We start from the raw sequence: 115,343 nt of genomic DNA, 5'->3' as shown, positions 1-115,343 counted from the left end.
TTTTGCCGTGCCCGATTTCCTTAAGGGCATCGATCGCGCCTATTGGGCTCATTCTGCCGACGACATCGATTTCGACGCGCTGAAAGGCAAGCGTGTCGCGGTCATCGGCGCTGGTGCCTCTTCCATGGACAATGCCGCGACGGCGCTCGAGGCTGGCGCCGGCTCTGTGGACATGTTGATCCGCCGCAAGGAAATGCCACGCATCAACAAGCTGACCGGCATCGGCAGCCAGGGTGTCGTGCTCGGCATCCATGAACTACCCGACGCGTGGAAGTGGAAATTCTTCGACTACACCGCCTCGACCCAGACACCGCCGCCGCGTTCATCGACACTTCGCGTGTCTCGCCATTCGAATGCTCGGTTCCTTCTCGACTGCGGCATAGTTGCGGTGAAGGAGGAGACAGGGACCCTGCTGGTGGAAACCACGCAGGGGCCGTTGCGCTACGACTTCCTGATCGCGGCAACCGGCTTTTCGAACGATTTCAGCGGCCGCCCGGAATTTGCGGCGATCGCCCCACATATCCGCACCTGGTCGGATGGCCGATACAGGCCGGATATGGGACCGCCGCGTGCAGGCATGTCCGATGCACCGGATCTCGGTCCTGCCTTCGAGTTCCGTGAACGCGTCCCCGGCTCCTGCCCGATGCTGGCACATATCCACTGCTTCAACGACGCCGCCATGCTGACGCACGGCAAGGTCTCCGGCGACATCCCGGCCGTCAGCGCCGGTGCCGACCGTCTTGTGCGCGGCATCGCATCTTCACTTTTTGCCGAGGATGTCGAAACCCACTTCGCCAATCTGATCGGCTACGACACGCCCGAACTTCTGGGCGACGAGTGGGTCGATTCAACACCCTTGCTGCAGAAGGAGGCCGCGTTGTGATCGACGCGATGGACAAGGCTGCCGGCCTTTCACCAGATGATCCCCTTTTCGCCGCACGGCGATTTCGGCCCGAATTCGTGCGAGGGGCAGAAGAATGTCGCCTCTCGGTGCTGCACCCGGCAACCGATCAGGGGCTGGCGCCGAATTTGCGTGTTGCTCTTGCCCGTCGCATGGCGGCCCTGAACGCCGATCCGGTCCTGGTGGCCGAATATGATGTGCAGCTGGCTCAGCTTGGTCCGACCGAGCAGCTTCTGGCCTTGGCCCAGGGCGAAACGGATTTGGATGAACCCCTGGCGACCATCGTTCGTCATGTTGACCTGGTCACCCTGACGCCGAAAAAGGCGGGAGCGAGCGATATCGCTCTCCTGGAGAAGGCTGGATTGAACTATCCTCAGATCGTCGCGCTCTCCGAGCTGATCGCTTTTGTTAACTTCCAGACACGGGTGGCGGCCGGCTTGCGCCTGATGAGGCCGACATGATTTCCTCGGTTCGTCTGAAGCCATTGAATTGGCACCCGTACATCGCGCCGGTCGAACTTTCCGAGGCCACGCCGGAACAGCTTGAAGCGATGAAGGTCACGCCATCGGCCAAGAAAGTTTCGGAATATGTGCGCACCCTTGCGCATGATCCAGAGAGCTATCTTGCCCGCACGGTTCTGTTCAACGCAATCATGTACGTCGAAGGCGGGCTTGCCCGTCCCGACCGCGAACTTGGTGCATTGGGTGCCTCGATAGTCAATGGCTGCAAATTCTGTGCCGTCGTTCACGCCCGCAGGCATGCAGAGCTGACCAAGAGCGACGAAGTGGTCACCGCGCTGTATCTCGACAAACCTGAAGCGCTCGGCCCACGCGATGCGGCAATCTACAGTTTTGCCCGCCGCCTGTCGGCGGCCCCGTCGGAAGCGACGGCAGACGATATCGCCGCGCTTCGATCAGTCGGCATGGACGACCGCGAGATCATCGACCTTATCCACGCCATATCGATCTTCGGCTGGGCGAACCGGCTGATGCACGTTCTCGGCCATGCGGAGAGCGGGTGATGATATCGCATGCGGTCAAGACACTCCTTCCCACACTCTGAAGGGAACCAACCAGAATGCTTGAACTCAAAGATATAAAGCTGTCCTACGGAAGCACACAGGTCCTGAACGGCGTCAATCTCTCGGTAAAGCGAGGTGACGTTGTGTCAATCATCGGCCCAAGCGGCACCGGCAAGACCACCCTGCTGAAATGCATCAACTATCTGGTTAAGCCTGCATCTGGAACCATCGCGTTCGACCAGATTCTGATGGATTACCAGCGCGCCGACAAGGCAGCCATCCAGGCGATCCGGCTCCGGACAGCGATGGTCTTTCAGCAATTCAACGTCTTCAAGAACATGACCGTCCTCCAGAACGTCATGGATCCGCTGGTCGTCGTCCAGCGCAAGTCCACCGACGAGGCGCGTGAAATCGCGCTGCGAGAGCTCGAAAGGGTCGGCCTCTCAGCGAAGCGGGACAGCTATCCGTCCCAGCTCTCAGGTGGCCAGCTCCAGCGCACAGGCATCGCACGTGCGCTGGCGGTTCGGCCGGATGTGATGCTCTTCGACGAACCGACATCATCGCTGGATCCCGAACTGGTCGGTGAAGTCCTGAAGGTGATCAAGGACGTCACCTCGTCAGGCATCACCTCGCTGCTTGTGACCCACGAGATGCAATTCGCAAAGAACATCTCGAACCGGATCGTCTTCATGGATCGTGGCGTGGTTGCCGCCGACGGCAGTCCAGCTGAGATCTTCGATGCGCCTTCCAGCCCACGACTTGCTCAATTCCTGCAGTCTGAACTCGCTTTTCAATAATCCAACAAGAAGGGAACCCAAGAAATGTCTGCAATCAAATCCAGTTTTTCGCGTCGTTATGCCCTGGCCGTCGCCGGCGGCATCGCAATTGCCCTTGCGACAGCAGGGATCAGTTATGGTCAGACCGTTCGGACAATCAAGATCGCGACCTCTGCCGAATCCAAGCCATTGGCTTGGGGCGCGCTCGGCGTCGAGCCGCAAGGGTATGAACCCGATCTGCTGAGGGCGATCAACGCAAAGCTGCCGCAATACAAGTTCGAAATGGAAGGTGTCTCCGACATCGCGCAGGAAACCGGCCTGGCCACAGGCAAATACGACATCGCGGTCGGCGGTTACTACAAGTCACCCGAGCGCGCCAAGCAGTTCTTCATTCCGGAAAACCCCATGGGCGCCAGCCTGATGAAGATCTACAGCAAAAAGGGCAGCGGCATCAAAGAAATGAAAGACCTGGTCGGCAAGAGGATCGTTCCGACCACGGCCGGCGGCGGAACCTACAAGTTCATCATGAACTGGCAAAAAGAAAATCCCCAATACAAGCTTGACGTCACGGCGTCGAGCGCCGGCATCCCGTATCCGAACCGTTTGGATGAGGTTCAGAACGGCAAGTTCGACGCGCTGGTCCTGCCTTCCAATCTTGGTGAGCAGACCGTCATCGATGAAAAGAAGCTCGACATCGTAGCGTCCGAACCAGTCTTCACCAACAACACCTATATGCTTATTCACAAGTCAGATGAAAACAAGGTTCTGGTCGACGACGTGAACAAAGTTCTCAAGGAGTTGAAAGACGACGGTACGATCGAAAAGCTCTCGCAGAAGTGGTTTGGCGAAGGCATCGTCAAGTATATGAAATGATGCGATCTGAGTAGATATCGTCAGCGGCAAGTCTGAATTGCAAGAAGGAGCGTTTCAAAGTGGATGTTTCTGCTATGATCCCCGAGTTGCTCTCGGCATTGCCGCTGACGCTCGCTATCACGTTTACCGCCATGTTGGTCGGCTTTTGCTTGGCGCTCGTTGCGACAACATTGCGGGTTCGCAGGATACCAGTGATCAGCCACCTCAGCGACCTCTACGTGTCCTATGCCCGCAGCGTTCCCGTCGTCCTCCAGTTGTTCGTCGCGTTCTACGGGCTCCCCCTATTGGTGGCCCTGTTCGGCTCCGCAGATTTCTTCTCGCCGACGATCGCTGCGATGGTCGGACTGAGCTTTTACCATGGCGGATATCTGTCGGAAGTCCTGCGGCCCGCATACCTGGCCGTCGATCGCGGCCAGCATGATGCGGCCGACAGTCTAGGATACACCTTTCGCCAGAAGATCACCCGCATCGTGGGCCCGCAAGCGGTGCACTTCGCATTGCCGGGCTATGGAAACTCCATCATCTACCTGATCCACAACGTTGCGCTGGTCATGTACATCGGGGCGGCGGACGTGATGGCGACCGCGCATTTGATCATGGAGCGCGACTATAACCAGTATCAGTTCGAAACATACCTCGTCCTGGCGGTCATCTATGCGCTGATGTGCCTGATAGCGTGGTTCATCGTGCACTTGTTCGAGCTTCGCTCGCCGATGCAAGCGCCTGAGGCCACGGCAACAGCTCAGATCAAGAACACAGCCATTGCCAGCGTCTGACGTAAGGGTATTCAACCATGTTCGAGACCGATATTTTGCTCCAGGACACCCAGGAAATCCTGGGCGCCGTACCTGTAACGCTTGGAATGGCGCTCACGATTTTCGTCTTGTCGACGCTAGTCGGCAGCATTTTTTCACTGGTCGAATATAGACGAGTGCCGGTGCTGCGAGAGCTCGTCATGGCCTATAAGATAGTCTTCAAGGGCGTTCCGATGGTCATCGTGATTTTCCTCGCCTATTTCGGTCTCCCCCCGGCATTCCAGTTCTTGCTGTCGTTGCTCGGGATCGACTTCAACGCCCACGAAACACCCAACTCGGTCATCCTTGTTATTGCAGTGACAGGCTGTATCGCTGCGTTCCAATCGGAGATTATCAAGGGAGCCCTGAACGCCTTTGACACCGGTCAGTCAGACGCCGCCCATTCGCTTGGCTATACGAACGGCCAATTGTTTCGACGTATTCTGTTCCCCCAGGTGGCCCTCACGGCAATTCCCGACCTCACAACCTCGATGATGGTCATCATGAAGGCGCTTTCTCTCGGATTCGCCATCGAGGTTGTCGATATCTTCGCCCAGTCCCAGTTGACCGCCGCGCTGAACTACTACTACCTCGAAGCCTTCGTGATTGCCGTCGTGATCTACATGGTGATTGCCTATATCGTCACCCAGATTGCCGACAGGCTGGAGCAGGCGCTGAGGGTGCGGACCTGAAGAAGCGTCGTCAGAACCCGCATCAAGGCCGGAGGAACTCAAGGCTCAGTTGCGGCCTGCAAACAGCCGACGGGGCGAAATCGCAGCCAGTTATCGCAGATTGGTCAAATCCACTGGACGATTGTTGATGATCGCTTCCATGGAAAAGAAGCCTGTCACCGTAGCCAGGTCGAAGTTCGTGATCAGTTTCTGGTAGAACGCATCGTAGCCCGACATGCCTTGTGTCACGACCTTGATCAGATAGTCCCAATCTCCTCCGATCCGATAGAAATCGATCACCTCCGGCAATCGTTCGACATGGGCACGGAACGCCTCGCTCCAATCCTTGGAATGGTGGCGAGTGCGGATCATTACGAAAACCGTCAGGTCGAGCCCCAGCGCCCGGAGATCGATATTGCTGTGTGAGCCGCAGATGAGACCTAGCGACTGGAGGCGCTGAATCCGCCGCCAGCACGCATTCTGAGAAAGGCCGACCCTCTCCGCCAAATCTCGCTGCGAAAGGCTTGCGTCAATTTGCATTGCCGTCAAAATCTTCATATCAAATGCATCGATTTTCGCCAGATCTTCGATCATTTGACACGTCCTTAGCGAACAATTGCAGGAAATAGGTGAATTTTTCGACGGTGGAGCAGGCTACAATCCGAGTCAATATCCGAGCCGGGGAGAATGACCGTGCAAGCTGCTCGCCCAACGCCAAGGCAGACCGACACCCCTCTGTCAAAGTTCCGCCAGGGTCTGAAAAACGCCGACGTGACTGCCAACCTCCGCGACGGGCTTGTGGGATCGACGGCGAAAATCGTGGGGCCCTACGGGCAAAAAGACCTGGTGTACGCCGATTATGTCGCGTCCGGCCGCGCGCTACACCAGCTCGAGCGCTTTGTGCTTGAGGAGGTACTACCGTACTACGCCAACAGCCACACGGAAGCCTGCTACTGTGGAGGCTTCATGACCCGCATGCGTCGGGAAGCCCGAGCCCTGATCGGTCAATTCTGCGGGGCAACCGAACAGCATGCCGTGATCTTCACCGGCTCCGGCGCGACGTCGGGGATCAACCGCCTCGTCAAGCTATTCGGCGTCGCTGAAGCCGTCGCCGCGGGCAAGCACGCTCGGATCATTATCGGTCCCTATGAGCATCACTCTAACATTCTGCCCTGGCGCGAGAGCGGAGGAGAAATCGTGGAAATCGCGGAGGATCCGTCTGGCGGGCCTGACCTGTCTCACCTCGAGGACGCGCTTTCGGTCCGGTCGCCAAGTCTCACGATATGCACCATGTCCGCAGCCTCAAACGTCACGGGCATCACCAGCGATGTCGCGGCCATCACCGCGATCGTGAAGGCTGCTGGCGCAAAGATGATCTGGGACTATGCGGGTGCAGGTCCTTACCTGCCGATTTCCATGTCGCCTGCCCCGGATGCCGAGATCGACGCGATAGTTGTTTCGCCTCACAAGTTCCTCGGAGGCCCCGGTTCTTCCGGCATCTTGATCGTTCGACGCGACGGACCTTCGACGAAAAAGCCATCGTGGCCAGGTGGCGGGACGGTGAAGTTCGTTTCCCCGAAGATACACGATTACAGCGAGAGCCTGGAATCCCGCGAGGAAGCCGGCACGCCGAACGGGATCGGCGACGTACGAGCCGCTCTGGCGTTCATCATCAAAGATGCGATCGGACTTGACGCGATGACAGCGCGCAATCGCGAGTTGGCGCGCCGTGCCTTTCGCGCATGGAAAGACGTGCCGCGGCTGGAGCTCCTCGGTCTATCGGATCCTGAGCGGCTTCCGATCTTTTCCTTCCGGGTCAAAAACGGAAAGGGCGGCTACGTCCACCAGCAGTTGATCACGCGCATGCTAAGCGACCGGTTCGGGATCCAGGCGCGCGGTGGCTGCGCCTGCGCCGGCCCGTATGTTCACAGACTGCTGTCGATCGACGACGAACAGTCCGAGGAAATCAGGCAAGCCATTCTCTCCGGCGACGAAATGAAAAAGCCCGGGTTCACGCGGCTGAATTTCAGCGTTCTGCTGCCGGACGAGAAGGTGCAGTTCATACTCGATGCTGTGGCGCAGATTGCGTCCGACGCAACGGACTTCGAGCATGACTACGACCTCGATCCTGGCCGGGCGATCTTCTTCCCGCGAGCCGCAGTCGAGGGCATCGCCCATGCAGCAGCCTGAAGTCGCCGGGTTCTACGATGCACGTACGGGCAGCATCCAATATGTCGTTGCATGCCCGAGTTCGCGAAAATGCGCCATCATCGACCCCATACTCGATTTTGACGAAAAGTCTGGCTCGACAGCAACGACAAATGCGGACGCGATCCTCGACTACATCAACAGCCACAACTGAAGCTCGAGTGGATCCTGGACACCCATTCGCATGCGGATCACTTTTCGGCCGCGCGTTATCTCAAGGCAAGGACCGGTGCGCCGATTGCAATCGGCGAGCGGGTGAAGGAAGTGCAGCAGATCTGGCAGCAGATCTACAATTGGCCCGATCTCGCATACGACGGCTCACAATGGGATCGGCTGTTTTGCGACGGCGATAGCTTTAACATCGGCGAGCTAGAAGCGCGCGTCATGCACTCGCCAGGCCACACCTTGGCGTCGATCAGCTATGTCATCGGGGACGCCGCGTTCATTCACGACACACTTTTCATGCCAGATAGCGGCTCCGCCCGCGCGGATTTCCCGGGTGGCAGTGCAGCTGATCTGTGGCAGTCCATCCAGAACATTTTGAGCCTACCCGGCGAGACCCGTCTCTTTGCCGGTCACGACTACAGGCCGGGAGGGCGCCCAGGCTCTGTGGGAGAGTTCGGTGGCGGAGCAGAAACAGAAAAACAAGCACGTCGCCGGTCAATCTCGGAGTGCGTTCATCAGGCTTCGAGAGGCGCGAGACAGGGCATTGCCGATGCCAAGGCTCATGTTGCATGCCCTCCAGGTCAATATTCGCGGAGGAGAGCTGCCTCAGGTCGAGGAAAATGGCCTGCGTTATCTGAAAATCCCGCTCAACGCGCTGCCAGCATCGGTCTGGGTCAGTGAAGAGTTGGAAGGGCTCCCTCCAGCAGCTTCAGCTCACGATCGGTTCAGGATTGCGCCGGATACACGCTCGTCCGAATTGGCGCAGGCGGGTCGATCCTCGCCACGTACGTCGTCGGGATGAACAATCCTCGGAGCGCTCTCGGAGGTGATCGCGGTAAGCAATTGCGGTGGCGCGCCTGCAACACTATTATCGATCATGTTCTGAGGAGGTATCTCGGATGTGGAATAGGATCGCCAAGCTTCGGTTATCGAGCCGCACCTGGGAGGCAATTCTTTTGGGGATGAAAAGCTTGAGGCGGACCTCAAATAGCCGATGTATGTACTGGTGATTTGACGCGATTCCATAGACAGCATCGTTGGCGCCACCAGATTTTCGCGTACAGCTTCGGGATTGCGCCCGGCCGCGGGCCATCACGCACCACTTCACGGCACGTCGTTCAGATTTGTGTAGTGCTTCAGTTTTACGAAATCGAAGTTCCATAAGATATCTTATGCGACTTTCGCCAGTTATAATCAATATTTCCCAGTTATGCAAAGTACGCATGATGCGCGCCTCAAGTCTTCGTCAGTCACATAGAGGAGAAAGATGAAGTGCCGTTGCAGTTACTCCTGCTCTACATCTCGATACGACAGATCGATATTACTTACCATCACCTCACCGCTCGATAAAATCGGACGGAAGACTCTGAACACTTCTTAGACGCCGGGGTCGGCGCCCCGGTCAGACCACATCGCCCTTGCTCGCCTGTCCTCTCGGCGCACTCACTTGTGCGGCATGCAATAGACTCCCTCGGATTCCATCAGTACCGCGCCACCCTTCAGCTCGCTTAGTGCGCCGACCCACGCTTCCGAATACGTGCGGCTGGCATCCACGGCCGTCAGCCATAGAACGCGGTTGTCGGCCAGTTCGACTTTGACTTCCTGCTGCAAAGGGCTTGCCTGCACGGTCTGTTGATAATGACGTTTGATCCTGACATTGCTGGCCGGGAACTCAGCCTCGTTGCTGCCGTAGTTCAGCACAAATCCCGTGTGGTCCTCAGCCACCGAGCAACTGCCACCACGCTCACACACGATTTTGGCAGCGGTCCTGCAGTCCCATTTCAGTGAAGCGGGCCACATAGGATTGTCCACACTTGATCGCGGCTTGTCGCTCTGACCAGCCGCCGTCAACACTGCGCCTGTGTTCATAATCATTGTGGATAGCAGAAGCGCCTTGAACACTACAAACCTCCCTGAATTGTGGCCCTCATAGTCCTCGTCCTACGTGATGGCCTGGCTTATGGCATGTTGAGATTGAACCAGCTTTTCTGGCGCACGCCGTTCGCTTCATCATACTCAATGAACCAGGGCTTTCCGCGCATCGGTCGAGGGATGGTGTAGTAGGTGGGGCCATTGCCAAAGGAATGCCCTCGATCGTTCCCCGCGGTCTGGATTGTTGCCGCAACCACCTTACCGTCGATTTCGATTTGGACCTGTCGTGATCCGTCTCCACGATTCCCGCCGAGGCCGCTGTTTTTGACAACGACGGGCAACGAGAGCCTATCGGACGCGATGCGGCAGATATTCCGTTCTTGCTCCATTCCGGGCCGGTCGGAGTTGGTGCCAACTGCTTGCCAGCCAGACGGACAATCCTCATACTTCTCAAATTTCGCGGCGCTGGAGTTGGCTTGCGGACAGGTCGGCCAGTTAAATCCCGGGGCTTCCATCGCCGCAATCAACTTGTAAATTGGCGGGTGGCAAGATGGCGTGCCCTGCCAGTCGCCGGACAGACACAGGAGGACCTGACAGCCCCATTCCGATGCCTGTGATTGGGATGGAAGAGCCGCTGCGCCCGCGAGGGCGACGGAACTCACCAAAAGGAATTTGAGCATGGTCATAGCCTTTTCCTCACTGCGGATTTTGATAGTTTACTATGGATGATCCGCGCGAAAAAGGACAGATCGAAAAGGCAGGTTTGTGCGACTACATCGATTTATGAAACGAGACGACGCGGGCGCGGTCAACAACCCGTTGCGTGCCAACATTGCCCTGACGCTTGAGCGGGAGAGAGCCAAACGTGGCCTATCCCATATGCACATGGCCGAGCTGTTTCGCACCCCTGAAGGCGAAGGGCTCGCTTACCGAACTTACATCCAGACCGTTCGGCAGAAAAATAATGTCACATTGACGACGCTGCAGATCATGGCAAACGGCCTGCAAGTGTCTGTCGCAGAACTGCTCTCCGGCGGGAAAAAACTCCCCGAATGGGTGCATCAGCTGGACGAAACTGCGATCCGCAAGCGCCTTGCACACATCATCGACATGGAGCGGCAACGACGCAATATGCTCCGCTATGAGATGGCGAAGCTGATCGGTGTGGCGGAGGCGACATTCATGAAACTGGAGCGCGCGAGCGGCAACATCAGCGTGGACACGATTGCCGCGATCGCCAAGGCGTTGAAGCTTGATCCACGGACGTTCCTATTTTGGGATAAGGTGCCACCAACCTGATCTACGTGTTATTGGCTGCAGCGGGACGCGCAGGCACGTCTAACAGAGAATTTTCTGGTGAACTGACCGGCCAACGTCCATACTCATGCTCGCCGGGCCGACTTGTCAGCAGACGACAGAAACCGCTTCAAGCTCAAACCGGCCCACAAAATGTAAGGCGGCATGGCGAGCGAATAGTGACCACAGTTTAATTCCAAAATACTTGGCCTAGCACCGGCATCCTTCAGCCTCCGCATGAACCTCTCCGACAGTTCTGGCAACACCACTTTGTCTCTCTTAGCCAACACAACGTGAAGATCGAGATCAGGCCGTGCTAAACAAAGTTCGTAATTCTCCAAGTTAAGCGGACCCCAGGCCCTTCTGAGATCGGTCAGCTCAATCTCAGGCTCAATGCTGTCACGTATCAGTCGTGTCGCGCGACCCGTCCAAACCATATCCGCTAGACTCCCCGCCGTCAGAAACAACGAGGCTTTTGACACTGCCAGGTCGTGCGCCGCGACCAGCCCCGCAACCCACGAGCCTAAGCTCATACCGACAACCGAAATCTCTCGATAGCCTTCGCTCTTCAACCATCGTATGAGTTTTCGCCCATCCAACACTGCCTGCCTTACAGATTGGATCGTTCGACCGAGATTAGGGCTAAGCATATAATCGGCGTGCACGGAGCCGGGACGGCTACGTTCTAAGTGATAAGGCATAGCAATCTCGACAACCGTGATGCCACGCTGCGAGAAGAGGTTGGCAATCTGACGATTCCGGGCGCTTGCATTCCAATGGTGAAAAATCACCATTGCCTGATCGAACGCCCCGCTTTCTGTGATTTTCGCCGAGACAACGTTGTTCTGTTCGACATCAGTAGAAATGTCCGATGGAAATTTGAGCCACCCATCTAGCCTTTCAAACCCCTGATCACTCACACTCGGCTCATCGAAAAAGGCTGGATCAACCACGGCTTGGTCCGCAAGGGCACAGAATTCCTCGATACTTGTCATCTTCTTCGCACCTGGAAAGGCGCGTTCCGCGTCAAGGACGAAGACCGTTGGTTTCTTTCCTTCCTCACCGCGAAGGGCCCGGCGTTCGTCCCAACGATCAAGCCAACTATGATACACTCTGTTTGTTTCCCAAATCACTCTCTCGCCATCGCCCCAACCCTGGATCGAACAGGCCGTAAAGCGCGACTAGCACTGAAATGGCCAGAAGGCTCGAAAAGCCGGCAAACGTGTCGATCAACAAGTAGCTGACAACAAGTAACGCCACGACCGCCGACATCTTCCACAAAGGCGCATGAAATCGACTCACGACACCTAATCGGATGGTGCCATACAGAAATACAAAACAGGTTGAAATAACGACAAGAAGGCTGCTGTAATGCGTCGGCATGCGATAGCGGAACCCGTTGGTCACATGCTCGCGACCTTGGAACATCGAAGACATATCGCCGACCAACCACGCCACAATATTCTCACCACTGGATGCCAGATACGAGCTTTGGACCTTCATCCATATGGCGACCAGAACCCCCAAAACAGTACACCGAAAAACCGCACGCATCACTGTGAGGCCGGCTTCATTGAGTTCTTGCTGATGATCAACATACGACAGCTTCTTCAATCTGTCCCCAATTCTCCAAAGATCATGAACAACCGTGTAGACCAAAATGAGACCTGCGAAGAAAAGATAAAACACCAGGCACATGTATAGGTAGGCTAGCCCCGTAAAAGCGACTGTTTCTGGGACAGATACGATCTCAGGACGCACAAGAGCTATTTTCCCCCAATCCATGGCATAGTTGCCACCGCCCCTCATCAACGGGATCAGGGACACGCCGATCCATTGAAAAAGACCCGCGAACAGCAAGCAAATCAAAAAAACCGACCAATAGGTGTACGAGGAAGCGTCAACGTTGAGCAACCAGGCGTCGTCGCTTTCCACCTGATCGCCCTGCACTGCAAGCTTTCTGCGCCCCTCACTTTTCCAGAAGACCAGCAACTCTATAACGAAGAAGAAAAACAAGGGTAAGAACACCATAAAGTCTAGTGTCCAATTTGCGGCCCAAAGGAATCCAACCTGCTTAACGAGCCCGTCGGCTCGCTCGTAGGTTACGTTGTGGATGCCAATGATGTACGACAAAAAGCCGAGGGCGGTCATACCGGCAAACACCGACGCCGGCAAATTCAGGGGAGATCCGTAACTAAAAAACGCCTCCGATTTCCTCGCCAACCTAAAACGCCGCCTCGGCCCCTTGGCGTCAGTACCGCGTGTCAACTCGGCCGGCGAGTCTATCTTGTCATCGAAAGTCCCAGTGAGTGCCGTATCTGGAGTCTCCTGTGCAATGCTGCTTCCGGCTCTCTTCCATTCTCGTCTCTTGGCCGATAGCCGCGATTGCGCCGCGCCAAGCTCCATCTGCCATTCGCTGGTTGCGATCGGATCATCGCATCCAAAAATCCTCGCCAGCCAACGAATGTTGGTAGTGCTAATCCCCTTGTCGTTCTCCTGAAACCAAAGCTGCACCGTTCGCAGATCGACTCCAACCCGGTTGGAATCAATCTGTGAAATCGCCTCTGCAAGAAGCTCGGGCGTCCATGGGCCCGCAGGAAACCCGTCTTTGCCTAACGGCCGACCTGCACCCGCCGCCGCCAGTCGTTTGAATAATTCTTTGAAATCACTCCCGTCTCTCGGCGGAGGGAGAAATAACTTTCCGTTCGTAAACAATGACTTATGGGCTCTAGTTTCGTTCCATTTCGCTAGGCTTCGTATTTTATCGTGCCTTCATCCTCAATCAACGATTTTGTCAACTCGATTTTGGCCGGCCGGGAGAGAGGCCAGTCAAGGCACTGACTGCCCGGATCGGTCGCAGGGCAGGCGCCCACCTTACGAGCGGTGATGATGTTAAGAAATCCTGGTGTTACAGACTTTACGGGCTGTCAGATGAGCAGTCCGAGCTCAGACCGGTGCACCTTCGGCCGGTTCCCTGGTCTTCTAGTTGCCGACGACAGGGGTCGACGCGGGTTGCTGGCCAGCACCAACACCGGTGCCGAAGGCAGGCCGATGGTGAAGAATATCAAGCACGGCAACCGGACATACTCCCGAACCCGCGCCCGTGTCGAGCATCCTTTCGCCGAGCAGAAGGACCGCTGGGGATTGTTCATCCGCACCATCGGCCGGTCGCGTGCGCGCCAAGGTCAAAATCGGCATGGGCAATTTCGCATACAATCTGAAACGTTTTGTCTGATGGCAGGGCGGAGTGTGCTCGCATGAGCGAACGGCAGGGGAAGCCAGGGCTTCGGGAGCCCGAGAAGCAGAGGGATGAACCCATCCCTACTTTCTCGGCTCCCCAACTATCAGATACGTGGAGCCGGTCGATGTCTATTCAATTGGTCTGTAGCAACGGACAGGTAGTAGCGGCTGGAGGCGTCGCGAAACTGATTGCGGAACATCGTCGGAGCATTGCTAAGCTTGAACGTCTCGGCAAGCGAGCGATGGAGGCCGAGGGTACGGACGCGATCTTGCTGGGTCAGAGGCTGGACGCGGTCATGGCGGAGGAAGCCGCACTGCGAAGGCGTGCTGCCATTGCCCCGGTAACCACCATCGCAGAAATGAAAATGAAGGCTTCTTACTTTCAACGGCTGACGGCTCATGACTGGTGCGAGGTTGATGTCGACGATTTTCGCGCGTTGCTCGGTTCTTTCGCGAAACTGCAGTCCTAGGAGAAGAGCGCTGAAATCCATGAGGTCACGGTATTCCAGGCCGCATAGAGCCCCGCAGGCACCAATATGATCGCCAAGAACGCAGCGGCTCCGCCAATAGCGCCGTCACCGCGTCCTTCCACGGGATAGTAATATTTGTGCGCCTCATCGTCGTGCTTCATTGTTGTCTCTTCGACTGCTTATTTAGCAGCAACTGCACAGGATGCTGAAACGTCGTGCCCCACAAACCCGCACGTTTCATCTTAGCGCTGATTTCCGCGACGAGGTAGTTCTCATTGACGGCTTTGCCCTTTGCTGTCGTTGCGGCAAACGCGTATCCGGTCGCTATGAGCGCTGTGCCAACGTCGATCGTTTCGCCATTCAACTGCGCACCGCACACGACAAAAGCCGCCTTGTCCAGGGCGTAGCCGATTGGCTGGCATGTAACCGCCGCGCTATCGAACAGCGCAGCAAGGTGCGCCAGCGAGGTGTTCCCGCAATCGACTTTGTTTCCATTTGGCTCTTCAGCTGACGTGCCTCGAAGACATGACTGGACGCCATAGAGGCGGAAAAGGTGATCTCCGTCACGCCAGGTATCTCCGGTCAGCAGTTGAGCCGATTTCGATACCGCGAAGGGTGTTGGTCTGGCTAAGCCGGTGGCATCCTGCGCCTGTGCCGATGCACACACAGAAAGTGCGGCCAGCACTGCGAAGCTCGCCCGCTTCATTCCTGGAACTGTCCACCGAGGTCGGCGGAATGCTCCAGATCGGGGCGCAGCGATTTGCCGTCCTTGTTGCGTCCGATTGCCGCCATGTCGAAAAAAACCATTTCGTCATCGTCGTAGGCGACGTTGTACGGATCGTTTGCATTGCCCGCACCCACGAGTGAGAAACAAGACACGGCGTCGGGTTCACCCTTCTTGCTTTGCAGCACAAGTGTTTTGCAAAGCACGACAAATGCACGATCGTTGTAGATCGCCTGTTCATAGTCCTGCGCGGCCTTCGTGCAGTCCCACTGCTCCGTCTTGTACGCGATCTTCGGTTTTGGGCAGGCCGCAAGGCCGCGCAGTCGATACGTCACGCCGTTGATGACGCGCTCGGTCGCCGATGGCACCTTGACCGGCCCGATGAGGGCGGCCGCATCGCGCTGAAAGAGCGCGCCTTTCGCATCGTAGCGCTCATAGACGAACACCTTTTCGCCCGGCTTCGCAAACTGGAGCAGGTAGCGTGCCGAGGGTTGCGCGAAGGCGCTCGGGGCGTCGGCGCCGGCGGCATAAGCCACGGTGCCCTGGAGCAGCAGAACCGTGCAAAGGGCCGTCTGTTTCATCGAAATCCGTCCTTGTGATCGATATCGTGTTGACACTTTACTAGGGCTGCGTGTAGCCATAGTAAAGTGTTAAATTTTGGCGACAGTATGAACACTCGATCCGCTCTTCTGCTCACGCTCTTTGGCGCCACGTTGCCGTTGCAAGCGCACGGCCGGGACCTGGCATCAGACCGCGTGGCAATCGCCTTTGCAACGCCGGCGCAAGCTCTTGCCGCGGCCGGGGCGCAAAGGCCGGGGGAGTGTAAGACCGTAAATCGGACCGAGGTCTCCCGACTTGTGCGTTCAATCGCGCAAGAGGAAGGCTTCGACGCCGATCTGGCCGAGACAATTGCATGGGCCGAAAGCGATCTCGGCGCCAGTCAGGGTCCCTCAAAAGCCGGAGCCCTGGGAATCATGCAGCTGATGCCGGGCACGGCGGCCGATCTAGGGGTCAGCGACCGTTGCGATACACAGGCAAATGTCCGGGCTGGCCTTCGCTACCTGAAGTCACTCTATGACGAATTCGGGGATCCGCTGCTGATGCTGGCGGCATACAACGCCGGGCCCAACAGCGTCTACAAGGCGCAGGGCATTCCGGTGAATCCGGAGACGGCGGAATACATCGTGAAAATACTGAACCGCTGGAAGTTCGGCGGTGTGGTGAAGAAGTCCGCCCTGACCAAATCCGAGACGCTCGCGGCCGCTCCGCCAGAAAGCGAGGACGCTTGGCAGGATGGTCATGTCATGGATCTCGGCAACTGAAAGGAGCCAAGGGTGGAATACAGGAAAGCGGGCAAATTTGCCCTGAAACTGGCCTTGGCCTCGGCGGTCGGAATAGCTCTCGCGCCAGCCACTGCGTATGCCCAGTCGGCGGCGCCAGTCGAAAATGTGCTGGAGTGGTTCGTCGGAGTTCTGCAGGGCAACATAGCGCGTTCATTCGCCATCATCGCGGTCTGTTTTCTCGGCTTCCTCGCCATGACGGGCCGACTGGCGTGGATGATGGCCTTTTCCATCATCATTGGCATCGCTCTGATCTTCGGCGCTGCCCAGCTGGTGGATGCGGTTCGCGCGACCGCGGGAGGCAGCTGAGGCATGGATGATGAGGAAGTCTATGTCGAGCCGGTCAGTCTGCCACTAACGCGCCCCCCGATGAAATGGGGCGTGCGATATGAGGTTTTTGCATTGAACGGCATCCTGGCGGTGATCGGTTTTATCGCTACGAGCAGCTTCATGCTCGGCCTTGGAGTGTTCGGCGTGGTGCATCTGGTCAGCGCATATCTGTGCCAGCGCGACCCCTACATGTTCCATATTTTCGAGCGGCGTGTCTCCAAACGCGGAGCGGTGGCGAACCTTACTTTCTGGGGGGCGAGGAGCTATTCGCCATGAGCCTCGATGCTGACCTGAAATTTGGCCGTGAACGCCGCCGCGAAAAGCCCGCGGCGATGCACATCCCTTACCTTCGCCATGCCGATGACAATCTGATCGTGACGAAGAGCGGCTTTCTTGTCGGCGTCATCCAGCTTAGTGGCCTGCCGTTCCAGACGATGGACCAGGCCGAGCTGAACAGCCGAATGTTCAACCGCAACACGACGTTCCGCAATCTCTCGACGTCTCGCTTTGCGGTCTACACGACGATCATCCGCCGCCACGTGACGCCTGAGATCGAAGGCGACTTTGACAATCCTTTCGTGGCCGAGCTCGACGCCCGCTACATGGATGAGCTTGGGGCGAAAAACCTTTTCGTCAACGAGGCGTATCTGACTGTCATACGCCGACCGATGGTCGGCCGCGTCGGCTGGGTGGACAAGGCGCTCAATGCGTTTCGCATAAGTACCGCGGGCGAGGAAACCCGCGAAGAGGCGATGGCCGAATTGCGTGACGTTCTCGACGGCGTCGTCAAGGATTTCACGGCTTATGGTGCGCGTCTTCTCGGCGTCGTAAAACGCCGCGAAAGCTTCATTTCCGAGCCGGCGGAATTCTTGGCGAAGATCCTCGCCGGCGGCGTCGACGTGGAAATGCCTTTGCCGCGCATGAGCCTTGGCGATGTGCTGGCGACACGACAGCTGTTTTTCGGCAAATCCGCGCTGGAACTTCGCGGGCCGGACGCAGGCAAGCTCGGCGCCATGGTGTCGATCAAGGAATACCCACCGTTCACAGCTCCGGGCTCATTGGACGGTCTCTTGCGCCTGCCACATGAGTTTGTCCTGACGCAGAGTTTCGCGATCGAAGACCGTGTAACGGCGATGCGCAGGATCAACACCATCGCGAACCAGGTTGAGGGTTCCGACGAGGCGGGCACGACGGTCGAGGAGTCAGTCCACGACGGTGCCGACAAGCTGGCCGGCGGCGAAGTCGTCTTCGGACAACATCATATGAGCGTCCTGGCCTTGGCACCGGACATGACTGGGCTCAACCGTGCGCTATCCGACATTACGGCCGAACTTTCGCGCATGTCGATCGTGCCGGTCCGCGAGACACTGAACACGGAACTCGCCTTTTGGGCGCAGCTGCCGGGAAATTTCAGCTACATCGCGCGACGTGCGTTGATTTCGTCCCTGAACTTCGCCGGCCTTTTTTCCGGACACAATTTCCCGTCCGGCCAACGTGAGGGGCTGCATTGGAAACGGCCCATCGCCTTGCTCGAAACAACCAGCCAGACGGCCTACTACTTCAATTTCCACGTTCACGATGTCGGGCACTTCACTGTGTTCGGCCCGACCGGCTCGGGCAAGACCGTGGTGCTGTCGTTCCTGATGGCGCAGGCCATGCGCGTCATGCCGCGGCCACGATGTGTTTATTTCGACTATATGCGCGGCGCAGAAATTTTCGTTCGGGCGCTCGGCGGTCGCTACGAGGTGATGGAACCCTCTCAGCCGACTGGGTTCGCGCCATTGCAGCTTGATGACACGGCAGAAAACCGTTCTTTCCTGGAAGATCTGCTCATCTACATTCTAACGCCGGAAGGCGGCGCGCTGGACGTGGCGGAGATGCGCGTCATCAACGCCGCCGTCGACATGATCTACAAGATCCCGCGCGAACAGCGGACCTTCGACCTGCTGCCCGAAGTGCTGCGGGGCTCGCTCATGCCCGGCATGAACGATCTAGCCGCGCGGATACAGCCCTGGCTCGACCCGAAGGACAGAGGCTGGCTTTTCAACAATCCCGTCGATCTCATCGATTTTTCGAAGCCGGTTGTCGGGTTCGATATGACCAAGATCCTGAGTGACCGAAAGCTGCGTTCGGCCGCGTTGCTCTACATCTTCCACCGTCTTGAAGAAGTCGTTGATGGCTCGCCCATCATGCTCTTCCTCGATGAAGGCTGGAAGTTGCTGGACGACGAGGTTTTCGCCGCCTTCATCAACGAAACTCTGAAGACCATTCGTCGCCGCAACGGCGTGGTCGGCTTTGGCACGCAGACGGCGGAGGACGTCGTCAATTCCTCCATCTCGTCGTCGCTGATCGAGCAAACGAAGACCAACATTTTCTTCCCCAACCCGAAGGCGAGCAAGGAATCCTACATGGAGCGATTCTCGCTGACAGCGAAGGAATTCGAGTTCGTGCGACGCACCGCGAAGGAAACACGCACCTTCCTCGTCAAGCACGACAGCGACTCGATCGTAGCCAAGCTCGATTTGTCGGCGATGCCCGATCTCATCAAGGTCTTGTCCTCGAACGAAGCCAACAGCAAGGAATGCGCACGGCTCCGGGAGACCTTCGGCGACGAGCCGGAAATGTGGCTGCCATACTTCTGCGGATGGGAGGACGAGCATGACGAAGCGGCTTAGCAGCGCTTGTCTAGCCGTGGCTCTCGCGACGGCGGAAAGCATGAGCGTGGCTGTCGCTCAGATCGCGGTGATCGACGGGCCGAACCTCGACAAGCGGCAAGAGGACGAGCAGTACAGCACGAAGTCGGATGAGGCCAAGAGGGACGAAACCGACAAAAAGAAAAGCATCGTCTGCACCTATTCGAACAAATACCGCTCACAGATGTTTCGCCGGTCGCCGGCCGAAGCGTTGCAGCGCGACGCGGGCAACGTGAAGATGATCCGCTATTATGCGCAAAAATACGGGGTGCCCGAAGGCCTGGCTCTTTCCGTTGCTTATCAGGAATCGCGCTTCGACACATGCGCCGGGAGCCACACTGGCGTCAAAGGCGTCATGCAGCTGACCAAGGGCACCGGCAAGTCCATGGGGCTTGACCGTGACGTGAACGAAGAGAATGTCGAAGGCGGTGTCAAGTATCTCGGAATGGGCGTGAAGCAATGCGGGGCGACGAACTATAGCTGTCTCGCCTCCTTCTACAACGGATCGAACGCTGGCGAGCAAAACCAGTGGGCCGGCGGTGTCGGCCGCTGGAACAACTACTTCAACGACTATGTGTCGAGCGGCAAGGCTCCGGCCGCCGCGCCGCCACCATTCTCGATCGTAACGGCCGACGGCGCAGGCGGCACGGCCCAGGACGCGGCCATGGGCACGGTCAGGAAGGCGGCTGGCGGCCTTGATGCAAGCTCATCGCAGATTGGCGCCAACGGCGCGGCAGTCGACGCGCTGGCGGGCAACGTTGGCCAGGTGACCGAATACAAGGACGCCTGGGAGCTGAACTCGTCGGCTCGTGGGATCAACGCCGATGTCACCAACCAGTACCTCGCCCAGGCGGGGGATTTCACGGCGTTGCTGGCCCAACTTCTCTCGTTGCAGAATGTTCAGGCATCGCAGTCGTCCAAGCTGGTGCAACAGCCGAAGAGCGGCTCTCCAAACCCGTTCTCTTGTGATCCCGCGGAATTGGAGCGGTTGAGGATCGATCGCGGCCGGTGGCTACCATGCGCACTTGAGAACGCGGGGGCAAGCTCGGCCGGCAGTCGCTCGATGATCATCACCAGTGATCCTGCCGGCGCTGCCAGCGTGATCAATTCTCTACAGCAATAGGAGGCTGACATGAAGAAATTCGCGATTGCCGCCAGTCTGGCGCTTTGGGCAAGCACGGCCCACGCACAGATTGCCGTCATTGATGGCGCCAATCTCGATGTCGCCCGCAAGAATGCGGACAACACCAACTCCATCATGGATTCGAACAAGGACATTCTGAAAAAGAGCGAGGAGATCCTGCAGGCTCTCAGCGGCAGTCGTGACGGTTCGCTCGGGATCGGACAGATGGGCCTTGGCGGCAATATGTCGATTGCCCAGGCGCCGTCGTTCGGATCGATCCTGAACGGCGGGGCTCTTTCGTTTGGTGGCCTGTCGCCCGAAATCCAGAAAATCGCCGGTGCCGTCATCAACGGCCTCCAGCTGGTGAAGCAGCTCCAGCAGATTGCGGGCAAAGAGACGAGCGCCGTCAACACGGCCTATGGCGGCAGCGTCAATGTGGCCTCGCTGCTAAGCGCATTGACCTCGCAGGCTTCGCAGGGCGTTACCCAGCGCCAACAGTCCCTGCAGTCAGCGAGCGGGCAGATCGGGCAGTCGCAGGACGTCAAGGGTTCGGTGGACCAGAACACACGAATGCAGCTGGAAAACGCGCGCGCCGTCAACGAACTGATCGGCGTCCAGAACGGCGCGGTCGCGGCCCTGAATGAGAAGCTGAAGGGAGATCTACTTCGCCAGAGCCAGGTGCAGAAGATGATGACACCGCGCACCGTCAATCCGTTCGCGGAATTCGGCAAGAGCGGAGGCTGAGCGCTTGTCGAGGCGGGTCCTGCGCATATGCGTTGTGATTGCGCTCGGCGCAGTGCTTTTCGGATGCGCAAATCGCGAACTGAAAGCGCCATGCGGGCCTTTGGCGTACGCCGACGAATGCGGCGCGCTGAAGCCGGTCAATTCAACGCCGTTCGCCAGCATCATTGACGAGGATCCATGAACGGTCTCGCCGCAAGCATCCTCGGTGGCATTGACAACATCGGACAGGACTTCGTTCGCACCGTCTATATGCAGTTGGGCAATGCGATGGGCAGCGTCTTCACCCTCATGCTCACCCTCTATATCGCGTGGTGGGGCTATTCGATCCTGAGCGGGCGAGAGTCGATTTCGCCAATCGAAGCGGCCTATCGCCTCGGCCGCGCGGTCATCATCTATCTACTGCTGACCGGATGGGGCACATTTTCCGCGACGATCTATCAGCTCGTGCAAAGCATTCCCGACGAGGTCGGAAAGGTGATCGTCGGCGCCGTGTCGCGAGCCACAGGCAATCAGCTCAGCGACCAGGCGGCAATTCCAGCACTTATCGACAACCTCTACCAAGGGGCGCAGGACGTGGCCAATCAGGTCTATAGCGGATCCTTCTATGACATTTTTGGTGCGCTCTTGTCGCTGCTCGTTCTGCTGTCGGCCATCATCTTCGCAGCGCTTGCCATTGCCGCGATCATCGCCGCCAAAGTGATGTTGTTCATCACGCTGGCCCTGGCGCCGATATGGATCATTCTTTGGCTTTACCGCTGGTCCTCGCGCATGAGCGAAGGCTTCCTTTCGCTCACCACGTTTCTGATGATCCAGCAAATCCTGATCTACGGCTTTCTCGGTTTCTACTTCTCGCTCGTCAACGCGGCGCTGAACACCGCCACGTCGGGCGGAGCGACCATGGACAGCAAAATGTCGCTGGTGCTGCCGCTGGTGTTGGTGACGATCATCGGGATCTACGTTCTCATGCAGATACCCTCGATTGCTTCGATCCTGAATGGCGGCGGGTATCTCAGCACCGTGGGCGCATATAATCCCTATAGAAACGTCGGCAGGAATACCGTGCGCTATTCCGGTGCACGATGGGCCGCCGGCCGCGCCGCTCGGGGCGCCCGGCAGCTCGCAGCAAACAGTTTTCGATCTTCGCGAGCAGCGAGGTTGGATGCCGCAACTCGGTCCGCCATCCAGCAAGGTGCGCGCGATAACTCCAGGCCTCTGGCCTAGAAAACAAGAACGGTCACCGATCGCGGCCCTGGATCGGATCGAGATCGTCTCGCAAACGAGGCAATAGTAACGTGATAATGCCAGTGGAAACAGCTGCTGACCGCAGCAGCGAACTCGTCGACAAGCGCTATTACAGGGCGGGCGCGACCTGGGAAGACGACACGCACCGGTCAATGCGTCGATCGCGTACATTGGCCTGGATCGTCAGCGGCGTTTCCGGACTGGTTGCGATGCTGTCGCTGCTGGCGCTCGTGCTGATCCTGCCGCTCCGGCAGTTCGAACCGTACGTTGTCGAGGTCGACAAATCGACGGGCTACCTCGAGATCATGCGCGCGCTGAAGCCTGGAGATTTGTCCCAGAACGAGGCCGTCACGGCGGCCAATCTGGTGCGCTATATCAGGGCCCGCGAAACCTACGATTCCCGTGAACTGAAACAGAATTACGACCTGGCGCAGCTCTACTCCACCGACGCCGCGTCCAAGGATTTGACGTGGCTTTATACGCCTGCAAATCCACAATCGCTGGACAAGATTTTTGGCCGCAATGTCACTGTCTCGGTCGAGATCAAGTCCGTTTCCCTGCTCAATCGCAACACAGCCTCGGTGCGCTTTGCCACGACGACGCGCCGGGACAATTCGTCCACGGCCGACAATTGGGTGGCGGTGATAAAATTCCGCTACACCTCGACGCCGCTCAAGAACGAATGGCGTTTCGACAACCCGTTGGGATTTCAGGTTACGGATTACCGCCGCGACCAGGAATCGGCGCCGGCCGCGGGGAGCTTGCAATGAGATGGCGCATCGGCCTCACTCTGTCGGCTGCCCTTTTCCTCGGCATTACCCACAACGCGGGCGCACGCGACGGCCGCATCCGATATGTCACCTTCAACAACGACGACGTGACGTCGGTGCGCGCAGCTCTTGGCATTTCAACGATGGTCGAGCTTAGCCCGACCGAAGTCATCGAAACCGTGTCGGCTGGCGACACGAAAGGCTGGTCGATCATCCCCAAACGCGGATCGCGATTTCTGTTCGTCAAGCCGCTGGAGCGCGATGCTTGGACCAACGTCAACGTGGTCACCAACCGGCGCGTCTATTCCCTGCTGCTGCAGGCGACTGACAATGACCGGGACCGGGCATCCTTCCAGGTCCGGTTCAAGTACCCCGACGAGGATATCAACGCGCGCCTGCTCTCACAGGCCAAGGAGAGCGCAACCGATCCGGATTTGAAGGACCTGAACTATGCCGATCTCAATTACGACTATGCCTACAAGGGCGACGACAGCCCGAAGCCGCGCACCGTATTCGACGACGGCACCAAGGTGTTTCTGGAGTTCAAGGGCGACATTCCGGCGATTTTCGTTGTCGACGACAAGCGCCATGAGTCGCTGGTCAACGTTCGTACTCAGGGTAAATACACAGTCATCGACAAGGTCGCACGGCAATTCACCTTGCGGGCCGATGGCAAGACGCTCTGCCTCTACAACCGGGCGCGACCCAACGCTATCGATCCAGTCGAGCAGGTCTACGGTCCAACGAAACTGACCGGTGGCTCCACCCTGTTCGGATCCAGCGGAGGGCGGTGATGACCCAGATCGATTATAACCAACTGGACGGCAGCCCGACGGTCGCGCGCCGTGGTGCGGGCGTGGGTACCAGGATCGCCCTGGTCGGCCTCGGCGTAGTGCTCGTAGGCGCGCTGATATGGCTGAACTGGCCCAGGGAGCCTGTATCGCGCGATGTTCGCAGCGATGGCGAGGAAAACTTCAACCCGCCCGAGTTCCGCCCGCCGACGTTGAACGAGCCGCCGCAACCTGCCGACGGCACGATCGACCAGATCGTGGTGCCGCCACCGGCTGACGTCCAGAACGGCACGCAACAAGCCGATAATGTCGATCAGACCGTTCAGGAGGGCGCCGACCTTGACGCGCAGCGACGCACGCTGGAGGCGCAAATGGCGGCCGAGGAGGCGCGCCGCAAGGCCGAGGCGGAAGAAGCCCGACGCAAGGCGACGGCTGAGGACGAGGCTCGTCGTAAAGCGGAGGCGGCCGAGCGCGAAAAAGCGGTGTGGGAACGCCTGCGGTCGAGCCAGATGGTGACGAATGATCAAACCGGCTCGACGGATGCCGGCGCCCAGGCGGCACAGGTCGAAATCGCGCCCGACGGTCAGATCGTCCCGGTCCCCGGCACCGACAGTGATCCCAATAAGGCATTCCTGGCGCAGTCTGAGGCAAGTTCTTCCGGCATCGTCAAAGCCAGAGCCTTCCGACGCACCGATGCGCTGATCCCTGAAGGAACGATCATTCGCGGCTATTTGGAAACCGCTGTTAACACCGACCTTCCCGGTGCCGTGCGCGCAGTCGTGCGTGAGGATGTCTTCTCGCTCGACGGCAGGCGGATTCTCATTCCAAAAGGCTCGCGCCTGACCGGGGAATACCGCTCGGGGCTTGCGCGCGGTCAAAAGCGTGTTTTCATCGTCTGGAGCAGGGTCATCCGCTCGGACGGCATTTCTGTCGACATTAAGTCGCCCGGGGCCGACGCGCTCGGCCGCGGCGGTATGGGCGGCCGTGTCGATACACACTGGGTTGAGCGCTACGGCAACGCCATCATGCTGTCCGTCGTTGGCGGTGTCTCTGAATATCTGTCCTCGCTAGGCGATAGCAGCCAGGATGGACAACAGCGCCAGGTGTCGACGATCGATCCCGTAACCGGCGAGACCACCACCGTAACTTATGGTGGCGATGGCTCGCAGCGCGACGCGCGTAACATCGCCTTCGACAAATCATCGACCGCCCTGCAGCAACTCGCGCAAGAGGCGTTTCGCGACACGCAGAACATTGGCCCGACGGTCTATGTCGACCAGGGCACGTCGGTCGTCGTGCTGGTGCGGCGAGATCTCGATTTCTCGGATTTGTACGCCGACCCCGTTCAGGAAGAAGTTGCACGCCTGAAGGCCGGCGGGCGGCCGAAGACGGCGATCGATCCGACGCCTCTCTACGGCACGCCGAAGGATAATTTCTATCCCGGCTATGGGAGCCCGGTGAAATGAATGCCGTGCATCCCCTCCCCGACCCTTGGGCGAGAGCCCCGGTCCTGCGCGCTCATCTGGAACCGATATGGTCCTATTTGAACGAAGATGCGGTGTCCGAGATTGCAATCAACAGGCCGGGTGAATTGTTCATCGAGCGCCTCGGCGCTAAAGAGATGGAGCACGTCGTCAAGCGAGAGGTCACACCCGGCTGGATTAGGCATATCTCGACGGGCGTCGCTTCGGCGACCAATCAGGTCATCAACGAAGAAAAGCCGGTCCTGTCGGCAGCTCTTCCCTCGGGTGAGCGCATCCAATGCATCTTGCCGCCCGCGGCCCCAGAGGGCGGAGCGATCTCGATCCGCAAGCAGGTCATCATGGATATGAGCCTTGATGCCTACGAGGATCTTGGCGCCTTCGAGAACACCACTATGGGCAGCGGCCTGGCGCTTTCAACCGAGGAAAAGCGACTTGTCGAAATGCTGCATGACACGTCGCCGATGGACTTCCTGCAATATGCGGTGCGCAACCGTGTCTCCATCGTCGTTTCAGGCGGTACGTCGACTGGCAAGACGACGTTCTTGAATGCGCTCTTGAAGGAAATCCCGGCCCATGAACGGATCATCACGATCGAAGATACCCGCGAACTGCGGCTGCCTGCTCCCAACAACGTCACCCTGATAGCCTCGAAGGGCGACCAGGGGCTCGCCAAGGTCTCGGCGCAACAGCTGCTTGAGGCCTCGCTTCGCATGCGGCCCGACCGTCTGCTATTGGGCGAGTTGCGCGGCGCTGAAACCTTCGCGTTCCTCCAGGCGATCAACACCGGCCACCCGGGTTCGCTCACTACCGTTCACGCCAATTCCGCCCGGTCCGCCTACGAGCGGCTGGCGCTCATGGTCATGCAGGGCAGCTCGGGCCTCTCACGAAGCGAAATCCTCGACTACCTGCGCGAAGTCATTCCGGTGGTCGTCCAGATGGTCCGCACCGAAGGCGGACGGCGCGGCATCAGCGAGATCAAGTTCACCAAGGCGGAGACGATCTAGCGGGGCCCATCCATGCAGAAAATCGCAACAGCAATTTTCATGATGCTCATGGCGATGGCCCTGGGCGTCCTGTTCTTCACGGTCGCCTATGCCGCGACTGATTGGTACCGGACCGGCTCCCACGTCCTGTTCGACAACCTGAACGCCAATCCCTTGCCGGTCGTTCGTCAGGCCTGGGCGGACACGATGGCGAGGGATTTTGGCCGGGTACAATACGCCGTTGCGGCGGGAGCATTGGGGTTTCTTGCGCCCCTAGTCGGCCTGTTTCTCATGCGCCCGAGAAAGCGAAATGACTCTCGTTTCATGACGATGAGCGACGTCTCAAAAACCGGCCTGACAAAAGTGGGCGGGGTCTTCGTCGGTCGGGCCGGCGGCAGGCTTGCCGAAATTCTGTCGCCGGGCCGCGATCAGCGCTCCGGCAAGATCCGCTTGACGCAGCGCAGACTGATCGGCGGCAAGAAATTGTGGATTGATGGCGATGATGTCGGCGGCTTTGTCATCGGGCCGCCGCGCTCCGGCAAAGGCACGTCTCTCATCATCCCGAACGCCTTGACCTGGCCGAATTCGCTCGTGGTTCTCGACCTGCGAGGCGAGACCTATGCGGCGACTGCCGGTTACCGTTCAACCATGAGCGGCGTGGTGCGCTTCGCGCCGGCTGATCCGGACGGCAATACCGCATCCTACAATCCGATGGACTTCATCTCGCTGGATTCGGCGCAGCGCGACATCGACCTTCGCAATATCGCTGCGGCGCTGTTTCCGCGCCCCCCGTCCAACGCAGACCCCTATTGGGTTAACGACGCCCGCCTCCTTTTCACCGGCATCGCGTCCTTCGTCATGGAATCGCCTGCGATTCCGAATGAGAAGAAGACCTTCGCCACAATCCTCGAGATCATGAACGGCGCCGAGCAGCCGCTCCTGGAATTCATCGGCTCACTGCGCGAGGAACGCCGCCGCGAATGCTCGCATTTCACGCTGCAAACCTTGCTGCCCTATTTTGAGATGTCTGAGCGGCAGTTTTCCGGAATCTACGCCGGCGTCCGCACCGGCATGGCCCCCTTTCTCAACGAGCGCCTAATGCGAGCTACGTCGCGCAGCACGTTCGATATTCGCAAGCTCAAGCGCGACCGGATCTCTCTTTATCTCGACGTGCGGCGCGAGCAGATTACGTCGCTTGGACCCTTGTTCAACGTCCTGATTACGCAGATGATGAACTTCATGTCGGAAAGTCTGCCGCAGCCCGGCGAGCATCCGGTACTTGTGCTGCTCGACGAGTTCCAGAACCTCGGCAAGCTCGAGAACGTCACCGAAATGGCGAGCGTCCTGGGCGGCAATGGCATTTCGATGTGGTTTTTCGTGCAGTCGCTCAGATCGGTGGACGAGATCTATCGCCAGGAAGGGCGCAAGACACTCATCAACGCCGCTCGCGTGCAGATCTTTTTCGGTGCGCAGGACGCTGACGATCTGCGCTATGTTTCCGAGCAGCTCGGCGAAACGTCGGACGTGCAAAAGGACGTGACGCGCACCAAGGCAACGTTGTTCGACACCTATTACACGCGCTCGGTCCACCGCAAGGAAGCGCGGCGGCCCCTCATGCGGCCGGACGAAATCCGTACGCTCGACAAGAACAAGGTCATCATATTGCCGCGTGGGGAACTGCCAATCCTCGGCACGCGCAATTTCTATTTCGCCGACGGCCAGCTCGCTAAACGTGCGTTCATGCCCCTGCCCGCCTCTATCGACGCCTCGCGCACGAAAGGCCCTGCGTTGGACTCTTCTGCGGCGGTTCGATCTCCTGCGCTCCCGACGATTGTGCCGACAGCACCTGCGTACCGCTCAGGCCTCTTGCAGACGCGCCTGCGGCGCGGCGCGACATTGGCCGCAAAAGCCGGCCGTATGGCTCCGCAACCGGGCCGCCGAGCAATTGTAAAAGAACGGCTGAAAGCAACCGACGCTGCAATCGTAGCAGCCTATGCCGCCATAGATTTTTCCGCGTTGGCAGCCAAAGCGGTGACAACACGCATAGCGCCCGAAAAAGAAGCGGCGGTCGCGGCGATCCTGAACAAGGTCCGGTCCTTGCGAGCCCATGCAACAGACACAGAAGCGTTTGATAGAAATTTGAGCGTCGTCGAAGATACTTTGCCTGATGTAGTCGATGGATAGGCGACCTTAACGACCTTGGCGTTTCAGATGAACCACAGGAGATCCGGCCATGGCCCACATTGAATACAGTACCCACCAAGCGCGAAACGTTGAATATCCGCATCAAGCCCGAGGAACGGAGCCTGATTGCCGCCAAGGCGCGAGGGAAGAACCGAACGGATTCGTCCTTGATGCCGCGCGCATAGCCGCAGAAGAGGGCCCATGTCGCCACAACAGCTAGTCGTGTTAAGAGCGGCCTTCGCTGTGCCGATCGCCAAATGTTGTGTTTGGGCACGGCACCGGACTGGCGGCTTTCCGGACGCGCTAGCTGGAAAGAGGACGGATACGTTCCGCCTGCCGCCTATAGGACATTGATGCGGCGCAGTTCGATAATTGCCGCGCTGTGGTCAAGGTCGCCCCCGAAGTTGTCGACGAGGCCACGAAAAATCCTATCGACCTCAGTTGCAATCGGCAAAGTCAGCCCCAGAGACGCTGCAAGAGCAAGGGCGGTGCCGGTATCCTTGATCTGATATTTCGCAGGACCACCGGGCACGAAATCGCTCTCGATCATTCGTCGCCCGTGGAGGCGCAACACCGTCGAGTCGGCAAAGCCGCCAAGCAGAGCCTCACGCACCCGCGCAGGATCCGCACCACCCCTTTCGGCAAGCAGCAGCGCTTCGGCGACCGTGCAAATGTTGGAGGCGACAATCAGCTGGTTCGCGAGCTTCGCCAGGCTGCCTGCGCCTGCCGGGCCGACATGGGTGACGCGGCCGAGTGCAGCAAGGACAGGCTCCAGGGCATTGATGGTGCTCGCCTCTCCACCAGCCATGATGGCAAGCGTGCCCTCACGAGCGCCCTTCTCGCCGCCCGAGACCGGGGCGTCGACATAACGGATGCCCTTTTGCCCGGCCAGAACTGACTGCTTGCGCGCGGTCTCGACCGGGATGGAACTCATCACCACAAGCGTGGAGCCCGGCGACATGGCGTCAGTCGCCGCATTTGGTCCGAACAGGACCTCGTCGCAGACCGGTCCGGAGCTCAGCATTGAGATGACGATTTCCGCGTGTCGCGCCTCCTTCGCCTCTGATGCCGCGCCGACGCCGAAAGGCGCCAGTGCATCCGCCTTGTCGGGGCTGCGGTTCCATGCCGTCACGGCAAACCCGGCGTCCGCCAGGTGGCGGGCCATGGGGCCGCCCATGATGCCGGTTCCGATGAAACCGATGCGTGTTTTGTTGTTGCTCGTCATTCCAGCGCCTCCCAACGCTTGGATGCTATGCTCAGGAAGTCCTGAGGGCCGCGAAGCGGACGATCGTTTCCTCTATGTCGAGCATCTTCATTGCCGCCTGAAAGCGCCCGAGATGCGGGGTTTGCAGATGCGCCTCGAATGCGGCGCGATCATCGTAGACCTCATAGAACACCACCGAGTCCTCGGCGTTCTCCGGGCAGACGACATCGAACTGATGGCACCCGGCCTCATCGGCAATCGAATGGCGGGCATCGTCCAGGGCTGCGTCCAGAAACGCTGCCTTGACTTGCGGTTTGACGCGAAACTCGGGAATCACCACGAAGCGTGGCGCACTTTGCTCGCCCATGACATGCCTCCGCGCGATCAGGCGGCTACGCTCGGTGTCGGGCGGAAGCGCTCTTCCATCTCTCGGCGCACCTTCACGACATCGATGTCGTTCACCAGCTCGACATCGTTGAAGCTGACGATCTGGTCCTTCTTGACGGCACGCTTCAGCCGCACATTGTGCGCCAGCCCGATGGGAAGTGCGGCGCGCTCGAGGCTGATCGAAGCTGGGATCGCATTGGCCCAGACCGCATAGCCACCCTCGCCGTCCAGCACCTCGCCCGGCTGCATGTCCTTCTTGGCCGTCGCCACGGCGTCGCCGCGAAACTGCTTCGATGAACCGGTCGGCTCGTTGCGCAGCACGGCCGACAGCACGCTGATCGAGGTCTCCAGCCCGATGATGTGGAAGGGCCGCCACATCGAGGCATACCATCCCGACGGATCGGTCAGCAGCCCATACTGCTTGAAGCAGGCGCGCGCGTATTCGTTGTGCGCCTTGAACGTGACGAAGACGCCATAGCGAATGTTGTTGAAGACCTCACGGCCATCCGGCTCCTGGCTGGCGGCAATGTCGACCAGACCGGAGCGCGCCATGCGCCCGCCATCGGCGACAGGGCGGAACACCTTGGCCAGATCGTGCAGGCCCGAGGGTGGGAAGGCCAGGCCATCATCGGGGCAGTCCAGACCGGTGCCGTTGGCGACAGCGGCCATCTCGATGGCTGCCTTGGTGCCATCGGTGAAGGAGTTGTACATCTTCGGATTGAAGTCACCCTTTGCCACTTCCTCCTCGGTCCAGCCGAAGAAGCCCCAGACGGTGTCGGGCGTGGAATATCTGTAGCGCGGCTCGAAGTTCATTCCCTTGCCGGCCGCCGTCACCTCGAAACCGGTCGCCCGCGCCCAGTCCACCAGTTCGCAGATGAGGGCCGGCTGATCGCCATAGGCCATGGAATAGATCACGCCCTTTTGACGCGCCCTTTCAGCGAGGATGGGACCGACCATGACGTCGGCTTCGACATTGACCATGACGACATGCTTGCCGGCTTCGATCGCCGCCAGCGCATGGCGCGTGCCGGCAATGGGATGACCTGTCGCCTCGATCACGCATTCGATCTCTTCGCAGGCAAGCAGAGCGGCAACATCATCGGTGACGAAAGTCGTGCCGTTCTTCACCGCTTCGGCGGCATCCCCAGCCTGGTATCGCTCAGCGGGCCAGCCCACCCGCTGCATAGACTCCCGCGCCTTGGAAACATTCAGGTCCGCCACCGCGACCATGTGATATCCGGCGATACGCTGCGCCTGCGACAGCACCATCGAGCCGAATTTGCCAGCGCCGATCAAGCCCACCCGCACCGGACGGCCACGATCCGCGCGAGCGGCAAGCAGAGTGTAGAGGTTCATGTCTGTTTCCTTGCACGACCAATTTTTCGGGCCCGGCGTCGGCTTCGGCGAGGCATGCAAAGGCTTCCGTGCCCGGTTGACCGGACACGCAACGAAGGCGCCCGGCGCCATCTCGCAGTGACGTTGCTACCTCCCGACCGGCCGTGCCGCCGATGGTCCAGCCTATGCTTGCCGGACGGGCTCATTCGTATGGCGAGAAAGCTGTTAGCGCAATTTAGAAGAGGCGCTCGATTGTTTAGCTGGGCTAAAGATTGAAAATGCCGTCAGGTCGAGACATGGACAGCAGCGGCCTGGTTCGCGACCTCGAGGCATTGCGCAAAGGCGTGGCCCGCGGCCAGTGCGGCGGCAAAGGTTCCGGCGAAGACATCACCCGCGCCATGCGTGCTGATCAGCAGGACGGGAAGCGCGGGAACCACGACAGGATCGTGGCCGCGAAGCATACCCGCTACGCCGTCCCCGCCTGCCGTCACCACCACGGTGGGTGATCGGCTGGAGAGCCGCCTGGCCGCGATAACGGCGGAAGCAATATCCCCGACCGGGCAGCCCGAGAATTGTTCGGCCTCGATCGCATTCACCATTAGTATGTCGACAAGCGCGATGAGTTCGTCTGGCAGAACCCGATACGGCGCGGCATTAAGGCACACGGGCACCCCGGCCATCTTCGCGGCCTTCGCCGCGGCGAGATTGACGGCGTCGGGCATCTCGTTTTGCAGGATGAGAACCCCCGCGCCTTGCCAGAGCGCTGGGTCGTCCAGGCCTTTCGGGTCGGCTGCGGCATTCGCCCCGGTGACGATGACGGCGCCATAGTCTCCGCCGCTATCCGTTATCGCGACGCTCATCCCTGAGCCGCTGCCGCCAATGCGGGCGACACGGGACGCGTCGACACCGGCGGCGGTGAGATTGGAAAGAAGAAACCGGCCGAAATCATCGTCGCCGACGGCGCCCACCATGCGCACCTCGGCGCCTGCCTTCGCAGCCGCGACCGCCTGATTGCCCCCCTTGCCGCCAAATTTCGGCCGCCAGCCGAAACCGGTCAGTGTCTCGCCCTTTCGCGGGCGGTCCGGCGCGTCGACCATGATGTCGTAGTGAAGGCTGCCGACCACCACGACGACGGGACGAACCAAAGCAGTCATGCGCCGCGCCGCTTGCCGGCGACGGCACCCATGGTCGCGGCGAGATTGCGCTCCGCCGCCTTCAGGTCGCGCCGCGCGACCGCGGCGAAGACAGCGTCGAAGATAATCAGCTGGGCAATGCGCGCGGCGGCATTTTCTCCCAGCAACGGCGAGCCCTGGGCGGTTGAACACAGCACCACATCCGTGACCGCGGCGAGCGGCGACGTCGCATAGTTGGTGAGCGCGATGGTGCGGGCGCCGCGCCGGCGCGCCAGTTCCACAGCCTCGATAACCGCCGCGCTGGCGCCCGAATGCGAGAAAGCGATGGCGACGTCGCCCTCCCCCAGCAGCGAAGCCGACATCAGCATCATATGCGTATCGTCGAACACGCTGGTGCGCACGCCGATGCGCAGCAGCTTGTGCGCGACGTCGCGGGCGATCTGGGCCGAGCCGCCGACGCCATAGAGGTCGCGCTGGCGAGCGCCGAAGATCAGGTCGGCCGCGCGCTTCAGCGCTTCCGAATCGAGAATGGCAAGCGTCTCCTCCAACGCATGGACGGAGGTGCGGAACACCTTGCGCGCGATCTCGGCGTCGGTATCGTCAGGCGAAAGCTCCTCATGCAGCTCGGCGGTCGGTAGGCGGTTGTAGCCGGCGAGACCAGCCCGGAAATCCTTGAACCCGTCGAAGCCGAGCTTCTTGGCGACCTTGACGATCATCGCCTCCGACACGCCGGCGTCTTCGGCCACGGCCTTCAGCGAGGTGGTCTCGCCAAAATCGCGCCGGCCGAGGATCATGTCGACCACCCGCCCCTCCAGCGGCGTGAGGTGCGGCATCATCATGCGGATGCGCGGCCCGATCGTTCTCGGATCGCCAAGCGGTAGGCTCATGCTTTCTCCCCCGGCATCATGGTCTCCTGCGGCATTCGCGAGCGCCAGTCACGCGCCGATCAAGGCCTTGTTGACGATCCTCTGGCCGGCCACGGCATCCTGACGGGCCAGTGCGTCGGCGAGACCGTTATCGCTCGACAGCGCTTCGGAAATCTCCAGCAGGCGCCGCACGGTCGCGATGTTGGCCTCGCATTCGGCGACGGGATCGAGCCCACTGGTATCGGGAAAGGTGTCGAAGTAGAGCGCGCCGTCGAAACCGTTGCGGCGGATCTGGTGGAGCAGTTCAAGGGTCGAGCGGATATGCACCGCACCGACCATCAACCCGTCGTCGCGCTTGGCGTAGCCGTCATTGAGATGAACGCCCAGCAGCCGGCTGCGGCGATGGATCAGATGCGCGACAAGGGCCGGCTGCTCGCCCGCGTAGAGCGCGTGCGCGAAATCGATGGTGACGCCGAGATTCGGCGACCCCGCTTCGGCGATGGCAAGCAGCGTCGTCGCGGCGTCCCGTAACAGCGACTGGGCGCGCGGCTCATCGGGCTTGTACTCGATGCTGATGCGGCAGTCAGGATCATGACCGGCCACTTCGCGTATGCCGGCGACCTCCCAATCCCAAACCTGCGCGTAATCCAGCTGGAAGTTGTAGTCGAACCCATCCTGGCCGAGCCAAATCGTCATCAGATCGACTCCCATGGCGCGCGCGGCGTCGATGCCGCGCTTGGTCAGATCGATGGCCTCGCGCCTCACTGCCTCGTCCGGATTGGTGAAGGCGCCGCGCTTGAACGCCGAGTTGGTGTAGTAGCGCATCGCAAGGCCGTTGACGGACAGGCCGAGGTCGCCGATTCGCCGGGCAATGGCTGCGGGCTCCCCCGACACATGATCGGGAAAGTTCAGGTCGAGGTCGGTAAGACCACGCACCGTCGCGGCGCGCTCCGCCATCTGCATCATGCTCGGCTTGCCGGAAAGATCCGGCCATTGCAGATGCGGTGCGGACGCGAACGAGTTCAATCGGGTGGCGAAACGGGGCAGCATAAGAAACCTTCGGCTTTCGGATTTTTCACACAAATACAGAAAGTCGTAAAGTTATCAAGTGGACGGCCTGAACGTTTGGGGCGGATCCGACCAAGCCCCGCGGATGACTATTGCGGCGCCGGCTGGCCCGGCATCCGGTCGCGCTCCGCGCGCAGCCAGTCCAGGAAAAGCCGCACCTTCTTTTGCCGCAGGTGATCGCGGGGACAGACGATCCACTGCGTGACGATACGCACGGAAGGAGGATTGGTGACCGGACAGACGAGCCGGCCGTCGCGCAGCTCGCGCTCCATCATCATCCTGCTTTCGAGCGCGATCCCCATCCCGTCGAGGGCCGCGTCGATCGCCATGTGGCTGCGGTCGAACAGGATGCGGCGCCATCGGTGCGACGGCTGCATACCCGCGAGCTTGAACCAGGCCGGCCATTGGGCCTGCGACTTCACCGAGTGGATCAGCCGGAACCGTGTCAGGTCCTCGGCGCGAAGACTGCCCTCCGCCGCCAGGGCCGGCGCGCAGGCTGGAATGAACGTCTCTTCGGCCATGCCTTCGACGAAAAGGCCGGGCCAGCGGCCATCGCCATGGCGTATTTCCAGATCGACGAGCTCGCGATTGAAATCGGTCGGCTCGTTGGTTCCATCGAGGCGGATTTCCAATTCCGGATTCTGGTCGAGAAAAGAGGCAAGGCGCGGCAGCAGCCATTTGTTGGACAGTGTCGGCGTTGCCCGGACGGTCAGCATCGCCACCGACCGGTAGCCGCGGATGATGCTGGTGGCCTCGGATATGCGCTCGATCTCATCGGTGATGGTCGCGAAATAGCGTTCGCCCGCTTCCGTCAGCACCACGCGGCGGCCCATCTTGGTGAGCAGGCTCACCCCGAGCTGGACCTCGAGCGCCTGAATCTGCTGGGTGATCGCCGACGGCGTCACGCCGAACTCTTCGGCGGCCCGCGAAATGCTGCCCGCGCGAGCGGCGGCATGGAAAACCCAAATCGCCTTGACCGGTATCTGCATGCCTTGTCCATCCGTTTGGCCGGCCCCTGCCATATCATTTTTCTTTTAGCCTGGCTAAAAAATCGGATAGGGCTTCTAATTTGTATCTAACAGATTGAATGATCTAGTTTCCAACTTGCTGCTACACAGTGAAGTCGTGAGCAGTCAGGGCGCGTGGGGGCGTGAGGACTTGGCCCGGCGCTTGGATCTACAAGGAAGAGGAACCTCCGGAGCTGATCCGGCACCCAATGGGAGGAATTTCGATGAAGTTACGGACAAGCGGCCTGTTCGCCGCCTCGACGGCACTGGCCCTTTTTAGCATCGTCCCGGCTTTCGCCGAGGACAGCTGCCCGGCCTATCCGACGGCCAAGATGGACAAGATCGAATCGACGGCCCTTGAGGCGGAATTCGGCGCGGTGCCGGCGCCCAAGAAGGAACTGCATTTCGCCTATGTCACCAAGACGCTGATCAACGAGTTCTGGCAGGACGTCGCGGCCGGCGCGAAGGCCGAGGCGGGGAAGTACAACATCAGCGTCGACGTGCAGGCCGCCAAGGACGAAAGCTCGATGATCGAGCAGCTCAACCTGGCGCAGACCGTGCTGTCGCAGAAGCCGGACGCGCTGCTGCTGTCACCGCAATCCGATTCCAATCTGGCGCCCGTGATCGAAGCGGCACGCGCCGCCAACATCCCCACCATCATCATCGACGACGCACGCACCGAAGGCGCCAGCACCTATATCGGCACCGACCAGGTTTCGATCGGCGCCAAGGCGGCCGCCTTCCTGCACCAGACCTATCCGGACGGCGGCAAGGTCGCCCAGATCGAGGGCGCGGCCGGCTCGCCCAATGCGCGCTTGCGCATTCAGGGGTTCAAGGAAGAGCTCAAGAAATACCCCAACCTGGAACTCGTCGCGAGCCAGCCCGGCAATTGGGACCGGCTGACCGCGTTGAACGCGACCTCGAACATCCTGCGCCAGACGCCGGACCTCGCCGGTATCTACGCCAACAATGACGGCATGGCGCTCGGCGTGGTCGAAGCCGTCTCCAGCGCCAGCAGTCTCGACAAGGTCGCGGTCGTCGGCACCGACGGCATCCGGGAAGCCAAGAAGTCGGTCGGCGCTGGCGAGATGCGCGCCACGGTGGCGGAATTCCCCTTCGAGGAAGGCCAGCTCGGCGTGCAGATGGCGCTTCGCCTTCTCGGCTGCCAAGCCATCCCGCAGTGGATCCTGTCGCCCCAGGCGGTTATCACCAAGGACAACGTCAAGGAATTTCCCGATCCCAAGACCAACTGAGGCAATCTCAGTGCTCAATGCAATCTCCCAGGCAGAGGACGGCGAAAGCCGTCCTCCCGCACTCCGGATGACCGGCATCGTCAAGCGCTTCGCCGGCGTCCACGCACTGAAAGGAGTCAATCTCCATTTGCACGGTGGCGAGGTTCACGCCCTTTTGGGCGAGAATGGCGCAGGCAAGTCCACGTTGATGAAAGTGATGTTCGGCATCGTGCAGCCAGACGATGGGGAAATCGCGCTCGATCCGATCGGCACCGTCCGCATCGATGGCCCGCGCGACGCGCTCGCCATGGGAATCGGCCTCGTCAGCCAGGAACTCAGTCTCGTGCCGCAGCTCGACGTCGCCCAGAACATCTTCCTCGGCCGCACGCGTGGGCTAAAGTTCGTTCCGCGCGCCAGCTTCCGCCGCGAGGCACGCGCGATCCTCGACGACCTTGCGCCGCACCTCAAGACCGACACGCCGGTGTCGGCGCTCGGCATGGCCGACCGGCAACTGGTCGAGATCAGCCGCACGCTTGCCCGCGGCGGCCGCATCATTGCCTTCGACGAGCCGACATCGAGCCTGACGCCTGCCGAGCAGGACAGCCTGTTCGCCGTCATCCGGCGCCTCAAGGCGGCAGGTAAGGCCATCGTCTACATCTCGCACCGCATGAACGAGATCCGCGCCATTGCCGATCAGGTGACGATCCTGCGCGACGGCGCGGTCGTCGCCTGCGGTCCGATCGCCGACTATTCCGAGGCCAGGCTCAACGAGCTGATTGCCGGCCGCGAATTGTCGCGCGAAATGAGCGCCGAAAAGCCGGCGCCGGTGCGAAGCGCTCCGCTCCTGGAACTGCGCGGCGTTTCAACCGCACGCATCAAGGATGTCGGCCTGTCGGTCGGCGCCGGAGAGATCGTCGGCCTGTCGGGTCTTGTCGGCTCCGGACGCTCGGCAGTCCTGCGAGCCTGCTTTGGCATCGATCCGCTGTCGGCCGGCGAAATCAACGTCGCGGGCAGGAGCGCGACGCTTGGCGGGCCGGCGGACGCCATGCGGACCGGCATCGCGCTGATCCCAGAGGATCGCAGGGGTCACGCCATCGTGCCGATGACGGATGTCGAGCGCAATTTCGGGCTCGGCAACCACGGCCGCTTCGCCGCGCTGGGCGTGATAAAGGGCGCTGAGAGGCGGCGAGCGGCCAAGCACTATATGGACGAACTGCATATCCGGCCACCGTCGATTAGCACCGAGATGCGCAACCTTTCCGGCGGCAACCAGCAGAAGGTGGTGATCGCCCGCTGGCTGGCGACCGGCGCGCGGGTGTTCCTGTTCGACGAGCCGACCCGCGGCATCGATGTCGGCGCCAAGGCCGAAATCTATGCGCTGCTGCGTCGCCTCGCGTCCGATGGAGCAGCGCTGCTTGTCGTGTCGTCCGAACTGCCGGAACTCCTGCTCATCTGCCATTGCATCGGCGTCGTCAGCGGCGGCCGGTTGCGCGCCATGGTCGACAACGATGCCGGACTGACCGAAGAGCGGCTGATCGCGCTCGCTGCCAGAGAGGACAATTCGTGACCGAACTCAGGTCCCTGCCCCGCACGGATGCGGCCGAGAAAAAAAGCCCCACGGCGTCGCGGCGGGGCGATACGCTGCGCAAGGCCAGCGTGGCGATCGGCTGCGTGGCGCTTTTCGTGGTGTTCTCGGTGCTCAACAGCACCTTCTACCAGCCGTCGAACCTCATCGACATCATGCTGCAATCCTCGATCAACGCGGTGATCGCGGTCGGCATGACGCTGGTCATCATGACCAAGGGCATCGACCTGTCGGTCGGCTCGATCGTCGGCCTGTCCAGCATGGTAGCGGCCGACATGCTCTCGCACGGGCTGCTTGCCGGTATTGGCGCCGGATTGCTGGTCGGCATGGTCTGCGGCTTCCTCAATGGCGTACTGATCGCGAAGCTGAAGCTCCCCGACTTCATCGTGACGCTCGGCACGCTCAGCATCTTCAGGGGCGCCGCGCTGATCTACACCGACGGCCAGCCGATCTACGGACTGGCTAAGGAATTCCGCGCCATCTTCGCCGGCCGCCTGCTCGACATCCCGACGCCTGTGCTTCTGGCGCTGGCGATCGCGGCCCTTGCTTATCTTCTGGTCCGCTACACAGCACTCGGCGAGCAGATCATCGCCATCGGCGGCAACGAGGAGGCGGCGCGGCTCTCGGGCATCAACATCGAACGGGTGAAGGTCACCGTCTACACGATCTCCGGCGTGCTTTCGAGCCTGGCCGGCTTCGTGCTGATCGCGCGCATTGGTGCTGCCGAGCCGATCGGCGGCAGCGGCTTCGAACTGCAGGCGATCGGCTCGGCGGTGATCGGCGGGGCAAGCCTGTTCGGCGGCGTCGGCAACCCGCTGGGATCGCTTATCGGCGCACTGACCCTCGGCGCATTGCAGAACGGGCTGACGCTGATGAACGTGCCGTCCTTCTGGCAATATGTGGCGTCGGGCGCGGTCGTCATTCTCGCCGTCTTCGCCGACCAGTGGACAAGAAAGCGCGGATGATACCCGCCGACGAAAGCTGGGCGATCGTCGATACGCACCAGCATTTCCAGAGTCTATCTGACGCCAGCTACCCGTGGCTCAACCCCGAGCGGCCAGAGCCATTGGAAGGAGACCTCGGGCCCATCCGGCGCGACTACCTTCCGTCGGACTACCGCCGCGATATGGAAGGTCTTGGCGTCGTCAAGACGGTGCACATCCAGAACGGCCGCAATCCGTATGATCCGGTGGATGAGACGCGCTGGCTGAGCGCATTGGCAAGACAGGAGGGCATGCCGGACGCGATCGTCGCCTATGCGGATCTCGCAGCCCCGGATGTCGAACGCGTGCTGGAAGCCCATGCCGGGTTTCCGCGCGTGCGCGGCATTCGCCAGATCCTCAACTGGCACGACGAGCCCCGCCTGCGGAGCGCACCAAGCCCCGACCTGATGGAAAACACGCAATGGCGGCGGGGTTTTGCCCGCCTGGCACCGCTCGGGCTGAGCTTCGACCTGCAGCTCTACTGGCCGCAGATGGACATGGCGCTGGCGCTGGCGCGCGCCTTCCCCGACACGGCCATCGTGCTGGAGCATTTCGGCATGGTGGCCGATCGCAGTCCGGAGGGTCTTTCGGCATGGCGGGCGGCGATCAGCCGCCTTGCACAAGCGCCGAATGTGAGCGTCAAGCTATGCGGCTTCGGCCTTGGCGCACCAGTCTGGACGAGCAAGGAAACACTTCCTTTGCTGCGCCAAGCCCTTGACGTCTTCGGTCCCGGGCGGACTATGGTAGGAACCAACATGCCGGTGGAACTGCTTTTCGCTACCCCGAAAAAGATCGTCTCCATTATTCATGCCGTCGCTATGGATCTGTCCCATGATGAACGGATCGGCCTGCTTCGCTCAAATGCAGAAAGATTCTATCGTATCTAGTGCTGCCCTCTACGACCAATCTAAAATGTCCGCTTCCAATAAATGGAGAAGTGAGATCAACGGCCGACATCAGGCGCATTGCTGCCATCCAACCTGATCATTCTGTGACGAATGCGCCGTTTCGATAGACCACCACGCGAGGACGATAGGTTGGCCCTTGCTCAACGCTCGTAGTCGTTCTCGTTTGAGCGCTGGGTCTTTCGGTCCTGCTCTTCCGACTGCCGTGCCTTCTGCTTTTTGTCATCCTTCTGCTTGGCTCTCGTCTCCTGCTCGGTGCTTGTGCGCGGCTGCTCCGGCTCGCGAGGATCGTCCCGAGTTGGAAGGTCTCGCCCTCGCGCCTCGCGCTCGGCGATCGGCTCGCCACCGCCACCACCACGACGCTGTTGCTGTCGCTCGAATTGCAGCCGCGCCAGACGGTCGTGCATCTTGTCGTTGACCTCTTCACGATACTGTTCGAACTGTCCTTGATGCGCCGCCGGCAGCGTCTCGCGCATGTTGTCCAGAGCCTGATTGACGCGGGCCATCTGACGCCGCATTTCCAAGGGGGTTTGCGCCATGTTCAAATCTCCTATCAGTGCATTCAATTCTCTCATACCGGGATGGGACAGAAAAGACTTCTGCCCCGATTGATCAGCTCCGCGACCCGCGGCAGGACCTGGTTGCCCCTCACCTGTCCGATCGCGACGGAACCGCAGAAAATTGCTGCCGATCGACTCCGCTGCCGTGAGAGCGTGACCGACTATGCCCGCAGTCCGCATCGTCGTCACAGTCTTTTGCCATGCGGCAGCGATTGCATCACCGTTCACGACAAGGGATTGCCCATCCAGACGGCGTTGCCGCTTGGCCTCCACTCGCTCGATCGTCCTGGCGCTGACCTGGTAGCGCGGATCGCTCTGGGCGCGGCTATAGGCTCCGGCATGCTCCTTGGTGAATGGCCGCGTCATCGCATGATCCATGCGCCGCGTCGCCACCATCGCAATGCCGTTCTCGCGTGCTTTTTCCGCAAAGGCCTCGCGCCAGGCGACCAGATCTGGCTTGTAGAATTTCAGACGCTCGCCATCGGCTGACCGTGCCTGCACCATTGCATGAATATGGACGTGCTTGGTGTCGTTGTGATGCGCCAGGACGAACTTGTATCCTGGCGCGCGCTCCTCGAGCACGGCGAGCGCCGCGGCCATGACGGCGTTGGCATCGGTGCCGGCCCTTGCCGAGAAAAGCAGGTGATAGGCATTGCGGCGCTCACGCCCCGAAAACTGCGGGCTCCATTGCTCATAGACCGAAGCCGCAGCCTTGGTGGAATTCTTCACCCCGGGTACAGCCTCGCCATTTGCGTGGCGGACTTGGCTGTGGGTGCGGATGAACTTCTGCAGGAAATATTTTGCTTTGGGTTCACGGCTCACGGCCGCCGTTACCTCTGCCTTGGCGACCACCCCCGCCGCGCCCATAGCTTCAGACAAGCGCGCCTCGATCTTGTCGAGCGCCTTGCTGCGCGAATTTTCCCGACCGCCGGCCAGGACTCTCGCAAGCGGCCCTGCCCGCTCATCGGTGTGCGCGTATACCGCCACCGCCTGACCGTCCTGTGCATAGATGAACGGTTTTGCACCGAAGGCCTTGTTCAACGCCTCGCTCAAGGCGGCATCGGTGACCTCGCCGGCGAGCTCGAAACGGACCTCCAGAAAATTGGTGTTTTCCAAGGGCGGTTCGAACGTCTCGCAAAATGTCTCCAGGAACGCTTTTCTTGCGCCGCCTGTCGCAAGCACCTGCCTATCCTCGTCGAAAATCTCTATGTCGTGTTTCTCGCCTTTTTCGTCCTCGCGCTTCCCGATGTAATTGAGCAGCCGAGCGGCGGCTTCCTTGGTCGATGGCGGGTTAGGCATGACCTTGAACACAGCAGGCTGCGCGCCCGCCGCATAGCCTGCCCGTGCCGCCACGGCGCGCGCCTGATAGCCCGCCCGCGCCGCTCGTCCTGTATCGCTCGGGCGACCAGCACCACGGCCGCCGCCGCCGCCGCGCCGCTTCCAGTCTTCCTCCTCCTCTTCCGGCCGGAAGCCGGCGAGCGTGGCGCCATAGACCATGATCGGCGCGCTAGCGGCCTTGGGCGAGCTCGCAGCAGCAGTGGACTTCGGTGCCCTGCTGGACATGGAGCTCCCCGCCACTCCTGTCCCTCCCGGCGACGAGCGAGGGGCGTTCCTGCCTCCACCTACCGTCGAGCCGGCTTGTTCTTGCCCGAGGCGTCCGCCGCCGCCAGTCCGCTCATAACTCTTCATCGCCTGGAATTCACCGGCCTCGTCGGGCGCCCATCAGAGACTTGTCGTCGTCCAGCTCCTCACGCTTCACGCTGGACTCGCCTCGCAGATAGCGTTCGATTTCGGCCGCGTAGCCAGCAAGACGACCGTTCATGGCCTGGCCTCCCTCGCCTTGCGGGGTCCGACGGTCATCGCCTTTAGTTCCTCGCGGAACTGCCGCACCAGGTCACCCACGGCGATCAGCGCCTGCTCAAGATCCTCATCATGGGCAACACGGCCGTCATTCATGGCGCGCACCGCCTGATTGAAATTGATGCCGACGCGCCGCAGCTGATCGGTCATCTCCACGATCGTTGGCCGCAACGCCTCTGACGCGATCGGCAGATGCCCGGTCTCTGCCCGCACGAGACGCCGGACCCCCTCGCTGACCGTTACGCCATCGCGCTCCGCAATGGCTTTGAGGCTGGCCATCTCGTCAGCCGAAAACCGGATGTGGGTCACCTCGCCGTAGCGCCGTGACGCGTTCTTTACCGCTGCTTTCTGGACGTCTGCATCCATCTCTCAAGCCCGCTTGCGGGCGCTAAGGCCCGTCAGGGCCGCGCCGCCTATTTTGTGTGTATCACAAAATAGGCTATCCTGCCAATAAGAAGAGGGAGAGGAATGAAAAATTTCGGGGCGCGCGCCTCTCCTCACAGGCGCAGTTGTCAGCGGCGCGGGCGAAATGTGCCCATCGTGATTTGATGCGATGTGTCTATGATGCGTTGACGACTTGTATCCATGTTAACATGGATACACCGGCACTATGCGCGGCCGGAAAAGCTTAGTCGGAAATGCGCATTCGATGGGCCACCGGACCCCTTCTTTGGTGAAGATAGCAGCTGCGCAAAAACTGCACCTTTAGCGAGCCCTTATCATGCGCGCCTGGGTTGCCAAACCAGCCTTCCCCGTCGACAATGTCACCATGTTTCAACCGTGATTTTGTTTCATGTATCCATGATGACTTGTTTCCATGTTAACATGGAAACAAGGAAACAAGGCCGGAAGGAGGCCCCATGATCATCTCCGCTGCGATCCCAAAGGGCGGCACTGGCAAATCGACGATGCTGCGCACCCTCGCATCCGTCGCGCTGCATCGGGGCTATTCGGTCACTCTTATCGATGGCGACCGGCGGCAGAACATGAACCGCTGGTTCCAGATGCTCGGCGAAGCTGGCAATCGTCCTGACAAACTTACGATGGTGAGCGCGATGACGCCGCAGGAAATCCTTCGCGCGGCAGCCACTCACAACGGGGAACGCTCGGTCGTCTTGATCGATACGGAAGGCACCACAAATGACAACCTCATGGCCGGTCTTTTCGCCGCCGACATTGTCGTCGTGCCGGTCTATTTTGCCCTCGACGATGTGACTGCCGCCATCCAGATCACCGACCACTACATCCCACTGGCGGTCGAGAGTCGGGGGAGACCGTTGCCTGCGATATTCGTGCTGACCAAGCAGACCATCATCGATGGCAGGGCGCGAGCCCTCACCGAACTGCGCGCCATCATCCAGGCCAACGGCACGCCCATTGCGGAACACGTCCTGCACAATCGTGTTGCCTACCGCGACCTTCAGACCGGGCAGACCCTTTACAGTCCCGAGGTACCTGACGCGAAGGCGGTTGCCGAGAGCGAAGGGGTCTTTGACGACCTTCTGCAAGCCTTCATCGAAGCCACAAGGAACGCGGCATGAGTGAAGAAACCGCACCGAAACCTGGTGACGACAAGAAAGCCCGCATGATGAAGGCTATCTCCACACAGCCGCCGGCGCTGCCCAGCATGTTCATCCCGCCGAAGGCCGAGACATCAGGGACCAAGGAGCAGGCTGCGCCACAGATGCAGGAACCGACAAAGCCGTCCCCGGCAGTCGGGCCCGATTTCCGCAAGCTGCTGCGGCAGGGTCAAAAAAGGGATCCCATCGCCGGAAAGAAGATTCGCGAGGAGGAGATGATCCGCTGCGGGTACTATCTGACGGCCGCGGAGCAGCGTCAGTTCAAGTTGCTGGCGATCAGCAACGGGCACAGCATGACCGAACTGCTGCGAAAGGCCGTGCAGGATTATATCCGCGTTCATAAGCACAAACTGCCAAAGGAATAATCGGCGGTATGGAGTCGCTGTCGCATGCTGTGACGGGTGATGTTCGTGACTCTTTGCGACGCGCAAAAAAGGGCCCGCAACGGAACACTCCGTCGCGGGCCCTGAGATGTGTTTGCCTACTTGGGTTGGTTGAGGTGTTTCAGCACCTGGCCGAGGATTGTGTCTCGCACCGGACGCCCGCTGGCTGCCGCTTTGTCGTCGACCAGCTTTGCGGCCAGTCTGGGCGACAGCGGGATGAAGTCGTAGCCGTGTGAGATGGCTGCGCGATGAAGATCCTCAAGCGTTTCGAACGCGCGATCGTGGGTGCCGAGCCAAAGACCGGGCTCGTCGGTTTCTTCGTGTGGGAACGCCTGCAGGAAGTAGGTCCGAAGTGGTGGATCGTAGCCGATGACAGCGTCTTGGTCCGAGCGGCCCTGTCCGGTGACGGTGCCAGTGACAGTGATGGTGTAGCGGCTCATTGCAACCTCCTATTGCCGGTGGGGAGCCGGCCCCTTGCGGGGCCGGCCACTGATGCCTCACTGGGGGTTGTTCCAGAGGATGACCTTCTTGTTTTCCTCGCCACCCGGGGCGGGAGCGAGATTGCCGAAGATGACGCCGATCTCGGGGGCCTCCAGCTTGACCGAGAGGTATTCCTCGCCCGAACGCTGGGAGATGCGGTGCCAGCCGGCTCCGATCTCGAAGCCCGTGCGCTTGTTGACGATCCGGTAGTCGGGGGCGTCCTCGCGCGATTTGTTGGGGTTTGGGATGAGGGTGATCGGGGCATTGACCCGGAGCGTGGCGAAGACGCCTTCCATCGAGCCGTCGGCCTTGGTGGTGAGGTTTGCGATCGTGGTGGCCATGGTAGTTCTCCTTCGGTTGCATCGGGACCATTCCCGATGGCGCCAAAGGAGAGGGCCGTCCTGCTGCGGTCATCTCGGCGAAAATTCTGGAAAATTCTATTTGCCGAAAAGTAGCGGGCAGGCCCTTCGCCTGCCCGCGGACAAAAAACAGAAATCGAGTTTTCCTGAATGTTCGCCGAGTGTACCCCCAACGGGGGTTGACCGCACAAAGCAGGCGGTCGTCTACAAAGGCGACATGAAACGGGAATGGCCCCGGATGCGACCGAAGGACGAGAACTCAGGCCACCATCGCTAGATCGCCGACGCAACGCTGCCGGATCGCAGGAACTTGCTGCAGCCTCTCGGGTCATATCGTCGGCATTGCCAACACATCGAACAGCAGCCCGGCGCGTGACCGCCTTGCGTGTTCGATATGGCGGCATAGCGGTTTCGAGATCGGGGCCGGCTGCAGCGGCCTTCACGCCCTTCGGGACGATACCGCGCAGTCAGGTTGGATGACCCGGCAAGCCAGGATGTTCGGCACGCTTGCACCCGCTTCAGAGGCGAGACGGGTCAAGATGATCATCCGCACAACGCCCCGCGGCTCTGCACGTGGACCGGTTTCGAAAGGGGCCGGCTCCGTCCGCTCATACAAGTGGAGTTGGGGGCGCGGGGCCACCGGATCAAGCATGTCGGAATCGGACCCACCGGGCTGTCTGCGGGACCGCTCCAACATCATCCTGGCAACGCCAGACGCTCCTCCGGCATCATGCGGGCTTCGGCTTGGCGGCGAATGTCCGGACCGGCATGGCGGAGCATGGCGCACCAGTCCTGCACATTGTACGTCGTCGCCATGCCGCCCCTGGCCAGATCGTAAATTACGCACGGCTTGTTTGCGATGGCGAGCCGAAGCACGTTGACGGCCGTGCCCGGTGATGCGCCGTCCCAGACCATCATCCCAAAGTCGGCGCGCCGCGCCATCTCCCGGTCCTTAGCGGCGTCGAACCAAGATCCATGAGTGCCTCCAGGTGACGGGACATGGTAGGCGGCCCAGTCGCCCAGATTGTTGTGGGGTTCCTTGCCGGCATGGAAGACCCCGACATGCTCGTACTTGTAGCCGGCGAGCAGGCCCTGCGCCTCGGCATCGGCTCCAGGCGCGTCGCCAATCAGCACGCCGTGCTCGGCAGCAACGATTGCGCCGATGCGAGCGATGACAGGTTCCGGCAGCTCGAATATCTCGCGTGATCCACCCATGAATATCATCGACATCGTGACTTTCCTTTCTCTCCAGCGTCCCCCGCTCCGCTGCGGCCGCCCTCTCCCCCTGGCCCTACGCGAGGGATCGTCACCGAAGGCCGAGACGGCGAAGCCGGCTCGGGAAGCGGCGGTACGCCGCGACGAGAGCCCGGCCGGCCGCAGGCCGGCGCGCCCGGATCGGATGGGAACGAAAGACGACCTGTCGGAGATGGTGTTTGCCAGTCAGAGGCGCACGTCCTGAATCGAGCGCATGAGAACGGAAGAATTGTCGCTTGAAGCAATGACTCCCAACTCTGCCAGTAGCACTCGGCCTCGGCATTGATTGCCCTGACCCCGACCGACGACGACATTGGCCGCGTCGAGCGGCGTTACGCGACTGGTTCGGACATGCATGCGACGAACCCGACCGCTAGCGGTTGGGTTCGTCGACATGGCGATTGAAGCGAGTTCTGAGCGCGGACGCGAGGAAGACGGCGCTTCACGCGCCGTCCTCCGCGAACCGCCAGACGGGGATGCCGAGCCGACGGGCCTTGTCGGCAAGGTTCTCGGTGATGCCGGAGCCGGGAAAGACGATCAGGCCGTAGGGCACTACTGAGAGAAGCTGGTCGTTGCGGCGGAACGGAGCCGCCTTGGCGTGCCGGTTCCAATCCGGCTTGAAGGCGATCTGGGTGACCTTGCGGTTCTCGGCCCAGCAGGCGGCGATGCGTTCGGCGCCGCGCGGGCTGCCACCGTGGATCAGGACCATGTCGGGATGCTTCTCGCGGGCCTTGTCGAGCGCGTCCCAGATCCGGTCGTGATCGTTGCAGTCGAGGCCGCCGGCGAAGGCGATCTTGGTGCCGGCTGGAACGAGCACCTCGGTTTCGGCATGGCGGCGGGCGGCGAGGAAGTCTCTGGAGTCGATCACCGCCGCGGTCATCGCCTGGTGTGATACTTTGGAGCCGGTGCGCGGCCGCCATGCCGATCCGGTTTGTGCCTCGTAGAGGTCGGCGGCCTCATCGCGCATGATTTCGAGCACGTTGCGACGCTCGATATAGGTGATGCCTTCGGCCGTGAGCCGTTCCAGCTCGACGGACTTCACCTCCGAACCGTCCTGTTCCTGCTGGCTCGAACGCTGGGCTTCCTCGTTGCGGTCGAGGCTGCGGGCGACGCGCTCGGCGGCGCGGTGGAAGACGTTAGCGAAGGACCAGAGCAGGTCGTCGAGATCGGGTTCGAGCCTGGTGTCGCCGAGCATGCCGGCGAAGGTCTCGACGATGCCGGCGAGGCCGGCCCGGATCACCTCGTCGTCGGGAAGGGGCCGAGGATCAGGTTCGTCCTGATGCGGACGATGGCCGTACATCTGCAGTTCGAGGATGACGCGGTCGGTCGGCGAGGAGGCGTGGTTGGGCGCGTAGGCGTCGTCGAAAGGAAGCTCGTAGGTCATGGCGTGTCTCCGTCGGTTGCGGCCGCGCCTATCGCGGCCTGACAGCGCATCCCGGCCGCGCCCCGGACGCGGCCGCACCGAAGGCCGAAGCGCGAGCGGAGGACGGCGCAGCCGTTGCGGTCGTGTCCGGGGGGTGGCAGGGATCGCCTCTCGGGCAGGCCGCGGGCGCAACCTCTCCGGCGGACCGTCGCCATGCCTGCAAGGCTTCCGGTGACGCCGACCCTGCCCGCCAGCCGGCCCGACCCGCTCATCCGGGCGGCAGGAAGAGACGGGTATCCTCCGGGACGAGCTGATCGCTGAGCCATGCCGCGAGATGGGCCGGGCCGAGATGGCGCAGATCGTCGTTGAAGTCGCCGAGCTGCGGCCGCAACACCAGGGCGAGGATCCCAGCCTCGCCTGCTCGCTGGCTGAGACGCTCGATACCGTGCCGGCCGGCGGCGTCGGCATCGGCCGCGATGTAGAGGCGACGGCAAGCAGGAGGCAAGGTCAGGCCGGCGAGGTGATTGGCCGAGGTGGCGGCGGCCACCGGCAGCGCCGGCATCACCGTCCTGAGCGATGCCATCGTCTCGAACCCCTCGCCGGCGGCCATGACCGGGACGGACCCACCGGGATCAAGGCCAAGCCAGATGCCGTTGCCAAGGAGGTCCCCCAGCGAGCGGCGTGGTTCCGCGAGCCGCGCCTTGCCCTGACCCGAGGGATCAAGCCAGGTGCGTTGCAGGCCGGTGATCTGCCCGCTGAGGTTGGTCACAGCGGCAATCAGCGCAGGAAGAGTCTGCGTCTCGCCCGTTACGAGATCCCGGTAGTAGCAGCCGGGATGGAAGCGTAGCGCGCGCTCATGCGTGGAGAGCAGAATGCCGCGACTTGCGAGGTATCGTTCGGCCAGCGTGCCGGCGATCGGCTGGGACATGGCGAACAGACGCCGCGCGGCGTCGGGAGAGCCGCGTTTCACGGCTGGCTGGCGGCCACGGAGCTGGGGCCGTGGCAGCGGCATGGAGAGGAAACGACGCGCTTCATCCGCGATGTCACGGAAGTCAACGAGGCCGCAACTTTCGCGGATGACATCGAGCAGATCGCCAAATTCGGAGGTCGCCTCATCGACCCACTTACCCGCAGGGCCCTTGGTACTGGTCTTGAGCCGAACATGCATGGAGCGGCCGGTCGTGTTGCGGACATCGCCGACGATCCAGTGATTACCGGAGCGATGGCCATTGGAAAGATATTCGCGGCACACCGCCTCGGCATGTTCGCCAAGGCGGCGTGCCAGCTCGGAGGCCGAGACGGTCATAATCGTCTCCCCTCACGCCGCTGCCGCGCGGTCGGTGACGCCGACCAGTGTGTGGCGGTCGAGGAGCGCGGCGAGGATGGACGGTCCTTGCTCGCTCGTCGGGATGAACAGCCGGAGCTTCCAGGAGATGATCTCGGAGATCAGCCCCAGCGACTTCAGCCGGGGAACAAATGCGTCTGTGAAGCCGATCAATTCGATACGGTAGTCGTTCATGACGCGGCTGCGGCGCAAGATCAGGCCATCGGCGAGTTGCAGTCCGATCCGTCCGTCGACAAGCCCGGTCCAGGCATCTTCCGGCGCGAGCTTGGGTACATCGTCGAGCCCCAGATTGCGGAACATGGTCGCGACAAGCGTCGGCGCGATGTGACGCCCGATGATGCGTTCGCCGGCATCGGCCTGGATCCGGTAAACCTGACAATCATGGTCCGGCAGCCGACGCCAGATCGGCAGCAGCAGACCCGTCACGATGTGAAAGGTGCTGGTGGTGAACTCCGGGACGGCGGCCACTTCTGCCTGCCACAGGTCGCAGAACAGGTTACGGTCGGCCGGCTGCCAGTGGGTTTCGGCAAGGGCGTCGAGGCCGAAGCGCAGCTCGTCCGTCGGCCGCAGCAGCCGCACGCGGTGTTCTATCGCGCCATCGTCGAGCATCAGGCTCGCCGTCGGAAGCTGTATGGCTGTACGGCTCGAGCGCGAGTTGACGAGCAGAACCGATTGGGGCTCAGCCCGGGCGATGGCCAGCGCGTCGACCAGGCCGAGCGGCCGGATACGGTCCTTGCGCGCGACAGTCAGCACATGCGACTGCGCGCCCGAGACCGGGTGGGAGTAAACGGTGCGGCGATCGGTGACGACGATGCTTTCGGCGGTGATCGTCTCCAGTCCCTTGTCATAGTTTCCGGCGGCGATCGCGCCCTCAACCTTCGCCGTCATCAGTTGCTCGAACACTTCGAACAGCAGGTTCTGGGTCTCGATGCGCAGCGCCAGCAGGCGGTTGAGCCAGGTCGTGATCGGCGGGAGCTCGTCGCGCAACCCGCCCCCGTCGGTCGTCAAAGACAGCCCGGTCACGGTCTCGAAGGTCGTGAGCGAGCAGCCCTCTATCTTGCCTTGGTGCAGCAGATGGTAGAACTGCCGCAGCGCCGCGCGGGCATAGGGGCTTTCGAGATTATCCTCGGCACGGAACAGCCCTGCGCCGCCGGTCTGGCGCTGGCCGCGCGTGATCGCGCCCAGCGTGTCGAGCCGTCGCGCGATGGTGGACAGAAAACGCTTCCCGGCTTTCACGTTCGCAGCCATGGGCCGGAACAGAGGTGGTTGCGCCTGATTTGTGCGGTGGGTCCGTCCGAGCCCCTGGATAGCGTTGTCAGCGCGCCAGCCGGCCTCGAGCAGATAGTGCTTGCGCAGCCTCTGGTTCTTGACCCCGAGATCGGCGTGATAGGAGCGGCCGGTACCGCCGGCATCGCTGAAGATCAGTACGCGCTTGTCGTCATCCATAAAGCTCTGGGTCTCGGCGAGATTGGCCGAGCCCGGGCGGTTCTCGACGGCAAGCCGGTCGATGCCGTCGCGGCCGGTCTTCTTGACGATGCGCCGGGAGCGGCCGGTCACCTCGGCGACGGTGTCGGTGCTGAAGTGGTGGAGGATCTGGTCGAGCGTGCTGCCGACCGGCGGCAGCGATGCGAGTTTTTCGACCATCTCGTCGCGCCGCCGAACCGCCTCGCGGCACTGGACCGGGTTGCCATCTTCGTCGTGAACGGGCCGCGAATAGAGGTTCCCGTCGGCGTCCGAGTATTCCTCGAACAACTGGGTCGGGAAGGAATGCAGCAAGTACCCACCGACATACTCGCGCGGCGTGACGTCGACATCCAGATCCGACCATTCCTCGGTTGGGATCTCGGCAAGGCGTCGTTCCATCAGCGCCTCGCCGGTCGAGACGATCTGCACGACTGCCGAATGGCCATCGGCGAGGTCCTGCCCGATCGCGCCAATCAGCGTTGGCGTCATCATCGAGGTGATCAAATGCGAGAAAAAGCGTTGCTTGGTACTTTCAAAGGCCGAGCGCGCCGCCGATTTTGCGTTGCGGTTCAGTGTGCCAGCCTCACTGGTGATGTTGGTCGCCTCGAGTGCGGCGGTCAGGTTGTTGTGAATGACCTGGAAGGCGTCCGCATAGGCGTTGTAGATGCGGATCTGTTCGTCGGTCAGCGCGTGCTCGAGAAGGTCGTATTCGACCCCGTCATAGGAGAGCGAACGCGCCGTATAAAGGCCGAGCGATTTGAGGTCGCGGGCGAGCACTTCCATCGCCGCGACACCGCCGTCCTCGATCGCGGCGACGAATTCGGCACGGTTGGCAAATGGAAAATCCTCGCTGCCCCAGATGCCGAGACGTTGCGCATAGGCGAGGTTCTCGACGGCGGTCGCACCGGTCGCGGAGACGTAGACAACGCGGGCATCGGGCAGCGCGTGCTGCAGCCGCAGGCCTGCCTTGCCTTGCTGCGACGGCGCGACGTCGCCACGCTCACTTTTGCCGCCAGCGGCATTGGCCATGGCGTGCGCTTCGTCAAAGACGATGACGCCATCGAAAGATTTTTTTGCCCCCGACGGGTTTTCTCCAATCCCTGTCTGGCTTTCTTTAGTCCCCGTCGGGCCTTCGGCCCTCCTCGCCTCTTGGCCCACCCAGTCGAAGATCTGAGCGATCCGGGATTTCTTGCCCTCCCGTTCCTGCGAGCGGAGCGTTGCGTAGGTCGTGAACAGGATGCCTTCGGCGAGGCGGATCGGCGTGCCCAGCCGATAGCGTGAGAGCGGCTGCACGAGGAGTTTTTCCTGGCCAAGTGCCGCCCAATCGCGCTGGGCGTCTTCCAGCAATTTGTCGGACTTGGAAATCCAGATCGCACGGCGGCGGCCCTGCAGCCAGTTGTCGAGGATGATGCCGGCGACTTGCCGTCCCTTGCCGCAGCCGGTTCCGTCACCCAAAAACCATCCACGGCGGAAGCGGACAGCGTTCGCAGCACCTTCTGGCGCGGCCGAGACGACATCGCAGGTCTCGTCAACCGTCCAGGCTCCGGTGAGATGGCCGCAATGGGCTTCGCCGGCATAGATGACGCTTTCGAGCTGGGCGTCCGACAGAAGGCCCTCGTCGATGATCGCATTAGGAACAAGCGGCCGATAGGAAGGCTTGGGCGGCGCGACGGCGGCCATCGCGGCCGACTGCACCAGCGGGGTCGGATGCGGTTTGGCGCGGGGAATGTCGATCGACTGGAGCGCGTAGGGTTCGTAGATCGTGTCGGTAAGCCGGCCGCCCTCCTCCGGAATCCAGTCGCGCAGCTCATAGGCGATCGGGACAGCAGGCGCGCTGCTTGCCGTGACCCGGCGAGCGGGCTTCGCCCGCACAATCGGACGGACCCATTGGATGGCCTTCGCAGTAGCCGTTGAGACACCGAGGGGTGCGGCTCTCGTCCACGATCGGGCACCCATGTGCATGGCGGCATTGCTCAGGATCCCGTTCGGTTGGGCACCGATCGAGTCCGGAAAGCCGCCCGGTGTCCGGGGCGGCAGATCCGTGATCCAGGAGAGCAGCGTTTCGACATCCGTGGCCTTGCCGGGCGACCGGACGAAGCCGGTCGGGTCGGCGGCCGGTACCTTGTCGATAATTGTCAGGCGGGTCTCAGTAGTAGTGCCATGGCGGGCGTAGACACGGCCGTCGATCGCCGCGGTGAAGATGATGGTGCCCTGCTGCTGCAACCGTTCGAAGGCCGGCCGCCATTTGGGGTTTTCGGGAGACAGCCCGGCGCCGGTGATGGCAACGAGGCGTCCGCCCGAACGCAGGCGTGCGAATGCGGAAGAGAGGTGCCGCAATGCCGCGTCGGCGACATGTCCGTCGACATGGGCGCCGACGCTGAATGGCGGATTCATCAGCACGACGGACGGCTCCATGGCCGCGTCGAGATGATCGTTGATATGGGCGGCGTCGTGCCGCGAGACGGAACCCTGGGGAAACAGCAGGCCGAGGAGATCGGCCCGCGTCGCGGCAAGCTCGTTGAGCGTGATCGGGGCGCGCGCCATCTCGGCATGGATGGCGAGAAGGCCGGTGCCGGCCGAGGGTTCGAGAACGAGGTCGCAAGATGCGATCGCCGCGGCGTGCGCCGTGACGAAGGCCAGCGGCAAGGGCGTGGAGAGCTGCTGCATGGCCTGGCTCTCGTCGGACCGTCGCGTATGGGTGGGAAGAAGGTCAACGATGCGCTTGATCATCGCCAGCGTTGCCTGCGGCGTGGTCGACCGGGACAGGATCGCCGGGCCGAACCGGCGCAGAAACAGCACCTGGGCGACTTCGAGCGCCTCGTAGGCGTCCTTCCAGACCCAGAACCCTTGCGCATCGCTGCCGCCAAAACTTGTCGTCATGGCGGTGCGCAGTGCGGCGGTGGTGACAGGCTTGCCCTGCCCGAGGAAAGGCAAAAGCAGCATTGCCGCTTGATAGATCGCTTGGGCGTTGTTGATGGAGGCCGGCGTCGGCGCGTCGAGGGGAGCAGCAGTCCGGGCAACGGCCGGTGTGGTCGAAACAATGTTCATGGAAATGTCCTTCGCAAGAGGGGAGTGGCGCCCGCGCCGGCACTCTCTCCGCGCCAGCCGGGCCGCACTTCTCCCGGCTCCCCTCTGCCTCTGGCGCCGATGCACCAAAGGGGTTGCGCTCTGTGCAAAGCCATGACTTGAATGCGCGCACAGGGATGCGGCGGCGACCTGGAGCTGTGGAGGTGATGCGACGGTTCAGAATTGGCAGTGCGGTCTACGAGGAGGGAGCGCCTGACCTGCAGGCGGCGCTGGCGAGCGCCCATGCCCGCACCGAGCGTCCGCTATGCCTGTGCCGCGAACCAGGCTGCCCGATGTACGTCGCCCGCATCGGCGACCTTCATCTGATCAAGCGCATGCCGCTCAGCGGCTGCGGGCATGATCCATCCTGTGATTCATATGAATCGCCTTACGAACTGTCCGGCCTGGGCGCACTGATGGGCAACGCGATACAGCTCGATCCGCAAAGCGGCATGGCGGCCCTCAAGCTGGACTTCAGCCTGTCGAAGACGGGGAGCCGCGCGGCATCGGTGCCTGCCGGCCCAAACTCCGCCAGCGTAACCGCAGACCCCAGGAGGATGTCGCTGCGTGGTCTCCTTCACTATCTCTGGCACGAGGCTGAACTGACGGTCTGGACATCCCGATGGGCCGGCAAGCGACATTGGTGGAATGTCCGCTGGCATCTGCTCGAGGCTGCCGGGCAAATGACGGTGAGGGGCGGACCGCTCGCGGATATCCTGTTCGTGCCCGAGCCGTTTCGCGCCGAGAATAAGGAAGCGATCGAGCAGCGTCGCAACGCGGTTCTCGGCACGGCGCTCCCGCCAAAAACCGGTCCCCGAAAGTTGCTTGTCCTGGTCGGCGAGGTGAAGGAGATCGTGCCCGCCCGATCCGGTCAGAAACTCGTCATCAGGCATTTGCCCGGTTTTCCCTTCATCATCGATGATGCATTGCATCGCCGCTTGCAGGCGCGTTTTGAGAAAGAATTGTCGCTGTGGGCAGCGGATTCCAGCTCACATCTCATGACGATCGCGACGTTCGGACTGAACCCGGCCGGCCTCGCCATTGTCGAGGAGATCGCGTTGATGGTGGTGTCCGAGAACTGGATTCCCTACGAGACGATCCCGGAGAAAAGGCTCGTCGATGGGCTGGCTCGTCTTCGCGAGAAGAGCGTGAAGGCATTGCGCTTTGACCTGCAACCCGACCAGCCGATCGCCAATGCGTTGCTTCAGAACAGGGACGAGCCGACAGCGCTCTTTGTCGTTCCAGCCGGAGCGGACGAGACCTTTGAAGCGTCGCTCGATGAAATGATCGCCGCGCGTCCGGAGATCGGCTCCTGGGTATGGCGGGTCGGCGAAAGCGATATGCCGCCGCTACCGCCTTGAATGTCGGCGGAATTTCCGTCGCTGCTTCAGTATGCCTTAGGCCAGGCCCAGCTTTTTCTTGAGCTCGGTATTTTCCTTGCGCAGACGGTCGGCAAGCAGGCCCTTCAAGCGCTTGTTTTCTTCTTCGAGCGCGACAAGATCACGGAGATCGTCGCTGTCTGAAGAAGGCGCGGCAGCCCTCTTCCAATAATAGTAGGTCTGCTCGGATATGCCGGCCTGGCCGACCGCAATCTTGCTGGTCGCGCCGCCAGCGATCGATTTCTCGATCTGGGCAAGCTTCTGGGAGCGTTCCTTCTCGGAATATGTCTTGCGGGCGGTCTTCGCTGCCGCGGGAGCTTCCGCAGCTGGGGGCGTAGGTTTCGCTCCGTTCTTGCGGACCGGCTTTACGAGCTCTGCCTTCGCTTTCTTTGCTGCCGGAACTCTCTTCTTGGATTCAGGCACTTTCACTTTGGCTGGAGCTACTGTCGTCTGAACAGTCTGAGCGTCCTGAAAATCGGCCACGATATACTCCGCTAGTGGTTTTTCTCCTTCTTCAGCATCAAGGGGTCTTATACTGAAGTCAATGACCTGGGAATTTGGAAGCTGAGCAGCATCAGCCGGCTGCGTCATCTCCGTGGCAATTTTGGACAGGTCGAGATCGCCCCAGATCGAATGGCTTGGCTTTTGCTTGCCGCGCCTCTGTTTCACTTCCACGATGAATGGCCGGATCTGGCGCTTCATAGTCTGTTCCTGATGTGAGCATGACTTGCAAGCCAAGTCGTTTGTTCGTGTTAGCGAGTACCCGACGTATCGCTTTCGTCGTGCTTTATCGGAGAAACCCCGCAACGAGCAATCGGTGTGTCATGGGCCTAGGGCAACCGGCTCAATCAACGGGGCAAACATGCCTACGGAGAGAGAGTTGTCTCATACACGCCATGGCTCAGGCGTCTAGCCGGCGGAGTGCGATGACTGTGCACAATCCGGCTGGAGCGATTGCAATCCCTATTTTCTTGGGAACTAATCTTCTCATGGCGGCGGATGAGCTGGACGCGCTTGTTTTCGGGATGGCGGTCGACAGCGTTCGTGCGCTTTCTGTTCCTTTCGCGGAAAAAGTCGCAGAAATCGCCCACAGAAGTCACGGCGTCCTGCTTTTCAATTTGCGCATCGATGGCGACATGGAACTTCAGCGCGTCGCCGCCATCCGGTATCCAAGTAATCAGACAGGGGTTCTGGTGCTGGATAAGCAGGGCTTGTTAACCAGCCATTGCATGGTCAATGGCACTTTCTCCAGCTTTATCGCTCCGTTGGAGGACTGGAACACGCTGCCGCTCGCAACGCAGGCCAGGACGAGTATTGCCGGCTCGGCCAGCCTGTTCATCGGCGCTTTACGTAATGCCGGATACCTCCCGCGTGGCAGGCACTGACCCCAAGTTTTGCTGAGGGCCAGATGCTTGTATCCTAGGGGCAGTTGGCCATACGGCCTCGCATGTCTCACCAGCTTGAGGATGGGCCGTACGCGGGTGCATCCATTGAGCGAAAGTCGGTCACCGTGATGGAGACGCTTCGCCGCCGAGGCGCGGTTCTCGTAGATTGCCCATCGTCGTCGTCCTTCGTCAGCTCCGACGCAATCGGACTTTGGACAGGAACTCGTCGATCTCGAGATCCGAGAGATCATCGAGCAGCTTGAAGGCAGCATCATGCCTTCCGGCGCCAATGAGAATCGTGCGTTTGCCGTGATGTTCTGCCCACCCGGTCTCGGGATCTGCATTTCGGGGAATGCCCCTGCGTTCGACAGGGGTCATGTTCCAGATCGCCTCGAGCTTTTCCGCGCGGGTCATGCTATCGCTCGCGCCGGTCTCGTGGGCGATGATGGCGGCGCGCATCTTGTCTGGCGACTGCCGATCCGTGAGATCGCAGAACCCGTGAAACCAGCGCTCGCGCCCGCGGATTCGGATCGCGAAGAATACGCTGGTCACGTTACCGGCCTTATACTCTGACATGCCGAACATGCCGGTTCGCATGAAGAGCGGCGGCAGCAAATCGAGCATGAAATGGTATTCTGACGCGGGGATCTCGAACCACTCGGCTGAATAGGGAGTGCCGGAAAGCGGATCGATGCCGGGAGCGTCTTTGTGACGGCTGAACAGTTGGAACATCTGCTCGCGGGTGGCGACGCCGTCGAGCACCTTCCTGAAGGGTGGACGTGCGGTCATAAGGTTCTCCTGAAGCCAGATCAGCCACGCGCGGCATCACCCCGCCATGGCAACTGCTTGGTGTGTTGTGGCTGGCGACGGGCCGAGCCTGCGGCCGGCGCGTGCATCGGCGATGTGGGGTTTGCAGGGGTTCAGGCGGCGCGTCGTTCGGAGGAACACGAAGCGTCTCGACCAACCCCGGTTATGGCACGGACGGCGGCGGCGAGCGCCGGGATATCGTCAAGCATGCCGAGTACAACGAAGTGGTTGGCCCCGCCGGTGTAGTCCTTACGGCCCTTGCAGGGGCGGATCAGGATACCGTGACCTGAGGACAAACCGAACTGGCCGACCTGGATGTAGGCGTGGTCATGGTGCAGGGTAATTTCACCGCTAACGGCGATGCCCGCCTTGTTCGAGCGCAGGGCAAAGCTGCCCGATGGCAGGTTTAATTCAGCGGCGAGTTTCTTCAGCCGTGAACGGGCTATCGTGTGGAAACGTCTCTTCTGCTCGTCGTAGGAGCAGCTTCTGTTCCAGTCGAACATGTCGATCTCCATCAAACGAAAGCGCCCGGGGTCGCGATGGCGATCCCGGGCTCGAGAGTGAGTTGGAACTGAAAAGGGCCCGGCGGGAGTGCCGGGCCCTGTGCGAGTGTGAGGCCGGTTATTCGGCGGCCTGGAGGTGGTCCGCCTCGTCGCTGTCTATGGTCACCGGCTCATCGGAGGACGGATCCGCATCGTCGGCGAGGAAGGCCGGCAGCTCCGCGGCATCGCCGTCGAGAGCCGCTTCCTCCGCCATGTCGCCGGCGGCCGCGTCGCCAGCATCGGCAGACCCTTCATCGACCTCAACGCGCAGCGGCTCTGGCAGCCAGTTCGATCCTTCGAGAAGACGGGCGGCTTCACGGGCCATGATGTCCTTCTTCATGTGGTCGATCAGCTGCGCGGAGTCTGCGCCACGCGCTTCACGGACAGCCTGTAGAATCCGCGCCTTGGTGAGCCTCCCGAGGAACTCGACCGTGGGCGTCCAGCCCGCGTCGACCATGTCGAACTGGAGCGAGCGGCCAAGCACGTCTGCATGCTCGAGCGCCTTCGCTCGCCTGTTCCAGGGTTCGACCACCGCGTTGAGGGTCAGCGAGACGCAGTGCGCGAACAGCGCCTTGCGGCTTGCTTCATCGAGGCCGAGAAGGAAGTCCCACAGGCTTTCCGCCTCATCGGGCAAATCGCGGTCCCAGGCTTCGTGCCGCTCGGCGATCTCCTTGGCCCAGGATGTCTCGGCAAGACCATCGACCTGGCTGAAGCTGCCGCTCTTCAGACTGATCTCCAGGCACGTGTCCGGCGCGAAGCGATAGAAGACCTGCAGGACGAACGCATGGAGTGCGGCGACGAAGGCGATGTCGATGTCACCTGCGAGCGCGTTGCGCAGTGCCAGCGTCCGCTGCGCGGTCAGGTCGAAGACGAGCCGATCGGGCAGTGGCTTAATACCATCGTCCTCGCCTTCGTCGCCAGAGGCGTCGTTCACCGGCTGGCCGTTGACGACAACACAATCGCCATCGTCGTCGCCATTGGATCGGGTTTCGCCGTCGGCGCCCCCTTCCTCGCTCTCATCGACCTCGCCGGTTTCGGTCCGTGGCTCATCCTCGGACCGAACGAAACCGGCGTCGACCTGGAGCTTACCGTTCGCGGCAAGCGTAACGAACACCCCGGCAATGGTCTTCTGGGCGGGATCATAGCTTTGAGGACGATCATCGATCGCATCGAGCTCGGCACCCAGCTGGTCAAGCTTCGCCTCGATTGCCTCGTCGGTCTCCTCTGCCTTGGCATAGTCCGCATCCAGCTTGTCGTATTCGGCCTTCAGCGCGTCGTAGCGTTCAATCTCCTCGGCGCTAAGCTCCTGCGCCTCGGCGTAGATACGCCGCATGCCGGAGGTGTGGCCATAGGGAAAGCTGATCGCCGCCTCGACCCACTTCCAGCCTTCGGCGCGGATTGTCTCGGCATCCACTTTCAGCCTGTCGAAGACAAGCTGCTCGAGGAGTGCGGCATCCTGGAACCAGCCGCCGGAATCCTGCTCGAACAGGTCGCGAAGGATGATGCCGCCAGCCGCCTCATAGGCTTCCGCGCCGACATAGACGGCCCGGCGATCGTCGGCCCGGACCGTCGTCTCCGTCAGCAGGCGCCTGATGTAATAGGGTTCCTGCATGTGCGAGCCGGATATCCGTTCCCAGACCTGCTCCTGGCGTGCGTGATCGTCCGAGATCGAGAACGCCATGATCTGTTCGAGCCGGATTTCGTCCTTCTCGTAGAGATCGAGCAGCCTCGGTGACACCGATGCCAGCCGCAGGCGCTGCCTCACCGTCGCCGGCGATATGAAGAAGCGGGCACCAATCTCCTCGGGATCGAGGCCCTGGTCGCTGAGGGCCTTGAAGGCCCGGAACTGGTCGAGCGGATGCAGGTCGGCGCGCCGCAGGTTTTCAGCAAGCGAGTCCTCCTCGGCCGAGGTCTCCTGCCCGCGGTTGACGATGCAGGGGATTGGCTCGTTCTTCGCCAGGCGCTTTTGCTTGATGAGGATGCCGAGCGCGAGATAACGCCGCCCGCCGGCGGGCACCTCGAACGTGCCGGTCTCCTCGCCCTCACCGTCGAGCACGGGACGGACGTTCAGGCTCTGGATCAGCTTTCGCCGTCCGATGTCTTCGGCCAGCTGCTCGATCGACACGCCGTCCTTGATGCGCCGAACATTTTTCTGCGACAACACTAGCTTGTCATAGGGAATATTCTCCGCGGCGTTCATCGCTATCTTCTGGTTGGCGTTCTTTGCCATGGTTAGGTTCTCCATAACGGGCGGCCCGGGGCCTCTCCCCGAACCTCCAAGCCCGTCAGCAACCCTCCCCTCCCCCCTCTGCCTCCAGGCCTCACGCCAGCGTCGCCTCCCGACTTGCAGGCTCGACATGAAGCGCTGCTGGTTTCGGCTCGCGGATCTAGACGCGGCCGAGCCGCGCCCGAGGCGCCTTCAGCATGTTGGCGTCACCGCGTCCTCCCACGAGAAAAGCGCCGTCCACTTGCTCCGAAGGACCGCGCTGGGATTGATGGAGACGGCCCGGAGGCAGGCCGGCGACGAGAGTTTTCGTTGCCGGCCTGCGCAGGATCAGGCGGCGAAGTCGAGAAGCTTCTTGGCTTTGCCCTCCATGTCCAGACGGGCATCCTGATGAGGCTTGTCGCGCGCGACCCGTGTGATGCCCTGCACGAAATCAAAAATCGATTCCGGTGGTCTGCCTTCCTCCATGAGAACAGTGTCGATGATCTTCGTGGTCTCGGACTTGGAGAAGCCGCGCTTGCGCAGGAAGCCCTGGCGATCTTCGTCGTCCCGGGCAACAATCCGTTGCCGCGCCGTCTTGATGCCGTTGACGAATGGCATGGGCGAGGAATCGGCAAACTGGATCAGCGCCGGCTCGGCTTCCAGGGCGAAACGGGAGGCCGCGTATTTTGAGTGGCGGATGGTGATTTCCTAGAAATCTTCAACGCCCCACAGATTGCGATTCTGACAAACCGCGCGCAGATAAAAGCTGGCGATCCCGAGGGTGCGGGCCCCGACTTCGGAATTCCAGCAGTAGAAGCCGCGGAAATAGAGATCCGGTTCCCCATTTGGCAGCCGCCCGGCCTCGATCGGGTTCAGATCGTCGACGAGGAACACAAAGATATCGCGATCTGACGCGTAGAGCGTCGTGGTGTCGCGGGAGATGGCGACGTGCGGATTGTAGATACCTGTCGACCAGTCGAGCACGCCGGGTACCTTCCAACGCGTGTCGCCGGTACCGTTGCCGGCAATCTTCTGCACGGCGTCCACCAGTTCTGAGTCAAATATTCTGCCATAATCAGGGCCTGTTACCGCCCGCAACTCGAGGCGTCCGTTCTCGATTTCCAGCGTCTTCACCTGCTCGGCGCGGTGGTTGAGGAGACCGTGCTGAAGGTTGATCGCGGCGAGCGGGGCTGGAAGCTGCCGCAGATAGGTGGCCGGTGCGCCGACCAAACTGGCGAGTTGGCCAAAACTCCAATGCGTGGGGGCAACAGGGGCAGGCGCATCGGGCAGCATTAGCCTTAGGCGCTCCGGATCGTCGCGGCTGGCCTCGACGCGGATCAGCTCACTTTCGACGATGCGGGTCTTGCTGCGCTCCGACCGGCTCTTCACCGCATTTCCAAGGTCGTTGAGCGACAGGTATCGCTCGTCCGCCGGCCGGTTGAACCATTCTGACGACACGCGGCCAATACGCTGGCCGCGGCTGGGGTCGACCTTGTAACCGGCACGCTCGTTGCGCTTGGGCGCAAGAATTTCCATCTGGGTCATGGGTGTTGCTCCTTGGCGGGCGCCGGGAGACTCTCTCCCGGACCCTTACCCGCCACCGCAACCCGCCCGCCTCCTTCCTCTCCGGCACCAGCGCGCCACTATCAGCGTTCGCCATTGGGGCAGCCGCCGCTTCAAGGCTGGCACCCAGGAAGGAAGGCTCGGCCTTCAGGAAAGCTCGCGCCTCGGGACTTAAGCGCCGCTTCACATTCCGGACGCGACAGAATTCCGCTGTGCTTTCTTGCCCACCAAGACTTGGACCGATCCGGATTTCAGGTAACGGCGTGCTGAGATTGGACAGGCAATTGTCTTGAGATTGAGCAACTGCAAGTTCTCTTCGAGCTTAGCCCATACATGTATGAATTGACCCAACGTCATGATACGCGAAGATCGGTACCGAAGTCGGAACTGAGAGAGTGATTGCATGTCGAGCAGGTTCGTCCGGCCCGTGGTGGTGCAAATTGGCCGGCATGACCGTGAGCGCGTCATATTCGATGTGAACGACGCAGCCACGATCCTGCTGCGAAGTGTCCCTCATCCGACGGAGAAGGGAAAACTGGCCATGGATGCGTGTCTTCAGGTTCTGCGTGGCGAAGCCCCGACGCCGGTAGCGAGACGAGCCTTCGTTGCAGCGGCGTTAGAAGCGAAAATCCTACGCAGCGACTGAGGTCCAAATGCTATTGGCCGGATGGCCGGCGAGATCACCAAGTTCGGCTTTTTGGTTCAAAATGCGAGCACCGCCTGTGCAGATGCTTCGCGAGGCTTCGAAACCACGAACGTGCCGGCAGGCAACGGCCGAAGTAGCTCTCCCTCCAAGCCGGTCCGGTCGAGCCAAGCCATCCGCTGATCGCGCCGCAGCACTGCCATCTGCCGGTCGTGGAAGGGCGCCACGTCGTCGTTCGCCTCGATCGTCAGGATGGCATAAGCCTCAGGCCAGTCCCGTGTCGCCGGGCGCCAGACTCCAGCGAAATAGAACCAGTCACCGTCGGCGAGCGAGAAGCTATAGGCCTTGCCCCTGCTTTGGTGCCGGAACTCGGATGCCGGAACGAGGCAACGACGACTGGGAAACGTCCTGCCCTCAGCACGCATGACGGTGAACGGCCTGCCTCTAACTTCACTGGGCTGAAGGCCCCAAGGCAGCTCTGCCATCTCAACATCGCCCCCGGAGCGCCTTATGATGACACGACGTTCGTCGAGCGATGCGTCGGAATCGAAAACCTTCGCGCTCATGGTCACGCGAACATAACAGGAACACGATCGCGGTGCAATGCGATCATACGGAGGACCGATGTGCAATGACTATCGATTGACGGTGGATGTCGCTTCGATCGTGGAGGACTTCGCCGACCTGAAGATCAAAATCCGCTTCGGAGAAGGAGCGCCGAACCTCGAGGCGCGCGAGGACATCAAGATCACGGACGTGGCGCCGATCGTCAGGACGATCGAGGGCGTCCGAGGCGAAGGTGATATGATGCAACGTCGCTGGAGCTGGCCCGGACCAAACAAGCGGCCGGTCTATAATTTCCGTTCGGAGGGCCGAGAATTCACGTCCGGTCGCTGCCTGATCGTGGCGGACGGCTTCTACGAATTCACCGATCCGGAAGACCCCAAGAAGAAGCGTAAGGACAAGTGGCTCTTCACAAAGAAGGAGGAGCCGATCTTCTGCATCGCCGGCATCTGGCGTGAAACGCCTGAGGTCGGCGAGGCATTCACCATGCTGACGATGGAGCCAGGACCCGACATCGTACCCTACCACGACCGGCAGATCGTCATCCTCGATCGCAGCGCGTGGGCGGATTGGCTCGACCCTTCGGTATCGGCCAAGCCGCTGATCAAACCCCTTCCACCCGGCACGCTGCAGGTGGAGCAAGTCGGATGAAATGACCGATCGGCGACCGATGCCGATCAGGGATGGGGCACGGGACGCACCACCTGCCGGGCCGGCTTGTCCTGCCGCTCACCTTGATACGAGACCTGACGCAGGAGATTGTCTTCCGTCCAGGTGAGATAGGCGACCTCGACCACCATTTCAGGCCTGACCCAATGGACACGCGACAGCTCAAGCGGCGAGCCGAACCGGCTCTCACGTGGCGGTGGGGCGTCGAGGGGCATTCGATCTACCTGAAGTGGCCCAAGCCGGCCAGCCAATCGCTTGAGCTCTGCAACCGTGATGCCCGTGCCGGCGCGGCCTGCGTACATCAAGCGACCATCATCGGTGTAGTAGCCGAGAAGCAGCGAGCCGATATGCGGGCGGCTTCCCGTCGGATCGGTCCAGCCGACGACGATGAATTCCTCTCTGTTGAGACACTTTGACTTGACCCATAGGCCGCGATTGCCGGATGCATAGGCGCTGTCGATCCGCTTTGAGATAGCGCCCTCGAGTGCAAGCCGGCAGGCGTGCTTGCGGAACGCAGGCCCGTCGCCGATCACGTGATCGCTGAAGCGCAGGCCAGGCATATCGGACGAAAACAGGCCTTCCAGTCGCGCCTTGCGATCTATCAGCGGCAGCTTCGCAATGCTTTCTCCGTTGAGAAACAGAAGGTCGAAAGCAAAGAAGGCAAGATCGCCCGTGCGGCCTTCGTCCATGGCGGCCTGCAGGCGGCTGAAGGAGGTGACGCCGTCTGCCCGAACGGCGCACAGCTCCCCGTCGACATATGCCTCTTTCACCGGGAGCGCGCGCAGGGCCGCTATCGTCGCTCGATAGCGATGCGACCAATCGAGGCCGGTGCGGGTGAGCAAGCGGATGTCGCTGCCGTCGATCCGCGCGTGCATGCGGTATCCGTCGTACTTGATTTCGTGAAGCCAATCGGGGCCGTTGGGCGCTTCGTCGACCAGGCGCGTCAGCTGAGGCTCGATCCATTTCGGCGGATGCGTTTTATTCGGCTTTGTGGGATTCACCGTCTTCCGCGCCAATTGAGATAAAGCGTCGTCATGCGGCCAGACTACCACATGATGACGGTATATCCGCTGCAGCTTCTATCGGAAGTCCCGCGTCTTCACCTTGATGCGGTCGATGTGCTCGTAGGGATCGACGATATCGCGTGTTTCCGGCATGCCGCGCGGATCGATGCCCGATCCGCCATGATGGGCCTCGTCACCGGGGCCGTGTGGCAATGGAAATGGCGTGTCGCGGTTTCCGACGCTGGCGAGTTCGGCCGAAAGATCGGTCAACTCGTGGGCGACGAGATGCACCACCTCCCCTTCTCGCTGGATGCGGCCGCGCACGCCGAGCATGGCGGAGGAGAGAAGCATGCGCCGGAATTTCTCGAACACCTTGACCCAGACAACGACGTTGGCGGCGCCCGTCTCATCCTCCATGGTGAGGAACATGACGCCTTTGGCCGAGCCCGGCCGTTGCCGGACCAATACCAGGCCGGCTGCTTCAAGCCATCGTTTGTCTCGGGCCTGCATGGCTTCCTGACAGGTCACGATGCGACGGCGACGAAGATCGGCACGCAGGAACGAAACAGGGTGGCTGCGCAAGGTCAGTCCGACATGGCCATAATCCTCAACGACTTCGCGACCGGCCGTCATCGATCTGAGCGCCACGACAGGCTCCTGGATCTCCGGAACGGTTTTCTGCTCGCGGGATGTCGCGGCCGCAAACAGAGGCAAAGGATCATCCCGCAGCGCCTTGATCGCCCAGAGCGCATCGCGGCGGGCAAGATTCATATCCGGCAGAAATGCGTCGGCCTCGGCGAGCTGCACAAGCGACGCCGCCGGCACGCCGGCGCGGCGCCAGAGATCGTCGACGGAGAGGAAGGGTTCGTCGGCCCGCGCCGCGACGATCGCGGCCGCGTCATCATTGGCGAGACCTCTCACCATGCGCAGGCCGAGGCGGACAGCGAAGCGATCTTCGGAATCGGTCGGCTCAAGCGTGCAATCCCAGCGGCTGGCATTGACGCAGACCGGGCGCACCTCGACGCCATGATCGCGAGCGTCGCGCACGATCTGGGCCGGCAGATAGAAGCCCATCGGCTGTGAGTTCAAGAGCGCCGCGCAGAAGACATCGGGATGCCAGCATTTCATCCAGGATGAGGCATAGGCGATCAATGCAAAGCTGGCGGCGTGGCTCTCGGGGAAGCCGTAGCTTCCAAATCCCTCCAGTTGCGAAAAGGTCTTTTCGGCGAACTCTGGCGTGTAGCCGTTGGCGATCATGCCGTTGACGAGCTTGTCGCGGAATTTCGAGACACCGCCAGTGTGCTTGAAGGTGGCCATGGCGCGGCGCAGCTGGTCGGCCTCGCCGGCGGAAAAGCCGGCGCAGACCATGGAGACCTGCATCGCCTGCTCCTGAAACAGCGGCACGCCGAGCGTCTTGCCGAGAACGCGCTCGAGCTCTGGTGTCGGAAACGTCACCTCTTCCGTCCCATCGCGACGGCGAAGATAGGGATGGACCATGTCGCCCTGGATCGGCCCCGGCCGAACGATCGCGACCTCGATGACCAGGTCGTAGAATGTCCGGGGCTTCATGCGCGGCAGCATCGACATCTGGGCGCGGGATTCGATCTGGAACACGCCGAGCGTATCGGCTTTGCGGATCATCGCATAAGTGCGCGGATCCTCGGCCGGGATCGTCGCCAGGTCGAGAGCGATGCCCTTGTGCTCGGACAGGAGATCGAATGACCGCTTCATGCAGGTGAGCATGCCCAAGGCCAGGACATCCACCTTCATGAATTTGAGAGCGTCTATATCGTCCTTGTCCCATTCCACCACCTGGCGGTCCTTCATTGCCGCCGGCTCGATCGGCACGAGATCGTCAAGCCGATCGTGAGTCAGGACAAAGCCGCCCGGATGCTGCGAAAGATGGCGCGGTGTCCCGGCAAGTTGCGCCGCCAATTCCAGGGTCAGGCGCAGCCGCCGATCGCCGAGATTAAGGTTGAGCTCTCTCGCGCGCTGCTCATCGACCGCCTCACCATGGCCCCAGACCTGCGAGGACAGCAGTTTGGTCATGTCTTCGGGCAGGCCAAGCGCCTTGCCGACATCGCGGACCGCGCCCTTGGTGCGATAGCGGATGACGGTGGAGCAAAGTGCGGCATGGTCGCGGCCGTAGGTCTCGTAGACCCACTGCATGACGATCTCGCGCCGTTCGTGCTCGAAGTCGACATCGATGTCGGGCGGCTCGCGCCGCTCTTGGGAGACAAACCTCTCGAACAGAAGGTTGTTGCGTTCGGGATCGATCGAGGTGATGCCGAGCACATAGCAGACGGCGGAATTGGCGGCCGAGCCGCGGCCCTGGCAAAGGATGTCCTGGCTACGCGCGAAGCGGACGATCGAGTTGACGGTCAGGAAGTACGCCGCATATTCGAGCGTCTCGATCAACCTGAGTTCATGCTTCAGAATGCCGATCACCTTGTCGGGAAGACCCTCGGGATAGCGGCGGGCTGCACCTTCCCAGGTCAGTTTTTCCAGCGCCTGTTGGGCGGTGAGCCCCGGCATCGTCTTTTCCTCCGGGTATTGGTAGGCGAGCTCGTCCATTGAGAAACGGCAGCGGTCGGCGATGGCGATCGTGCACGCCAGGGCCTCGGGATAATTGCTGAACAGCCGCGCCATCTCGTCGCCCGGTTTGAGGAAGCGATCGGCATGACGTTCGCGCCGGAAGCCGGCGTCATCGATGGTGACGTTATGGCGAATGCAGGTGACGACATCCTGCATCATGCGGCGCCCCGGCTCGTGGAAGAGCACGTCATTGGTGACGACGCTCGGCACGCGCATCGCGGCCGCCAGGTTTGCCAGCTCGTAAAGTCGCACCTGGTCGTTCGGGCGTCTGCGCAAGGTGAGCGCCAGATAGGCGCGATCGTCGAAGGCGTCGCGCAACCGCCGCAGCCGAACGGCGCAAAGATCATCGGCTTCGTCCGGCACCAGGACCGCGATCAGTCCTTCGCCATAGGCAACGACATCAGCCCATTCGAGATGACACTTGGCTTTTCCGGCCCGACCCTTGCCGAGTGACAGCAGCCGACAGAGACGCGAATAGGCCGGTCGGTCGGTCGGATAGACAAGGACCGACATGCTGTCGGCGAGATCGAGACGGCAGCCGACGATTAGCCGGACGCCTGTGGTTTTCGCCGCTTCGTGGGCGCGGACTATGCCGGCAAGCGAATTGCGGTCGAAGACAGCGAGCGCTTCGACGCCGAGCAGCGCGGCCTGCGCAAACAGCTCGTCGCAGGACGATGCCCCACGCAGGAAGGAGAAATGCGAGGTGACCTGCAACTCGGCATATCGGGTTCCGACAGTCATCCGAAGATCCCGTGCATGAACCATTTGTGCGATCCGGTCGCCGCATCCTCGCCGTCGCCGGCACGGAAGACCCAGTAACGTTCGCCATTCTCGTCCTCGACCTGGAAATAGTCCCTCACCGCCGCGAGCTCGGCGTCGCGTTTCCACCATTCCCCGAAGACCCGTTCCGGGCCGTCCGCACGCTTCACGCGCCGGCGAACGCCGCGCCAGGTGAAGGTCACGGGCGGATGGTCGGGAAGAAGTGCTACCGTCTCGATCGGCTCGGGCCGCGGCAGCAGCCGCGACGGTCGCGGCCAATGGCCCGGCCAGCCCTCGCCGGTATCAGGCGCCATCGGGGCAATGCGCTGAACGGAGCGTTCGGGAACGTCGCTCTGAACCGGGGCGAAGCGATAGAGCCGGCCCTCGCCGACACGGTTGGCGAGGATGTCGATCACATCCGAGACGTCCGGCTCCGGCGCCTCGGCAAGTGAAGAGATCGTCTGTTTCGCCCGCAGCGGCTCGGCGACAGTCGCGGCTAGCCGCATCTGCTCGATGCCAAATCCCGGGTCGATCGTCTCGATCTTGTCGGTGAGGAGCCGGGTCATGCGCTTCGTGTCGCGAACCGGCGTTGCTGTGCCGACACGGATCGCCTCGATGCGATTGTCGACACGGAAGAACAGAAGATCGAGCCGGCGCGCGCCAAGCCCCCGCGTCTCAAGGTCAATGCAGAGTTCCGCCACCAGCTTGCCTGTATAGCGGGCGATCGTCTCTGGCGCGCCGATCGGTTCGGCAAAATTGCGGCGTACCTCGACGATCTCCTCCGGCCGGATCGGCTCGATCGGTTCGCTCACCCTCCCAAACGCCTGGTCGAGGCGGCGACCGGGTTCCGGACCGAAACGCAGAGCGAGCGACGCGCGCGGCGTGCCGGCGAGGTCGGCGATTGTCTCGAATCCCAGCCGCCTTAGGCTGTCGATCGTCGCGGCGGGCAGGCGAAGCGCCGCGATCGGCAATGGCAGGATCGCCTGGGCTGTCTTGCCAGCTGGCACGACGATCGTGGCCCGGGTGCCGAAGCGCGCCAGCGCGTGGGCCGCACCCCCGCTGTCGGCAACCGCAGCCCGTGCGATGAGGCCCGACGCGGCAAGGCGATCCACCATATCGGTGAGCATTGCCGCCTCGCCGCCATGCAGATGGTCGGCGCCGGTGGTGTCGATGACGAGGCCGTCCGGCGGATCGGCCGTGACGATTGGCGCGTAGCGGCGCAACGCCCACAGCGCCAAGCGCTCGAGCGCGATTTCGTCGGCGTCGGGCTCAGCGTCGTGAACAATCAGGCCCGGAACAAGGGCCTGCGCCTTGCTTGCCGGCATGCCGATGCGCAGGCCGGCTGCGTGCGCTGCCGCGTCGGCGGCAAGCACAACACGGCGGCGTCCGTCGCGGCCGATCAAAACGAGCGGCGTCTCAGGCGGAGGCGCGGCGTCGCCCGATTTCCTTCTGAAGCGGTCTGTCGGCCACATCGGAAGGAAGAGCGATACGACCCTTGGCATCGCAAGCCTCCACTGTGAAATCTGCGCTCTCTCCTGCACGGCATCGGATCAATTCAAGCTGCCAGCGCGCTCGCCCGACGCCCTGAACCGGCAATGGCGTCGATGGCAACACCGACACCCGCCAGCGTGTTTCGGCGGCTGTCGGCTGGCCGAAATCCGTTGCCTCCGTCTGCCGACGCCAGCGGCGAATGGCGATGCCGATGGCGCCGGAGCTTTCGGCGGCAAGCTGAAGCCGCCGTGAGGCCGTCATCGAAAGCCGTGCAATCTCGGCAACGACAGCGCCAAAACCTCCGCGAAGACCCTCTTCGAAACAGGCGAGAACGGATTTTTCGTCGCCGGCTTCGACATAGATCACCCGTCCCGGAGGAAGGCCGGCCTGTTCGATCGCAGGCGCGAAAAGATCGGGCCGGGTAACGCACCACAGGACCTTACCAACCGTGCGCGCGGCAATACCGGCAGCGAAGAGTGCCGCGGCTGCGCCATCGACGGAGCCATTTCCGCCACCCGCGACCTCGTGCAGACCGCCAAAAACCAATCCCCCTCCCGGCAGAACCCTGTCAATCGCGGCCACTCCGAACGGCAAAACCCTACGCCCGCGTGCACTTCCACCTTCGAGACGCGCGATGCGTTCTCGAAGCTCGGAAATGGCAGCAGGGGGCGCCGATACACTCATCTGACCCTTGAAACGCGGAAAGCCTGTGATATGTTCTACATTTGTTCTCGTATCTGCCAAGAGTCAACCGGGATGATGTCTCGTGCCCCTGCGGAAGGAGGCATTCGATGCTGGGCCATATCCTTCAATGCGAAAATGCGAGTTCCATTTTTGGGCGAGTGTCCGAAACTTGTAGCATATTTCGGACTCATCCCTTGCCTTTGTCCGAAACTTGTCGCATATTTCGGACATGTCCATAGTTGAGCCCGATACCGATCTTCGCTCGCGCCTGCTTGCCCGCATTGAGTCCAAACCCGATGAGGTCTGGACCCCCGGCGACTTCGCCGATCTCGGCGCGCGCGCCGCCGTGGACAAAACCCTGCAGCGCCTGGCAGCCGCCGGAGAACTGCGCCGGATCGACCGAGGCCTCTATGACCGGCCGCGCACGAACAACCTGACTGGCCGCGCCACCGTGCCGGATTATCGCGCTGTGATCCGCGCCGTCACGCGCCGCGATCGGGCGCGCGCCGTCATCGATGGTATGACGGCCGCCAACGACCTCGGCCTGACGACCGCCGTTCCCGCCCGAATAGAAGTGCTGGTCGATGCGCGGTTGAAGCCAATCAAGCTCGGCACGCAGGAAATCCACTTCAAATACGCTGCCCCTAGCCGCCTCTATTGGGCGGATCGGCCGGGGATGCGGGTCGTTCAGGCCTTGCATTGGATGCAGGACATGCTGACCCAGAAGGGTGAACGCAAGCGTATCCAGGCGACGTTGCGTCGCCTGTTTGCCGACCCCAAGCACGGCGAGGCCATTCGCGAGGATCTGCGCGCCGGCCTCTCCGCCGTGCCGATCTGGATGCAGGAGTTCCTCCGCGAAATCCTGAGGGCGGACCCGCACGAGGCGAAGCCATGACTACCGATGCTTACCGCCAGATCATCGCGGCATCCCCACGTGACCGGCTCGACCTGTTCCTCGCCACGGCCAATCGGATCGGAGCTCCGGTGGGCAATGTCGAAAAGGATTTCTGGGTCTGCTGGACCCTCAGTTCGCTCTACCACGAACGGCCTGCGGGGGAGCCGCGGCTGCTTTTCAAGGGCGGGACGTCGCTGTCAAAAGGCTATGGCCTCATCCAGCGTTTTTCCGAGGACATCGACGTTACCGTGTTCCGCGATGATCTCGACGAGGCTGCCTCCGTCGAAGAGCTCGAGGGACTGTCGAACAAGAAGCGCCGCGCCAGGCTAGACGACATTCGGAACGCATGCCGCGCCTATATCACGGGCCCGTTGCGAGACTTCCTGACTGCTCAACTTGCCGACATCACCAACGGTGCCGGCCGGGCGGAGGTCGACGAAGCCGATGCCGATGGTCAGACCCTGCTGCTCTGGTATCCCGAGGTCGAGCCGCGTGATGGCGCCTATGTGCGACCGGCCATACGCCTCGAGTCCGGGGCGAAATCGGCGCTCGATCCCAATCGCCCCATCACGATCACGCCCTATGTCGCGGAGGAAGCGGCAGGCATTGATCTGGCCGTCGCCGACGTGACCACGATCGAGGCGACCCGCACCTTTTGGGACAAAGTGGTGATCGCCCATGGATTGCGCCGCTGGTACGAGCGGCGCGGCGAACTGCGGCAGGAAGGCCAGCGGGTGTCCCGGCACTATTATGACCTGCACTGTCTTCTCGGATCCGAGACCGGAAAGGCCGCGCTCGGCGATCTCGATCTTGGCGCCGATTGTGTGCGGCACGCACGAATGTTTTTCGACCGTCCCGACTATGACCTCGCCTCAGCAGTCCCGGGCAGCTTCGCGATCGCGCCCGCTCCAAAGATGGTGGACGCGCTCACGCGCGACTATGCCAATACGGCGGCCATGATCTTCGGCACTCCGCCGAGTTTCGGTGATATTCTGGAATCAGCACGCCAGATTGAGCAGGACATCAACACCCATTCCTAGTCGCCTGGCCACGTCGCCGGGGCATCAACGCGTTTTCGAGCAAATGGTCTGCTACTTCAAACCCGAGGACATCGAAAAACTTCACGCTGGCCGAGAGGACATGCATCGGCAGTTCGCTGAACTGCGGGATCGCTTTCTTGGTCGCAAGTATCAAACCGAGCGTGGCCACGAGTTCGCATATCATGGGTTCTCGCGGCGCCTTGGTACCATGGTCAGGGCTGTTGACATCGTGTTCGAGAAGCTCCCCCCAGAGCTGGACGAAATCCCCGAGAGGGACACGGTCGTTGACGCGACGCTGACTATCCAGGCATTCGTAATGAACGCGTTCGGGTGTCTCGATAATTTGGCCTGGATCTGGGTCTGCGAGAAGGCGGTCCTCAACGCCGAGGGCAAGGAGCTCGAGTCTCTCCGAGTGGGCCTCGGCCCGAAAAGCAAGGAAGTCCGCGCTTCCTTTAGCAAGGAGTTCCTCGCCTATTTAGACAAGCGTCAAGGCTGGATAGACAGGCATCTCAAAGGGTTCCGCGACAGCCTCGCTCACCGGATACCCCTGTACATCCCGCCCTTCATCGTCACGCCTGAGACAGTCGACATGTACAACGAACTCGAGAAGTCGAGTGGCGACGCTATCCAGAAGCGGGACTTCAAGCTCTACGACAAGCTGCAGGCGGAGCAGAGAGTCCTGGGCATTTGGCGACCATGGATGACCCAGTCGGTGACGGAGAAGTCTCCCCGCGCCGTGTTCCACCCCCAGCTTCTGCAGGACTATGTGACGATCGACGAGTTTGCCCGTGAGATGTTGGCGGAGATGGAGCGCCAGAACATCTAGTCATGAGCGAGTTCGGGCGGAACAGCGGGGGAGAGGCGGGGATAACCCATCGGTTCACTCTTTGTTCTTTTCCGAAAACGCGTGGCGAGATATAGTCTGGCGTGTCCTTTAACTGATTCCTCAGGGAGGCAGCGCGCAGATGACCGTCCAGCCCATCAATACCATGCTGCAGGGGGACAGGATTCTCAATGAACCGACAATCAGCTGCCCAAGCTGCAAGACGGAAATCAAGCTCAATGAGTCGCTCGCGGCCCCTTTGATTGCCGCCACGCGTGAAGAATACGAAATGCGCCTGGCGCAGAGCAAGGCATCGATGGCTGCCAGAGAAGAGGAGCTCAAGCGCCAGCAGGCCGAGATCGTCGCCGCCAAAGAGGACATCGCCAACCAGGTGGCTGAGCAAATCAAGCTGGAGCGTGCCGGAATCGCGGTCGAGGAAGCCCGCAAGGCAAAATTGCTGCTTTCGGTAGACTTGGAGGACAAGGATAAGAAGCTTGCCGAGCTGGAGGCGACGTTGAAAGCGCGCGACGAAAAGCTCACCGAGGCCCAGCAACAACAGGCGGAATTCCTGAGAAAGCAGCGTGCGCTTGACGACGAAAAGCGGGAGATGGCGCTGACCATCGAAAGGAAGATTCAGGAGGGACTGGACGCCGTTCGCGTCAAGGCGAGGTCGGAAGCGGAAGACGGCCTCAAAATGAAGGTTGCGGAAAAAGAGGAACAGATCGCCGGCATGCAGCGTCAGATTGAGGAGCTGAAGCGCCGTGCGGAACAGGGTTCCCAGCAGCTGCAGGGTGAAGTTCTGGAGCTTGAGCTGGAAGCCCTCATTGCCGGCCGGTTCCCGATGGACGTCATTGAACCGGTTGCCAAGGGTGAGTTCGGCGGAGATGTCCTGCACCGCGTGGTCGGACCGGCCGGCCAGCCATGCGGCGCCATTTTATGGGAGTCGAAACGCACCAAGAACTGGAGCCAGGGTTGGCTGGGGAAGCTCAGGGCGGATCAACGGGCGGCGAAAGCGGATATCGCGCTTATGATCTCCGAAGCTCTGCCTCCCGGTGTGGAAACCTTCGATCTTCTGGACGGCGTCTATGTCGCCCATCCCAAATGCGCGATGCCGATCGCCATCATGCTGCGACAATCCCTTATCGAGCTGGCGAACTCCCGCCTCGCCCAGGACGGCCAAGCCACCAAAATGGAGCAGGTCTATGGCTATCTGACCGGTCCGCGGTTCCGCCATCGCGTCGAGGCCATCGTCGAAAAGTTCTCTGATATGCAGGAGGACCTGGCCAGGGAACGCAAGGCCACAACACGCCTGTGGGCCAAGCGGGAGGCTCAAATACAAGGCGTAATCGAGTCGACCGTCGGCATGTACGGCGATTTGCAAGGCATCGCTGGAAAGGTGATGCAGGAGATTGAGGCCTTGGAGGTGCTGGCCATAGAAGCATCTCCGCCCGGTGCCGAATAGACCGGCATGCAGCTCAACAGGAAGACGATTGGCAATCTGGAGCGGCTTCCCCAGACATACCCATCGGACTCCTCGGATAGCGTAAGCAAAAGAAGCCCGCCGCACCCGAGGTAATCGTCGTCGGCCGATCGCTGTGGCCTGTCAGACCGGCCGCTCAGAGGTACGGCAGGTCAAGGGCGACGTCGGCGCGCGGATGAGAGGCATATGGAGGTGAGCCGGCAATCGAGGCAGACGAGTCATGGAAGACGCAGTCACAAGCGAAGCTGCCGGGGCTGAGAGGCCTGCGCTGCAGCGCAAGATCATCCATGTGGATATGGACGCGTTCTACGCTTCGGTAGAGCAGCGCGACAACCCGGAGCTGCGGGGCAAACCGGTCGCCGTCGGGCACGCCCTCGAACGTGGCGTGGTCGCAGCTGCGAGCTATGAGGCTCGCAAGTTCGGCGTTCACTCGGCGATGCCCTTCGTGACGGCGAGGCGCAAATGCCCTGATCTGATTTTCGTCAAACCCCGGTTCGACGTCTACAAGGCGGTCTCGCAGCAAATCCGGGAGATCTTCGCCGAGCACACGCCGCTGATCGAACCGCTTTCGCTGGACGAGGCCTATCTCGACGTGACCGAAAACATGCACGGGTTCGCCACGGCAACCGAGATCGCCGAGGCGATCCGGGCGAAGATCAAGGCGAAGACCGGCCTTACCGCCTCAGCCGGTGTCAGCTACAACAAGTTCCTCGCCAAGATGGCCTCCGATCAGGGCAAGCCTGATGGGCTATTCGTTATAACGCCGAAGATGGGGCCGAGCTTCGTCGAAGTGCTCCCGGTGAAGAAATTCCACGGCATCGGTCCTGCCACCAATTCGAAGATGGAACGGCTCAGAATCCATACCGGCGCCGATCTGCGGGCGCAGACAATGCCGTTCCTGCAGGAACATTTCGGCAAGGCCGGACCATATTATTACTGGATATCGCGTGGCATCGACGAGCGACCGGTGCACGCTGATCGCGTCCGCAAGTCCGTAGGAGCGGAGGATACGTTTGCGCGGGATCTGTTCATGATCGCGGAGGCGCACGAAGGGCTGCGTCCGCTCATAGAAAAGGTCTGGCGGTATTGCGAAAACAACGAAATCCATGGGCGCACGGTGACGCTCAAGGTCAAGTATGCCGACTTCCGCCAGATTACGCGGCGTCGAACCAGTCACCAGATCATCCGCAGCCAAGCTGAGCTACAGAACATGGCATTTGGCCTCCTCGATCCTGTTTTCCCGGTCGAGAAGGGAATTCGGCTGCTTGGCGTGACGATCTCCTCGCTTGAGGCTGAACTGGTCTCGGAAGAGGTTCAGATGAGTCTTGCAATCTGACAACTCGATCTTTTCTTGAAACGTCGCGCGACAGCCGATTAGCTCGTTGCAGACATGCGCGCTGCCGGCTAGCGCGCGCCGTTGCCGGATGGAGGGAGCATGGCACGACGAGAACTCTCCCGAGAGGAATTGTTTGCGCTGGTTTGGGAGAAACCGACCCTCGAGATCGCCAGGGATCTTGGCCTGTCAGATGTGGCGATCGGGAAACTGTGCGCGCGCCTGCAGGTGCCAAAGCCTCCACGCGGCTATTGGGCCCGCGTAGAGGCCGGGCAGACACCGCGCCGTCCGCCGTTGGCGGCCTTCCGCGAGGAGCTCGAAGCGAAGCGACGGGACGCACTGCGCGCAAAGGCAGCAGGCTCGCTTTCGAAGCTTCAGCGGGAATTCTATGAAGCTGCCTTGACCGATCTCGCCAGCCGCGGCGTCGATGTCGATGCGGCACAACCTCGGGGAAGCAGGCTGCCGGATATTGATCCAGACCTTGCGGCACAACTCCTGGTCGCCATCCAGGATCGTTGCCAGGACTGGGTCGGAGAGGGGAAGATCGCCACACGCTGGGGTTCTTCAGTCCGCAGCAGCGTGGCCAGCCTTGTAGACCGGCTGCTACCGCTCGCACGACCGCAATTGCTGGTATTCGAAACCGAGGGCCGCCGACACACCTACGTTGCGAGCGGGCCAGTCATTTTCATCCGCCTGACCGCGCACCTGCAGGGTCGGATAGTGGCCCTTACCGGAATGGTGCGGGACCACAAGCTCCAGCATGTGGTGATGCCGCTGACGGCGGCCGATCATGCCTGGTCGGCGCATCATCTCTATGCACCGGGCTCGCAGATGTTCCTGGTCAGCTGGCTCTGCGTATCCGCAAGCGAGATCTGGGTCGAATGGAGCTGCAAGGCATGGCGCGAGGAAGATGCGCCGGAACGGTTCACGACCGGTCGGATCAATCTACGTGCGGTCATGCCGATCGATTTCATGCCAGTACGGGAAGCAACTCTTTCTCCGGTGGTATCCACTGCAAAGGTTGAACCCTATCGCGAGCGCCTTCTTGCACTTCTGGAAGCCGAGCGGGTTCATGAGATGATGAGCCATGCCGCCTACTCGATGGAGCGGGACGTGCCCGGCGAGATGCTGGCATTGGCGGACCGGATATTGTTTGGAGACAAGAGACCGTTCCAGGCCGCGCGGGAGGCCTGGCGGCACCTTGAGGATGAGCTGGAACGGTGGGAAAGGGAGCTTGAGGCCGAGCGATCCGCCCTAGCCCGATCAATCCTCGAAATCGGGCTGGGAGACATCGTCACGTCGCAGAGCCGTGGCCGGCTGTTACGGCTTTCGGTGACCGGAACTTCACTCTACGCCAGCGACGGGCATGTCACGTTTGTCATCCAGGGGATTCGTTTTCGCAAGGACGGCACACTCGGCAAGTTGCACGAAACGCTGACGCTGTCTTTCGAAGACGAAGGCAAGCGGAGGGAAAATAGGCAAAAGTGACCTTGGGGCCGTATCCTCTCAGGGAGGGAATCAACGATGTCGGCAGCACCATCCAACATTCCATCCATCTGGTCGGAAGCGCAGGGTTCAATGCTTCGACTATCAGTCACAAAGCGGTAGGGACAGCGATCTCGCGATCCGATCCCGATAGCCCCTTGTTGTACCTCAGACCCGACTCGATGTTTTGGATTTCGTCAGCGGCTAGCCCAGCCCGCAAGAAGACGGATTCACAAAGGACCCGGCAGTCATCGCGCAGCGTGATCAGGCACTTTCCAGAATGGCTGCCGCCAGAGCCCAAACGTTAAAGATTGGTGACGCAGAGCGCGACACTCGTCGTATTGCGGATATGTGTGCAGGCCGCCGCAGTCGTCGGTCTTAGGAAAGGATTCGCGTCAGTCGTCGCAATTCCGCTGCCACGTTCGGGCCGAATTGCAAGTCATGACGCCGACTTTCAACGAGATCGGTGATCAACGAACGCATATTTTGCCATTTGCGGCGGCGCAAGCTACCTGCCGCCCGCAGGCCGCGGCCGTCGACTAACTCGATCAGTTTGTCCTGCGCTTCCAGCGACGAGCTCAGCCCATGGGCAGTATACAGGAACTGGAGGCCTGTTAGCTTCCCGACATCATCAATTTCCCTGTCCGGCTCAATTTCAGGAAGGAGTTCAGGGATGCCCTGAAGAAGCGCCGGATCCAAGATTTCGAATTCGCTCCAGAGGGCTGTTCCGATCGTGTCTGTCACCTCCGCAACCCAGGGACTGGCCTCCCCGTTGAATGACAGGATTAGTTCGCGCTTGGCGCGCGTCATTGCAACGTAAAGCTTGCAGGATGCGCGATATGCCTCTTCTTCCGGAGCATCGTGCGGCGGTAGAACGCCATTTCTGCAATTGAGAATGATCAGCGTGTCGAATTCGTACCCTTTCGTCTGTTCTAGGTCGCAAAAAACGAGGCGATCAGAACTGGGATCATACGCACCGTCGAGCGCGGTGACACCGCACTTCTCCGCGAAGCCCTTTACGTCCCGGCCCGAAAAGCCAGCAAAGGCGACGCAAACGGTTTTAGCATCGTTCTGCAGGGCAGTGGCCGCATAGGCTCGCGCGTAGGCAATTTCTTCTTCCAGCGTACCCGCGGCAAGTGCCATCGGAACGGAACCGCTAAAATTTGCGAACTGGGGGTCGAGAATTTCTAGATCGTCGCTGTCGAACATTTCGTCATTTAGATTATTGCTCAGGACTTCATAGGCGGCCTTCAGGATCTCCCGGCTGTTCCTATAGTTTTTCTGAATGCGCTCGCGCGTCACGCTTGAGACGCCTGCTTCGGGCAGGGAGCGATGTTTCGGAAGGATTGTCTGGGCAATGTCGCCGCAGAGAAAAATGTCGTTGGATCCGGGTTCGACGAGCCTGCGAATAACCCGTATCTCGGTGGTCCCAAAATCCTGCGCCTCGTCGACAAGGATATTTGTATACAGCGGTTGGATATCCTTGAGATGCCTCGCTAGAGCTGAGGTGAGTCCTAAATAGTCGACGACGCCCACATCGCGCATCTTCTGCTCCCAGCCGTCCAAACCCCTCAATATGTCCGACCGGCGATCCGCTGCGATTGGGAACTTGCGTCCCTTGCGTTCCAGACTGAGGTATGACGAGCGGGAATCCGGCGTGACGGCACTGCGTATCCAGTCAAATTCCTCACGAAGATAGGCTTCACCACTGACGCCTCGGGCAGTCATCGATTTTTGCAAGGGGAGCAGCACCTTTGCAGAATCGTTATTCAGCCACTGGCGGTAATATTCCCGAAAGACCAGGTCGACGTGCTCGCCGGACTTCCAAGTCACATCTACATAATGACGATCATTGTGCGGCTCGAACTGATTCAGGAGACGCTGGGCGAGCTCAAAAAACGACGTGACCTCGATGCGTCCTCGGACGGTGTCGTTGGTGCAAGCAGCGTCAACGAGCTGACCAAGAAGACCGGCGAGGCTGCGGTTCAGCGTGAGAAGCAACACTCTCGAATCCGGTGCTTCCGCCAAGCGGAGCGCACGGCGAACGGCGACGCAAGTCTTGCCTGATCCTGAAACCCCGGAGAGTTGGTAATCGGCCTTCACTACCTTTTCCTGCTCGGGGTGAAGGTACAGGAACCATTCGTACCAGCTTGACCGCTTCTCGAATGATGCGAGCCATGCCTCGTATTCCGGCGACCCAATGCGGGGCGACGGATGTCCTCACCGTCGGCCACCTCGAGCATCTCGGCTTCATCGACGTCCTCAAGGAGCCCGATACGGCCCATGCTCAGGTCGACATGAGCCTGTGCGCCTTCATAATTACCCGAGAGGAGTAGATTGAAAACAGCGTGGACGAGTTCGGCCTTCTGCGCATGGGGAATCTCGGCGACCAAGGATTCGAGATCGGTGGTGGTCGAACGGGCGTCCAGCGCCTCCAGCTTCCTCGCGACACTGCGCGGAAGGCCGTCCAGTACGTGGTCCATCGCCTCTGTGTCGAGACGCTCGACCACCGGCATGTCGTGGTGGTCCGCCCGGAAGTCGTTTGCGTGAACGACCTGCTGGCCCGAACCAGGCACAAGAACAGTCCTCAGGTCCCTGACGGCGGGCTTCATGCCTTTCTGCCTGTCCAGCCATTTGTCGGCGTCCTCATGATCGCCGACAACTAGGAAAAGACATGTCTTGTCGGTCTGCTGGGTAATCAGACGCCAACCATCACCGAGATCATACTTCACAGCGTTTTTGATGCGGTTTTCGCCATGCTTGGTGACCGGAATCCCGACGAAGGGATTTGGGTCACGCAGGCTGCCAAGGATGGCCTTGACCTTGATCGCCTTTTTGTGCAGTTGGCCGCCTCCCAGGAAGGCCCTGCTGAGCGACTTGTCAAATTCCTTTGTGGTGAAGTAAGCGATTTGCGCGACGGCGTTGCCGGCGGCATCGATGCCCGATGCAATATTCACGAAGTCCCCCCATCCTTCTCGTGCCGACCCGCGTTGGGCACGAGACCCATCCCGAAACATACAAACTTTCAGCAGTATTGAAACGCCGTCATTCTCATATCAGAACCGCACTATATCTCTCACGCACCAGGTTGCCTCGGTGCGCGCTTCGTGGCGGCTGTCACTTGGCAAGTTAATTATGAGAATGCTGCGCCAACGATTTCAGATGGTTAGCCGAGCACTTAGTTTGAGAAATGTACACTTAAATTGAGAATCCGCCGTAATTTTCTGCAGTTAAATTTAGAATGGCGGCCGCAGGGCTCAATTGAGATTTGTCTGCTTCTCAGACAGAAAGCGGCGGAGATCACATCCGCTCACATTTTCAATGTCATAGACTACGCGGTGTCAGACCCATCCTGTGTCTCGCTTTTGCACCATATTTGAGAACCGAGGCGCTGAGATTCTCCTGTTTAAGTGCCGCAGTTCGAACAAATTGCCGCATTCTCGCGTTTAGCCGCATTCTCGCGTTTAAATGCCACGCGACACAAGGTCAACGCCGAGTGCGTTGCTCGCATGGACGATGTGCTCGACCTCTACGCCGAAGCCCCAACCCGAGGCTGACGATGGCGCTTTGATCAGGCTGGCCTGCGGCTTCCGGCCATACAGCGGTCGAGCGGGCCGACGTAGACATCTCTCGGAAGACGTCTGTTGACGGCAGGTCCGGCGTGGCGTAGGTCTGCCACCTCCTCAGCAGACATCTTAACAGTGATGTCAGAAGGCGACACGCACATGCCTTTTGACTGGCCCAAGCGCATCCGCACCCGCGCGTCCCGGCTTCCGCACGGCGAGGCCTTGCTCATCCTCGCCGAAGAATCAGAGACGCTGCCGGAAATGCGGCGGCTCATCGTCAACGGCGAGAAGCCCGTGACAGCGTTTTCCGGCGAAATGATCGAACGGTTCGGCGAGGCCGAAGCCCAGCACCATCCCCTCCGCCAGCTCGCCGGAGAGGTCGCCGCCTACCTCGTCGAGTCGCAGCTTGGGGCGGTTCGCGCGTCCGGCAGCCGTAACATCGTCGACGATCCGGTATTCAGCTCAGGAACACCCTTCCGAATTCCCGGCGCCATCCATCCGGCTGCGGCTGCCGCAGGGCCTCTGGCAACAGAGCTGCTCGTTAGGCACCTGTCGAACCTCGCCCTCGCATCGCTGGCAAACATCATCGCTGCTGAAGAGGAACGTCGGCTGGCGGCCTGATCACTGCGCCCCCTGAAGCTTCCTCATGGGTTCCAGCTTCCGGCGGCAACCCTGCCCAGCCTCGGGCAGGCTTATCATGTGGAGCGCGACCTCGCGTTGGCTCCTCCAGACTTCACGGGGCGACAGATTCCGGGAGACACTTCGGGAGGCTGACCGGGACCTCGACTTTCGCTCGACCACCTTTGGGGGCGATACGGAGGCCGCACCGTCTGGCAGCTTCCCGTTAGCTGGGCCGAGCGGTCCTAGCCGCTGCGCGAAAATAGCTGCGCAACCCGACCGGGAATAGGTGTTAGCTAATGAGTTGTTGAAGGTGACAGAGAAGGGTTGAAATAATACCAAGAAATTCAGGAAAGATGTGGCCGACCACATCAAATGCTTCAGACCCTTGGCGTAAGCACCTGACGCCAGGCGATCTCGCACTGATGACGTTCGATAAACGAGAGCTGTTGCCTTAGTCTCAACTCGAGAATCGGCAGTAGGACAAGAAATGAGTCAGCAGGGTATGGCGGCATCAATTGCACAGGGGAGCTTTGTGGAGCTCCGCGGTCGGCCATGGCTGGTTGAAGAGTTACACGGCGAACCCAACGACCTCCCAACCCTAAGTCTCTCGTGCATCTCCGATGACGCCCAGGGCGAGAAGCTCAAAGTGATCTGGGACGCCGAGATAGGCGCGGTGCTGCTTGACGAAGATGGCTGGAGGAAAGTCGGGATAGGCCTTCCGGACAAGGCGGAGATTTTAGCAGCCCACCTTCGCGCAATAATTTGGCGCTCTGCGACGGTCGCTGATCGAGATCTCTTGCAGGCCCCCTTTCGTGCGGGTATCCGGCTTGACGCCTATCAGCTTCTTCCCTTGCGCAAAGCGCTCCGGCTGCCCCGAGTCAATCTCCTGATCGCGGACGATGTGGGCTTGGGAAAAACCGTTGAAGCCGGCCTTGTCGCAAGGGAACTCCTACTGCGCCGCCGGATCGATTTCATTGTCATTGCCGCTCCGCCGGCGATGACAATTCAGTGGAAAGACGAGCTCGAAGCCAAGTTCGGCCTTTCGTTCGAGATCATCGATCGGGAGCGCATCGGGGAAATGCGCCGCCTGCGCGGCTATTCCGTTAATCCTTGGTCAACCGGCTCGCGTTTCATTGTCTCTCATCGATTGCTCACCGATGAGGTGTACGCAGCCGGCCTGCGCGACGTCCTCGGTGAATTTCGGCCAAGATCGCTTTTCATTCTGGATGAAGCGCATCACGCGGCTCCGGCAGCGGGGGTGAGATACGCAATCTCAAGTCAGCTCACGAAGGCGGTTCGTGAACTTGGGGAACGGTTCGAGCACCGGCTGTTCCTGACCGCTACGCCGCACAACGGACATTCCAACAGCTTCTCGGCCTTGCTCGAGATGCTGGACCCGCAGCGGTTCACCCGTGGTGTCGAGGTTCGGCCCAGGGACCTCGAGCCGGTCATGGTTCGGCGCCTGAAGTCAGACCTACGGCGCCTGGGCGAGGCATTCCCCGAGCGGATTATCGAAGCCGTTCGCATCGATGGCTTGCCCGAAGACACACCGGAACTCGCATTGGCCCGCCAACTTGCCGCGTACGGCGAGCTGCGCATGAAACGTATCTCCAGCTTGCCTAATCAGAAGGCGGCCCTCGCAAAGCTCGCCTTTGTCGGACTTCAGCAGCGTCTTCTGTCGTCTGTTGCTGCTTTTGCGCGGACCTTGAAGGTCCATAGAGCGACCTTGCAACGCATGGTGGATGGTGAAGAAGCAGGTTCGGTCGCCGCCGCGGCGTTGGCGTTTGTGGCTCGCCCCACAAACGAGGACAGCAATGAGCTCGGGCTGGACGATGATCGCGCGGAGAAATCCATAGACGCCGATGAGAATGCCACCGCTGAGGCAGCTTCAGCTTTGGGCGCTGCCGGCGCTGCGCCAGGTGACTTGCGCGCCGAACTTGCCGCCGTCGATGGCATGTTGGCGATAGCTGAACCAAACGCCGGCCGGACAGATGCCCGCGTGCAATGGCTTGTCACTTGGATCAAAGCCAATCTCTTGACGGGCCAGAACTGGAATCGCCGTCGTTTCATCATCTTCACGGAGTATGAAGACACGCGGCGCTGGTTGGAACGACGGCTTCGCGAGGCCTTGGAAGGCACCGACCGAGCGGACGACCGCATCGGCGTGTTTACCGGAGCGACAGGATCGGACCGCCGGGAAGAGGTGAAGCGCGCCTTCAACGCTGACCCCGATGGAGAACCTTTGCGCATTCTCATTTGCACCGACGCGGCGCGAGAAGGCATCAACCTTCAGGCCTACTGCTCGGACCTCATCCACTTTGATTTGCCTTGGAACCCCTCGCGCCTCGAACAGCGCAACGGCCGCATCGATCGCAAGCTCCAACCCGCCAAGCAGGTATTCTGCCGGTATTTTCGCTACGAGCAGCGCGAGGCCGATATCGTCCTCGAGGCGCTGATTCGGAAAACGGAAACCATCCGCGAACAACTCGGCTCCGTCGGTCAGGTAATCGAGGACCGCATCGCAAAGAGGCTTGCCGAAAACGGCATCGCGCGTGGCCAGGCCGCCGCTATCGCGCTTGCGATCCAGGAAGAAAGCGACGCCGAGCGTTTGAAGCGCGCCCGGGCGGAAATGGATGATGACGAACGCATTAGGCACGAGCGACTTTTGAAAGAGCAGACCGATCTTCAAGGCGCGCTGGAACGCTCGCGCGAACGGGTCGGTGTCGATCCCGAGGATCTGCAGCGCGTCGCGGCGGCGGCACTTTCGCGCGCCGGATATGTCCTCGATCACGCGCGCGGTCCGTCGGCGGGCAATGTCGAAACTTTCAAGCTCGATCCAGCCGATCCTGCTTTCACCAAGGATGCTGGCTGGGACGATGCCTTCGACGATCTGCGCGTTAGGCCGCGCAAGCGCGGCGAGCGCCTCGGAGACTGGCGGCGCGACGCGCCCATCCGATCAATTGCTTTCCGGCCGCCAATTCTCGGCGATGGCCGCGACGCGCCAGACGTTGTGCAGGTCCATCTCGAGCACCGGCTTGTACGGCGGCTGCTGTCGCGATTCATCAGCCAGGGCTTTCAATCGAAACTGTCTCGCCTGTCCGTCATCTATGGTCCCGGCGCGCAGCCGCGCGTGGTCCTTATGGGTCGCCTAGCGGTGTTTGGCGCGGGGGCGGCGCGTTTGCATGAAGAAGTCATCCCAGTCACCGCGATCTGGTCTGAATCCGAGCGCGATCGCAAATCGCTCCGCCCATTGGGCGAAAGTGGTGAGGAGAAGACGCTGATCCAGCTTGAGGAGGCATTGCGCGACGCCCGCGAGGCGCCCGCAACGGCGGTCGCTCGCATACAAGCCCTTGTCGAAAAGGATATCGCCGACCTTGTTCCGACATTGGAGACGATCGCGGCCGAGCGGCTGACCACTGTTACCGCGCAGCTGAAAAAGCGCGGTGAAGAGGAAGCACGGTCATTGTCAGACCTGCTTGATCAGCAGCGTTCGCGCATCGCCAAGGCTGCGAAGGAGTTCGACCCCAATCAGTTCACCCTCGATCTCGTGCCCGAGGAACGGCGCGAGCGCGAGGCGGACCGCAAGCATTGGGAGGGACGTCTGACCCGGCTTGAGCGCGAATTGCGTGATGAGCCACAGCGCCTGCGCAGTTCCTATGAAGTGCGCGCGCATCGCCTCGAACCTGTCGGACTGGTCTATCTCTGGCCGGTTTCGGGGTGAGCGCGATGGCGATCGACATGAACCGCGACCCGGACTTCGAATGGCTCGATCATGTGCCGCCCGTGGGCGTTGTCGTGGCACCGACGCTGCTGAAGGAATTGGGCCTCGTGCCGCCCCCGCAAACGCGCATCGATTCAGGAGAAGTCGACGAGATCATCGGCGAAGACCTTGCCGCGCCTGCCTTGTCCGATGCCTGGGCCTTCGTTGAAAAGGTGCTGGGCTGGGAAGCGCGCAACATAGCGGGTGCGCCCGGCGGCCCGGCCATTCCCGATGAACTTCTGGTGGCGTTGCCGGAGCACGGCACCACGCTTGCGCCGACTTGGGCGGTTGCGGAATTAGGCGACGGCGACCGCCGCTGGCAGCTGCTCGTGCGCGTCGAGGCGCGCGGCGTCGATCCCGACGCCCGCAAGGCGCTCGATGGCTGGGAGGCGACCCCGCACCAACGGTTCGAGCGCTTGCTCCGCGACACCGGCGTCTTTGCCGGGCTGCTGATTTCCGAGCGCGAGGAGCGCAAGGACGGTGAGGTTCGTACCTATCCTGAGTTCCGCCTGATCTATGCGCCGCGCGGCGAAACCTCCGGCCATCAGAGTTTCCCGATCCGGCCGATGGCACTGGTCTCAGGCCGTCCAATGCTCGGCGGATTGAAGTTGCTGCTCGATCGCTTCCGGCTGTTTTCGGATTCCGACGACCGGCGCTTGCCGGCACTCTTGAAGCGCAGCCGCGATGCGCAAGCCTTTGTGTCGACCGCACTCGCCGAGCAGGTGCTCGGCGCGCTCCATGAACTCCTGCGTGGCCTTGATGCTGCCGAACCCGCGTTTGTGCGCGAATTGAGCACCAACCGACCGGATCATCTCTATGAGGGACTGCTCACGGTTCTCATGCGGCTGGTCTTCGTGCTTTATGCCGAGGATCGAGACCTGCTGCCGTCGCGGTCAGACGCCAGGGCTCGGGAGATCTACGAGACGAGCTATTCCGTTCGCGGCCTTTACGCGAAGCTTACCGAGGATGCGACACTCAATCCCGACACAATGGACGAGCGCCGCGGCGGCTGGGGCGGCTTGCTGGCGCTGTTTCGCATGATCCACAAGGGTCACCGCACTGGCTTCGTGCAGGCGCGCGGCGGCAAGCTGTTCGATCCCAACGAATTCCCCTTCCTCGAGGGCCGCACGGCAGAAGATGATCCGTCCCGCATCCTCAACGTTTCCGATGGTTGCCTACTACGCATCCTCGAGGGGCTGATGACCTTGAAGCTCCGCGGCCAAAATCGCGAGCGCCTGTCTTACCGCGCGCTCGATGTCGAGCAGATCGGCTCGGTATATGAGACCGTAATGGGCTTCACGGTCGAGGCTGCGACAACGCGCGTGCTCGCCATCAAGGCGGGCAAGAACAACCGGACGCCGGTCTTCGTCGCGCTCGATAGCTTGCTCGCCAAGAAGAGCAAGGACCGGATCAAGACGCTTAAGGAAGATGCCGGCCGCGCGCTGACAGCGGCTCAGGCCAAGCCGGTCGAGGACGCGAAAGGCGTCGAAGACCTCGTAGCGGCGCTCGATGGCATGGTCGATGAGCGCGGCTCGCCCAAGAAGCGCATTGCCGCCTCCGGTACGCCGATCCTGCAGCCGACCGGCGAGCGGCGGCGCACCGGCAGCCATTACACGCCGCGTTCTCTCACCGCGCCAATCGTCAAGCATGCGCTGGAGCCGGCCTTCGCGCGGCTCGGCCTGGATGCGACGCCGGAGCAAGTGTTGGAGCTGAAGGTGTGCGACCCAGCCATGGGCTCGGGTGCGTTTCTGGTCGAGGCATGCCGCGCAATCGGCGAGCGCTTGGTCACGGCCTGGGCGCGCTGGCCAGACAAGCGGCCGAAGATCCCGGCGGACGAGGATGAGGAATTGCATGCTCGCCGCCTCGTGGCGCAACGCTGCCTCTATGGTGTCGACAAGAATCCGCGCGCGGTCGATCTGGCGCGGCTGTCACTGTGGCTGGCGACGCTGGCGCGGGACCATGAATTCACCTTCCTCGATCACGCGCTGAAATGCGGCGACAGTCTTGTCGGTTTGACGAGCGCGCAGATTCGCGCCGCAAATTGGGATGAGGAAGAAGAAGGCCTGCCGCTGTTCAGATCGCTGGTCAACGAGACGGTGGATGAGGCGATGCGGCTGCGAGCGGGCATCCGCGAAGCACCGGACGATGTGCGGCGTGCCGAGCAAGAGTCGCGCTATCATACAGTCGAAAGGCGAATGGACCCGGTGCGTACCATGGGCGACGCGGTGGTCAGCGCGTTCTTTTCCGCCGACAAGCCCAAGGCGCGGGAAAAGCGGCGCGCCGAAGTCGCGCGGTATATCACCGGTCACGTGCAGCCGCGCTGGGATGAGATCGACACCGCTGCCGACTCGCTCAGACAGAGCAAACACGGCATCATGCCCTTCCATTGGCAGATAGAGTTCCCAGAGGTCTTTTCGCGCGACAATGGCGGGTTTGATGCGATTGTCGGCAACCCGCCATTTGCGGGCAAGAACACCATCATCGGCGGTAGCGCCAAAAACTATCTGCCGTGGCTCCAGACCCTGCATGAAGGCGCGCATGGCAACGCCGATCTCGTTGCTCATTTCTTCCGCAGGGCGTTTGGCTTGCTGCGGCAAAGAGGCGTTTTCGGTCTCATCGCCACTAATACCATTGGCCAAGGTGATACACGCGCTTCAGGTCTGACGAAAATCATCGCCGATGGTGGCGCGATTCTGCGCGCCACACGTCGGCTGAAATGGCCGGGTGAAGCGGCTGTGGTTGTCTCTGTCGTCCACATCGTAAAGGGAGAAGCGGCATCGCCTGTTCTCGACACACGGCCTGTGCACCGCATCTCGGCCTATCTGGTCGAGGGCGATCTGGATGAGTCTCCGTCACGCTTAGCCGTGAATGATGACAAGGGATTCGTCGGATCTGCCGTCTACGGTTTGGGTTTCACATTTGATGATCTTGGAGCGATGAAAGGTTTGGCCTCCTCGTTAGCGGACATGAGGAGACTTTTGGAGAGTTCTGCCAGAAACTCAGAGAGGATCTTCCCGTATGTCGGCGGAGAAGAGGTAAACAATGACCCACGCCACAATCACACTCGATTTGTCATCAACTTCGGGAACATTGGCGAGCATGATGCTCGGGTTGGTTGGCCTGATCTGATGGCTATTGTCGAGACTCAAGTTAAACCAAACCGAGAAACAGACAATCGTGAGACGCGACGCTCAAAGTGGTGGCAGTATGGAGAACAGCAGCCAAGACTATACAGGATGATTGAGAGTTTAGCCCGTGTGACGGTAATCACACGGGTATCGCCACACCTTTGCGTGGCAATGATTCCCACAGGAATTGTTTACACTGATCAACTATATGTGATGGGTTATTCAGGCTTTGCGCCTTTCGGCACTCTCCAATCTCGCCCTCACGAACTCTGGGCACGGTTTTTTTCATCCACGCTTGAGGACAGGCTGCGCTATGCGCCTTCGGATTGCTTCCGGACTTTCCCATTTCCGGTAAACTTCGAGACCAGCCCCACTCTCGAAGCCGCGGGAGAGGTCTATTATGCCTTTCGCTCGCAATTGATGATCGGCCGCAACGAAGGCCTGACCAAAACCTACAACCGCTTCCATGCGCGCGGCGAAAACGCCGCCGACATCGCCCGGCTCCGCGCGCTCCATGCCGAGATGGATGACGCCGTCCTGCGCGCCTATGGCTGGGACGATTTGGCCGACCGCGCCGTGCCCGAATTTGTCGAGCAGGACGCGGACGAAGGAAAGGCGCCCAAGACCCGCCTCGACTGGCCGGCCGACTTTAAGGACGAAGTCCTCGCCCGGCTCCTCGCCCTCAACGCCACCCGCGCCGCAGAAGAACGCGCCGCCGGGCTGATAGCGACGGATGAGGACGAGGACCTTGAGGATGAGGGGGAAGCGGCTTGAGTCTGACCGGTGACAAGCGCGAACACATTGCGAGGATCGATGCTCACGACACAGGAACTGTCAGAGATGCGACCGCGGGACCGGATCGACATCCAGAGCTTCACCTGGGTCGTGGGGGACTATCAGGAGGGGCGCGAAGGAACCTACGTTTAACCGAGACGCAAGAAATTCTTGCAATTGTAAATATGCAAGATTATATCGGCCTCCGGGGGTTGCCATGTCTACCAATTTCATTGGACCGCGGATCAAAGCGCTGCGCGAGGAGCGAAACCTCAGCCAGGAAGATCTCGCGCGGCTGTTCGGCTTCAAGGACCGCCAGACCGTTTCGGCCATCGAAACCGGCGAGCGCCGTGTCACCGCCGAGGAATTGGTCATCGCTGTCGAGAGGCTGGGCGCGTCGTTGGACTATTTCACCGATCCTTTCCTACTGGTCGGCGAAGGACGCTTCTCTTGGCGACAAACTAATGTCGGGCCGCAGCGGCTCAACGCCTATGAGCGTAGCGCCGGACGCTGGATAGCTGCCTTCCGCGTCATCGCTCCGCAGGTCGGTCACGCCGCGCCCCTGCTGCGAAGGGCGTTGGGTATGCACAAATATTCGCGCTTTGAGGACGCCATGGAGGCTGGCGAGCGCTTCGTCGCCGAATTCGAACTCGGCGATGTGCCCGCTACGCGGCTCGCCGAGGTGATGGAACGCAAACTCGGCATCCTCGTGCTGATGGTCGATGCTTTCGACGGCATTTCCGGCGCGGCCTGCCGCCTGCCGGAACTCGATGTGGTGCTAATCAACCGCCACGAAGTCGTGGGACGCCGCAACTTTGACCTCGCCCATGAGCTGTTCCACATCCTGACCTGGGACGCGATGCCGCCCGAGCATTCCGAGGAGGCGCGCGAGACCGGCGGCAACCGCGTCGAGCAGCTCGCCAATAATTTCGCCTCGGCCCTTCTGATGCCCGTCTCCGTGCTCGACCGCTTCGGCGACTGGTCGGCAATCCCCGAGGGCGAGCTTCCGACCCGGTTGAATGCTGCAGCGGAGGCGCTCGCTGTCACCGCCTCTGCGCTGAAATGGCGACTGGTAGCGCTCGAAAGGCTTAAACCCGCAGCGGCGCGCGCCGTACCAGACGCCGCCCTGCGCAACAATGGCCGCGACGCCGCGCCTGCGGTTTCGCCGCCCTTATTTTCGAGACCGTTCCTGGAGGTGATCGCTCTCGCCATCGACCAAGGCCGGGTGTCCGCGCGGCGGGCGGCAGCGCTGGTCGATCTTTCAGTGGACGATCTCGGCGATCTCTTCGCAACACACGGGGTTTCATCCCCGCTCGACCTGTGAGGGGACATGGCGCGGCATCGCGGCCCCGTCCTGGTCGACACAAACGCCATCCTGGAATGTTTCCGGGTCGGATCGTGGCGCGCCCTCAGTGGAGGCTATGCCGTGGAGACTGTTGAGGATTGTATCATCGAGACGCAGACCGGTTTCCAGCGACGAAGCCCTGAAATGCAGATCGATGAGGCCTTGCTTCGGGCGTCGCTCAAGGCGATCCATCCAGTGGTGGACGCTCAACGCGCTGTCGTCGCAGTGCGCGCGCCCGACATTGCCCTCGACGTGGGCGAGCGATCCCTGTGGGCGCATGCGCTGACGCGCCGCGACGCCTGGGTGCTGTGCGGCCCCGACAAAGCCAGCGTGCGATTTGGCGTGCGGCTCGGCCTCAAGAACCAGCTGATTGCGTTGGAGACCTTGCTCGCCGATGCGGGCCATCGCCCGAAAGAGGCTCTGCGTTCCAACTACACAGCTAAGTGGCTCGACAAGGTGCTTGGCGAACTCTTCATCTTGGAAGGATTTGGGCGCTCATGAAAACGTCTGAGGAAGTGCGCGCCCAAATCGTCGATGTATTCCGCCGAGACCTGATCGGTCCCGGCCCGCGGGATACTGATCTTGCCAATGAGCGCCTCAACGAGAGCCCTGCACGCTGGTATCTCGCTGGATTCCTAGCGCCGGCCGAAGACCCGCTCAGCCTTGGTGGCGACGACGAGGAGGTCGATCCCTCCGCCCAGGAAGAGATGGAAATCGATGTCGAGGAGCCCGATGCCGATGGCGCGAATGGCGCTGCCGCCGACAACGAGGAACCCGAGGCTCCTGTCGCCAGGCGGCGGTTCCTGCCCTCATCGGTTGGCCTGACCGTGCTCCTCGATCCCGATGTCACCGAGATCCAAGCGCGCGTATCTTGGGGTGACTATCGAACCGAACCGAGGTTACCGGAGGAAATCCTGCTTCCCGAGCCGCCGCCCGAGGAAATCGGCGAAGACGGCAAGAAGAAGCGCATCGAGCGGCCAATGGTCGATTGGGTCCGCAGCCCGAAGGAACGCGTCGTTGTCGTGCCGGTGAAGGAAGGCCGTGGCACCCCGATTGTCGTGCCGGAAAGTGCCGCAGAACAGAGGCGCGGTGGCGGTCTCGTGCTGGAAACGCATTCGCGGCTGTTCAACTACACAACCCCCGATGGCCAGACCGAGCGCGTGCGAGCGCTGACTGTTTTCCTCGTCAACCGGCGGGCGACGGTTCATCGATTCTATTCCGACGTCAGCTACGCCTTCCAGGCGTGTCTCGAACTGGTGTGCGAGACCGGATTCCGCCCAAGGCGTGATCTTTCCGGCTATCGCGCCCAGGATTGGGATTTGCGGATCGCCGATCTCCATTATCGCGATCTCAGCGAATGGGCCGTGGGCCGCAATGCGGCTGCCGGCTGGGATGCGATCGAGGGCAACGGCCATGGCGTGAAGCGGGTCTGGACCGATCCGCTGCCATCCGCCGAAGTCGAGCGCGTTGCGCCTAACGAAGACGCGGATTTGAAAGCGCAAGTTCTGTTCGGCATGGAAGCCCTGGCACTATTGGCAGAGGGCGACGGCGCGAGCCTCAAAGCGGCCCTTGCCGATCTGCCGGTTCTCTATGGCGCCTGGATCACAACCGAGCGAAACAAGCTCAGCGGGTTGCCAACACGGAGACGCCAAACCGCCGAGCGCCTGATTGCCGAAGGAGAAAAAGCGTTGGCCCGGATCACGACTGGGATCGAGCTTCTTGCCACCGACGCCAAGGCGCGCACGGCATTCCGCTTCATGAATCTCGCAGTCGCGATAGCGGCCCGCCGCCGTGTCGCTGGCGCGACGGGCGATCCACAGGCGCTCGACGAGCCGCAATGGCGGCCGTTTCAGCTCGCCTTTGTGTTGCTCAATCTGGCGGGCCTGGTTGATCGCCGCCATGTTGACCGCGAGACCGCTGACCTCCTGTTCTTCCCCACCGGTGGTGGCAAGACCGAGGCCTATCTTGGCCTCGCCGCGCTGGTGATCGCGCATAGGCGGCTGGGCGGGAATGGCGTGCTCGGCGCCGGTGTGGCCGTCATCATGCGCTACACCTTGCGGCTTCTCACCCTGGACCAGCTCGCACGCGCGGCCGGCGTCGTTTGCGCGCTCGAACTGATGCGCACCGACGGCAAGAATGTCGATGAACAAGGCCGCCGTCTGCTCGGCGACTGGCCGATCGAGATTGGCTTGTGGGTCGGGTCCGATGCGTCCCCGAACAAGCTAGGTGGAAGAGGCAACACCGACGAAACAACCGCAGTCGGCCGCGTGCGGCGCTACCAAAGCGGGCGCGACAAACGTGCACCCGCACCGCTCAAGGCTTGCCCGTGGTGCGGGACCGAATTCAAGCCGTCGTCCTTTTCCTGCACACCGAACATGCTTGCGCCAACCAACTTGGAAATCCGCTGCGTCAATACAAGCTGCGATTTCAGCCGGAACCGACCGCTGCCGGTGCTGACAGTCGATGAGCCCATTTACCGCCGCTTGCCGGCGTTTCTGATTGCCACGGTCGACAAGTTCGCGGCGTTGCCTTGGGTCGGCGAGACCGGCGCATTCTTTGGCCATGTTGATCGGTTCGAGGATGGCGTCGGCTTTTACGGCGCCGCCGAACCGGGCCTTGGGCGGCCGCTGGGAAACGGCTGGTCCCTCGATCCTCCCGATCTCATTATTCAAGATGAGTTGCATCTCATCGCAGGGCCGCTTGGAACGGTGGCCGGGCTCTACGAGGCGGCTATCGATCAACTCGCTTCGCGAGGTTCCGGTGAAATGCGCGTTCGCCCCAAGATCGTAGCGTCAACCGCCACGGTCAGGCGAGCCGCCGATCAGATATTGGCATTCTTTGATCGCAGCAATACGAGCATCTTTCCGCCACCCGGAGTCGATCGTGTCGACAGCTTCTTTGCGCGAACGGTTCCTTCTACCACAAATGCGGCCAGGCTCTATATCGGCATCGCTGCCCAAGGGCGGGGGCCCAAACTGGTCTTCCTACGATCGTTGACGACGCTCGTTGCCGCTGCTCAGGCGGCTTACGACGCCAACGTTCCTGCTGATACGAAGGACAGAAATCCCGCCGATCCATTCATGACAGCGCTTTGCTATTTCAACGCGTTGCGCGAACTGGGAGGCGCTCGCCGGATTGTCGAGGACGAAGTCCGTGACCGCGCGGCTCGCTACGGTACCCAACGCCGCAGGGTTGATCCGTCTGACAGCCCATTCGCCGATCGCCGCATCAAGGAACCGATGGAGCTCACCTCGCGCGTTTCAACCGACGAGGTCGCGAAGGCGAAGCAGCGCCTCGAGGCCGTATTCGGCCGGGACGCCGAAACGGTTGATGTCGCGCTTGCAACCAATATGATTTCGGTTGGCCTCGATATCACGCGCCTTGGGCTTATGGTGGTCCAAGGCCAGCCAAAGACCGCTGCTGAGTACATCCAGGCGACTAGTCGGGTTGGTCGCGACCATGCCCGACCGGGAATCGTGCTTGCGGTGCTGAACCTGCACAAGCCACGCGACCGCATGCACTTCGAACAGTTCGGACAATTCCACCGCACTTTCTACCGGGCTGTCGAAGCAACGAGCGTGACACCTTGGGCGGCGCGGGCGCTTGATCGCGCCTTGGCAGCTGTCGTGGTTGCCGCAGCACGGCACATCGACGCAACTCTGACGCCGGAAGGAGCAGTCAATGAACTGAAGAACAATGTCGGGATCCGGAGCCTTGTGCGCGACACGATCGTTAGTCGAGCGCCCGAAAAGATGATCGCAGGGGGGCGAGCAGCGCTCGCCAAGTTGATTGACGACATACTGGGCGCCTGGGTCGAAACCGCGGACGACCAAGCTGCCGGAGGAAATGCCTTTGCCTACGCCAAAAAGAAAAGCCCACATCGGCTTCTTCATATGCCGCTTGAGCCAGAGATCGAAAACCTGGCGGCGCCTCATCGCCGGTTTGTTGCAGGCCGTTCAATGCGCGACGTGGAATCCAACGTCGCCCTGAAGGTCAAAGACCCTCACGGAAACACCATCGCGAACGCGGATGATCTGCCATGACAAGGAACGCTCAGCGTTTAAGCCAGCTGGTATCGACCTTTGGCCCTGGCGCAATGATCGACTTGCCGACCCGATCCGTCGTGGTCGGTGGGCTGGAGCAGTGGGACATGAAGAGCAATTCTTTCACCACGCTTCCCGAGCCGCGGTTGACGATGCGTCTCGAGAAAATATTGAAGGAACAAGGGCGTCTTGATCCCACTGCCAACCTGTCGTTGCGCACTCCGCCGACTTCAGCAAACACGCGAGACGGAATTCCCAACGGCGTTGCGGCACCGGTGTTTCCAACATGGTTTATCTGCGAGCAGGTTGAGACGAACGCTTCAGGAGCGGTGACAACTAGGCGAAGGCGACTGGTGCGTTGGCAAGACCTGGATAGCAAGGGACGCCGGCGCTTCCAGTTCGACGACGGCCGGAAAAGCGATGTGACGCCGATCCGATTTGTTTGCGCATGCGACAAAGGCCATCTTCAAGACATCGACTGGCGATGGGTGGTCCATGGTTCTATCTCTTGCCACGAACCGATGTGGGTTGAAGAGAAGGGAACCAGCGCCGACCCCGCCGATACAAGTGTCGTCTGCGGCTGCGGGCGCCGCCTATCGCTTCAGGATACCTTCCAACCTGGGCGGCTTGGCAAATGCCGTGGCGAGCGGCCGTGGCTTCTCGACAGAGACCCTGAAGGATGCGGCGACAATCTCAAACTTCTTACTCGAACGGCAACGAACACTTATTTTCCGCAGGTCCATACCGTAATATCGCTTCCGTCAGAGGAAGACGAATTAAGCCAACTTGTTGAAGAGCTGTCGGGCGACCTGTCGGGCGTCCAAACTGTCCAAGACGTCGGGCAAGCAAAACGGTTCAATCCAAAAGTCGCGGCTTCCCTTGGTCCTTACTCTGATGCTGACATCTTCGAGAGACTTCAGCGCATTCGCGAGGGCGCAAAGTCCGACGCTGGCCGATCGCCAAAACTTGCTGAGTTTGACACTTTTGCAAGTGGCCGTTCGGAGATAGGCACCAACCATCCAACTGCGAAACTCTACGCGCAAACGCTTCAACGCTCGATTTGGGCCGATCCGGCCGCCGAGATCGATCTTTCCGGTATCAAAAACCTGGTGGCAGTGCATCGCCTGCGGGAAGTTTCTTGTCTCTACGGATTCACGCGTTTCGAAGCTGCGCCGACCGGATCCGACGGCGACATTGAAGATGTTCAGTTGACTGTCCACGGTGCGCCAATTTCGCGCCATGCAGACTGGTTGCCTGCAATCGAGCAGTTTGGAGAGGGCATCTTCATTCACTTTGACGAGACTGCGATAAAGCGCTGGCTGATGAACGCGGCGGCTGCTGATCGAAATCAAAAACTCCTGGTGGGTTACAATCATTGGCAGAAGCGATTTGCAGGCAAGGCGCCGGCCTTTCCAGGCACGCCGTATGTTCTGCTTCACAGCATCTCACATGCTCTCATGGCCGAGATCGCCTTGGATTGCGGCTATCCAGCTAGCTCGCTGAAAGAGCGGGTCTACGCGCTATCGAGCCAGAGAGGCGGCGGCGAGATTGACCGGTGCGGCATCCTTATTTACACGGCGAGCGCCGGAGCTCAGGGAACGCTGGGCGGCCTCGTCGCGACTGCCCCTAGGTTTGCCCACATCCTTAGGAATGCGTTGGATCGCCTCCGAATTTGTTCGAACGATCCCGTTTGCGCCGACCATGAACCCGACGACCGAAGCGGCGATCGCGCGACCCATGGGGCAGCCTGCCACGGATGCCTGCTCATTGCCGAAACAAGCTGCGAAATGAGGAACCTCTTCCTTGATCGCAATTTGCTTGTCCCAACTATGTCAGATGACCTGTCGCAATTCTTCAAATAGAGGCTGCAGCCCTGGGTTCCCGCTAAACAACACTAACGGAGGTCAAATCGCGAACACGATCGCATATCCGCGCTCCCAAGACATCGCCGAGACCGCGCACTTTCTTGAATTCGACGGCCTGATAGTTCCTAGCGCCCGATTGGCATGCATGAACGTGATCTTATTCTGCGACAGAGTCCCACCCGAAGCGATGGAGGCCGTCACTGATCACGGGCTGATTGATTGGGCGAACTGGATCAGAACCAACGTTCGCTAGCAAATGGACCTCGCCTTCCTGGCGATGCGTCGCGGAGGGTGCTTGATATGTCCATACGGCCAGCCTGGCGCAAATGGCTTGCGGAGTTTGCCGATGCGTCCGACCGTCTTCAGCTAACCGGGATCTCGCTCGCGTTCTCCGAAGAGGCGCAGCGCAAGTCCGTCGTGCTGGCGCTTTATGCTCGGATACGAAGCGAGTTAGCAACGGCGTTGGTCCTAGTCGATGCGAAGCGGGATCTGGCGTTTCGCGGCACATGCCGGGGCATCATCGAATGCGCCCTGCACCTCGAGATGGCGGAGACCGATCCAACCTATCTCAACCGACTCAAGGACGATGACGATGCAAGCCGTCGATCGCGCGCCATTCGGTTCCGCACCAAGAACCCCACCTTGGCGAAGGAAGCAGATAAGACCCTCAGCGACTTCATCCAACGCCTAACCAATCAGAAGAACAAGCTACAGGTCTCCGAACTTGACTCCGCGCTGCCCCGACTCACCCATTCTTACCGCGAACTTTCGGCCGATACAGTGCACGTGTCCCTGACCTCTATCCAGCGTCACGTGGTACCCGACAAGAAGGGTATCGACAGGCTGCGAATTGAGCCGAAGTTCGACGCTTACGACTTGGAGGATGCTGCATCGCTGATGGCGCTGTCGCTTCTGAACGCAACGCGTATCCTGCTCGTTCTTGTCCCGGAAATCACCTCGGCAGTCGGATTCCGTGCCCTTCACAAGCGATACGTCTCACTCTACCGGCAGGGCATACAAAAGCTGAAAAAGGCAGAGGCGAAGGCGAGCGCCGATGGAGCCTAGTTAGATCAGCCAGAGGTACACAACGCAGGCTATGGCGACACACAGCGCGATGCCAATCACCATGGCGACCGCCCCGTCGGCGGAAATCCGCACATTGGTGCGCGAGGCGTCGATCTCGATCTTGCTCATACCTTGTCTCCATCACCTGCGCAGGTTTCCAGGCAGCGCACGATCCAGGCGTTGAGCGACTGCTTGTTGGCGTCCGCCTTTTCGGCGAGGCGGGTCCGCAGGCTCTCCGGCATGCGCAGCGTGAACTTGACCTCGCCGGAGCCGGCTTCCGGCATCTCGCCGAATAGCTTCTCGATGATGTCGGGGTCCCAGCTCATGTTCCCTTCGAGCCACTTTCGGGCCTCGTCGGGAGTCAGCGGGGTGATGGTGTCGTGGTCGTCCTCACCTTGCCCGTCCATAAAGGTGTAGCGAAAGAACACGCCGAAACGTGTCTGATAGAGGTAGTTGCCGTAGGTGTACCATTCCTCGTCCGTCGTCCATCCGCCGATCTGAGTGGCCGTCTCCGTGTTGTAGGTCTTCCCGTCGATAATACGTTTACATTTTATCTGGCGCATGTTGCACTCAATCAGTTGCCGTCAAGTGCCCACTATATTTCACTTGCCGTCACCTGTCAACACATGCCGTCAAGTGATTGCGGCCCGGAAGCGCTGGTTGGGAGGGGTCTTTTGAGGAAGATGATCAGAGGTCTCACGTACGACACCGAGACAGCGGATGAGATCGCAACAGGCAGCCACGGACATGAAATGTCCGATGCCTGGTGGCGCCTTTACCGAACGCCATCCGGCGTCTTTTTCGAGGTGGCCGCCGACCATGACGGTGTTGTCACCGAATTCTCGCCGCTGACCGATCTGCAAGCGCGGCGGTTTCTTGAGGTGAACGCGAATTCCCTCGTCGAACGCTATTTCGGTCCTCTGCCGGAAGCAGTCCGTTCGCTCTTTTCCCGCCGCGCCATCATCGCCGCGATCGACGTGCTGGAGATCGGTCTAACGCAAGCGGAGATCAGCTCTCTGTTCACCGAATTCGGGCCGGAGATTTATGACGAGCTTACCAACAATGGGAGCGCCAAGAGCCGAATGGTGGAGTTGAAGCGGTATATCGACCGCAATCCGCTGCGGCAGGTCGATGATGGCATTTTGGAGAACGTCCTGGTTGAGCGTGCCATCCGGTTCCTTCCTGCCCTGGAACCTGAGCACCCGTGGTCATCCCCGCCGGCGTCGCGGCCTGAGTTTGATCGTCTCCGGCGGGCGCTCAGCCAGGACGGCTTCTTCGTCACCGCAGGAGAACTGCGGCGGGAATTGCCTGCAGATGTCGGATTGCCCAACGCGGAAGCCGAGCTGATGCGGCTGCTGGACCGGCATGGCCTCAGCACGGCAAAGGGTCACTTGGATCAAGCGTTTAAGAACCATGCAGCTGGCAATTGGGCTTCGGCCAATAGCCAGATCCGGTCGTTCATCGAGAGCCTGTTCGATGATCTTGCGGTGAAGATGGACAGCGCAGCTGCCGCTAAGAAGCCCGGGCATGAACGGCGAACGCATCTCTCGAACGTGTCACCGCCGCTGTTCGATCGCTCTCTGAATGAATGGGACGACCACAGCAAAGGCTTCATCAACGGCCTGATGGCGCGGTTGCATCCGCACGGGTCACATCCGGGGCTGTCTGACGAAGAGGACAGCACCTTTCGGCTCCATATCGTCTTGCTGACGGCCCGGTTCTTTCTGACGCGTTACGATCGCACGACAACATGAACTGACATCGGAGGAGAGGCTATGACGGCAAAGCAGGAAGAAAAAGAGACGGTGGTTGCAATACCCGGCTCGGTGACAGACTTTGCGAAGGGGCTGCGCGAGTTGATCGCCTGCCTGCGTGACGTAGCGGCTCTGGTCGGCGACGGAGGCAAGTTTGTCGCTGGTGGCTTGCGAGCACGACGCTCCCGGAGCGCAGCCCGAAATCTCGATGCGCTGATGTTCTCTCCGTCAGGCTCCCGACAGTTTCTCGAACGGATTGCGGAGGGTTCCGGCACGAATGAAGATGTTGGTGGCATCGAGCAAATGCTTGCTGCGACCGCTGACGAGGTTGAGCGAAGCATGCGGGATCTGAGCGGCTACCGCGACGCGCTGCGGGAAACCTGCGGGATACATGCAGCCCAAAAGCTTGACCAGATCATATACGGCAAGTTTGGCAAAGACGGGCTACGCCGATCTCTAGGTCGCCTCGTCGCGATCGGCCGAAACCAAAGTCCCGTGCCGGCCGAGGCGGTGCATATCGCGTCTGAGGCGCTCCATGTCGTTGCCGATCTCAATGCGCAGATAACCGAGTTGCACGATCTGGTGCTGGCGAAGCTCAAGGGATGACGCGCTGATGTCGATCCAGCCGCCACCAGAACGAGTACCGATCGAGGAAGCGACCAACGGATGCACAACGGCATCTACCAAGGTCCGCACATTGGCTCTGCTCTCAAATCACCCCCCATGCGCGAAACCTCCCCCTCCCCGTCATCTCACGCAGGCCAAGCTCGCCGATCAGATTGAGCGCCCCCTGTTTTGTCACCTTTAGCCGCTCCTGGATGATGCCCGTCGAGACGAGCGGCCGCGAGAGTACCAGCTCGACCAGGTCGGGCAGTTTCGAGCTGGCGCGCCGTTGTTTGAGCCGCCGTTCCATCTGGCTTTTTGCCAGCACCAGCCGATCGTGTTCCTTCAGGCCAGCCAGCGCTGCGTCGTGGATTCCATCGAGGCAGGCCAGCAACCGATCGGACCGATTGCGCGCCCGCCGCCGCTCGCGCGGAATGTTTTTCGCGCCGAGATGAAGGCAAGCGAGATGGTTGGCGGCGAGTCCTTCCTGTCGCAGCAGTCCAGCCACGAGCAGCGGCCCGAGCCACGCGGCATGCTGCAGCACCTCGATGTCGGACCAGGCTTCGAGCAGGACCGCAGCGCGCAGCACGACTGGTTGCCCCCGCGTTTCCGCGAGCACAGCGTGCCATTCGGCCAGCCGTTCTTCTTCATTCCAGTCGAGATCGTAGATCAGGCCGTTTTGCGGCTCCGGCCGGTCGTCCGGGCGCGCCGCTTTCGCCAGCACGTTGGCGCCATTCAGAATCCTGGATGAGCGCGCCAGGACGGCATCGATCTCGGCAAATTCTTCGGCCAGCAGATCGGCCTCGGCGTCAGCGCGATCATCGGCTTCCACAGAGGCAGTTCCAGCCCCCTCCCCGTCCCAGCTTTTTTGGCCCGCCGCCGCCGGCATGGCGCCGCCGCGACCGGTCAGCGCCAAAAAACCGTCGCGGCTGAGCGCCCAGTCCGGCTTTTGCGCAAAAATCCGCCGGCGGGTTCGCAGCACCGCATGTGCGCGGGTGAGTTCGTGGGTCGGGGTGCGGATGTCCATGTGGGCGTCGTGCAGCACGAGGTCCTCGAGGTGGACGAGCTCGCCCTCGAGCCAGAGCGCGGAAGCCGCGTCGGCAAAATGCTGGCGCTCGACAAAGCCGTCGCGGAGCGGCGAACGGGCGACCCGCTCGTCGAGGCGGACCAAAACCTCGGTCGCGCGGGCAACCGGCCCGATCAGGGTTTCCAGGGGCAGTTTGTCGAACGTGTAAGCCATTGTTTTCATGATGGCTGATTCGCGTTGGTCAAGCTAGTGAGGGCATCACTGGACTTACGTCGTGTTTCTTCAGGGACAAAAATCACTATCGATAATGACCTCATATCGGGACTGTACAGCGCTACCGCCCTGGGACGCTCAGGATGCCGAAAAACGTTGATTTACCGGCTCATCGAAGCGGTAGGAGCGATGTAAAGGGCAGCTAGAGACGTTTACAAACGATCGTTTGTTGATATCTTCGGTGTTTGTACACACGCCTCTTTCCCATGCTGAGAGACGCCGCAAATGGCCCGTGAAGCGCAAGATCGACGCTCCGGACGACCAAAGGGCCGGCAAATCGGCTACGCGCGCGTGTCGACGGACGAACAAGCGACGGAAGCGCAGGAAATTGAGCTGCGAGCGGCCGGCTGCGACGTCGTCGTTCAGGAACATGGATCCGGTGCGTCGAGAGCTCGCCCTGCCCTACTGCGATTGATGAGCGACATCAGCGCCGGTGATGTCCTGGTCGTCGTGCGTCTCGATCGCCTTGCGCGCTCGGTCAGCCATCTTCTTCAGGTGATCGAGGATCTGACTGAGAAGGGCGCGCATTTCCGATCTCTCCGAGATCCAATCGACACGTCGACGCCACAGGGCATGTTTTCGCTACAGGTACTCGGCGCCGTTGCCCAGCTCGAGCGTGCGCTGATTTCGGAGCGGACCAAGGCCGGCATCATCGCTGCACGATCGAAGGGGCGGCTGCCAGGCAATCCTGGTATCCGGGAGCGCAGGCCCGAAGCCCTGGCGAAGATGACAGCGGTGCAAAAGGCAGCCTATGGCCGACGGCTACAATCAACGATGAACCAGTGGCTTCCGACGGTCCGCCGGATGCGACCAGACCACAACTGGAACGATATCGCTCGGGTCCTGAAGCAGCGCGGCCTCGAGTGGACGCCTGAACGACTGCGGCGGGCAGTGAGGTGGCTCGTCACCGAGCACCTGGCCGAATCCACACTGCTAAAGCGGGCGTCTCTTCTGCCTCCCGAAGATCGCCTGATGACCCTTGTGGCAGGGATTTCGCAGTCCAACCCAGACCTATCGCTACGCGACATCGCTGGCCAGCTCGAGCGCCTGCATGAGCGAACCTCACGAGGGAGCGCAAAATGGTCGGCCTCATCAGTCAAGAATCTGCTTGATCGAGCCCGCCGGCTTGGTCTCGTCGCTGAACTACCCGCGAGCTGACCGAGGGACAAGGACGTCATCCCGCTACAGAATGGTCCTCAGTTTACGGTCCGTGGCTGACGCTCAAGATCCCCGTACACGGCCCAGGCCATCAGCTGGAAAAGCGCTGCCGGCCCGCGCCAGCCAAGTCGCACGATCGAATTCGGCAAGTGAGTTCCACCACACCATTCCGGCGGTTTCATCGGGCGTCGGTCTCCCAGTCGTGTTCGTTTTTCATGCCTTCGATGCTCTCATAAGACGCTCGTCCCGACAAGCGCTGCAGCGATCGTTCAAGCTCATAGAGCGGATCAAAACCCGCCCTCCTCATCATGATCCGCGCCCCGGTCTGTCGAGGCTGCGTCGCAAGGCATCGCTGATTTCCAACCGGGATTCGGTGCGCACAACCTTGCCCGCAGTCTCCAAATCGACGGCAGCGGCTTCAGCTCCGGTTCCGGTCGTCTTCGACGCGTCAAGCTTGGCCCGCAACAAGGCCATCACCATCGGCCAGACCGAGAACTTCCCGACCTTTGCTCGATCTGTCAGGCTGCGCAAATAACCGCCGGCGCTGTTGATCTGGTCCTGCCGCTGGTAGATCGCGGCAATGGTAATCGCCGCCTGCTGCTCACCCATTGCCGTTCGCGCTTCCTCCCAGGCGCTCGGGCTGACGCCCATGGACGGTCGGGCAACCTCGGCCGCGGCCAGAAATTCACGCCAGTTGCGGATTCCGCCGCCGCCCTTCACCAGCCAAAGCATGTTCGGGCAGGCATCCAGCACGATCCCTAGCGGCAGTTCGCGTTTCGGTAGGCTCCGTACGTTGTCGGTATCCGCAACGTTGCCGCCCGCTTCATCTTTATTTCCTGAGCCGCTTTCAGATTCAAATTTAGAGTCTGGTTTTGAATTCTGTATGTGGCGCCCATTTTGGGACTCATTGGCGTCCACTTTCTGTGTTTTTACAAATGATTCCAATACTTCACGCACTTCAGCCCAAAGGCCTTCAAGTTCTTCGGCAATAGCCTCGAGAGTCTGCCTAGGTGCAGTGCGTGGTATCTGACCAACAATCGCCTGGTAGGCCTGCTGGACCCTGCCCCAGTTCGCCGGCACGCCTTCCTCAATCCCCGCGTCGATCATCTTGACGATGTCACGGCGGCATATGGTTAGCCGCTCCTTAACGAGACGAAAGGCCTTCTTCTCAGATCTGACCGCTTCCGCAAGAACCTTGAACTCCTCAGCGCGCGCCACGATCGGCGAGATGTCAAAGCCATAGGCTTGCTCGATCTCGCCCGCCTGCCCTTTCCGGGCGAAGCGCTTGCCGTTTGGGCTGTCCCGACGGATGATCAATCCACACTCGACCAGAACGGCCAGGTGTCGCCGTAAGGTCGTTGGGGGCATGCCATTGGCGCGGCGGATCAGCTGCTCGTTGGATGGCCATACAACCAGTTCACTGTCGCCATAAAGTGCCGTGTCCGGATGGAACGACAACAGCGCGTCGAGAATAGCCAAAGCGCGATCAGTGGCGCCCAGAGCGATCCTGGCATCCTTGATATCTTGGAAGACATGCCATTTGTGGACGATCGCGTCCTTCGGCACGGCCCTTGCGGTGACTTGGCTTGAAATCATGCCAAGCGTCATCGGCCGCCGCCCAAAGGGCGTCGTCGCAATATTCGTCTCCATTTTCTTTCACCCTCGATTAGGCAAAAGAAACCTGCTCGCCAAAACGACGCCAATGACTCTTGACAGTGATTCGTGGAGATGCGATTCTCAGAGTGCTTAGTTCAGAGAGAGGCTTCCACGGCTTGCCGTTCGGGGGCCTTTTTCTTTTGCGGTTTCAGACTCCTTGTTTCGTGATGGACTTCCGAAAGGCCTCAAACAGGTCGTCCAGTTGTCCGGCGATAAACGCTGCGAAACGCGATCCTTCAGCCTCTCCCACGGCAATCATGGTAGTTTTTCCGTTGTCTTTGAGGCTGACGCTGACTGTTTTGTCTGGAGCAGCCCAGGATTTCATAGCAATCTTGGGCTTTGATGGCTTGGCCGGACCCGCAGGTTCTTTGATCGCATTATGATCCGATGGAAGCGTCTCAAGCAGAATAATGAATCTCTCGTCGGACGTTGCCTCGCGGAACTTGTTTTTGCGAATAAGATCGAAAGCTTTTGCGGGTGAGCCGTCTATGGAATAGCGGTTCGAGAATTCCTGCCATCGTCCTCGACCAATCCCGGGAGCTTTACCAATCGATTGCAGTATCTCCTTGTCGACCGATGAGGCGATTTTGATCATCTCGGAGACATGCGATTTTCCTGTCGACAGCGAAGCGCAGATGGTGTCCCGTTTGTATCCCGCTTCCTGCTGCGCAAGCGCAAAAGCGCACTTCTCAATGTATGAAAGATCCTCTCGAGCGGTGTTTTCTTCGCCTTGGAAAATGACTGCTTGTTCATCAGTTAACTCGCGGACGGCCGCTTTGAATCCGATCCCAAGCTGCTTAGCTGCCGCTAATCTTCTGCGACCATAGACGATTTGAAACTCGCCATCCTTGCCTTGCACTGGCCGAACCAATCCAGGCACAATCTGACCGCGCTCCCGCATGGATTCAGTGATCTCAGCAATGGCGGAAATCTCGTAGGCGTCATCATATCGATCGGTGATAGACGACGGCCGTATTTTGTCGGGATCAAGTTCAATGATCTGTTCGCCTGACTTCAGTAACTTGTCGGCGATATCGCTACGCTCTTGCATTTGGCGAACACCAGCCGCCACCTTCATCAGGTGCGGCGATGACGTGCGGCGGCTGACGCCCTCCTCCGAATTGTCCTCCCCGAGTTGCCCCAAAACAGCAGCAAACATGCCCTTAGAATCTTTACGGCTCACTGTTCACGCCTCCATGCCATTGTGATGAGGCTTTCTATTTCCGCGTTCGCGGCATTGATCGATTCGATTGCACGATCATAAGTTTTAGGTGCCGAAAACCTCGATCGTTGCACTTCATAGAGGCTCTGCTTCCAAGTGAGAGCGTCCGCAACCGCAGTGGATTTGGAGACTGAATTCAGAAGTAAATCCTCGCCAAACACTTGGCGCATTAGGGCCTGCATGTTGGCTTGCGGGTGGTCGTTGGCCTCAAACTTCGTGATGAGGAATTTGGCGAAATCCCAACGTGCGCCTGCACCAGCCTCATCCAGGATTTGCATATAAGATGCGGCCAACTCCAAAAACTTCCCTGTGGAGTCGACATCGAGCATGTGCGCTGGAACTGGGATTAGGACTCCGGTAGCGGCAGTGAGCGACGAAAGTGTCAGGAAATTGAGTGACGGCGCACAGTCGAGAAGAACGATGTCGTAGCTATCGACGATCTGTTCGAGGGCCTGTGACACTCGAAGCAGAAAACTGGTTCCACCGCTCTTGCGCATCTCAAGGGTAACGGCCGTTTCGAATTCTGTCAGCTCAAGACCGGCGCAGATGACGTCGAATCCGATGATATGCGTCTGATGGATAATCTTTTCCGTTGGCACCGGATCATCAAACCGAATCGCTGAGTAAAGGGTGTCACCTTCTCGGTAATCAAATCCGGGTAACGCTCCTTGCAGACTTGTCAACGACGCCTGGGGATCCATGTCGACTGCGAGAACGCGATATCCACGTAGTGCCAACCAATGACCCAAGTGAATAGTGGTCGCTGTCTTGGACGATCCACCTTTGAAGTTCGTGATCGCGATGATCTGGCAATCCTCGCCTTTAACACGACGAGGATTGATCCATTTCTTCCGTGCCTTTTCCGCCAGGTGCATCCGAAGGTCCAGCACCTGCTCCACAGAATATAAGCGCTTTCCGGTGGTCGTTGTCTCTGGCTCAGGCCCCTGCCCTTTTAAGGAGACCTGCCGTATGTAAGCTTCAGTCACTCCTAGCAATGCTGCCACTTCCGTCGAAGTGAATTTGCGCATCGTACGAATCGCATCTGGAGGATACTGAGCCAGCGAAAGATTGTTGAGTGCCTTCTCGAGTTTCGTCGAAAAGGTATTCATGAACTGAAGGCTACTTAGATGCCGCGTCACCCAGATTCTCCTCTTGCACCCAGCGCCTATTGATAGCGACTGTGGTTAACAAGCTGTTAACGCCACGCCAACTACGCCAACTTTTCGAATTACGCGGTTTTTCCGTTACTGGAGGTATGCCCGATTCGGAGAATTCGAGCAAATGGACACAGGGCAGTTCCCAGCTGGGAACTTTTCGCTATCGCTGGCTTCCCTGTGCCGTCAAAGTTGCGCATCAGGCATTGAAAAAGACAGCTATGAAGTTGGTTACGCAGCATGGGGGCACGGGCGGGCCCCGTTGCCCGTTTTGTTCTCGTAGATAGTCGACGTTGGTGTACCGGTTGGCCTCTGGCTTCCGCGTACGGCCGCGAGCGACCTACAAAAGCGCAGGTAGGTTTCGGCGCATGGAGAGATACCCCCTCCCCCCACTTTGGCGCGGCGGCGAAATTCCCGTTGTGACGGAGGCACTGAGCTCGCGCAGTCCTATGGGAGTCACCATCCTTTGCGTCGGAGACGATGGGTTGTGTTTGTGATGCAGCCATGCCGCGCCGCTTCCGATGTCACTTCGGTGATCGCCCCAGGCTGACAAGTTAGACGCCCCACTGCCCCTACCCTGCAACGAGGCATTTCTTCCGGGCCGAGCGACCCTCGCGAATGGCAACTCAGCGGCTCGGACCTGTCGCCAGGCGTCCCATGCGATTTGACAGCAATCAGCACCGTTTGGCACGTGGGCGTCCTGTCCACGCGCACTTTCCTCCAGCGTCGAGCAAGAGGCTCCCGCAGTCGCCAGGCAACTTCCCTCGGGGGCCAGTCCACGTGTCGGCGAAGGATCCTGGAGAACTCATCGAGAAGCAAACTTCTCCCACAACCCGTACTTTGAGTTCCCAGCTGGGAACAGCTCTTCAAGTTGGAGGCTTGCGACCGCACCGATAAACCTTGGAAACCCATCAACATAATGGTTGGATCTGTGGCGCCGGGGTGGATTGGCGCATCCAGAGTCACCTGCGGCTGGGGGGCGTACCGCACTCTACAATCCTGACGCCTTAGTTAGATTGACGCGGAAGCGATCGCGCCGGCGCTGGTATTTGCGTGTCATCTCTGCCGAGGCGTGACCAAGCTGCTTCTGCACGTAGCGCTCGTCAACCTCGGCAGAGGACGCGAGGCCGGCACGCAGCGAGTGGGCCGAAAACTTTTGGCCGCGCTCGCCCTCGGAAAGATCACCGCGCACGCCGGCGGCCAAGGCCGCGCGTTTGACCAGCCGCGCCACCTCCTGATCGTTGAGCCGCTCGGCGCCCACAGCTTTGCCCTGCCCCGTGACGCGGCGGAAGAGGGGGCCATGCGCGATGCGGGCCAGCTTCAGCCAGGTCTGCAGGGCGACGACCGGGCAGGTGGCATCGGACGAGCCGCGGCCAATCTCGACCTCGCGCCAGCCGGTCTTGCCTCGCAGCGTAACCAGCACGCCCTTGTCCGGGAAAACTTCAATCCAGCCGCACCCGTCCTCGGTTTGATCGCGCGCAACATCGAGGCCCACGATTTCGGAGCGGCGCAAGCCGCCGGCGAAGCCCAAAAGCAACATGGCGCGGCCGCGCAGACCGCGCAGCGTGCCACGATCGAGCGTTTCCAGCGTGGCGACAAGATCGTCGCGCAGGATGGCTTCCTTTTGACGGGGAGGGGAGGCGTGTTTATTGCGGATGCCGGCGAGCACGGTGGCGATATGCCGGTCCTTCCGGTCGAGCGGTTGACCGCGTTGCGTATAGTTCCAGGTCAGCGACGACAGGCGGCGCTCAATGGTCGACACAGACTTTTTGTCCCGTTCCGATCCTGAGGCCTGGGCCGTGATGAAGAGGCCGACGACTTGTGGATCTGGCGGCAGCGGATCAAACGCCTGGCGCCGGCACCAGGCGCAAAAATGCTTCCAGTCGGCGGCATAGGCGCGACGGGTGTTTGCCGAACTCGCCGCCTCGACGTAATCGCGCGCGCGGTCGGCCAGCTTTTCGAGATGGGCAGGCAGTGATGCTTGTCGCGAGTCGAGGACCTGCGTGGGAGGAGCGGGAGCCTCATCCGGATGCCCCATTTCCATGACGACGTCGACAATGTCAGGCAGGTCGCTGGTGTCGACCGCGTCGATGGGCGTCATGAAATTACGGGGACTGCCCATCGAAACTCTCGATCATTTGAATGTCACAGATGTGCGATTCTGAGAGCCCCAACGTGCGACCAAAGCGCCCAATTGTCCACCGCGAGGTGCTTGACCAGTAGCTCCCGAGATTTGCGCCGGTCGCGTACGACCACACGCTGGGTCGTGCTTTAGCATGACCGGGCGACACCATGTCCGATCCAGTGTTGACCCTCCTAGGGCCCTCTTTCTCAGTGCCGATCCTTGCCTTCATGTTCAACATCCCTTATGTTTCGTTCAACAGGAGAATCCAGGATGAGCGTACGTGGCGCAACGGCAGCCGAAAGCGAGGAGCGGATCGCCCACACCCGGAACCGTCTGGTGCTTGAGCAGGCGAGGGCGGTCGGCCTTCTCGGCGCGGCCAAGAACACACGCCTTTCCGGGAGGGTGCCGTCGGAATTGATCGAGGCGGCAAAGAAGCGCGCTCATGTGACCTCCGACACTGAGCTGCTGGAGCTCGCCTTGTCGCGGCTGGCCCTCGAGGACGATTTTGGCGCCCAGCTCGTCCGCCGCAAGGGCAGCATCTCCGCAGACATTGATCTTGGCGTTTGATCTCGGGAGCGCACTGCGTTCCCTCAAACCACAGCGGCGTGCCGGCGGGCTGGAACGGCGGCCGGATTCCGCTCTGTCCTGGGCAGGGGACCAGCCGCCTGTCGGCGGTGCATTGCTTCTCGACACGAGCGTCTATCTGGATGTCCTTCAGGGGCGCACGCCCAAAGTGGTCGATGACCTTCTGATCTATAGGTTCTGTCAGCACTCGGCCGTCTGCCTTGCCGAGCTCAGCCACCTGTTCGGCCGGCTCGACCCAGCGCACCCCACGACGAAGTCGGTCCTGAAAGTGGTTGCAGGTACGATTGAAGACATTCCCGTGCACCGGCTGCATGTACCCGACGCCACCGCCTGGGGACGCGCCGGCATGCTTGCCGGCCTGCTGTTCCGGCTGAGCCGTCTGCCGAAAGGGGAGGGCCATGAACGCCGCTTCCTCAACGATGCGCTGATCTTTCACCAGGCCGGTCTGCTGGGCGCGACGGTCCTGACCGGCAATGTTGGGGATTTCGATTACCTCAACCAGCTTGTTCCGTCGGTGCGTGTGATCTTCTACCGGCCGGTGACAGACTTGCGCCCGCAGGGTTGAAAGCGTCTGTGGCAGATGCCCGTGCACCGTGATCGTCCAACCTCCTTTAATGACCACCAGTCTTCAAAAAGGTCGCTGACACTCTCCTGCGACCGTTGAACCGCGGGCGACAGCGGCCATTTCTAACGTAATGCCAAAAACGAACGATAAGGCAACAATCGGGGTCCTCATGGCTTCCGCCATCGACATTCTGGCATGCTGACCAGCGACGAGGTCGGCAATTGTCCAGGACTAGAGCGGCCGGCCAGGTGCGCTTGCAGCGGTGCCGGGGGGACCTCACGCACAAGGCCGTCCTGGCCTTCGCCAGCGACAACCACAAGGCCTGCAAAAAAGCTTCATCTGCTTGCGGTGTTAATCCGACCTCCTTGCAATGTTCAACGATCCTGTCCTGAATCGACACTGCGGTTTCATACCGTTGGACAAACGTCCTGACAGGTGCCAATCGCCACCTCCCGAATGTGGTCAGCGACGGGAGAGAGGGCAGCACGGGTGACATCATGAGCAACGGGGCGTCCCGATCAGTCGGATGTATTCCGCCTCGGGCTGCCCATAAGAACGATCCGCCAACGCGCGTCTATAGCAATAGCTTCAGCCTTCAATTGAACAAGCAATCGTGCGGGGACCGGTCCTCACCCATGACCAGGGCTGATCCGGTCATACCGTCAAAGCCAATAATGCCAACCTCGGCCTCGACCTCAGCCCGAAGCTTCGGCACCATTGACCCGAGACCGCTCTCGAAGAAATCGAGGTGTCAATCGGGACCGAGGCCTGCTCCAGGTGCGTCGTCAGTCCCAAGTGACGGCCTTCGAGGTGAGGCTGCAGCAATGTCAGATCCGGCGCGCTCAGGCGCCGCAACAGTTCGTTCTTGAACGAGGTTTCCATCTGCGCTGTCTCCCGATCGGGGCGGAAGCGCGATGGTCGCTCACAGCTGACGACGCCCTAACAATTGTCGACAGTCAGGGGAAAGTATACCTAAAAGGGCCGGGAGTCTCAAAAAGCTACTATGCTGACCAGAGAAGCTCGTCAGTTTGGCGATCATCAAGATGCTGCTAACAAGCAGTGTCCACCTCTACTGGTCGAAGTTGCCTTCGCAATCTGGTGTGCGTCTTTTGTCGAAGCATACGGCCCCAAACTGATTCATCCTCTGGGGAAGCCAAGCGGTATCGACGCTGCCTGAAAACTTACGCGCAAGCGCTCCACACTTTCGGGGCGGCGCTTTGTCGATCGCCCAGAGTAGCCAAGCACCCCTTCTTTATCCCATAGTATTCGTCTTCGCCTATTGCTCCGGAACGGCAGAGGTTTGCGGACGATTTCGTGCTGCTTCGGCAATTTCCGGGATGTATTTCGTCGCGGTGCAGCTTCGGTTCACATTGGCGCGTGCGTCGAATACCTCTTTCTCGCAGACCCGCTTGGCGAGCTCGATAGGCACATGAACTGCCAGAGGCACTTCCACCTCGGAGATTCCAAGCTCCCGTGCGATCTGCTGTTTCACTTCGTGCCTGCCAAGCGAAACGTCGACGCCGACATCCTGCGCATCTTCGGTTGTGGGTGATGCGCCTTGCCCCGGCAGATCTTGCTGCTCGGTCTGAGCAAATGACTGCACGGCAGAATTCTACAAGGCGAACACGGCTAGCCCCAAAACTCGGCAGAATACTCTCATGCCCGGCTCCTGTAGGTGCCTTAACAAGGGCAAAGTGTTTGAAGCGTTCCAGAGGCGGGGATGCGCGCGCTTAGCGGCAGTCGAGGCGGGTTTTTTCTGTTGGCGTGGAATATGATATGGCGACCATGGTTGGGTGCCGACAGCCGACTGTGCTGGCACATCGGAGTGTAGGAAGTTGCCTACCGAGAAAGAAAGACAAGCCAGGAGACGAGCGCGCCTCGGATGCTGCACGAGGATTGACCGACATTGAGCCTGCGGCACGAGACGCAAAGACCGCGGCTTCGGGAGCAGCGCCTGAAGGCCGCACTTGCTGTGACGTCGGCCGCGGCATCTAAACCGAAGAGGACACCAAAACCGCGAAAGCCTAGCAGTCACTTGCACCACACGGGAGCTTGCATTCAACCCCACGGTGCTCAAGATCCAAGTAGGCTCTGCAGCTCTCTAGGCTCAGAACGTCGTGCACCCAAGTTAGATCCTGCTGCAGCAGTCAGGACTACCCCAGAACGAATATGGCCAGCAGGGCAACAAAGAGAACAAGGGCGACCGCGGCGCCCCAGATGAGGACCTTTCCGGTGCCGCGTTGCTCTTCCTCGCGAGAAACGTCTTTCGCCATTCCATGCATCCTTTGCGAAGGTCCAAACTGAGCAACGTGCCGTGCCAGGCTGTTCCCAACGCTCTCGGAGCCAACTTGGTGTCAGTCCAACTGCCGGTTGCCGTAGGGCTTCTTCGCTCTAGCGCTATCGGCAATACAGCGCGGCTCTCCTCTGAGCGCGACCGCAGCTCCCTTCAGGCAAGATGCGCGAGCAGACGGATATCTATCTGACCGAAAGCAAAAGAAACCACGCGTGCCCCACTGAAAGCACAAGCAAGCGCAAAGGTTCCTGAACTGATGCTCGGCTGGCGGGAACTTGCTCGCCAGCCGAGTTGAGTTCAGGCGGTGGTCGGGGGAGATCAGCCAGCCACACGCTGGTGATTCCAACCTGAGCCGATGTGCCAATCAGCAACCTTCGTCGGTCTTTTTCACCTGGCCCGGCGCGGCGGTGTTGGCTGCCGTGTCCTGCTGACCAGGCGCCGCCTGCTGAGCGCTGCCAGTCTGCTGGCCGGGCGCGCAGTCCCTGGCCGAGTTCGGATTCGTGGTGCCGCTGGTGGTCGTCGTGTCGGTGCCCTGATCGCCGGACATGTTGGTGCCGCTGCTCGTCGTGCCGGTGCCCTGATCCGTCGTACTGGGCATGGTTGTGGTGGTCGAGGTTCCGCTGGTCGAGCTTCCGCTCGAAGTTCCGCTGGTCGTCTGGGCAAAGGAAAGCCCGGCCGACACCGCCAGCACGGCCGAAGCCAAAAGGATGCGTTTCATCTTCTTTCTCCTGTCTGAATGCGCGGGATGCGCCTGGCAAATTGAACAGGCAGACAGAAGGAGTGTTCCCCGATGACGTTCAACTTTTGTAACTCTGGTCGTAGGTCAGCCTTAGGATGGCCGGCGTATATTAGAACCTCATGACGGCGGCTCGAGTCGAAAAGCAATCAACGAGCGGAGAGGCCGTCGCGTTCCTTGTGACTGCGGTGGCGCGGTGAGGCACAAGGCTCAATGCGGAGCGCCAGCGGCCGCGATCAGCGCCTCGTGGAGAATCCACTTCAGCTTCGCCGAGCGCTGGTAGCTTCATCTGCCTTCCGTTCTTACTTGCCGGGAACGACATGCAGCGGTCGCAGTATGCCATGCGGGACCTTCAATATGTCGCCGTATGTCGCCGCGTCGGATGGCCAGGAAGCGGCCAGTGCCAGTTGGACTTTGTGATGGAGCGGCGCAGCGGCGAGCGTTCACGGGCCGTTTTCCTTGCGCCGATCTTCCGCGATCTTGGCCTTTTCCACGCATCGCTGCAGGATTTTTCGCGAGGTGAATTGAGACCCGCCACGACGCTGATCTCTGCGACGGTCAAGGCCCGTTCGGCGGGCTCTACTCCGGAACAATGTCCTCTTCTGAAAGTTTCCTTAGATCGCAAAGGAGATTCGAGATGTCAGAAAGCCGCGAATGGTTTGTCCAATGGCTTAGAGATGCCCATGCCATGGAAGAGCAGGCCGAAACGATGTTGAACGGGCAGTTGGGTCGCATCGAGAACTATCCCGAGCTGAGCGACCGGATCCGACAGCACCTCGACGAGACGAAGCAGCAGGCTGCTCGGCTGAAGACTTGTCTCGATCAGATGGACGAGGGTTCATCCACGATGAAGGACGCTGGCGGTAAGCTGACGGCGATGGCGCAATCGCTGAGCGGCGTCTTCGCTGGAGACGAGGTGATGAAAGGATCGCTCGCGAGCTACACGTTCGAGCACATGGAAATCGCCTCCTACACGATCCTGATTGCCGCTGCTCGATCGCTCGGCGAAACGGAGGCTCTTCGGGTTTGCGAAGAGAATCTGCGAGAGGAAGTCGCGATGGCGGATTGGCTGAAAACCCGTCTTCCCTCGACGACCGAGCAGTTCCTTGCGCGGGCCGAAGCGGACAGCGACAGCGCCAAGCGGTGATCGGGTAGGAACGTAGTGACCGTGAACTGGGTGATCGGGATTCGTCCGCTAGCGCGTCCCCCTTCGTGAACGCTGGGCAACGAACACGCCTAGCAGGCGGTCCCGAGCTGCGGATTTCGAGAAATTACAACGACGAGCGATGCTAATATTGCGGCGTCGTCACTTAGAGAGTTGAAGCGTTCGTCTGCGCAAGCCTGGTCGAATACGCATTGGCACTAGCCAGGGTCGGAAGGGCTAGCGCAGCGCTCGGCGAGATCAAGCTTGAGGGGGCGTGCTAAAACGTTCGAAACGAGGTCGCGATAGCGGAATGCCCGAGAACACTCGTCCCTGATCACTGAGCAGTGCGTGCGCGGGCACCGGCAGCGCCAAGCCGGATCGAAGAAAGTTCGTCCTGACAGCGGACAGAGCGCGCCGTTACGCTCACGTTATGGGGTCGGCAGCACACGGTTCGGGGTGAATTCCGCTTCAGCCGGTCGCTGGCGGTTTCGCTGAAGGCCGTGACCGACCGGCCGACGATCATCATGCTCGAAGGGGTTGACCGCTTTGTCCGATCTTCTCCGCCGTGCGCATCGTCATCGCGCCGTCCGTGGTTCCAGAATATGCAATCCGATGGCTGAACTCGTCGGGACTGATAAATGTGAGCGCGGCATCATACTTTGCCTTCAGGACGACTGTTTCTCTGCAATGACCTCTGTCTACGCTCATCCAGTTCGGTCGGTGTCCATCTGCTCATTCAGACGTCGTTGATAGGCAAAGCCGACAGCCGCGGCGACTGCCAAACCCGCCGCCGCCAGAAGGAGTTTGTCCTCGGTATGCTCATTGCCCGATGCGTCTTGAACAGCTAACGAAGCTTCATCGAAGGGTGCGGATGCTTTTGCGACAGTCTCGCCCTGGTGCGGCCCAACGCCGCTATGGCGGATACCCGCAGCCAGACGTTCTGTCTTCTCTTTAACAGTTTCCTTGGCCACGCCGGTCAACTCGGCAGCTTCGCGTTTTATTTTGCCAGCCGTTTCAAGAGCGAAATCACTGACGCTTTCCGCCAAATCGCTAGATTGCTCCTTCAGGCGCTCCTTGGCGTACGATAGGTGATCAACCTGCTGCTCGCTGGGTGGCCGGGCTGAATTGGTCCGCAACAAGCTGATCAATCCCGCTCCGACGAGTGCGGTTGCGATCGGCGGATGGCGGAGGAAACGCCACCCCAAACCGGCCCCAATCGCCAAAGCAGCGCTCGGATTGGCAGCCGCCTTGGCCTTGAGATCGTCAATAATCGCCTGCGCCACCGATTGCATTGAGGCTCTTGCTTTCTCCACCAGCGCATCCTTTGCCTCAAGCGCTTCGTGTTTCAAATCATCGGTAAATTCGGAGAGCGTGTTTGGCGACCGAAGTGTCGACAAGTCCTCGGCGAGCTTAGCCCGGG

The 115,343-nt window shown here is 60.8% G+C and carries 100 protein-coding genes and 2 pseudogenes (1 of these 102 running past the window's edge); 55 read left to right on the top strand and 47 right to left on the bottom strand.

Features of this window, described 5'->3' with window-relative positions:
* The 7 genes in view from NKJ13_RS21575 to NKJ13_RS21545 are tightly spaced (at most 59 nt apart) and all read left to right on the top strand, a layout consistent with a single transcriptional unit that may run on beyond the window.
* Window positions 1-883 carry the 3' portion of an NAD(P)-binding domain-containing protein gene (locus tag NKJ13_RS21575; RefSeq protein WP_352778257.1) on the top strand. 587 nt of this gene lie to the left of the window's left edge, so only the last 883 of its 1,470 coding nucleotides appear in the window; its start codon lies off the left edge, out of view; it ends in the stop codon at window positions 881-883.
* Window positions 880-1,362: a CMD domain-containing protein gene (locus NKJ13_RS21570; protein WP_352778254.1), complete on the top strand. Its 483-nt coding sequence runs from the start codon at window positions 880-882 to the stop codon at window positions 1,360-1,362. The genes NKJ13_RS21575 and NKJ13_RS21570 overlap by 4 nt, the downstream gene beginning before the upstream one ends.
* Window positions 1,359-1,922: a peroxidase-related enzyme gene (locus NKJ13_RS21565; RefSeq protein ID WP_352705892.1), complete on the top strand. Its 564-nt coding sequence runs from the start codon at window positions 1,359-1,361 to the stop codon at window positions 1,920-1,922. The genes NKJ13_RS21570 and NKJ13_RS21565 overlap by 4 nt, the downstream gene beginning before the upstream one ends.
* A gap of 56 nt (window positions 1,923-1,978) precedes the next feature.
* Entirely contained in the window at window positions 1,979-2,719 is a 741-nt protein-coding gene (locus NKJ13_RS21560; protein WP_352508388.1) for an amino acid ABC transporter ATP-binding protein, read from the top strand.
* 24 nt (window positions 2,720-2,743) lie between these two features.
* Window positions 2,744-3,571: a transporter substrate-binding domain-containing protein gene (locus NKJ13_RS21555; protein WP_352508389.1), complete on the top strand. Its 828-nt coding sequence runs from the start codon at window positions 2,744-2,746 to the stop codon at window positions 3,569-3,571.
* 59 nt (window positions 3,572-3,630) lie between these two features.
* Entirely contained in the window at window positions 3,631-4,347 is a 717-nt protein-coding gene (locus NKJ13_RS21550; RefSeq protein WP_352778251.1) for an amino acid ABC transporter permease, read from the top strand.
* Between the two features lie 17 nt (window positions 4,348-4,364).
* Window positions 4,365-5,057, top strand: a complete 693-nt coding sequence (locus tag NKJ13_RS21545; RefSeq protein WP_352778249.1) for an amino acid ABC transporter permease — start codon at window positions 4,365-4,367, stop codon at window positions 5,055-5,057.
* A 90-nt stretch (window positions 5,058-5,147) separates the two neighbouring features.
* Here NKJ13_RS21545 and NKJ13_RS21540 read toward each other — a convergent pair whose 3' ends face one another.
* Complete coding sequence (locus tag NKJ13_RS21540) at window positions 5,148-5,630, bottom strand: Lrp/AsnC family transcriptional regulator (RefSeq protein ID WP_352778246.1); 483 nt, start codon at window positions 5,628-5,630, stop codon at window positions 5,148-5,150.
* 93 nt (window positions 5,631-5,723) lie between these two features.
* On the opposite strand from NKJ13_RS21540, the gene NKJ13_RS21535 reads away from it, so the two are divergent.
* Both NKJ13_RS21535 and NKJ13_RS21530 read left to right on the top strand, forming a co-directional pair.
* A complete protein-coding gene (locus NKJ13_RS21535; protein ID WP_502901933.1) occupies window positions 5,724-7,226 on the top strand; it encodes an aminotransferase class V-fold PLP-dependent enzyme in 1,503 nt (500 codons plus the stop codon).
* Window positions 7,213-8,082, top strand: a pseudogene (locus NKJ13_RS21530) (MBL fold metallo-hydrolase); the annotation flags it as partial. The gene NKJ13_RS21535 and the pseudogene NKJ13_RS21530, both read left to right, overlap by 14 nt.
* A 770-nt stretch (window positions 8,083-8,852) precedes the next feature.
* On the opposite strand, the gene NKJ13_RS21525 reads toward NKJ13_RS21530, so the two are convergent.
* Both NKJ13_RS21525 and NKJ13_RS21520 read right to left on the bottom strand, forming a co-directional pair.
* A complete protein-coding gene (locus NKJ13_RS21525; protein WP_352442704.1) occupies window positions 8,853-9,311 on the bottom strand; it encodes a hypothetical protein in 459 nt (152 codons plus the stop codon).
* Between the two features lie 56 nt (window positions 9,312-9,367).
* On the bottom strand, window positions 9,368-9,967 hold the full coding sequence (locus tag NKJ13_RS21520) for a hypothetical protein (protein ID WP_352778244.1): 600 nt from the start codon (window positions 9,965-9,967) through the stop codon (window positions 9,368-9,370).
* A 97-nt stretch (window positions 9,968-10,064) separates the two neighbouring features.
* Between NKJ13_RS21520 and NKJ13_RS21515 the strand changes: the two genes are divergently transcribed.
* On the top strand, window positions 10,065-10,580 hold the full coding sequence (locus NKJ13_RS21515; protein ID WP_352689156.1) for a helix-turn-helix domain-containing protein: 516 nt from the start codon (window positions 10,065-10,067) through the stop codon (window positions 10,578-10,580).
* A gap of 83 nt (window positions 10,581-10,663) precedes the next feature.
* Here the strand turns inward: NKJ13_RS21515 and NKJ13_RS21510 are convergent, their stop codons facing one another.
* Both NKJ13_RS21510 and NKJ13_RS21505 read right to left on the bottom strand, forming a co-directional pair.
* Window positions 10,664-11,689, bottom strand: a complete 1,026-nt coding sequence (locus NKJ13_RS21510) for an RcgR family putative quorum lactone hydrolase (protein WP_352778242.1) — start codon at window positions 11,687-11,689, stop codon at window positions 10,664-10,666.
* Window positions 11,679-13,292, bottom strand: a complete 1,614-nt coding sequence (locus tag NKJ13_RS21505; RefSeq protein WP_352778239.1) for an RcgA family putative transporter — start codon at window positions 13,290-13,292, stop codon at window positions 11,679-11,681. Before NKJ13_RS21505 ends, NKJ13_RS21510 begins: the two co-directional genes overlap by 11 nt.
* Window positions 13,293-13,589: 297 nt before the next feature.
* Here NKJ13_RS21505 and NKJ13_RS31615 point away from each other — a divergent pair, with 297 nt between their 5' ends.
* Complete coding sequence (locus tag NKJ13_RS31615; RefSeq protein WP_502901932.1) at window positions 13,590-13,838, top strand: hypothetical protein; 249 nt, start codon at window positions 13,590-13,592, stop codon at window positions 13,836-13,838.
* A 104-nt stretch (window positions 13,839-13,942) separates the two neighbouring features.
* On the top strand, window positions 13,943-14,287 hold the full coding sequence (locus NKJ13_RS21495; protein ID WP_352740544.1) for a hypothetical protein: 345 nt from the start codon (window positions 13,943-13,945) through the stop codon (window positions 14,285-14,287).
* Here the strand turns inward: NKJ13_RS21495 and NKJ13_RS21490 are convergent.
* Genes NKJ13_RS21490 through NKJ13_RS21480 form a run of 3 tightly spaced genes read right to left on the bottom strand, consistent with a single transcriptional unit; the run spans window position 14,284 to window position 15,592 of the window.
* Window positions 14,284-14,448 (bottom strand): hypothetical protein, encoded by a 165-nt coding sequence (locus NKJ13_RS21490; RefSeq protein ID WP_352778237.1) that lies wholly within the window; start codon window positions 14,446-14,448, stop codon window positions 14,284-14,286. The genes NKJ13_RS21495 and NKJ13_RS21490 overlap by 4 nt on opposite strands.
* Window positions 14,445-14,993 (bottom strand): thermonuclease family protein, encoded by a 549-nt coding sequence (locus tag NKJ13_RS21485; RefSeq protein ID WP_352778235.1) that lies wholly within the window; start codon window positions 14,991-14,993, stop codon window positions 14,445-14,447. The genes NKJ13_RS21490 and NKJ13_RS21485 overlap by 4 nt, the downstream gene beginning before the upstream one ends.
* Window positions 14,990-15,592 (bottom strand): hypothetical protein, encoded by a 603-nt coding sequence (locus tag NKJ13_RS21480; protein ID WP_352778233.1) that lies wholly within the window; start codon window positions 15,590-15,592, stop codon window positions 14,990-14,992. The genes NKJ13_RS21485 and NKJ13_RS21480 overlap by 4 nt, the downstream gene beginning before the upstream one ends.
* Before the next feature lie 87 nt (window positions 15,593-15,679).
* On the opposite strand from NKJ13_RS21480, the gene NKJ13_RS21475 reads away from it, so the two are divergent.
* From NKJ13_RS21475 to NKJ13_RS21420, 12 genes are all read left to right on the top strand, one after another.
* Entirely contained in the window at window positions 15,680-16,333 is a 654-nt protein-coding gene (locus NKJ13_RS21475) for a lytic transglycosylase domain-containing protein (RefSeq protein WP_352778232.1), read from the top strand.
* A 12-nt stretch (window positions 16,334-16,345) separates the two neighbouring features.
* Entirely contained in the window at window positions 16,346-16,660 is a 315-nt protein-coding gene (locus NKJ13_RS21470) for a TrbC/VirB2 family type IV secretion system protein (RefSeq protein WP_023720448.1), read from the top strand.
* 3 nt (window positions 16,661-16,663) lie between these two features.
* A complete protein-coding gene (locus tag NKJ13_RS21465; protein ID WP_023720449.1) occupies window positions 16,664-16,957 on the top strand; it encodes a VirB3 family type IV secretion system protein in 294 nt (97 codons plus the stop codon).
* Window positions 16,954-19,356: a VirB4 family type IV secretion/conjugal transfer ATPase gene (locus tag NKJ13_RS21460; RefSeq protein ID WP_352778231.1), complete on the top strand. Its 2,403-nt coding sequence runs from the start codon at window positions 16,954-16,956 to the stop codon at window positions 19,354-19,356. The genes NKJ13_RS21465 and NKJ13_RS21460 overlap by 4 nt, the downstream gene beginning before the upstream one ends.
* A complete protein-coding gene (locus NKJ13_RS21455) occupies window positions 19,340-20,497 on the top strand; it encodes a transglycosylase SLT domain-containing protein (RefSeq protein WP_352778229.1) in 1,158 nt (385 codons plus the stop codon). Before NKJ13_RS21460 ends, NKJ13_RS21455 begins: the two co-directional genes overlap by 17 nt.
* A 9-nt stretch (window positions 20,498-20,506) precedes the next feature.
* Window positions 20,507-21,241, top strand: a complete 735-nt coding sequence (locus NKJ13_RS21450; protein WP_023785080.1) for a type IV secretion system protein — start codon at window positions 20,507-20,509, stop codon at window positions 21,239-21,241.
* Between the two features lie 177 nt (window positions 21,242-21,418).
* Window positions 21,419-22,462, top strand: a complete 1,044-nt coding sequence (locus NKJ13_RS21445; protein ID WP_352778228.1) for a TrbL/VirB6 family protein — start codon at window positions 21,419-21,421, stop codon at window positions 22,460-22,462.
* A gap of 77 nt (window positions 22,463-22,539) precedes the next feature.
* The gene (locus NKJ13_RS21440) at window positions 22,540-23,253 is read left to right on the top strand and encodes a VirB8 family type IV secretion system protein (RefSeq protein ID WP_352509755.1); all 714 of its coding nucleotides are present in this window, start codon (window positions 22,540-22,542) and stop codon (window positions 23,251-23,253) included.
* Window positions 23,250-24,047: a TrbG/VirB9 family P-type conjugative transfer protein gene (locus NKJ13_RS21435; RefSeq protein WP_352778226.1), complete on the top strand. Its 798-nt coding sequence runs from the start codon at window positions 23,250-23,252 to the stop codon at window positions 24,045-24,047. Before NKJ13_RS21440 ends, NKJ13_RS21435 begins: the two co-directional genes overlap by 4 nt.
* A complete protein-coding gene (gene virB10 / locus NKJ13_RS21430) occupies window positions 24,047-25,510 on the top strand; it encodes a type IV secretion system protein VirB10 (RefSeq protein WP_352778224.1) in 1,464 nt (487 codons plus the stop codon). The genes NKJ13_RS21435 and virB10 overlap by 1 nt, the downstream gene beginning before the upstream one ends.
* Complete coding sequence (gene virB11, locus NKJ13_RS21425) at window positions 25,507-26,532, top strand: P-type DNA transfer ATPase VirB11 (protein ID WP_352778222.1); 1,026 nt, start codon at window positions 25,507-25,509, stop codon at window positions 26,530-26,532. Before virB10 ends, virB11 begins: the two co-directional genes overlap by 4 nt.
* Window positions 26,533-26,544: 12 nt before the next feature.
* The gene (locus NKJ13_RS21420) at window positions 26,545-28,695 is read left to right on the top strand and encodes a type IV secretory system conjugative DNA transfer family protein (RefSeq protein ID WP_352778219.1); all 2,151 of its coding nucleotides are present in this window, start codon (window positions 26,545-26,547) and stop codon (window positions 28,693-28,695) included.
* Between the two features lie 340 nt (window positions 28,696-29,035).
* Here the strand turns inward: NKJ13_RS21420 and NKJ13_RS21415 are convergent, their stop codons facing one another.
* The 7 genes from NKJ13_RS21415 to NKJ13_RS21385 all read right to left on the bottom strand — a co-directional run bounded on the left by NKJ13_RS21415 (window position 29,036) and on the right by NKJ13_RS21385 (window position 35,677).
* Window positions 29,036-29,920: an NAD(P)-dependent oxidoreductase gene (locus NKJ13_RS21415; protein WP_352778218.1), complete on the bottom strand. Its 885-nt coding sequence runs from the start codon at window positions 29,918-29,920 to the stop codon at window positions 29,036-29,038.
* Between the two features lie 31 nt (window positions 29,921-29,951).
* The gene (locus tag NKJ13_RS21410) at window positions 29,952-30,266 is read right to left on the bottom strand and encodes a putative quinol monooxygenase (RefSeq protein WP_352778216.1); all 315 of its coding nucleotides are present in this window, start codon (window positions 30,264-30,266) and stop codon (window positions 29,952-29,954) included.
* Between the two features lie 17 nt (window positions 30,267-30,283).
* Window positions 30,284-31,642, bottom strand: coding sequence for an NAD(P)H-dependent oxidoreductase (locus NKJ13_RS21405; RefSeq protein WP_352778214.1), 1,359 nt, complete (start codon window positions 31,640-31,642; stop codon window positions 30,284-30,286).
* Window positions 31,643-31,905: 263 nt separating this feature from the next.
* Window positions 31,906-32,748, bottom strand: a complete 843-nt coding sequence (locus NKJ13_RS21400; RefSeq protein WP_352778212.1) for a PfkB family carbohydrate kinase — start codon at window positions 32,746-32,748, stop codon at window positions 31,906-31,908.
* 23 nt (window positions 32,749-32,771) lie between these two features.
* Window positions 32,772-33,641 carry a MurR/RpiR family transcriptional regulator gene (locus NKJ13_RS21395; RefSeq protein WP_352778210.1) on the bottom strand — a complete coding sequence of 290 codons (870 nt, stop codon included), beginning with the start codon at window positions 33,639-33,641 and terminating at the stop codon, window positions 32,772-32,774.
* Between the two features lie 48 nt (window positions 33,642-33,689).
* Window positions 33,690-34,670 (bottom strand): sugar phosphate isomerase/epimerase family protein, encoded by a 981-nt coding sequence (locus NKJ13_RS21390; protein WP_352778208.1) that lies wholly within the window; start codon window positions 34,668-34,670, stop codon window positions 33,690-33,692.
* A gap of 107 nt (window positions 34,671-34,777) precedes the next feature.
* Window positions 34,778-35,677 carry a LysR substrate-binding domain-containing protein gene (locus NKJ13_RS21385; protein ID WP_352778206.1) on the bottom strand — a complete coding sequence of 300 codons (900 nt, stop codon included), beginning with the start codon at window positions 35,675-35,677 and terminating at the stop codon, window positions 34,778-34,780.
* 242 nt (window positions 35,678-35,919) lie between these two features.
* On the opposite strand from NKJ13_RS21385, the gene NKJ13_RS21380 reads away from it, so the two are divergent.
* The 4 genes from NKJ13_RS21380 to NKJ13_RS21365 are packed head-to-tail and all read left to right on the top strand — an operon-like array spanning window position 35,920 to window position 40,382.
* A complete protein-coding gene (locus NKJ13_RS21380; RefSeq protein ID WP_352778203.1) occupies window positions 35,920-36,948 on the top strand; it encodes a sugar ABC transporter substrate-binding protein in 1,029 nt (342 codons plus the stop codon).
* Window positions 36,949-36,958: 10 nt separating this feature from the next.
* The gene (locus NKJ13_RS21375) at window positions 36,959-38,494 is read left to right on the top strand and encodes a sugar ABC transporter ATP-binding protein (protein ID WP_352778200.1); all 1,536 of its coding nucleotides are present in this window, start codon (window positions 36,959-36,961) and stop codon (window positions 38,492-38,494) included.
* Complete coding sequence (locus tag NKJ13_RS21370) at window positions 38,491-39,477, top strand: ABC transporter permease (protein ID WP_352778198.1); 987 nt, start codon at window positions 38,491-38,493, stop codon at window positions 39,475-39,477. Before NKJ13_RS21375 ends, NKJ13_RS21370 begins: the two co-directional genes overlap by 4 nt.
* Window positions 39,474-40,382, top strand: coding sequence for an amidohydrolase family protein (locus tag NKJ13_RS21365; protein ID WP_352778196.1), 909 nt, complete (start codon window positions 39,474-39,476; stop codon window positions 40,380-40,382). Before NKJ13_RS21370 ends, NKJ13_RS21365 begins: the two co-directional genes overlap by 4 nt.
* A 161-nt stretch (window positions 40,383-40,543) precedes the next feature.
* Here NKJ13_RS21365 and NKJ13_RS21360 read toward each other — a convergent pair whose 3' ends face one another.
* The 3 genes from NKJ13_RS21360 to NKJ13_RS21350 form a co-directional block, all read right to left on the bottom strand.
* On the bottom strand, window positions 40,544-42,523 hold the full coding sequence (locus tag NKJ13_RS21360) for a relaxase/mobilization nuclease domain-containing protein (RefSeq protein ID WP_352778194.1): 1,980 nt from the start codon (window positions 42,521-42,523) through the stop codon (window positions 40,544-40,546).
* 136 nt (window positions 42,524-42,659) lie between these two features.
* Entirely contained in the window at window positions 42,660-42,782 is a 123-nt protein-coding gene (locus NKJ13_RS21355; RefSeq protein WP_352778191.1) for a hypothetical protein, read from the bottom strand.
* Window positions 42,779-43,186 carry a plasmid mobilization protein gene (locus NKJ13_RS21350; RefSeq protein WP_352778189.1) on the bottom strand — a complete coding sequence of 136 codons (408 nt, stop codon included), beginning with the start codon at window positions 43,184-43,186 and terminating at the stop codon, window positions 42,779-42,781. The genes NKJ13_RS21355 and NKJ13_RS21350 overlap by 4 nt, the downstream gene beginning before the upstream one ends.
* A 494-nt stretch (window positions 43,187-43,680) precedes the next feature.
* On the opposite strand from NKJ13_RS21350, the gene NKJ13_RS21345 reads away from it, so the two are divergent.
* Window positions 43,681-44,361, top strand: coding sequence for a nucleotide-binding protein (locus NKJ13_RS21345; RefSeq protein WP_352778187.1), 681 nt, complete (start codon window positions 43,681-43,683; stop codon window positions 44,359-44,361).
* Window positions 44,358-44,765, top strand: a complete 408-nt coding sequence (locus tag NKJ13_RS21340) for a hypothetical protein (RefSeq protein ID WP_352778185.1) — start codon at window positions 44,358-44,360, stop codon at window positions 44,763-44,765. The genes NKJ13_RS21345 and NKJ13_RS21340 overlap by 4 nt, the downstream gene beginning before the upstream one ends.
* A gap of 116 nt (window positions 44,766-44,881) precedes the next feature.
* Here NKJ13_RS21340 and NKJ13_RS21335 read toward each other — a convergent pair whose 3' ends face one another.
* The 6 genes from NKJ13_RS21335 to NKJ13_RS21310 all read right to left on the bottom strand — a co-directional run bounded on the left by NKJ13_RS21335 (window position 44,882) and on the right by NKJ13_RS21310 (window position 54,096).
* Window positions 44,882-45,223: a hypothetical protein gene (locus NKJ13_RS21335; RefSeq protein WP_352778183.1), complete on the bottom strand. Its 342-nt coding sequence runs from the start codon at window positions 45,221-45,223 to the stop codon at window positions 44,882-44,884.
* A gap of 57 nt (window positions 45,224-45,280) precedes the next feature.
* Window positions 45,281-45,604: a DUF736 domain-containing protein gene (locus tag NKJ13_RS21330; RefSeq protein WP_352778180.1), complete on the bottom strand. Its 324-nt coding sequence runs from the start codon at window positions 45,602-45,604 to the stop codon at window positions 45,281-45,283.
* Between the two features lie 714 nt (window positions 45,605-46,318).
* Window positions 46,319-46,852 (bottom strand): hypothetical protein, encoded by a 534-nt coding sequence (locus tag NKJ13_RS21325; RefSeq protein WP_352778177.1) that lies wholly within the window; start codon window positions 46,850-46,852, stop codon window positions 46,319-46,321.
* 466 nt (window positions 46,853-47,318) lie between these two features.
* Window positions 47,319-48,260, bottom strand: a complete 942-nt coding sequence (locus tag NKJ13_RS21320) for a DUF2493 domain-containing protein (protein ID WP_352778176.1) — start codon at window positions 48,258-48,260, stop codon at window positions 47,319-47,321.
* A 247-nt stretch (window positions 48,261-48,507) separates the two neighbouring features.
* Window positions 48,508-49,545: a DUF7146 domain-containing protein gene (locus tag NKJ13_RS21315; RefSeq protein ID WP_352778173.1), complete on the bottom strand. Its 1,038-nt coding sequence runs from the start codon at window positions 49,543-49,545 to the stop codon at window positions 48,508-48,510.
* Between the two features lie 12 nt (window positions 49,546-49,557).
* Window positions 49,558-54,096 carry a strawberry notch-like NTP hydrolase domain-containing protein gene (locus NKJ13_RS21310; RefSeq protein ID WP_352778171.1) on the bottom strand — a complete coding sequence of 1,513 codons (4,539 nt, stop codon included), beginning with the start codon at window positions 54,094-54,096 and terminating at the stop codon, window positions 49,558-49,560.
* Between the two features lie 185 nt (window positions 54,097-54,281).
* Between NKJ13_RS21310 and NKJ13_RS21305 the strand changes: the two genes are divergently transcribed.
* A complete protein-coding gene (locus NKJ13_RS21305; protein ID WP_352778168.1) occupies window positions 54,282-55,475 on the top strand; it encodes a DUF1173 domain-containing protein in 1,194 nt (397 codons plus the stop codon).
* Window positions 55,476-55,511: 36 nt separating this feature from the next.
* On the opposite strand, the gene NKJ13_RS21300 is transcribed toward NKJ13_RS21305, so the two are convergent.
* Window positions 55,512-56,195: a transposase gene (locus NKJ13_RS21300; RefSeq protein WP_352778167.1), complete on the bottom strand. Its 684-nt coding sequence runs from the start codon at window positions 56,193-56,195 to the stop codon at window positions 55,512-55,514.
* A 224-nt stretch (window positions 56,196-56,419) separates the two neighbouring features.
* Between NKJ13_RS21300 and NKJ13_RS21295 the strand changes: the two genes are divergently transcribed.
* Window positions 56,420-56,878: a hypothetical protein gene (locus tag NKJ13_RS21295; protein ID WP_352778165.1), complete on the top strand. Its 459-nt coding sequence runs from the start codon at window positions 56,420-56,422 to the stop codon at window positions 56,876-56,878.
* A 189-nt stretch (window positions 56,879-57,067) separates the two neighbouring features.
* Here NKJ13_RS21295 and NKJ13_RS21290 read toward each other — a convergent pair whose 3' ends face one another.
* The 4 genes and pseudogenes from NKJ13_RS21290 to NKJ13_RS21275 all read right to left on the bottom strand — a co-directional run bounded on the left by NKJ13_RS21290 (window position 57,068) and on the right by NKJ13_RS21275 (window position 61,978).
* Window positions 57,068-57,667, bottom strand: coding sequence for a DUF1419 domain-containing protein (locus NKJ13_RS21290; RefSeq protein ID WP_352778163.1), 600 nt, complete (start codon window positions 57,665-57,667; stop codon window positions 57,068-57,070).
* A 131-nt stretch (window positions 57,668-57,798) separates the two neighbouring features.
* On the bottom strand, window positions 57,799-58,200 hold the full coding sequence (locus NKJ13_RS21285) for a hypothetical protein (RefSeq protein WP_352778161.1): 402 nt from the start codon (window positions 58,198-58,200) through the stop codon (window positions 57,799-57,801).
* A 106-nt stretch (window positions 58,201-58,306) separates the two neighbouring features.
* The gene (locus tag NKJ13_RS21280; protein WP_352778159.1) at window positions 58,307-60,457 is read right to left on the bottom strand and encodes a ParB/RepB/Spo0J family partition protein; all 2,151 of its coding nucleotides are present in this window, start codon (window positions 60,455-60,457) and stop codon (window positions 58,307-58,309) included.
* A gap of 324 nt (window positions 60,458-60,781) precedes the next feature.
* Window positions 60,782-61,978, bottom strand: a pseudogene (locus NKJ13_RS21275) (DUF932 domain-containing protein).
* Window positions 61,979-62,399: 421 nt separating this feature from the next.
* On the opposite strand from NKJ13_RS21275, the gene NKJ13_RS21270 reads away from it, so the two are divergent.
* Window positions 62,400-62,642 carry a DUF982 domain-containing protein gene (locus tag NKJ13_RS21270; RefSeq protein ID WP_352778156.1) on the top strand — a complete coding sequence of 81 codons (243 nt, stop codon included), beginning with the start codon at window positions 62,400-62,402 and terminating at the stop codon, window positions 62,640-62,642.
* A 56-nt stretch (window positions 62,643-62,698) separates the two neighbouring features.
* On the opposite strand, the gene NKJ13_RS21265 is transcribed toward NKJ13_RS21270, so the two are convergent.
* Window positions 62,699-63,205 (bottom strand): SOS response-associated peptidase family protein, encoded by a 507-nt coding sequence (locus NKJ13_RS21265; RefSeq protein ID WP_352778275.1) that lies wholly within the window; start codon window positions 63,203-63,205, stop codon window positions 62,699-62,701.
* Between the two features lie 58 nt (window positions 63,206-63,263).
* Here NKJ13_RS21265 and NKJ13_RS21260 point away from each other — a divergent pair, with 58 nt between their 5' ends.
* Window positions 63,264-63,854: an SOS response-associated peptidase gene (locus tag NKJ13_RS21260; protein WP_352778154.1), complete on the top strand. Its 591-nt coding sequence runs from the start codon at window positions 63,264-63,266 to the stop codon at window positions 63,852-63,854.
* A gap of 26 nt (window positions 63,855-63,880) precedes the next feature.
* On the opposite strand, the gene ligD is transcribed toward NKJ13_RS21260, so the two are convergent.
* The 4 genes from ligD to NKJ13_RS21240 all read right to left on the bottom strand — a co-directional run bounded on the left by ligD (window position 63,881) and on the right by NKJ13_RS21240 (window position 70,405).
* Window positions 63,881-64,873: a non-homologous end-joining DNA ligase gene (gene ligD, locus NKJ13_RS21255; protein ID WP_352778152.1), complete on the bottom strand. Its 993-nt coding sequence runs from the start codon at window positions 64,871-64,873 to the stop codon at window positions 63,881-63,883.
* Window positions 64,874-64,951: 78 nt separating this feature from the next.
* Window positions 64,952-68,212, bottom strand: a complete 3,261-nt coding sequence (locus NKJ13_RS21250) for an error-prone DNA polymerase (RefSeq protein WP_352778151.1) — start codon at window positions 68,210-68,212, stop codon at window positions 64,952-64,954.
* A complete protein-coding gene (locus NKJ13_RS21245; RefSeq protein WP_352778150.1) occupies window positions 68,209-69,732 on the bottom strand; it encodes a Y-family DNA polymerase in 1,524 nt (507 codons plus the stop codon). The genes NKJ13_RS21250 and NKJ13_RS21245 overlap by 4 nt, the downstream gene beginning before the upstream one ends.
* Window positions 69,647-70,405: an ImuA family protein gene (locus NKJ13_RS21240; RefSeq protein WP_352778147.1), complete on the bottom strand. Its 759-nt coding sequence runs from the start codon at window positions 70,403-70,405 to the stop codon at window positions 69,647-69,649. Before NKJ13_RS21240 ends, NKJ13_RS21245 begins: the two co-directional genes overlap by 86 nt.
* A 229-nt stretch (window positions 70,406-70,634) precedes the next feature.
* On the opposite strand from NKJ13_RS21240, the gene NKJ13_RS21235 reads away from it, so the two are divergent.
* The 6 genes from NKJ13_RS21235 to NKJ13_RS21210 all read left to right on the top strand — a co-directional run bounded on the left by NKJ13_RS21235 (window position 70,635) and on the right by NKJ13_RS21210 (window position 77,464).
* Complete coding sequence (locus tag NKJ13_RS21235; protein WP_352778145.1) at window positions 70,635-71,300, top strand: DUF6088 family protein; 666 nt, start codon at window positions 70,635-70,637, stop codon at window positions 71,298-71,300.
* Window positions 71,297-72,340 carry a nucleotidyl transferase AbiEii/AbiGii toxin family protein gene (locus NKJ13_RS21230; RefSeq protein WP_352778144.1) on the top strand — a complete coding sequence of 348 codons (1,044 nt, stop codon included), beginning with the start codon at window positions 71,297-71,299 and terminating at the stop codon, window positions 72,338-72,340. Before NKJ13_RS21235 ends, NKJ13_RS21230 begins: the two co-directional genes overlap by 4 nt.
* A 43-nt stretch (window positions 72,341-72,383) precedes the next feature.
* Entirely contained in the window at window positions 72,384-73,166 is a 783-nt protein-coding gene (locus tag NKJ13_RS21225) for a hypothetical protein (RefSeq protein ID WP_352778141.1), read from the top strand.
* Between the two features lie 139 nt (window positions 73,167-73,305).
* Window positions 73,306-74,625, top strand: a complete 1,320-nt coding sequence (locus NKJ13_RS21220; RefSeq protein ID WP_352778139.1) for a DUF2130 domain-containing protein — start codon at window positions 73,306-73,308, stop codon at window positions 74,623-74,625.
* Window positions 74,626-74,863: 238 nt separating this feature from the next.
* Complete coding sequence (dinB, locus tag NKJ13_RS21215) at window positions 74,864-75,979, top strand: DNA polymerase IV (protein WP_352778138.1); 1,116 nt, start codon at window positions 74,864-74,866, stop codon at window positions 75,977-75,979.
* A 129-nt stretch (window positions 75,980-76,108) separates the two neighbouring features.
* The gene (locus tag NKJ13_RS21210) at window positions 76,109-77,464 is read left to right on the top strand and encodes a hypothetical protein (protein ID WP_352778136.1); all 1,356 of its coding nucleotides are present in this window, start codon (window positions 76,109-76,111) and stop codon (window positions 77,462-77,464) included.
* A 375-nt stretch (window positions 77,465-77,839) separates the two neighbouring features.
* Here the strand turns inward: NKJ13_RS21210 and NKJ13_RS21205 are convergent, their stop codons facing one another.
* Both NKJ13_RS21205 and NKJ13_RS21200 read right to left on the bottom strand, forming a co-directional pair.
* A complete protein-coding gene (locus NKJ13_RS21205) occupies window positions 77,840-79,564 on the bottom strand; it encodes a 3'-5' exonuclease (protein ID WP_352778135.1) in 1,725 nt (574 codons plus the stop codon).
* Window positions 79,564-80,478, bottom strand: a complete 915-nt coding sequence (locus NKJ13_RS21200; RefSeq protein WP_352778133.1) for a hypothetical protein — start codon at window positions 80,476-80,478, stop codon at window positions 79,564-79,566. Before NKJ13_RS21200 ends, NKJ13_RS21205 begins: the two co-directional genes overlap by 1 nt.
* A gap of 708 nt (window positions 80,479-81,186) precedes the next feature.
* Between NKJ13_RS21200 and NKJ13_RS21195 the strand changes: the two genes are divergently transcribed.
* Both NKJ13_RS21195 and drmD read left to right on the top strand, forming a co-directional pair.
* Window positions 81,187-81,648 carry a hypothetical protein gene (locus NKJ13_RS21195; protein WP_352778131.1) on the top strand — a complete coding sequence of 154 codons (462 nt, stop codon included), beginning with the start codon at window positions 81,187-81,189 and terminating at the stop codon, window positions 81,646-81,648.
* Between the two features lie 487 nt (window positions 81,649-82,135).
* Complete coding sequence (drmD, locus tag NKJ13_RS21190; RefSeq protein ID WP_352778129.1) at window positions 82,136-85,369, top strand: DISARM system SNF2-like helicase DrmD; 3,234 nt, start codon at window positions 82,136-82,138, stop codon at window positions 85,367-85,369.
* A 335-nt stretch (window positions 85,370-85,704) separates the two neighbouring features.
* On the opposite strand, the gene NKJ13_RS21185 is transcribed toward drmD, so the two are convergent.
* Window positions 85,705-85,953 carry a hypothetical protein gene (locus tag NKJ13_RS21185; protein ID WP_352778127.1) on the bottom strand — a complete coding sequence of 83 codons (249 nt, stop codon included), beginning with the start codon at window positions 85,951-85,953 and terminating at the stop codon, window positions 85,705-85,707.
* A 45-nt stretch (window positions 85,954-85,998) separates the two neighbouring features.
* Here NKJ13_RS21185 and NKJ13_RS21180 point away from each other — a divergent pair, with 45 nt between their 5' ends.
* The 7 genes from NKJ13_RS21180 (at window position 85,999) to NKJ13_RS21150 (ending at window position 97,628) form a co-directional block, all read left to right on the top strand.
* A complete protein-coding gene (locus NKJ13_RS21180; RefSeq protein WP_352778125.1) occupies window positions 85,999-89,310 on the top strand; it encodes an Eco57I restriction-modification methylase domain-containing protein in 3,312 nt (1,103 codons plus the stop codon).
* Window positions 89,311-89,527: 217 nt separating this feature from the next.
* Complete coding sequence (locus tag NKJ13_RS21175; RefSeq protein ID WP_352778123.1) at window positions 89,528-90,634, top strand: helix-turn-helix domain-containing protein; 1,107 nt, start codon at window positions 89,528-89,530, stop codon at window positions 90,632-90,634.
* A 6-nt stretch (window positions 90,635-90,640) separates the two neighbouring features.
* Window positions 90,641-91,156, top strand: coding sequence for a hypothetical protein (locus NKJ13_RS21170; RefSeq protein WP_352778121.1), 516 nt, complete (start codon window positions 90,641-90,643; stop codon window positions 91,154-91,156).
* A complete protein-coding gene (gene drmA / locus NKJ13_RS21165; RefSeq protein WP_352778118.1) occupies window positions 91,153-94,698 on the top strand; it encodes a DISARM system helicase DrmA in 3,546 nt (1,181 codons plus the stop codon). Before NKJ13_RS21170 ends, drmA begins: the two co-directional genes overlap by 4 nt.
* A complete protein-coding gene (drmB, locus tag NKJ13_RS21160; protein ID WP_352778116.1) occupies window positions 94,695-96,560 on the top strand; it encodes a DrmB family protein in 1,866 nt (621 codons plus the stop codon). The genes drmA and drmB overlap by 4 nt, the downstream gene beginning before the upstream one ends.
* A complete protein-coding gene (locus tag NKJ13_RS21155; RefSeq protein ID WP_352778115.1) occupies window positions 96,535-96,816 on the top strand; it encodes an RES family NAD+ phosphorylase in 282 nt (93 codons plus the stop codon). The genes drmB and NKJ13_RS21155 overlap by 26 nt, the downstream gene beginning before the upstream one ends.
* 47 nt (window positions 96,817-96,863) lie before the next feature.
* Entirely contained in the window at window positions 96,864-97,628 is a 765-nt protein-coding gene (locus NKJ13_RS21150) for a DUF5677 domain-containing protein (RefSeq protein WP_352778112.1), read from the top strand.
* On the opposite strand, the gene NKJ13_RS21145 is transcribed toward NKJ13_RS21150, so the two are convergent.
* Together NKJ13_RS21145 and NKJ13_RS21140 are read right to left on the bottom strand one after the other, a co-directional pair.
* The gene (locus tag NKJ13_RS21145) at window positions 97,629-97,757 is read right to left on the bottom strand and encodes a hypothetical protein (protein WP_352778111.1); all 129 of its coding nucleotides are present in this window, start codon (window positions 97,755-97,757) and stop codon (window positions 97,629-97,631) included.
* On the bottom strand, window positions 97,754-98,191 hold the full coding sequence (locus tag NKJ13_RS21140) for a toxin-antitoxin system HicB family antitoxin (protein WP_352778109.1): 438 nt from the start codon (window positions 98,189-98,191) through the stop codon (window positions 97,754-97,756). The genes NKJ13_RS21145 and NKJ13_RS21140 overlap by 4 nt, the downstream gene beginning before the upstream one ends.
* Before the next feature lie 111 nt (window positions 98,192-98,302).
* On the opposite strand from NKJ13_RS21140, the gene NKJ13_RS21135 reads away from it, so the two are divergent.
* The gene (locus tag NKJ13_RS21135; protein ID WP_352778107.1) at window positions 98,303-99,382 is read left to right on the top strand and encodes a hypothetical protein; all 1,080 of its coding nucleotides are present in this window, start codon (window positions 98,303-98,305) and stop codon (window positions 99,380-99,382) included.
* Window positions 99,383-99,403: 21 nt separating this feature from the next.
* On the top strand, window positions 99,404-99,988 hold the full coding sequence (locus NKJ13_RS21130; protein ID WP_352778105.1) for a hypothetical protein: 585 nt from the start codon (window positions 99,404-99,406) through the stop codon (window positions 99,986-99,988).
* 103 nt (window positions 99,989-100,091) lie between these two features.
* Here NKJ13_RS21130 and NKJ13_RS21125 read toward each other — a convergent pair whose 3' ends face one another.
* Window positions 100,092-101,225 carry an RHE_PE00001 family protein gene (locus NKJ13_RS21125; protein WP_352778102.1) on the bottom strand — a complete coding sequence of 378 codons (1,134 nt, stop codon included), beginning with the start codon at window positions 101,223-101,225 and terminating at the stop codon, window positions 100,092-100,094.
* Window positions 101,226-101,510: 285 nt separating this feature from the next.
* Between NKJ13_RS21125 and NKJ13_RS21120 the strand changes: the two genes are divergently transcribed.
* Entirely contained in the window at window positions 101,511-102,443 is a 933-nt protein-coding gene (locus tag NKJ13_RS21120; RefSeq protein WP_352778099.1) for a recombinase family protein, read from the top strand.
* Between the two features lie 306 nt (window positions 102,444-102,749).
* Here the strand turns inward: NKJ13_RS21120 and repC are convergent, their stop codons facing one another.
* The 4 genes from repC to NKJ13_RS21100 all read right to left on the bottom strand — a co-directional run bounded on the left by repC (window position 102,750) and on the right by NKJ13_RS21100 (window position 108,597).
* The gene (gene repC / locus NKJ13_RS21115) at window positions 102,750-104,093 is read right to left on the bottom strand and encodes a plasmid replication protein RepC (RefSeq protein ID WP_352778097.1); all 1,344 of its coding nucleotides are present in this window, start codon (window positions 104,091-104,093) and stop codon (window positions 102,750-102,752) included.
* A gap of 154 nt (window positions 104,094-104,247) precedes the next feature.
* A complete protein-coding gene (repB, locus tag NKJ13_RS21110; RefSeq protein WP_352778096.1) occupies window positions 104,248-105,282 on the bottom strand; it encodes a plasmid partitioning protein RepB in 1,035 nt (344 codons plus the stop codon).
* Window positions 105,279-106,460: a plasmid partitioning protein RepA gene (gene repA, locus NKJ13_RS21105; RefSeq protein WP_024927411.1), complete on the bottom strand. Its 1,182-nt coding sequence runs from the start codon at window positions 106,458-106,460 to the stop codon at window positions 105,279-105,281. The genes repB and repA overlap by 4 nt, the downstream gene beginning before the upstream one ends.
* Before the next feature lie 1,006 nt (window positions 106,461-107,466).
* A complete protein-coding gene (locus NKJ13_RS21100) occupies window positions 107,467-108,597 on the bottom strand; it encodes a site-specific integrase (protein WP_352778094.1) in 1,131 nt (376 codons plus the stop codon).
* Between the two features lie 273 nt (window positions 108,598-108,870).
* On the opposite strand from NKJ13_RS21100, the gene NKJ13_RS21095 reads away from it, so the two are divergent.
* Both NKJ13_RS21095 and NKJ13_RS21090 read left to right on the top strand, forming a co-directional pair.
* On the top strand, window positions 108,871-109,167 hold the full coding sequence (locus tag NKJ13_RS21095; RefSeq protein WP_352468047.1) for a hypothetical protein: 297 nt from the start codon (window positions 108,871-108,873) through the stop codon (window positions 109,165-109,167).
* Entirely contained in the window at window positions 109,157-109,750 is a 594-nt protein-coding gene (locus tag NKJ13_RS21090; RefSeq protein ID WP_352778092.1) for a type II toxin-antitoxin system VapC family toxin, read from the top strand. Before NKJ13_RS21095 ends, NKJ13_RS21090 begins: the two co-directional genes overlap by 11 nt.
* Window positions 109,751-111,026: 1,276 nt before the next feature.
* On the opposite strand, the gene NKJ13_RS21085 is transcribed toward NKJ13_RS21090, so the two are convergent.
* On the bottom strand, window positions 111,027-111,242 hold the full coding sequence (locus NKJ13_RS21085) for a hypothetical protein (RefSeq protein ID WP_352778090.1): 216 nt from the start codon (window positions 111,240-111,242) through the stop codon (window positions 111,027-111,029).
* A gap of 1,165 nt (window positions 111,243-112,407) precedes the next feature.
* Window positions 112,408-112,761, bottom strand: coding sequence for a hypothetical protein (locus tag NKJ13_RS21080; protein ID WP_352778088.1), 354 nt, complete (start codon window positions 112,759-112,761; stop codon window positions 112,408-112,410).
* Between the two features lie 655 nt (window positions 112,762-113,416).
* Between NKJ13_RS21080 and NKJ13_RS21075 the strand changes: the two genes are divergently transcribed.
* Window positions 113,417-113,926, top strand: a complete 510-nt coding sequence (locus tag NKJ13_RS21075) for a ferritin-like domain-containing protein (RefSeq protein ID WP_352457928.1) — start codon at window positions 113,417-113,419, stop codon at window positions 113,924-113,926.
* Between the two features lie 701 nt (window positions 113,927-114,627).
* Here NKJ13_RS21075 and NKJ13_RS21070 read toward each other — a convergent pair.
* The coding region (locus tag NKJ13_RS21070) for a hypothetical protein (RefSeq protein ID WP_352778086.1) at window positions 114,628-115,343 on the bottom strand (716 nt) is incomplete at its 5' end.

Source organism: Mesorhizobium sp. M0174, assembly GCF_040322275.1.
Classification (GTDB): domain Bacteria; phylum Pseudomonadota; class Alphaproteobacteria; order Rhizobiales; family Rhizobiaceae; genus Mesorhizobium.
This window is presented reverse-complemented; position numbering and strand designations above follow the sequence as displayed.

Coding starts and splice junctions, on each gene's coding strand:
- NKJ13_RS21265 (WP_352778275.1), bottom strand. CDS start 63,205: ATGAGCGCGAAGGTTTTCGATTCCGACGCATCGCTCGACGAACGTCGT.
- NKJ13_RS21330 (WP_352778180.1), bottom strand. CDS start 45,604: ATGGCCACCACGATCGCAAACCTCACCACCAAGGCCGACGGCTCGATG.
- NKJ13_RS21125 (WP_352778102.1), bottom strand. CDS start 101,225: ATGGCTTACACGTTCGACAAACTGCCCCTGGAAACCCTGATCGGGCCG.
- NKJ13_RS21095 (WP_352468047.1), top strand. CDS start 108,871: ATGAGCGTACGTGGCGCAACGGCAGCCGAAAGCGAGGAGCGGATCGCC.
- NKJ13_RS21120 (WP_352778099.1), top strand. CDS start 101,511: ATGGCCCGTGAAGCGCAAGATCGACGCTCCGGACGACCAAAGGGCCGG.
- NKJ13_RS21130 (WP_352778105.1), top strand. CDS start 99,404: ATGACGGCAAAGCAGGAAGAAAAAGAGACGGTGGTTGCAATACCCGGC.
- NKJ13_RS21445 (WP_352778228.1), top strand. CDS start 21,419: ATGAACGGTCTCGCCGCAAGCATCCTCGGTGGCATTGACAACATCGGA.
- NKJ13_RS21250 (WP_352778151.1), bottom strand. CDS start 68,212: ATGACTGTCGGAACCCGATATGCCGAGTTGCAGGTCACCTCGCATTTC.
- NKJ13_RS21380 (WP_352778203.1), top strand. CDS start 35,920: ATGAAGTTACGGACAAGCGGCCTGTTCGCCGCCTCGACGGCACTGGCC.
- drmA (WP_352778118.1), top strand. CDS start 91,153: ATGAAAACGTCTGAGGAAGTGCGCGCCCAAATCGTCGATGTATTCCGC.
- NKJ13_RS21365 (WP_352778196.1), top strand. CDS start 39,474: ATGATACCCGCCGACGAAAGCTGGGCGATCGTCGATACGCACCAGCAT.
- NKJ13_RS21460 (WP_352778231.1), top strand. CDS start 16,954: ATGAGCCTCGATGCTGACCTGAAATTTGGCCGTGAACGCCGCCGCGAA.
- NKJ13_RS21315 (WP_352778173.1), bottom strand. CDS start 49,545: ATGACCGTCTCGGCCTCCGAGCTGGCACGCCGCCTTGGCGAACATGCC.
- virB10 (WP_352778224.1), top strand. CDS start 24,047: ATGACCCAGATCGATTATAACCAACTGGACGGCAGCCCGACGGTCGCG.
- NKJ13_RS21475 (WP_352778232.1), top strand. CDS start 15,680: ATGAACACTCGATCCGCTCTTCTGCTCACGCTCTTTGGCGCCACGTTG.
- NKJ13_RS21075 (WP_352457928.1), top strand. CDS start 113,417: ATGTCAGAAAGCCGCGAATGGTTTGTCCAATGGCTTAGAGATGCCCAT.
- NKJ13_RS21290 (WP_352778163.1), bottom strand. CDS start 57,667: ATGACCGCACGTCCACCCTTCAGGAAGGTGCTCGACGGCGTCGCCACC.
- NKJ13_RS21140 (WP_352778109.1), bottom strand. CDS start 98,191: ATGCGCCAGATAAAATGTAAACGTATTATCGACGGGAAGACCTACAAC.
- NKJ13_RS21325 (WP_352778177.1), bottom strand. CDS start 46,852: ATGTCGATGATATTCATGGGTGGATCACGCGAGATATTCGAGCTGCCG.
- NKJ13_RS21235 (WP_352778145.1), top strand. CDS start 70,635: ATGTCCATAGTTGAGCCCGATACCGATCTTCGCTCGCGCCTGCTTGCC.
- NKJ13_RS21185 (WP_352778127.1), bottom strand. CDS start 85,953: ATGGCCGGAGGTTTCGCCGCGCGGCGCATAGATCAGGCGGAACTCAGG.
- NKJ13_RS21355 (WP_352778191.1), bottom strand. CDS start 42,782: ATGAACGGTCGTCTTGCTGGCTACGCGGCCGAAATCGAACGCTATCTG.
- NKJ13_RS21280 (WP_352778159.1), bottom strand. CDS start 60,457: ATGGCAAAGAACGCCAACCAGAAGATAGCGATGAACGCCGCGGAGAAT.
- NKJ13_RS21545 (WP_352778249.1), top strand. CDS start 4,365: ATGTTCGAGACCGATATTTTGCTCCAGGACACCCAGGAAATCCTGGGC.
- NKJ13_RS21480 (WP_352778233.1), bottom strand. CDS start 15,592: ATGAAACAGACGGCCCTTTGCACGGTTCTGCTGCTCCAGGGCACCGTG.
- NKJ13_RS21270 (WP_352778156.1), top strand. CDS start 62,400: ATGTCGAGCAGGTTCGTCCGGCCCGTGGTGGTGCAAATTGGCCGGCAT.
- NKJ13_RS21520 (WP_352778244.1), bottom strand. CDS start 9,967: ATGACCATGCTCAAATTCCTTTTGGTGAGTTCCGTCGCCCTCGCGGGC.
- NKJ13_RS21360 (WP_352778194.1), bottom strand. CDS start 42,523: ATGTCCAGCAGGGCACCGAAGTCCACTGCTGCTGCGAGCTCGCCCAAG.
- NKJ13_RS21485 (WP_352778235.1), bottom strand. CDS start 14,993: ATGAAGCGGGCGAGCTTCGCAGTGCTGGCCGCACTTTCTGTGTGTGCA.
- NKJ13_RS21145 (WP_352778111.1), bottom strand. CDS start 97,757: ATGAGCAAGATCGAGATCGACGCCTCGCGCACCAATGTGCGGATTTCC.
- drmD (WP_352778129.1), top strand. CDS start 82,136: ATGAGTCAGCAGGGTATGGCGGCATCAATTGCACAGGGGAGCTTTGTG.
- NKJ13_RS21515 (WP_352689156.1), top strand. CDS start 10,065: ATGAAACGAGACGACGCGGGCGCGGTCAACAACCCGTTGCGTGCCAAC.
- NKJ13_RS21435 (WP_352778226.1), top strand. CDS start 23,250: ATGAGATGGCGCATCGGCCTCACTCTGTCGGCTGCCCTTTTCCTCGGC.
- NKJ13_RS21440 (WP_352509755.1), top strand. CDS start 22,540: ATGCCAGTGGAAACAGCTGCTGACCGCAGCAGCGAACTCGTCGACAAG.
- NKJ13_RS21495 (WP_352740544.1), top strand. CDS start 13,943: ATGTCTATTCAATTGGTCTGTAGCAACGGACAGGTAGTAGCGGCTGGA.
- NKJ13_RS21295 (WP_352778165.1), top strand. CDS start 56,420: ATGACTGTGCACAATCCGGCTGGAGCGATTGCAATCCCTATTTTCTTG.
- NKJ13_RS21565 (WP_352705892.1), top strand. CDS start 1,359: ATGATTTCCTCGGTTCGTCTGAAGCCATTGAATTGGCACCCGTACATC.
- NKJ13_RS21195 (WP_352778131.1), top strand. CDS start 81,187: ATGCCTTTTGACTGGCCCAAGCGCATCCGCACCCGCGCGTCCCGGCTT.
- NKJ13_RS21465 (WP_023720449.1), top strand. CDS start 16,664: ATGGATGATGAGGAAGTCTATGTCGAGCCGGTCAGTCTGCCACTAACG.
- NKJ13_RS21405 (WP_352778214.1), bottom strand. CDS start 31,642: ATGAACCTCTACACTCTGCTTGCCGCTCGCGCGGATCGTGGCCGTCCG.
- NKJ13_RS21450 (WP_023785080.1), top strand. CDS start 20,507: ATGAAGAAATTCGCGATTGCCGCCAGTCTGGCGCTTTGGGCAAGCACG.
- NKJ13_RS21225 (WP_352778141.1), top strand. CDS start 72,384: ATGGTCTGCTACTTCAAACCCGAGGACATCGAAAAACTTCACGCTGGC.
- NKJ13_RS21230 (WP_352778144.1), top strand. CDS start 71,297: ATGACTACCGATGCTTACCGCCAGATCATCGCGGCATCCCCACGTGAC.
- NKJ13_RS21340 (WP_352778185.1), top strand. CDS start 44,358: ATGAGTGAAGAAACCGCACCGAAACCTGGTGACGACAAGAAAGCCCGC.
- NKJ13_RS21080 (WP_352778088.1), bottom strand. CDS start 112,761: ATGAAACGCATCCTTTTGGCTTCGGCCGTGCTGGCGGTGTCGGCCGGG.
- NKJ13_RS21455 (WP_352778229.1), top strand. CDS start 19,340: ATGACGAAGCGGCTTAGCAGCGCTTGTCTAGCCGTGGCTCTCGCGACG.
- NKJ13_RS21555 (WP_352508389.1), top strand. CDS start 2,744: ATGTCTGCAATCAAATCCAGTTTTTCGCGTCGTTATGCCCTGGCCGTC.
- NKJ13_RS21260 (WP_352778154.1), top strand. CDS start 63,264: ATGTGCAATGACTATCGATTGACGGTGGATGTCGCTTCGATCGTGGAG.
- dinB (WP_352778138.1), top strand. CDS start 74,864: ATGGAAGACGCAGTCACAAGCGAAGCTGCCGGGGCTGAGAGGCCTGCG.
- NKJ13_RS21100 (WP_352778094.1), bottom strand. CDS start 108,597: ATGGGCAGTCCCCGTAATTTCATGACGCCCATCGACGCGGTCGACACC.
- NKJ13_RS21390 (WP_352778208.1), bottom strand. CDS start 34,670: ATGCTGCCCCGTTTCGCCACCCGATTGAACTCGTTCGCGTCCGCACCG.
- NKJ13_RS21395 (WP_352778210.1), bottom strand. CDS start 33,641: ATGAGCCTACCGCTTGGCGATCCGAGAACGATCGGGCCGCGCATCCGC.
- NKJ13_RS21170 (WP_352778121.1), top strand. CDS start 90,641: ATGGCGCGGCATCGCGGCCCCGTCCTGGTCGACACAAACGCCATCCTG.
- NKJ13_RS21155 (WP_352778115.1), top strand. CDS start 96,535: ATGACCTGTCGCAATTCTTCAAATAGAGGCTGCAGCCCTGGGTTCCCG.
- NKJ13_RS21180 (WP_352778125.1), top strand. CDS start 85,999: ATGCTCGGCGGATTGAAGTTGCTGCTCGATCGCTTCCGGCTGTTTTCG.
- NKJ13_RS21310 (WP_352778171.1), bottom strand. CDS start 54,096: ATGAACATTGTTTCGACCACACCGGCCGTTGCCCGGACTGCTGCTCCC.
- NKJ13_RS21240 (WP_352778147.1), bottom strand. CDS start 70,405: ATGAGTGTATCGGCGCCCCCTGCTGCCATTTCCGAGCTTCGAGAACGC.
- NKJ13_RS21150 (WP_352778112.1), top strand. CDS start 96,864: ATGTCCATACGGCCAGCCTGGCGCAAATGGCTTGCGGAGTTTGCCGAT.
- repC (WP_352778097.1), bottom strand. CDS start 104,093: ATGGAGACGAATATTGCGACGACGCCCTTTGGGCGGCGGCCGATGACG.
- NKJ13_RS21200 (WP_352778133.1), bottom strand. CDS start 80,478: ATGTTTCGGGATGGGTCTCGTGCCCAACGCGGGTCGGCACGAGAAGGA.
- NKJ13_RS21220 (WP_352778139.1), top strand. CDS start 73,306: ATGACCGTCCAGCCCATCAATACCATGCTGCAGGGGGACAGGATTCTC.
- virB11 (WP_352778222.1), top strand. CDS start 25,507: ATGAATGCCGTGCATCCCCTCCCCGACCCTTGGGCGAGAGCCCCGGTC.
- NKJ13_RS21175 (WP_352778123.1), top strand. CDS start 89,528: ATGTCTACCAATTTCATTGGACCGCGGATCAAAGCGCTGCGCGAGGAG.
- NKJ13_RS21415 (WP_352778218.1), bottom strand. CDS start 29,920: ATGACGAGCAACAACAAAACACGCATCGGTTTCATCGGAACCGGCATC.
- drmB (WP_352778116.1), top strand. CDS start 94,695: ATGACAAGGAACGCTCAGCGTTTAAGCCAGCTGGTATCGACCTTTGGC.
- NKJ13_RS21385 (WP_352778206.1), bottom strand. CDS start 35,677: ATGCAGATACCGGTCAAGGCGATTTGGGTTTTCCATGCCGCCGCTCGC.
- NKJ13_RS21350 (WP_352778189.1), bottom strand. CDS start 43,186: ATGGATGCAGACGTCCAGAAAGCAGCGGTAAAGAACGCGTCACGGCGC.
- NKJ13_RS21285 (WP_352778161.1), bottom strand. CDS start 58,200: ATGGAGATCGACATGTTCGACTGGAACAGAAGCTGCTCCTACGACGAG.
- NKJ13_RS21305 (WP_352778168.1), top strand. CDS start 54,282: ATGCGACGGTTCAGAATTGGCAGTGCGGTCTACGAGGAGGGAGCGCCT.
- NKJ13_RS21335 (WP_352778183.1), bottom strand. CDS start 45,223: ATGAGCCGCTACACCATCACTGTCACTGGCACCGTCACCGGACAGGGC.
- NKJ13_RS21540 (WP_352778246.1), bottom strand. CDS start 5,630: ATGATCGAAGATCTGGCGAAAATCGATGCATTTGATATGAAGATTTTG.
- NKJ13_RS21300 (WP_352778167.1), bottom strand. CDS start 56,195: ATGAAGCGCCAGATCCGGCCATTCATCGTGGAAGTGAAACAGAGGCGC.
- NKJ13_RS21410 (WP_352778216.1), bottom strand. CDS start 30,266: ATGGGCGAGCAAAGTGCGCCACGCTTCGTGGTGATTCCCGAGTTTCGC.
- NKJ13_RS21245 (WP_352778150.1), bottom strand. CDS start 69,732: ATGCCAAGGGTCGTATCGCTCTTCCTTCCGATGTGGCCGACAGACCGC.
- NKJ13_RS21560 (WP_352508388.1), top strand. CDS start 1,979: ATGCTTGAACTCAAAGATATAAAGCTGTCCTACGGAAGCACACAGGTC.
- NKJ13_RS21535 (WP_502901933.1), top strand. CDS start 5,724: ATGACCGTGCAAGCTGCTCGCCCAACGCCAAGGCAGACCGACACCCCT.
- NKJ13_RS21420 (WP_352778219.1), top strand. CDS start 26,545: ATGCAGAAAATCGCAACAGCAATTTTCATGATGCTCATGGCGATGGCC.
- NKJ13_RS21320 (WP_352778176.1), bottom strand. CDS start 48,260: ATGACCTACGAGCTTCCTTTCGACGACGCCTACGCGCCCAACCACGCC.
- NKJ13_RS21490 (WP_352778237.1), bottom strand. CDS start 14,448: ATGAAGCACGACGATGAGGCGCACAAATATTACTATCCCGTGGAAGGA.
- NKJ13_RS21345 (WP_352778187.1), top strand. CDS start 43,681: ATGATCATCTCCGCTGCGATCCCAAAGGGCGGCACTGGCAAATCGACG.